General features: G+C 32.6%; 84 protein-coding genes, 2 tRNA genes, 2 other RNA genes, 3 pseudogenes and 1 riboswitch. Of the genes and pseudogenes, 76 read left to right on the forward strand and 15 right to left on the reverse strand.

Annotated features, from left to right (window positions below):
• Positions 1-185, reverse strand: a pseudogene (locus RYK07_RS01260) (IS110 family transposase); the annotation flags it as partial.
• Between the two features lie 513 nt (positions 186-698).
• On the opposite strand from RYK07_RS01260, the gene mltG reads away from it, so the two are divergent.
• From mltG to RYK07_RS01385, 25 genes are all read left to right on the forward strand, one after another.
• Entirely contained in the window at positions 699-1,841 is a 1,143-nt protein-coding gene (gene mltG / locus RYK07_RS01265; RefSeq protein ID WP_314852019.1) for an endolytic transglycosylase MltG, read from the forward strand.
• A gap of 3 nt (positions 1,842-1,844) precedes the next feature.
• Entirely contained in the window at positions 1,845-2,474 is a 630-nt protein-coding gene (gene udk / locus RYK07_RS01270; RefSeq protein WP_006702827.1) for a uridine kinase, read from the forward strand.
• A gap of 100 nt (positions 2,475-2,574) precedes the next feature.
• Positions 2,575-3,054, forward strand: coding sequence for a transcription elongation factor GreA (gene greA / locus RYK07_RS01275; protein WP_006702826.1), 480 nt, complete (start codon positions 2,575-2,577; stop codon positions 3,052-3,054).
• Positions 3,055-3,229: 175 nt separating this feature from the next.
• A complete protein-coding gene (locus tag RYK07_RS01280; protein WP_314852021.1) occupies positions 3,230-4,513 on the forward strand; it encodes a serine hydrolase in 1,284 nt (427 codons plus the stop codon).
• Between the two features lie 97 nt (positions 4,514-4,610).
• Positions 4,611-4,684 (forward strand) — tRNA-Arg (locus RYK07_RS01285).
• 109 nt (positions 4,685-4,793) lie between these two features.
• Complete coding sequence (locus RYK07_RS01290; RefSeq protein ID WP_314852022.1) at positions 4,794-5,057, forward strand: hypothetical protein; 264 nt, start codon at positions 4,794-4,796, stop codon at positions 5,055-5,057.
• Positions 5,058-5,323: 266 nt separating this feature from the next.
• A complete protein-coding gene (locus RYK07_RS01295; RefSeq protein WP_314852023.1) occupies positions 5,324-7,069 on the forward strand; it encodes a phosphotransferase in 1,746 nt (581 codons plus the stop codon).
• Positions 7,070-7,082: 13 nt separating this feature from the next.
• Positions 7,083-7,817 carry a phosphocholine cytidylyltransferase family protein gene (locus RYK07_RS01300; protein WP_314852024.1) on the forward strand — a complete coding sequence of 245 codons (735 nt, stop codon included), beginning with the start codon at positions 7,083-7,085 and terminating at the stop codon, positions 7,815-7,817.
• 1 nt (position 7,818) lies between these two features.
• Positions 7,819-9,336, forward strand: a complete 1,518-nt coding sequence (locus RYK07_RS01305) for a BCCT family transporter (RefSeq protein ID WP_314852025.1) — start codon at positions 7,819-7,821, stop codon at positions 9,334-9,336.
• A 167-nt stretch (positions 9,337-9,503) separates the two neighbouring features.
• The gene (locus RYK07_RS01310) at positions 9,504-10,364 is read left to right on the forward strand and encodes a S1-like domain-containing RNA-binding protein (RefSeq protein ID WP_314852026.1); all 861 of its coding nucleotides are present in this window, start codon (positions 9,504-9,506) and stop codon (positions 10,362-10,364) included.
• Between the two features lie 36 nt (positions 10,365-10,400).
• On the forward strand, positions 10,401-10,844 hold the full coding sequence (locus RYK07_RS01315) for a Fur family transcriptional regulator (RefSeq protein WP_227932487.1): 444 nt from the start codon (positions 10,401-10,403) through the stop codon (positions 10,842-10,844).
• Positions 10,834-11,727: a site-specific tyrosine recombinase XerD gene (xerD, locus tag RYK07_RS01320; RefSeq protein ID WP_314852027.1), complete on the forward strand. Its 894-nt coding sequence runs from the start codon at positions 10,834-10,836 to the stop codon at positions 11,725-11,727. The genes RYK07_RS01315 and xerD overlap by 11 nt, the downstream gene beginning before the upstream one ends.
• A 27-nt stretch (positions 11,728-11,754) precedes the next feature.
• Positions 11,755-12,924: a phosphopentomutase gene (gene deoB / locus RYK07_RS01325; protein WP_314852028.1), complete on the forward strand. Its 1,170-nt coding sequence runs from the start codon at positions 11,755-11,757 to the stop codon at positions 12,922-12,924.
• Between the two features lie 82 nt (positions 12,925-13,006).
• Entirely contained in the window at positions 13,007-13,831 is an 825-nt protein-coding gene (locus RYK07_RS01330; protein ID WP_314852029.1) for a purine-nucleoside phosphorylase, read from the forward strand.
• 20 nt (positions 13,832-13,851) lie between these two features.
• On the forward strand, positions 13,852-14,604 hold the full coding sequence (locus tag RYK07_RS01335) for a segregation/condensation protein A (protein WP_314852030.1): 753 nt from the start codon (positions 13,852-13,854) through the stop codon (positions 14,602-14,604).
• The gene (gene scpB / locus RYK07_RS01340) at positions 14,597-15,205 is read left to right on the forward strand and encodes an SMC-Scp complex subunit ScpB (RefSeq protein ID WP_314852031.1); all 609 of its coding nucleotides are present in this window, start codon (positions 14,597-14,599) and stop codon (positions 15,203-15,205) included. The genes RYK07_RS01335 and scpB overlap by 8 nt, the downstream gene beginning before the upstream one ends.
• 18 nt (positions 15,206-15,223) lie before the next feature.
• Positions 15,224-15,949: a pseudouridine synthase gene (locus RYK07_RS01345; protein WP_314852032.1), complete on the forward strand. Its 726-nt coding sequence runs from the start codon at positions 15,224-15,226 to the stop codon at positions 15,947-15,949.
• Positions 15,950-16,064: 115 nt separating this feature from the next.
• On the forward strand, positions 16,065-16,550 hold the full coding sequence (gene tsaE, locus RYK07_RS01350; protein WP_314852033.1) for a tRNA (adenosine(37)-N6)-threonylcarbamoyltransferase complex ATPase subunit type 1 TsaE: 486 nt from the start codon (positions 16,065-16,067) through the stop codon (positions 16,548-16,550).
• On the forward strand, positions 16,534-17,061 hold the full coding sequence (locus RYK07_RS01355; RefSeq protein WP_314852034.1) for a GNAT family protein: 528 nt from the start codon (positions 16,534-16,536) through the stop codon (positions 17,059-17,061). Before tsaE ends, RYK07_RS01355 begins: the two co-directional genes overlap by 17 nt.
• A gap of 3 nt (positions 17,062-17,064) precedes the next feature.
• Positions 17,065-17,766, forward strand: coding sequence for a 5'-methylthioadenosine/adenosylhomocysteine nucleosidase (locus tag RYK07_RS01360; RefSeq protein WP_314852035.1), 702 nt, complete (start codon positions 17,065-17,067; stop codon positions 17,764-17,766).
• Positions 17,767-17,784: 18 nt separating this feature from the next.
• Positions 17,785-18,726, forward strand: coding sequence for a Gfo/Idh/MocA family oxidoreductase (locus RYK07_RS01365; protein ID WP_314852036.1), 942 nt, complete (start codon positions 17,785-17,787; stop codon positions 18,724-18,726).
• Positions 18,727-18,765: 39 nt separating this feature from the next.
• Positions 18,766-19,668, forward strand: coding sequence for a UDP-N-acetylmuramate dehydrogenase (gene murB, locus RYK07_RS01370; protein WP_314852037.1), 903 nt, complete (start codon positions 18,766-18,768; stop codon positions 19,666-19,668).
• A 12-nt stretch (positions 19,669-19,680) separates the two neighbouring features.
• On the forward strand, positions 19,681-20,226 hold the full coding sequence (locus RYK07_RS01375) for an ECF transporter S component (RefSeq protein ID WP_314852038.1): 546 nt from the start codon (positions 19,681-19,683) through the stop codon (positions 20,224-20,226).
• 716 nt (positions 20,227-20,942) lie between these two features.
• Positions 20,943-23,867: an insulinase family protein gene (locus tag RYK07_RS01380; RefSeq protein WP_314852039.1), complete on the forward strand. Its 2,925-nt coding sequence runs from the start codon at positions 20,943-20,945 to the stop codon at positions 23,865-23,867.
• Between the two features lie 175 nt (positions 23,868-24,042).
• Complete coding sequence (locus tag RYK07_RS01385) at positions 24,043-25,728, forward strand: GH25 family lysozyme (protein ID WP_314852040.1); 1,686 nt, start codon at positions 24,043-24,045, stop codon at positions 25,726-25,728.
• A 46-nt stretch (positions 25,729-25,774) separates the two neighbouring features.
• Here the strand turns inward: RYK07_RS01385 and RYK07_RS01390 are convergent, their stop codons facing one another.
• The gene (locus tag RYK07_RS01390) at positions 25,775-26,206 is read right to left on the reverse strand and encodes a BlaI/MecI/CopY family transcriptional regulator (RefSeq protein ID WP_314852041.1); all 432 of its coding nucleotides are present in this window, start codon (positions 26,204-26,206) and stop codon (positions 25,775-25,777) included.
• Between the two features lie 192 nt (positions 26,207-26,398).
• Between RYK07_RS01390 and nrdI the strand changes: the two genes are divergently transcribed.
• From nrdI to nrdF, 3 genes are read left to right on the forward strand one after another with little or no spacing between them, the layout of a single operon-like run.
• Positions 26,399-26,764, forward strand: a complete 366-nt coding sequence (gene nrdI, locus RYK07_RS01395) for a class Ib ribonucleoside-diphosphate reductase assembly flavoprotein NrdI (RefSeq protein WP_314852042.1) — start codon at positions 26,399-26,401, stop codon at positions 26,762-26,764.
• On the forward strand, positions 26,757-28,934 hold the full coding sequence (gene nrdE / locus RYK07_RS01400) for a class 1b ribonucleoside-diphosphate reductase subunit alpha (protein ID WP_314852043.1): 2,178 nt from the start codon (positions 26,757-26,759) through the stop codon (positions 28,932-28,934). Before nrdI ends, nrdE begins: the two co-directional genes overlap by 8 nt.
• A gap of 20 nt (positions 28,935-28,954) precedes the next feature.
• Positions 28,955-29,965 carry a class 1b ribonucleoside-diphosphate reductase subunit beta gene (gene nrdF, locus RYK07_RS01405; RefSeq protein ID WP_006702800.1) on the forward strand — a complete coding sequence of 337 codons (1,011 nt, stop codon included), beginning with the start codon at positions 28,955-28,957 and terminating at the stop codon, positions 29,963-29,965.
• 36 nt (positions 29,966-30,001) lie between these two features.
• On the opposite strand, the gene RYK07_RS01410 is transcribed toward nrdF, so the two are convergent.
• Entirely contained in the window at positions 30,002-30,553 is a 552-nt protein-coding gene (locus tag RYK07_RS01410; protein WP_314852044.1) for a DNA-3-methyladenine glycosylase I, read from the reverse strand.
• 402 nt (positions 30,554-30,955) lie between these two features.
• On the opposite strand from RYK07_RS01410, the gene glyQ reads away from it, so the two are divergent.
• Genes glyQ through RYK07_RS01450 form a run of 8 tightly spaced genes read left to right on the forward strand, consistent with a single transcriptional unit; the run spans position 30,956 to position 41,715 of the window.
• Positions 30,956-31,837, forward strand: a complete 882-nt coding sequence (glyQ, locus tag RYK07_RS01415; RefSeq protein WP_040507500.1) for a glycine--tRNA ligase subunit alpha — start codon at positions 30,956-30,958, stop codon at positions 31,835-31,837.
• 32 nt (positions 31,838-31,869) lie between these two features.
• Positions 31,870-33,945: a glycine--tRNA ligase subunit beta gene (gene glyS, locus RYK07_RS01420; RefSeq protein ID WP_314852045.1), complete on the forward strand. Its 2,076-nt coding sequence runs from the start codon at positions 31,870-31,872 to the stop codon at positions 33,943-33,945.
• A gap of 30 nt (positions 33,946-33,975) precedes the next feature.
• The gene (obgE, locus tag RYK07_RS01425) at positions 33,976-35,286 is read left to right on the forward strand and encodes a GTPase ObgE (RefSeq protein WP_314852046.1); all 1,311 of its coding nucleotides are present in this window, start codon (positions 33,976-33,978) and stop codon (positions 35,284-35,286) included.
• A gap of 8 nt (positions 35,287-35,294) precedes the next feature.
• Positions 35,295-37,115: an acyltransferase family protein gene (locus RYK07_RS01430; RefSeq protein WP_314852047.1), complete on the forward strand. Its 1,821-nt coding sequence runs from the start codon at positions 35,295-35,297 to the stop codon at positions 37,113-37,115.
• A gap of 8 nt (positions 37,116-37,123) precedes the next feature.
• Complete coding sequence (gene rnz, locus RYK07_RS01435; RefSeq protein WP_314852048.1) at positions 37,124-38,050, forward strand: ribonuclease Z; 927 nt, start codon at positions 37,124-37,126, stop codon at positions 38,048-38,050.
• Position 38,051: 1 nt separating this feature from the next.
• The gene (locus RYK07_RS01440; protein ID WP_314852049.1) at positions 38,052-38,852 is read left to right on the forward strand and encodes an SDR family oxidoreductase; all 801 of its coding nucleotides are present in this window, start codon (positions 38,052-38,054) and stop codon (positions 38,850-38,852) included.
• A 17-nt stretch (positions 38,853-38,869) separates the two neighbouring features.
• On the forward strand, positions 38,870-41,185 hold the full coding sequence (gene recJ / locus RYK07_RS01445) for a single-stranded-DNA-specific exonuclease RecJ (protein WP_314852050.1): 2,316 nt from the start codon (positions 38,870-38,872) through the stop codon (positions 41,183-41,185).
• A 2-nt stretch (positions 41,186-41,187) separates the two neighbouring features.
• Positions 41,188-41,715, forward strand: coding sequence for an adenine phosphoribosyltransferase (locus RYK07_RS01450; protein ID WP_314354006.1), 528 nt, complete (start codon positions 41,188-41,190; stop codon positions 41,713-41,715).
• 71 nt (positions 41,716-41,786) lie between these two features.
• Here RYK07_RS01450 and RYK07_RS01455 read toward each other — a convergent pair whose 3' ends face one another.
• Entirely contained in the window at positions 41,787-43,091 is a 1,305-nt protein-coding gene (locus RYK07_RS01455; RefSeq protein ID WP_314852094.1) for a hydroxymethylglutaryl-CoA reductase, degradative, read from the reverse strand.
• 79 nt (positions 43,092-43,170) lie between these two features.
• On the opposite strand from RYK07_RS01455, the gene RYK07_RS01460 reads away from it, so the two are divergent.
• The 12 genes from RYK07_RS01460 to abc-f all read left to right on the forward strand — a co-directional run bounded on the left by RYK07_RS01460 (position 43,171) and on the right by abc-f (position 55,991).
• The gene (locus tag RYK07_RS01460) at positions 43,171-43,761 is read left to right on the forward strand and encodes a hypothetical protein (protein WP_314852051.1); all 591 of its coding nucleotides are present in this window, start codon (positions 43,171-43,173) and stop codon (positions 43,759-43,761) included.
• A gap of 12 nt (positions 43,762-43,773) precedes the next feature.
• The gene (locus RYK07_RS01465; protein WP_314852052.1) at positions 43,774-44,535 is read left to right on the forward strand and encodes an acyl-ACP thioesterase domain-containing protein; all 762 of its coding nucleotides are present in this window, start codon (positions 43,774-43,776) and stop codon (positions 44,533-44,535) included.
• Between the two features lie 210 nt (positions 44,536-44,745).
• Entirely contained in the window at positions 44,746-45,357 is a 612-nt protein-coding gene (gene rpsD, locus RYK07_RS01470; RefSeq protein ID WP_006702788.1) for a 30S ribosomal protein S4, read from the forward strand.
• Between the two features lie 223 nt (positions 45,358-45,580).
• Positions 45,581-47,410, forward strand: coding sequence for a DNA primase (gene dnaG, locus RYK07_RS01475; protein ID WP_314852053.1), 1,830 nt, complete (start codon positions 45,581-45,583; stop codon positions 47,408-47,410).
• Positions 47,411-47,425: 15 nt separating this feature from the next.
• On the forward strand, positions 47,426-48,550 hold the full coding sequence (gene rpoD, locus RYK07_RS01480; RefSeq protein WP_314354000.1) for an RNA polymerase sigma factor RpoD: 1,125 nt from the start codon (positions 47,426-47,428) through the stop codon (positions 48,548-48,550).
• Between the two features lie 59 nt (positions 48,551-48,609).
• Complete coding sequence (locus RYK07_RS01485) at positions 48,610-49,482, forward strand: DUF368 domain-containing protein (protein WP_314852054.1); 873 nt, start codon at positions 48,610-48,612, stop codon at positions 49,480-49,482.
• Positions 49,483-50,004 carry a phosphatase PAP2 family protein gene (locus RYK07_RS01490; protein ID WP_314852055.1) on the forward strand — a complete coding sequence of 174 codons (522 nt, stop codon included), beginning with the start codon at positions 49,483-49,485 and terminating at the stop codon, positions 50,002-50,004.
• A 752-nt stretch (positions 50,005-50,756) separates the two neighbouring features.
• Positions 50,757-51,722 (forward strand): iron chelate uptake ABC transporter family permease subunit, encoded by a 966-nt coding sequence (locus tag RYK07_RS01495; RefSeq protein WP_314852056.1) that lies wholly within the window; start codon positions 50,757-50,759, stop codon positions 51,720-51,722.
• Positions 51,719-52,708, forward strand: coding sequence for an iron chelate uptake ABC transporter family permease subunit (locus RYK07_RS01500; protein WP_314852057.1), 990 nt, complete (start codon positions 51,719-51,721; stop codon positions 52,706-52,708). The genes RYK07_RS01495 and RYK07_RS01500 overlap by 4 nt, the downstream gene beginning before the upstream one ends.
• Positions 52,686-53,435, forward strand: coding sequence for an ATP-binding cassette domain-containing protein (locus tag RYK07_RS01505; RefSeq protein WP_314852058.1), 750 nt, complete (start codon positions 52,686-52,688; stop codon positions 53,433-53,435). Before RYK07_RS01500 ends, RYK07_RS01505 begins: the two co-directional genes overlap by 23 nt.
• A gap of 9 nt (positions 53,436-53,444) precedes the next feature.
• On the forward strand, positions 53,445-54,398 hold the full coding sequence (locus RYK07_RS01510) for an ABC transporter substrate-binding protein (protein ID WP_314852059.1): 954 nt from the start codon (positions 53,445-53,447) through the stop codon (positions 54,396-54,398).
• Between the two features lie 114 nt (positions 54,399-54,512).
• Complete coding sequence (abc-f, locus tag RYK07_RS01515; protein WP_314852095.1) at positions 54,513-55,991, forward strand: ribosomal protection-like ABC-F family protein; 1,479 nt, start codon at positions 54,513-54,515, stop codon at positions 55,989-55,991.
• Positions 55,992-56,018: 27 nt separating this feature from the next.
• On the opposite strand, the gene rnjA is transcribed toward abc-f, so the two are convergent.
• The 4 genes from rnjA to def form a co-directional block, all read right to left on the reverse strand.
• Positions 56,019-57,716 carry a ribonuclease J1 gene (rnjA, locus tag RYK07_RS01520; RefSeq protein WP_314852060.1) on the reverse strand — a complete coding sequence of 566 codons (1,698 nt, stop codon included), beginning with the start codon at positions 57,714-57,716 and terminating at the stop codon, positions 56,019-56,021.
• Positions 57,716-57,931: a DNA-directed RNA polymerase subunit epsilon gene (locus RYK07_RS01525; RefSeq protein WP_314852061.1), complete on the reverse strand. Its 216-nt coding sequence runs from the start codon at positions 57,929-57,931 to the stop codon at positions 57,716-57,718. The genes rnjA and RYK07_RS01525 overlap by 1 nt, the downstream gene beginning before the upstream one ends.
• A gap of 70 nt (positions 57,932-58,001) precedes the next feature.
• Positions 58,002-58,700 (reverse strand): HAD family hydrolase, encoded by a 699-nt coding sequence (locus RYK07_RS01530; protein ID WP_314852062.1) that lies wholly within the window; start codon positions 58,698-58,700, stop codon positions 58,002-58,004.
• Positions 58,693-59,250 (reverse strand): peptide deformylase, encoded by a 558-nt coding sequence (gene def, locus RYK07_RS01535; RefSeq protein WP_314852063.1) that lies wholly within the window; start codon positions 59,248-59,250, stop codon positions 58,693-58,695. Before def ends, RYK07_RS01530 begins: the two co-directional genes overlap by 8 nt.
• A 197-nt stretch (positions 59,251-59,447) precedes the next feature.
• Here def and RYK07_RS01540 point away from each other — a divergent pair, with 197 nt between their 5' ends.
• The 5 genes from RYK07_RS01540 (at position 59,448) to RYK07_RS01560 (ending at position 68,698) form a co-directional block, all read left to right on the forward strand.
• Positions 59,448-60,215: an isoprenyl transferase gene (locus RYK07_RS01540; protein WP_314852096.1), complete on the forward strand. Its 768-nt coding sequence runs from the start codon at positions 59,448-59,450 to the stop codon at positions 60,213-60,215.
• On the forward strand, positions 60,212-61,012 hold the full coding sequence (locus RYK07_RS01545; RefSeq protein WP_314852064.1) for a phosphatidate cytidylyltransferase: 801 nt from the start codon (positions 60,212-60,214) through the stop codon (positions 61,010-61,012). The genes RYK07_RS01540 and RYK07_RS01545 overlap by 4 nt, the downstream gene beginning before the upstream one ends.
• A gap of 9 nt (positions 61,013-61,021) precedes the next feature.
• Positions 61,022-62,284, forward strand: coding sequence for an RIP metalloprotease RseP (rseP, locus tag RYK07_RS01550; RefSeq protein ID WP_314852065.1), 1,263 nt, complete (start codon positions 61,022-61,024; stop codon positions 62,282-62,284).
• A gap of 87 nt (positions 62,285-62,371) precedes the next feature.
• Positions 62,372-66,697, forward strand: a complete 4,326-nt coding sequence (locus RYK07_RS01555; RefSeq protein ID WP_314852066.1) for a PolC-type DNA polymerase III — start codon at positions 62,372-62,374, stop codon at positions 66,695-66,697.
• Positions 66,698-66,859: 162 nt separating this feature from the next.
• On the forward strand, positions 66,860-68,698 hold the full coding sequence (locus RYK07_RS01560; protein WP_399546212.1) for an IS1182 family transposase: 1,839 nt from the start codon (positions 66,860-66,862) through the stop codon (positions 68,696-68,698).
• Positions 68,699-68,702: 4 nt separating this feature from the next.
• Here RYK07_RS01560 and RYK07_RS01565 read toward each other — a convergent pair.
• Positions 68,703-69,308, reverse strand: a pseudogene (locus RYK07_RS01565) (N-formylglutamate amidohydrolase); the annotation flags it as partial.
• A gap of 85 nt (positions 69,309-69,393) precedes the next feature.
• Between RYK07_RS01565 and RYK07_RS01570 the strand changes: the two are divergent.
• The 8 genes from RYK07_RS01570 (at position 69,394) to RYK07_RS01605 (ending at position 75,390) form a co-directional block, all read left to right on the forward strand.
• The gene (locus RYK07_RS01570) at positions 69,394-69,738 is read left to right on the forward strand and encodes a hypothetical protein (RefSeq protein ID WP_314852068.1); all 345 of its coding nucleotides are present in this window, start codon (positions 69,394-69,396) and stop codon (positions 69,736-69,738) included.
• Between the two features lie 93 nt (positions 69,739-69,831).
• Positions 69,832-69,905: transfer RNA gene (locus tag RYK07_RS01575), tRNA-Arg, on the forward strand.
• A 135-nt stretch (positions 69,906-70,040) separates the two neighbouring features.
• On the forward strand, positions 70,041-70,802 hold the full coding sequence (pflA, locus tag RYK07_RS01580) for a pyruvate formate-lyase-activating protein (RefSeq protein ID WP_314852069.1): 762 nt from the start codon (positions 70,041-70,043) through the stop codon (positions 70,800-70,802).
• A gap of 65 nt (positions 70,803-70,867) precedes the next feature.
• A complete protein-coding gene (locus tag RYK07_RS01585) occupies positions 70,868-71,797 on the forward strand; it encodes a manganese-dependent inorganic pyrophosphatase (RefSeq protein WP_006702763.1) in 930 nt (309 codons plus the stop codon).
• Positions 71,798-71,895: 98 nt separating this feature from the next.
• Entirely contained in the window at positions 71,896-72,786 is an 891-nt protein-coding gene (locus RYK07_RS01590) for a VOC family protein (protein ID WP_006702762.1), read from the forward strand.
• Entirely contained in the window at positions 72,783-73,673 is an 891-nt protein-coding gene (locus RYK07_RS01595; RefSeq protein WP_314852070.1) for a YitT family protein, read from the forward strand. The genes RYK07_RS01590 and RYK07_RS01595 overlap by 4 nt, the downstream gene beginning before the upstream one ends.
• Before the next feature lie 18 nt (positions 73,674-73,691).
• Positions 73,692-74,549 (forward strand): YitT family protein, encoded by an 858-nt coding sequence (locus RYK07_RS01600; RefSeq protein WP_314852071.1) that lies wholly within the window; start codon positions 73,692-73,694, stop codon positions 74,547-74,549.
• 100 nt (positions 74,550-74,649) lie between these two features.
• Positions 74,650-75,390, forward strand: a complete 741-nt coding sequence (locus RYK07_RS01605; protein WP_314852072.1) for a MerR family transcriptional regulator — start codon at positions 74,650-74,652, stop codon at positions 75,388-75,390.
• Positions 75,391-75,434: 44 nt separating this feature from the next.
• Here the strand turns inward: RYK07_RS01605 and RYK07_RS01610 are convergent, their stop codons facing one another.
• Positions 75,435-76,367, reverse strand: coding sequence for a YegS/Rv2252/BmrU family lipid kinase (locus RYK07_RS01610; protein WP_314852073.1), 933 nt, complete (start codon positions 76,365-76,367; stop codon positions 75,435-75,437).
• A 105-nt stretch (positions 76,368-76,472) separates the two neighbouring features.
• Between RYK07_RS01610 and RYK07_RS01615 the strand changes: the two genes are divergently transcribed.
• Together RYK07_RS01615 and clpB are read left to right on the forward strand one after the other, a co-directional pair.
• Positions 76,473-77,573, forward strand: coding sequence for a hypothetical protein (locus tag RYK07_RS01615; protein ID WP_314852074.1), 1,101 nt, complete (start codon positions 76,473-76,475; stop codon positions 77,571-77,573).
• Between the two features lie 528 nt (positions 77,574-78,101).
• Positions 78,102-80,699: an ATP-dependent chaperone ClpB gene (clpB, locus tag RYK07_RS01620; RefSeq protein WP_314852075.1), complete on the forward strand. Its 2,598-nt coding sequence runs from the start codon at positions 78,102-78,104 to the stop codon at positions 80,697-80,699.
• A 192-nt stretch (positions 80,700-80,891) separates the two neighbouring features.
• Here the strand turns inward: clpB and RYK07_RS01625 are convergent, their stop codons facing one another.
• From RYK07_RS01625 to gpsB, 3 genes are all read right to left on the reverse strand, one after another.
• On the reverse strand, positions 80,892-82,037 hold the full coding sequence (locus tag RYK07_RS01625) for a class I SAM-dependent RNA methyltransferase (protein WP_314852077.1): 1,146 nt from the start codon (positions 82,035-82,037) through the stop codon (positions 80,892-80,894).
• Positions 82,038-82,116: 79 nt separating this feature from the next.
• Positions 82,117-82,477: RNase P RNA component class B (rnpB, locus tag RYK07_RS01630), an RNA gene on the reverse strand.
• An 11-nt stretch (positions 82,478-82,488) separates the two neighbouring features.
• Positions 82,489-82,857, reverse strand: coding sequence for a cell division regulator GpsB (gpsB, locus tag RYK07_RS01635; protein ID WP_314852078.1), 369 nt, complete (start codon positions 82,855-82,857; stop codon positions 82,489-82,491).
• A 236-nt stretch (positions 82,858-83,093) separates the two neighbouring features.
• Between gpsB and prmA the strand changes: the two genes are divergently transcribed.
• From prmA to dtd, 4 genes are all read left to right on the forward strand, one after another.
• Positions 83,094-84,038 (forward strand): 50S ribosomal protein L11 methyltransferase, encoded by a 945-nt coding sequence (prmA, locus tag RYK07_RS01640; RefSeq protein ID WP_314852079.1) that lies wholly within the window; start codon positions 83,094-83,096, stop codon positions 84,036-84,038.
• A gap of 9 nt (positions 84,039-84,047) precedes the next feature.
• On the forward strand, positions 84,048-84,800 hold the full coding sequence (locus RYK07_RS01645) for a 16S rRNA (uracil(1498)-N(3))-methyltransferase (protein WP_314852080.1): 753 nt from the start codon (positions 84,048-84,050) through the stop codon (positions 84,798-84,800).
• A 117-nt stretch (positions 84,801-84,917) separates the two neighbouring features.
• The gene (locus RYK07_RS01650) at positions 84,918-87,134 is read left to right on the forward strand and encodes a bifunctional (p)ppGpp synthetase/guanosine-3',5'-bis(diphosphate) 3'-pyrophosphohydrolase (RefSeq protein WP_314852081.1); all 2,217 of its coding nucleotides are present in this window, start codon (positions 84,918-84,920) and stop codon (positions 87,132-87,134) included.
• A 26-nt stretch (positions 87,135-87,160) separates the two neighbouring features.
• A complete protein-coding gene (gene dtd, locus RYK07_RS01655) occupies positions 87,161-87,607 on the forward strand; it encodes a D-aminoacyl-tRNA deacylase (RefSeq protein ID WP_314852082.1) in 447 nt (148 codons plus the stop codon).
• Between the two features lie 407 nt (positions 87,608-88,014).
• Here the strand turns inward: dtd and RYK07_RS01660 are convergent, their stop codons facing one another.
• Positions 88,015-88,473, reverse strand: coding sequence for a universal stress protein (locus RYK07_RS01660; protein ID WP_314852083.1), 459 nt, complete (start codon positions 88,471-88,473; stop codon positions 88,015-88,017).
• 134 nt (positions 88,474-88,607) lie between these two features.
• Positions 88,608-88,798, reverse strand: a non-coding RNA gene (gene ssrS / locus RYK07_RS01665) — 6S RNA.
• A 143-nt stretch (positions 88,799-88,941) separates the two neighbouring features.
• A riboswitch (TPP riboswitch) is annotated at positions 88,942-89,031 on the forward strand.
• Between the two features lie 149 nt (positions 89,032-89,180).
• Between ssrS and RYK07_RS01670 the strand changes: the two genes are divergently transcribed.
• From RYK07_RS01670 to RYK07_RS01710, 9 genes and pseudogenes are all read left to right on the forward strand, one after another.
• Positions 89,181-89,738, forward strand: coding sequence for an ECF transporter S component (locus RYK07_RS01670; RefSeq protein ID WP_314852084.1), 558 nt, complete (start codon positions 89,181-89,183; stop codon positions 89,736-89,738).
• 3 nt (positions 89,739-89,741) lie between these two features.
• Positions 89,742-91,097, forward strand: coding sequence for an ABC transporter ATP-binding protein (locus RYK07_RS01675; RefSeq protein ID WP_314852085.1), 1,356 nt, complete (start codon positions 89,742-89,744; stop codon positions 91,095-91,097).
• Positions 91,081-91,734 (forward strand): energy-coupling factor transporter transmembrane component T, encoded by a 654-nt coding sequence (locus tag RYK07_RS01680; RefSeq protein WP_314852086.1) that lies wholly within the window; start codon positions 91,081-91,083, stop codon positions 91,732-91,734. The genes RYK07_RS01675 and RYK07_RS01680 overlap by 17 nt, the downstream gene beginning before the upstream one ends.
• 4 nt (positions 91,735-91,738) lie before the next feature.
• Positions 91,739-92,407, forward strand: a complete 669-nt coding sequence (gene tenA / locus RYK07_RS01685; protein ID WP_314852088.1) for a thiaminase II — start codon at positions 91,739-91,741, stop codon at positions 92,405-92,407.
• Positions 92,408-92,420: 13 nt separating this feature from the next.
• Entirely contained in the window at positions 92,421-92,951 is a 531-nt protein-coding gene (thiW, locus tag RYK07_RS01690; RefSeq protein WP_314852089.1) for an energy coupling factor transporter S component ThiW, read from the forward strand.
• Positions 92,927-93,763, forward strand: a complete 837-nt coding sequence (locus RYK07_RS01695) for a hydroxyethylthiazole kinase (RefSeq protein WP_314852090.1) — start codon at positions 92,927-92,929, stop codon at positions 93,761-93,763. Before thiW ends, RYK07_RS01695 begins: the two co-directional genes overlap by 25 nt.
• On the forward strand, positions 93,747-94,400 hold the full coding sequence (gene thiE, locus RYK07_RS01700) for a thiamine phosphate synthase (protein ID WP_314852091.1): 654 nt from the start codon (positions 93,747-93,749) through the stop codon (positions 94,398-94,400). The genes RYK07_RS01695 and thiE overlap by 17 nt, the downstream gene beginning before the upstream one ends.
• Complete coding sequence (thiD, locus tag RYK07_RS01705) at positions 94,393-95,217, forward strand: bifunctional hydroxymethylpyrimidine kinase/phosphomethylpyrimidine kinase (RefSeq protein ID WP_314852093.1); 825 nt, start codon at positions 94,393-94,395, stop codon at positions 95,215-95,217. Before thiE ends, thiD begins: the two co-directional genes overlap by 8 nt.
• A 268-nt stretch (positions 95,218-95,485) precedes the next feature.
• Positions 95,486-95,727: pseudogene (locus RYK07_RS01710) on the forward strand (class I SAM-dependent methyltransferase); the annotation flags it as partial.

A 95,727-nucleotide genomic window follows, 5' to 3' on the forward strand; every position in this document is an offset into this window, starting at 1 on the left:
AAAACATGGGTAACTTGATGTTCAAGTAGCCAATCAAGAGCTGCATTTAATTCTTTAGTTGTGGTACCAAATGTTGTTTGATATTTTTTAGGTTCATTTGAAGTTAGAGGACCATCTAAAATACAACAAACAATGGATTTTTGATGTACATCAATTCCACAACATACTGGGTGCATTACTTGCATAATAAAACCTCCTATTCTAATTGTTTAAGAACAATGGAACAGAAGGTAAAATGTAATTTTATTTTCATGCTCTAAGCATAATCGAGTTTTCTCATGACCCCTGTTCATCCAGTTTTCCCGACAGGAACGACAATTCCCCAATAATTCGAACGGATTAGTATTGTTCTCTAACGTAAGTATAATACCAAATTTTGTTTCTGTCATGAGTAAGACGGTGAAACCGTCTTGGAGTTTTCCTGTACTAGAAGCCACATTGGCTTCTAGTACTAAGGCTACAGTGTCAAGTCCATTTCGCTGGACGTGTATTCATGAGGGAACGTTTGAATGATGGGACTTGACTTGAGTAGCAATGGACGTCAGCAGCTTTGCAAGCGAATCTCATCGAACAGCGTCAAGTCTATTTTGTTTTCATAGATATCTTTATAGAATTTGTAACATAATTGTAGAACTCCTAGTCTTCAATTGTTATATGAATTCATGTATAATGACAACGAAGTTAAAAGGAGGAATTATATGTCACAAAAGGACCGTTTTAAAGCTGGATTCATTTATGAAAATGATGAAATTAGAGCTATTCGAAAGAAAGAATCTAAAATAACAAGGAATATTGTTCGTTTTTTTGCTATTCTACTTGCAATCATTGTAATTGGTGGAGGAGCATATGGATATTACTATATTTCCAACGCTTTGAAACCAGTAGATACAAAACAAACTCAAACAGTTGAAGTAGAAATTCCAGCAGGATCTTCAGTGAAACAAATTTCTAAAATTTTAGAAGATAATAAATTGATTCGTAATTCAAAAATTTTTAATTTTTATATTAAATTTAAAAATGTAGCTGGATTTAAAGCAGGATTTTATCAATTATCTCCATCTATGGATATTGATCAAATTTTAGGACAATTAGCAGATGGCGGTAAAGATAAATCTGCTAATGTAGCTAAAGTAGTCGTGCGTGAAGGTGAAACATTAACAGGAATTGCAGAAGAAGTAGAAAAATCTACGAAATATTCTAAAGAAGACTTTATGAATAAAGTACAAGAGCAAGGTTTTATTGATCAATTGGTACAAAAATTCCCTCGATTATTTAAAGATGCTCAAAAAGCTCAAAATGTTCGATATTTCTTAGAAGGATATTTATATCCTGCAACTTATGATGCAGATGAAAGCAAAACTTTACAAATGATTATTGAAGAAATGGTTGCTAAAACAGATAGTGTCTTATCTAAATATTATGCAAAAATTTCTCAAGGAGATTATAATGTTCATGAGATTTTAACAATGGCATCCTTGTTAGAAAAAGAAGGGTATAAAGTAGAAGATCGTCAAAAAATTGCAAGTGTATTTTACAATCGTATTAAAAAGAATATGATGTTACAAACAGATATTTCTGTCCTATATGCTTTAGGAGAGCATAAAGAGGTCGTAACATTAAAAGATTTAGAAGTAAATTCTCCATATAATTTATACAAATACAGAGGGCTAGGACCAGGACCATTTAATAGTCCGAGTGAAGAAGCGATTTTAGCGGCTATTGATCCAGCTCAAACAGATTATGAATATTTTGTAGCAGATATTCAAACAAAAGAAGTTTATTTTGCAAAAACATATGATGAACACTTAGTATTAAAAGCCAAATACGTTGATAAGGAGTAACTTATGAAAAAGAAGCCGATTGTTATTGGAGTGACTGGTGGTTCTGGTAGTGGTAAAACTACTGTTAGTAGAAAAATTTTGGAACACTTTCCCGAATTAAGTATTGTAAAAATTGACCAAGACTTCTATTATAAAGACCAAAGTGATATGCCTTTTGAAGAACGTTTAAAAACAAATTATGATCATCCATTTGCGTTTGATACAGATTTATTAATTGAACATATGAATAAGTTAATTAATTTTGAATCCATTGATGAACCAGTATATGATTATGAAAATCATACGAGAAGTAATCAAACGATTCATCAAGAGCCAAAAGATGTGATTTTAATTGAAGGAATTTTAATTTTGGAAGATGAACGTTTACGCGATTTAATGGATATTAAAGTATATGTAGATACAGATGATGATATTCGTATTATTCGTCGTATTAAACGAGATATGGTTGAACGTGGTAGAACTCTTGATTCCATTATTCATCAATATGTGACTGTTGTAAAACCGATGTATCATCAGTTTATTGAGCCGACGAAGAAATTTGCGGATATTATTATTCCTGAAGGTGGCTCAAATGTTGTAGCAATCGACTTAATGACAACAAAAATAGCATCTATTTTAAGTGATTTAACATAATTTTCTCAGAAATTTATAAATAAAGCTTGCAATCTTCTTCATAAAATGGTATGTTTTTACCACTGTCAAAACAGTAAAATGGAAAAGAGGGAGAAGCCAAATGACTGAGAAATTATATCCAATGACGCTTGAAGGAAAAGCAAAATTAGAAGCTGAATTGGAAGAATTAAAAGTAGTAAAACGTAAAGAAATCGTTGAGCGTATTAAAATTGCTCGTAGTTATGGCGACTTATCTGAAAATTCAGAGTACGAATCAGCTAAAGATGAACAAGCCTTTGTTGAAGGAAGAATTACAACTCTTGAAAAAATGATTCGTTTTGCTGAAATTATCGATGATAATAATGTCGAAAAAGATGTCGTTTCTTTAGGACGTAAAATTACTTTTATCGAATTACCAGATGGTGAAGAAGAGTCTTATACAATCGTTGGTAGTGCAGAAGCAAATCCAATCGAAGGAAAAATTTCAAATGATTCTCCAATTGCAAAAGGAATCATTGGTAAGAAATTAAATGACGAAGTTGTCATCCAAACTCCAGGTGGAGATATGAAAGTAAAAATTACAAAAATTGAATCTGTATAAGAAATCTTTTGTGGACTGTAAGAGAAATAATTTCTCTTACAGTTTTTTTAGTTTAAGAAAGAATGTGAACTATGATGCTAGATATGGTATAATTCATTTAGAATATAAAAGAAAAGGTGAAAAATTTTTGAGGAAATTAACGAAGTTTTTGGGAACTATTTCTGTATTATGCTTAATGGGTTTAGTAAAACCAATAGCAGCAGAGACTGTAGATATTATTGAATTAACAAAAAATGCAGGTTATGAAGTAAATCCAGAGGATAAACCTAAGTCCTCGATTGTGGTTGATGCATATACTGGTAGAATTTTGTGGCAAGATAACATTGATGAAGAGCGAGATCCCGCAAGTATTAGTAAAGTGATGACAGTATATTTAGTGATGGAGGCTATTCAAAAAGGAGAATTATCTTTATCTCAAAAGATTGTAGCGACGAAAGAAGATGCAGCCATTTCAAATATATACGCCATTAGTAATAATACAATTGTGGAAGGAGTAGAGTATCCAATTGAAGAATTAATCAAAATGACACTTGTTCCTTCTTCAAACGCTGCAACAATTATGTTAGCGAATGCAGTTGAGAAAGATTCTGCTGCATTTATTGGAAAAATGAATGCTAAAGCTAAAGAATTGGGAATGAATCATACAACGTTCAATAATGCATCTGGGGCAGTTGCTGAATTATTTAAAGGTTATTATCAACCGGAAGGTTATGATGCTTCAAAGCCAAATCAAACAACAGCTCGTGATTTAGCGATTATGGCTATGGATTTAATGAATCGTTATCCACAAGTATTACAATATACTAATTCTGCTGTTGTAAAAACAATGGAAGGAACACCGTATGAGGAAAAATTTGATACGTATAATTATTCTCTTCCTGGTGCAAAGTATGGAGTTGAAGGTGTTAACGGATTAAAAACTGGATCAAGTGGATATGGTGCTTTTAACTATATTGCTACATATGAAAAAGATCAAATGAAGTTAGTGGAAGTTGTTCTTGGTGTTGGAGATTGGTCGAATCAAGCTGGTGAAATGATTCGACATACATTCGGAAATGCAATTTTGAATTATGTATTAGAACATTTTTCATACCAAACTATACTACCAGCAGGAGAACATAATTTTGATGGGCATAAGATTACGACCAATCAATCTCTTCAAATGATTGTTGAAAAAGGAAAAACTCCTGAATGGGAAGTAGCGAATAAAAGAGTAAGTGTTCATTTAACAGGTGATTTTTTAAAAGAAAATCAAAAAAATCCAAGTGTTGAAGTAGTAGCAGAAAGTGGCTTTGCTGATTTACCAAAAGAACCTGAGAAACGACAACAAACACTTCAAGTGTATATTATTCAAAATGCTTTTGCTTTTGCAGTAATCATTGGGGGTTCAATTTTATTTCTTTTAGTATTATTTGGAGAGAATCGAGCTAAAAACAGACGAAAACATAAAAGGAAATAATAAAAGAATAAAACGGAAAAAATCTGGTTAAAATCTGATAAAAATATATACAAATTGCTAGACTTTGTGTTTATTTTATGACAGAATACAATCGAGGGGTGCTATAGCTCAGTAGGATAGAGCAAACGTTTCCTAAACGTTAGGTCGGGGGTTCAAATCCCTTTAGCACCGTAATGATGATTATTTAATACAAAAATGGGAATTGAATATAATAGTTTGATCAAGACATGATGGGGATAGAGGAATAAATCATTCTTTATTCACAAATAAAATGGTGTAGGTGATAGAGATGTATGCGATGAATCGTCAGTTAAAGTCATTGAAATTATTTTTTGAAATCATAGAAAAAGGTCATAGTATTGAATTTGAATTTAATGGAAATCATTATAAATTTTCACCAGTTAATGATGAATATGTATTAATTAATTATACAACTAATAATAAATTACATTTCAACTCAATTGAAGAATTAATGGAATTAGAATCTAGTGGAATGAATCTCCAAAAAAATTGGAAAAAATTAAAAATAAAATCGATTCAATAATCCTAGATTTTAGTCTAATTTAAAAACTATACTATAATTGTGTTGGGTATAAGTAATGCAGTAATCAATAGAATAATCATCATTATGTTAGCATGATTCTTCAATTGGGTAGTGGGGAAGAAGCTGATTAAATTAAGTGGACAATGAACTTTAAAGTTTTTGTCCACTTTTTTATTTTTAAACTTTCTTAACCATTTAAAAGTTGCTATTTAACTTAGTTGGGTGTAAACTATCTTTAGTTCACAAAAATAGAAAGCGGTGATTACATGAACGTTCAAGAATTGGATATTCTGAACGCAATTCGAAAGAATCCTAAGCTGAATCAGCGAGAAATCGCAACTCAATCAGGATATTCATTAGGATTTGTGAATCGTGTAGTAAAAGAATTACAAGAAGAAAAATGGCTTTCTCCTACTGGAGAATTAAGTGAAAAAACAAAAACATTTATAAAAGAAAACCAACCAAAGAAAGCAGTTATTTTAGCTGCTGGATTTGGAATGCGAATGGTTCCCATTAATACGGAAATTCCTAAAGGTCTAATGGAAGTAAAGGGAGAAGTCTTAATCGAAAGAATGATTCGCCATCTTCATGAAGTTGGAATTACAGATATTCAAGTAGTCGTTGGCTTTATGAAAGAAAGATATGAATATTTAATCGATGAATTCCAAGTTAAATTAGTGGTAAATTCTGAATACCAAATTAAAAATAATTTACATTCTTTAAGTAAGGTAAAATCTTCGTTGGATAAAACTTACATCGTACCATGCGACATTTGGGCAGAAGAAAATCCATTTAGTGATTTTGAACCCTATTCATGGTACATGGTTACCGATGAAATATCAGTTGAAAGTACTGTACGTGTGAATCGTAAAAGAGAATTAGTCATGGTAGATGAAGAGGAAGAAGGCAATCAAATGATTGGTCTTTGTTATGTAATGGGACAAGAAGCAAAAGCTGTTCAAGAGAAAATACAAGAATTTTCAAAGAAACCTTCTTATGATCATGAATTTTGGGAATGTACATTACAAGATAAAAATAAATGGATGATTCCTTCTAAAGTAGTCGATTCAAAACAATTTATTGAGATTAATACGTATGAACAACTGCGAGAAATAGATGGTAATTCTGCAAACTTGCAAACAGATGCCATTTCAATTATTCAAGATTGTTTTAATGTTAAAGTTGATGAAATTAAAAATATTACTGTTTTGAAAAAGGGAATGACAAACCGTTCGTTCTTATTTGAATGTCAAAATCAAAAATATATTATGCGTATTCCGGGTGAAGGAACGGATCATTTAATTAATCGAAAAGAAGAAGCTGACGTTTATCAAGCATTAGTAAATCGTCAAATTTGTGATGATGTATTATACATGAATCCAGAAAATGGCTATAAAATTACAGCTTATTTAGAAGATGCTACAAACTGTGATGCAGAAAACTGGGATGAAGTAGAAGCTTGTATGACGAAACTAAGAGAATTCCACGAATTAAACTTAACAGTAGACCATCGTTTTGATATTTTTGGTCAAATTGATTTCTATGAAAGTTTATGGAATGGTGAAAAATCTTATTTTAAAGATTATGAAAAAACAAAAGCAGCTATTTTTGAATTGAAAAAATGGATTGATACATTAGATAAAACAGAAACTCTTGTGCATATTGATGCAGTTCCAGATAATTTCTTATTTACAAAAGATGGTATTCGAATTATTGACTGGGAATATGCGGGAATGCAAGATCCTCATGTTGATATTGCGATGTTTTGTATTTATTCCTTGTATTCAAAAGAACAAGTCGATCGTTTAATCGATTTATACTTCAAAGGAGAAGTTTCTCCAATGATTCGCAAGAAAATTTATGCATATATTGCAAGTGCAGGATTATTATGGAGTAATTGGTGCGAATATAAGAGAAGTTTAGGAATTGATTTTGGAGAATATTCATTATGTCAGTACCGTTATGCAAAAGAATATTCTAAATTAGTATTATCTACATTAGAGGAACTGTGAAAAGAGGAGAATTATGACAAATACAATTAAAAGAGCAATTTTAATGGCTGCAGGTCAAGGAACAAGAATGAGACCTATTACAAACCATACTCCTAAACCTCTTGTAAAAGTAAATGGAGTTCGAATGATTGATACAGTTATTCAGGCACTACATAAGAATGGGATTACGGAAATTTATGTAGTCGTTGGATATTTAAAAGACCAATTTTATCCATTAGAACAAGAATATCCAGGGTTAAAAATTATCGAGAATCCTTATTATGACACATGTAATAATATTTCTTCACTATATGTGGCAAGACAATATTTAGAAGATGTTGTTATTTTAGATAGCGATCAATTGATTTATAATCCAGAGATTCTTCATGCAGATTTTACTCATTCAGGGTATAACTGTGTATGGACTGAAGGGCATACAGATGAGTGGTTAATGACTGTTGATGAACAGGAAAAAGTTATTCATTGTTCACGTACTGGTGGAGAAAAAGGATGGCAATTATATAGTATTTCTCGTTGGAATAAAGAAGATGGACAGCGTTTAGCGCATCATCTAGAACAAGAATTTGATGTAAAACAAAATCGTCAAATTTACTGGGATGATGTAGCGATGTTTTGTTATCCAGACGAATATGAATTAGGAATTTATCCAATGGAAAAAACAGATATAGTTGAAATCGATAATTTAGAAGAATTATTAGAGTTAGATCCAAGTTATCAAAGTATCTTGGATGAAGGTGAGGAAGTTTAATATGCAAAAAAGATTACATCAAGAAATTGACTGGGTATCTACTATAGTACCTTTATTAGGAGTTTTATTATTAGGGGTTCTATTTTTAGTCATTCCAGAACAATCATCATTAATTTTAGGTGGGATTCGTACTTGGCTAGGAGATCAATTTAGTATTTATTATGCACTTTTAGGTGTGGGAATTTTTAGTTGTAGTATGTATGTTGCCTTTTCAAAATATGGTTCTATTGTTTTAGGAAAAGGAGAAAAGCCTGAATATACTTCTTTCCAATGGGGAGTAATGATTTTTACTTCTACAATGGCTGCGGATATTTTATTCTATTCATTATGTGAATGGGCACTATACGCAAATGAAGATTATGTTGCACAATTAGGCGGCATTCAAAGATGGGCACCTACATTTCCATTATTCCACTGGGGACCAATTGCTTGGGGTTTTTACATCATGTTAGCAGTAGCATTTGGATTTATGTTACATGTCCGTAAAGTTGAAAAACAAAAATTCTCTGAAGCTTGTCGTCCTATTTTAAAAGATAAAGTAGATGGTTGGATGGGGAAAGTCATTGACTTAATTGCAATTTTTGCTTTGATTGCTGGAACTGCAACAACTTTCTCATTAGCAACTCCTTTATTATCAGCAGCAATGGGACATGTTTTTGGATTTGAAAACTCAACTGGAGCAACAATTGTTATTTTATTATTAATTGCGTTAGTTTATACTTCAACAGTGCTATTAGGAATGGAAGCTGTCTCTAAATTAGCGACTTATTGTTCATATTTATTCTTTGCTTTATTAGCTTATTTCTTATTTGCAGGTGGAGAAACAGTTTATATTTTAGAAACTGGATTTAGTTCTATTGGGAATTTAGCGCAAAACTTTATTGGATTATCAACTTGGTTAGATCCATTGCGTGAAACATCATTTCCTCAAAAATGGACAATTTATTACTGGGCTTATTGGATGGTTTGGTGTGTCGCAACTCCATTCTTTATTGGTAGTATTAGTAAAGGACGTACGATTAAGCAAACTATTTTAGGGGCTTATTCTTGGGGAATTGCTGGAACATTTACTTCATTTATTATTTTAGGAAACTATGGTTTAGCACAACAATTAAAACATGGTTTAGATATTTCTAGTGGATTAGTAACAGATAATCCAGATTATGCAGGAATTATTTTGAAAATTTTTGATACAATGCCTTTAAGTCAATTAGGGTTAATTTTATTAGCTGTGACAATGGTTGCTTTTTATGCGACAACATTTGATGCGTTAACTTTAGTGATTTCCGCTTATTCTTATAAGACATTAGAAGATACGCATGATTCTGATAAACGTGTTCGTATGTTCTGGGCAGTAGTGTTTATTATTTTACCGATTGCATTAATTTTCTCAGAAAATTCAATGTATAATTTACAATCTGTTGCGATTATTGCAGCATTCCCAATTGGTTTAATTATTATTCTAATTGTGGCAAGTTTCTTAAAAGACTTGAAAGCTTACGAAAAAGAAGAGATATAATGATTTAGACTTCCTAGGGGAATAGTAGTATTAGGACGCCAGCAGCTTCGCTAAAGCGAATCTCATGGCTAAAAAAATCGAGACTTTGGTCTCGATTTTTTTTTATTTTGGCTTTTATGAATTCTGTGTTAGAATAGGAATGCTAAATAAGTAAAGGAGGGAAAGCGATGACAAATGATTTATCTACTATTATTCAAGCTATCGTAACGGATGAAAATGATAAAGCGTACTTTGTTCAAAAACAAGGTGAAACATATCGTGTTTCAAAAAATCCCGATGTAACATTAGCCATCGGAGATGTCGTGAAGGGCTTTGTATATGAAAATAGTGATCGTAAGAAAATCATGACCCTTGATATTCCAGAAGTAACCAATGAAACTTATGGATGGGCAACAGTTTCTCAAGTGAGAAAAGATTTAGGCGTATTCGTATCGATTGGATTACCGGATAAAGATATGGTTGTTTCATTAGATGAATTACCAAACTTAAAAGAATTATGGCCAAAGAAAAATAATCGATTATATGTAACTTTAATTAAAGATAAGAAAAATCGTACTTGGGCAACAATGGGGGATGGAACAGAGTTAAAAGCCAAATCCATTAGAGCCAATCATACATTAAAAAATAAAGATGTATCTGCTACTGTAACGAATGTTAAATTAGTAGGAACATTTTTAATGACAGAAGAAGGGTATCGATGCTTCTTACATCCAAGTGAGCGTTTATATGAACCAACACTTGGGGAATTAGTCAATGTTCGAGTAATTGGTGTTCGACCAGATGGTGTGTTAAATGTATCCATGAGACCAAGAGCGTATGAAGCAATTGGAGATGATGCAGAAATGATTTTAACAATGTTAAGAAATCGTCCAACGCATACATTACCGTATTGGGATAAAACAGATCCAACGATTATTAAAGAAATTTTTGGAATTAGTAAGGGACAATTCAAACGTGCGATTGGTTCCTTATTAAAAGCGAAAAAGATTACACAATCAGAAGGATTTATTCAATTAGTGGAAGAATAATGAGGATTGAAATGGGGGGATAAATCTGTGTTAACAATGGAAGGTATCAAAAAGAAATTGCAAGAAGAGGGATTTAAGCTAACTCCTCAAAGACAAGCAACGGTTGCAATTTTATTAGAAAAAGAAGATGACCATCTGAGTGCTGAAGCTATATATATGCTTGTTAAGCGGAAATATCCTGATATTGGATTAGCAACGGTTTATCGTACTTTAGAAATTTTAACAGATTTAAATATTACTTATCGAGTTGTATTCGATGATGGCTTAGCTCGTTATGATTTAAAACGAGATGAATCGAATCGTTTCCACCATCACTTACTATGTAATAAATGTGGAAATATTGAAGAAATTCATGAAAACTTATTAGGTGAAGTAGAGAAAATTGTTGAAGAACGATTTCATTTTAAAGTAGAAGATCATCGTTTAACTTTCCATGGCATTTGTCAAAAATGTAGAGAAGGTGAAACTCATGCAACGTAATTTGGATTATTTTGTGGATTCATTAGCAATTCAAGGATTATCTCAAAATACAGTCATGAGTTATCAAAGAGATTTAATGAAATTTTACCAATTTTTGAAAGAACAACAAATTCAAGATTGGAAAGAAGTCGATTATTCTCTGATTGTTTTATTTTTACAAGCTTTAAAACAGGATGGCTATGCGACAAGTTCTACGAGTAGAATGATTAGTTGCTTAAAAAAGTTCTTTAAATTTTTACAACAAGAACAATTAGTGGAAACAAATCCAGTACAACCACTGAAAGTTCCTAAAACGAGTAAGACGTTGCCGAAAGCTCTAACGGTTGATGAAGTGACACAAGTATTAAATTCCTGTGATACTTCAACTGTATTAGGATTAAGAGATAAAGCTATGTTAGAACTCCTTTATGCAACTGGAATGCGTGTTAGTGAGTTAATTACTTTAAAACTTAGTGACTTGCATTTAGAATTAGGATTTCTTCAAACAATTGGTAAAGGAAATAAACAAAGAATTATTCCAATTGGGCAAGCTGCCACTAATTGGGTTCAGCATTATTTAACTTATGCGAGAGTAGTGTTAGAGCAGGAATCAAATCCAGTGGAATATTTGTTTCTAAATCATCGTGGAAATGGATTTACAAGACAAGGTTTTTGGAAAAATTTAAAGAAAATTGTTCAAGAAGCAGGAATTCATAAAGAAGTAAGTCCCCATACATTGCGTCATTCATTTGCAACGCATATTTTAGAAGCAGGGGCTGATTTGAGAATTGTGCAAGAATTATTAGGACATAGCGATATTAGTACGACTCAAATTTATACGCATTTAACAAATGAACGTATGAAGGAAATTTATCAACAAGCGCACCCTCGTGCGAAAAAATAAAATTTATACTAGAAAGAAGAATGTCAGATGAAATTTAAAAGAATTCACGTAATTGTAATGGACTCAGTTGGGATTGGAGAAGCGCCAGATGCTGCTGCATTTAATGATGCAGGTTCTCATACATTAGGCCATATTTCAGAACGAGTTGGTTTAAATGTTCCAAATATGCAAGCTTATGGATTAGGAAATATTGCGCCATTAAAAACTGTACCTCCAGTTGAAAATCCAAAAGGAAGCTACACTAAATTAGAAGAAGTTTCTGTAGGAAAAGATACAATGACAGGTCACTGGGAATTAATGGGATTAAATATTAAAACTCCATTTAGAGTATTCCCTGATGGATTCCCTCAAGATTTATTAGACAAAATTACAGAATTCTCTGGAAGAAATATTGTATGTAATAAACCATATAGCGGAACAGCAGTTATTGATGATTTTGGGAAACATCAAATGGAAACAGGCGATTTAATCGTTTATACAAGTGCTGACCCAGTATTACAAATTGCAGCTCATGAAGAAATTATTCCTTTAGAAGAATTATATCGTATTTGTGAATATACAAGAGAAATTACTAAAGATGATCCATATATGATTGGACGTATTATTGCTCGTCCATATGTGGGAACTTCAGGTAACTTCCAACGTACTTCAAACCGTCACGACTATGCATTAAGTCCATTTGGTCAAACAACATTAGATTTCTTAAAAGATAAAGGATTTGATGTTATTGCGATTGGTAAAATTAATGACATTTTCAATGGTCAAGGAATTACTGAATTTGTTCGTACAAAAAACAATATGGATGGTGTTGATAAATTCGTAGATATCTTGAAAAAAGATTTCACTGGAATGAGTTTCTTAAACTTAGTAGACTTCGATGCTGCTTATGGACACCGTAGAGATACTGTTGGATATGGTAAAGCATTAGAAGAATTTGATGCACGTATTCCAGAAATTTTAGAACATATGCATGAAGATGATTTATTAATTATTACTGCTGACCATGGTAATGACCCTACATTCCCAGGAACTGACCATACTCGTGAGTATATTCCAGTGTTAGCAATTAGCAAATCTCTTCAACATCCAACACGCTTAACTCAAGGACATTTCTCAGATATTGCTGAAACAATTTCTGAAAACTTTGGCGTATCTTCAACTGGAAACGGACAAAGCTTCTTAAGTGAATTACATTAATATAATTGTGGAAATTCAATGAGTTCCATTATTGGATTTCCACTTTTTTTAAATCATCTAAAAAAAGAGAGGATAGAGTAGCATGACTTTATATGATCAATTACTACATTTAGAACAAACAAAACGATTTTTACAAAACAGTGGAGTTCAAAATATTGATTTTGGACTAATTTTAGGTTCAGGATTAGGAGAATTAGCAACTGAAGTAGAAAATCCAATTATCTTCAATTACAAAGATATTCCAAACTTTCCAGTATCTACAGTAGTAGGTCACGCTGGACGATTAGTTTATGGTGAATTATGTGGTAAAAAAGTTTTAATTATGGATGGACGTTTCCATTTTTATGAAGGATATCCAATGGAAACAGTTACGTTCCCAATTCGTTTAATGAAATTATTAGAAGTAGAAACAATGATTGTGACAAACTCTGCTGGAGGAAGCAATCCAAACTTTAAACCAGGGGACTTAATGCTAATTACAGACCATATTAATATTACAGGTACAAATCCATTAATTGGACCAAATGCTGATAGTTTTGGACCTCGTTTCCCTGATATGTCTCATGCTTATCATGTCTATGGACAAGAAGTTGTTCGTAAGGCAGCAAAAGAAGTAGGAGTGCAATTACAAGAAGGAGTTTATACAGGTTTATCTGGCCCAACTTATGAAACACCTGCTGAAGTTCGTATGGTACAAGTATTAGGTGGGGATGCTGTTGGTATGTCAACTGTTCCTGAAGTGATTATTGCGAACCATTCAGGAATTAAAGTTATCGGTATTTCTTGTATTACAAACTTAGCAGCCGGACTACAAGCAAACTTAAACCATGAGGAAGTAGTAGAAACAACTCAACGAGTAAAAGAATCGTTTAAAGGTTTAGTTCGTAAAGTCATTGAAATTTATTAATTAGAATAGGAGTAGAGAAAGTGGATGCGTTAACGCTACGTATTGGGGAATTTGAAGGCCCAATGGATTTGTTATTACATTTAATTAAAGAGATGAAAATTGATATTTATAACATTCCAATGGTGGAATTAACGCATCAATATTTATCCTATATTCATTCCATGCAAGAAATGGAATTAGAAGTAGCTAGCGAGTATTTATTAATGGCAGCAACTTTATTAGAAATTAAAGCAAGAATGCTTTTACCGAAACCAAAAGTAGAAATCGATGAAGTAGAAGTCGAAGAAGATCCTAGGGATGAGTTAGTTGAAAAATTAATGGAATATAAGCAATTCCAAGAAGGTGCCAAAAAACTAGAAGAACTTTCGGTTCAAAGAGGGATGCATTATGGAAAAGAAGCAAGTGATTTATCTGCTCTTCAAGAAATTATTCCATTACAAGAAGGACAAGTAACGACTCAAGATTTATGGAATGCATTAAAGAAAATCGCAAGAAGAAATCTTGAAAAAATGCCTCTACAAGCAAATATTCAACATGAAACACATACGGTAGAGGAAATGATGGATTCGATTTTAACAAAAATTCATGAAAATCCTCAAAAAAGTATTCGATTTGATAAATGTTTTCCTTCGTTTCATCGTCATGCCATTGTGACAACATTTTTGGCGATGTTACAATTAGTAAGGGAACATAAAATTCGTTTGGTTCAACATGTGCCTTATGAAGATATTGTTTTAGAAACTTGCGATAAAGGTGGTGCATTTAGTGAATAATTATTTAGCAGCAACTCAAGCTTTATTATTTGTAGCAGGAGATGATGGCTTAACACTAGAAGAAATTAGTTATGTCGTTGGTATTGAAAAAACGGCCGTTCGACAACTATTAGAAGAATTAATGGAACAATTAAAAGATGAAACAAGTGGTTTAGAATTAATATTAACAGCGCAACGATATAAATTTGTGACGAAAGCATCGTTAAAACCATATCTTGAAAAATATGCTGTTTCTCCATTTTCTTCTCAATTATCTAGTGCAGCTTTGGAAACATTGGCGATTATTGCTTATAAACAGCCTATTACAAGATTAGAAGTAGAAAGTATTCGTGGAGTTCAATGTAGTGGCGCTATTCAAAAATTATTGTTAAGAGATTTAATTGAAGAAGCCGGTCGAATGGATAGTCCAGGTCGTCCAAAATTATATCGTACGACTACTTATTTTATGGATTATTTTGGATTAGAGACATTGGATCAATTACCAGATGTGGAATCATTACTAGAATTAAGCCAAGAAGAAAGTAAGCAATTATTTAAAAATAATGAAGACTTATTTGCAGAATTAGAACAAAAGCATCAAGAGGATGAAACTATTTCGTAAGAAAGGAAGGAGTATCTCATGGAAAGATTACAGAAGGTTATGGCACATGCCGGAATTGCATCTCGTAGAAAATGCGAAGCCTTTATTGAAGAAGGTCGTGTGAAAGTAAATGGCACAGTTGTTAGAGAATTAGGATATAAAGTGTCTCAAGCAGATAAAATTGAAGTAGATGGTATTCCAATTTATAAAGAAGAGCCTGTTTATTTTATGTTTTATAAACCAAAATCAGTATTATCAAGTGTAACAGATGACAGAGGACGTACCGTTATTAGCGATTATTTTAAAGATGTCCCTCAACGTGTCTATCCAGTAGGAAGATTAGACTATGATACAACAGGATTAATTTTATTAACAAATGATGGAGAGTTTGCGAATTTAATGACACATCCAAAACATCATGTTGAAAAGAAATATATTGCTAAAGTAAAAGGTGTTCCAACCCCTCGTCATATGAGACAATTAGAAAGAGGGATTTGGATTGATGGCAAGAAAACTTCTAAAGCAGTTGCCAGAATATTATCCGTTGATACTGAAAAAAATACAGGAATTGTTTCTTTAACGATTCATGAAGGATGGAATCACCAAGTAAAGAAAATGTTTGAAGCGGTAGAATTACCAGTTCAAAAATTAAAACGAGAAGAATTCGGATTCTTAACATTAGAAAATTTAAGACCGGGAGATTATCGTGAACTTCGTGCCTTTGAAGTTCAAAAATTAGTTCGTTTAGCAAAAAATGAGATTTAATTGACTTTCTAAAAGCAATTGAAAACAATACTAATAAAATAGATAAATATGGTATAATGACAAGAGTAAACCTCTTGTCTTTTTTTGAGGAATTTTCACTGAAGTGAGGAACAATATGAGTATCACAATTCAAACGACATCACAGGAAGAAACAATGAAAATCGGCGAATTATTAGCAAAAGATGCTTTTCCTAACAGTACGATTATTTTGTCTGGAGACTTAGGTGCTGGTAAAACAACTTTTACAAAAGGTTTTGCTTTAGGATTAGACATTACACGTGTCATTAAAAGTCCAACCTATACTTTAATTCGTGAATATACTAAAGGTCGCTTACCTTTATTTCATATGGATATGTATCGTATTGAAGAAAGTGGAGGAGCGAGTGAAATTGGTTTAGAGGAGTATTTTCATCGTGAAGGTGTCGTAATGGTTGAATGGGCAAATTTTATCGAAGAAGAATTACCTATGAATCGATTAATTATTTCTATCGAACAAACTTCTATTACTACTCGTACCATTACACTTGATGCTATAGGAGAAGAATACGAAAAATGGTTGAATCAATTTGAGGGTTGGTGGACAAATGAAAGAGAAAGTTGAATTAGAAATTGAAGTAGTGTCTGTGGAAGATGCAGAATCTTTAATTGAATATACAAAAAAAGTTGGAAAAGAAACAGATTTTTTAAGTTTTGGTGAAGAAGGATTAGAGTTAACTGTCCAACAAGAAGAATTATATATTCAATCTGTTTTAGAAAGTGATAATCAAATGATGCTACTTGCAAAATTAGGGCAAGAAATTATTGCAGTCGCTTCAATTGGTGGAAATTCAAAAGAAAAATTTCAACATGTGGGTGAACTAGGCATTAGTATTTTAAAAGAATATTGGGGTCAAGGATTAGGAAGTGCCTTAATGGAAGAATTACTTTCATGGGTAAAAGACTATTCACGTCTTGAAAAAATTAAATTAGCAGTTGTTCAAGAAAATGTTGCAGCGATTGCTTTATATAAAAAGTTTGGATTTGAAGTAGTAGCAATTGAAGAAAAAGAAATGAAAGTAAATGGTCAATATTATGATGTCATTCAAATGGCCTATTTCGTAGAAAAGGAGTAATACATGAAAGTCGGAATTATTGCAGCGATGGAAGAGGAAAAACGTCTTCTATCTGAAGAAATGACAATTGAAAAGGAAGTAAAAATTGCAGGATGGACATTTTTAGAAGGACGTTTAAATGGCGTATCTATTGTATTAGTGCAATCTGGTATTGGTAAAGTAATGTCTAGTGTAACAGCTGCTTTATTAATTCACCATTTTAATGTGAGCCTAGTCATTAATACAGGATCAGCAGGTGGATTTGGAACAGAAATGAATATTGGAGATATTGTGGTTGCTACAGAATTAGCGTACAGTGATGCAGATGTAACAGCTTTTCAATATGAATATGGACAAATGCCAGGGATGCCTGCACGCTTCCAAGCTCAAGTGATTGAAGATGACGTTATAAATGCAATTCAATCTGAGTTGAATTTATCTGTGTATAAAGGATTGGTCGTTTCAGCAGATAGTTTTATTCATCGTGAAGATCAACGATTATTAATTTTAAAATATTTCCCAGATGTTTTAGCAACTGAAATGGAAGGAGCCTCTATTGCACAAGCTTGTTATGCATTACAAACTCCAGTCATTGTTGTCAGAGCAATCTCGGACATGCCACAAAAAGGAACATCAGCAGTTGATTTTGATACATTTATTGTTGAAGCAGGTCGTAAATCAGCATTGATTGTTCATCAATTATTACATCATTTAAAAGAAGATTAATGATTAGGGGGAGTTCTCTTGTTAAATATTGGAGTAGTTGGGATTGGTGCGATTGCACAAAAAGCCTATTTACCAGTAATGCGTTCAATTGGTAATGTGAAATGGTATATGTGTACTAGAAATGTAGAAGTTTTACAACGAGAATCAAAATTATTAGGGCGTTGTATTCCATGTAGTAATGTTGAAGAATTATTACAGTTTGATTTAGATGGGGTCATGATTCATGTTTCAACGGAGGCTCATGTTGAAGTTGCCAAGCAATTTTTAGAAAAAGGAATTCCAGTATATTTAGATAAACCGATTGCTCCTAGTTATGAAGAAACGCTTGAATTATATCGATTAGCCAAAGAAAATCAAACTTTTTTAACAGCAGGATTTAATCGACGTTTTGTTCCCAAAGTAGTGGAATTAAAAAATGTCCTTCATAAGAAGAGAATTATTACAGAGAAGAATTGTACGATTCCAAGTTTTGATAATCGTACACGTATTTTTGATGTTTTTATTCATCCTTTAGATACAGCATTATTTTTAATGGATGAAAAACCAAACCGTGGATCATTCTATTATAAGAAAAATCGCGGTGTTATTGAACAATGTACAATTTATTTAGAAAATGAAGAACAATCAGCCATTGTAATGATGAATACAGAATCTGGTGCGAATCTTGAAAGAATTGAAGTTCAAGCTGAAACGGGTACTTTTTCATTACAAAATTTAACAGACTTAACCATTTATCAAGGTGGAGAAGAAATTAAAGATCATTTTTCATCCTGGGATTCTACTTTATATAAGAGAGGATTTGAAAGTATTGTTCATTCCTTTATTATTGCTGTTCAAACTAATGGTGAAAATCCAGTTTCTCCTATTTCAAGCTTATTAAGTCATTTTATTTGTGAGAGATTAGCACATGCAAAAGCATCTGAAGGCTTTTTATCATTTGACGTAGAAACTGATGAATAGTATCATAAAAAAGATATTGCACAAATAGGAGAGAAGAAGATGAAAGAATGGTGGAAAGAGCAATTTCCAGAAGTGAAAGTATGCTTCAATGAACCTTTAAAAAAATATACTTATACAAAAACAGGTGGAGAAGCTGAATGTTTAATTTTCCCAAAAGATAAACATGAAACTGCCAAAATTATTAAAGCTTTACAAGAAAAACAAATTCCAATTACGGTATTAGGAAATGCCAGCAATGTCATTGTTAGAGATGGTGGCATAAAGGGAGCTGTTATTTTATTAAATGAAATGACTGCTATGAAAGTAATGGGGAATAAAATTTTAGCAGAAGCTGGTGTGTCTCTAATTGAAGTGACAAAATGCGCATTAGAACAATCTTTAACAGGATTAGAATTCGCATGTGGTATCCCAGGAAGTGTTGGTGGAGCCATGTATATGAATGCAGGTGCCTATGGTGGTGAAGTTTGCGAAGTAGTAGAATTTGTGGATGTTGTCACTCGTACAGGTGAAATCAAACGTCTAACAAATGAAGAATTAGAGTTTTCATATCGTCATAGTGCTTTACAAGAAAGTGGAGATTTAGTGATTGATGTCTGCTTTAATCTAAGTCCAGGGAAAAAAGAATCAATTGAAGCAAAAATGGAAGAATTAACGTATTTACGTGAAAGTAAACAACCTTTAGAATATCCTTCTTGTGGAAGTGTGTTTAAACGTCCAGAAGGTCATTTTACTGGAAAATTAATTCAAGATGCTGGACTTCAAGGATTCCAAATCGGTGGTGCTCAAGTGTCAAAAAAACATGCTGGTTTTATTGTAAACATTGACCATGCAACAGCTACGGATTATTTAGCGGTTATTCAACACGTTCAAGATGTGGTGTTTGAACAATTCCAAGTGGCACTTGAACCAGAAGTAAAAATTATTGGTGAAGAGTCAAAATAGAGGAGAAAAATGATGAAAGAGAATAAATTCTTAAAAACGGGTCTTCTTCATGTAGTTTCATTAATTGTTTTAGTTTTAAGTTATCACTATGTTGGAATTACTTTGCCTATTTTTACTGGAGTAGATATTAACTTCTTTTATATTCTACTAGCGATTGTGGCTGGTTTAGCGGGTTCGTTATTTGCTGCAATTGTTGGGGTAGCAACGATTTTGATTGATTTATTATTAGGGACGACTGAGCAGTGGATTGCAATTGCAATTTCTGTGGGATTGCTTGGATATGTGTTTGGTTTGGGTATTCGTCGTAAGTCGTTTTTAGCGGGTACTTTTTCTCGTCATGATGCTTTGCGTTTTAATGTGATTCAAGTGGTTGCGAATGTGATTATTTTTGGTTTAATTTTACCGACGTTAGAGGTCTTTTTCTATCAAGCTTCTACGGCAGTTGTTTTTATTAATGGTTGGATTTTTAGTATGATTAATTCGATTCTGATTGCAATTTTCGCAACAGCTTTGTTTAAATTAATTGCGAACCGTGTGAAAGATAAAGCGTACAAATAACAAATAAAGAATACAAAAAAGTTTCCTTGATTTAGCTAGGACGCCAGCAGCTTCGCTTTGCGAATCTCATGGCTAAAATTTGAGCCTAAGGTCTCAAATTTTCCAACAGTGATAGAAATACTTCCCAGTATTTCTATCACTAAAGCTAAAAAGGAAATATTTTATTTTCAAACAATTCTAAGTAAATAAAGCCTACCAAAAAGTTGCTTTAGTTTAGCTAGGACGCCAGCAGCTTCGCGATGCGAATCTCATGGCTAAAATTTGAGCCTAGGGTCTCAAATTTTCCAATAGTGACAGAAATACTTCCCAGTATTTCTATCACTCAAGCTAAAAAAGCAACTTTTTGGCAGGCTTTATTTTTTACGTAGTGAACTTGAATCTTACTACATAAAACAAATTTTTTTATGACATATAAGAACACCACATCAGAAAACTAAATAACTACAATAAAGAAATAAAAAATAATCTTTTTGTAGCTGCAGTAATAGAATCGCTGGATAGCGATTCTATCACAAAGGAAAATTTGAGACCAAGGCTCAAATTTTAGCCATGAGACCGTCAGGTCTGCTGGCGTCCTAGCTATACGAAAAATTATTTTTTATTTCTTTATTCTACGTCCAAAACTTTTACGTTCCAATGATTTTTTCTTGCTAATTGTTAGAAATCGTGTTTGAATAAAAGACAAGTAGATTTAATTAAGAAATGGAGGTCATTTCATGACAAAAGAATTTTACAGTTTTACGCTCGTAGAACAAAAACCATTAGCAGATATCCGTTGCGATTACTATTTATACAAACATGACAAAACAGGCGCTCAAGTTATGTACTTAAAAACAGACGATGACAACAAAGCATTCTCTATCGCATTCCGTACACCACCATATGATGACAACGGAATTGCTCACATTATTGAACACTCCGTATTAAACGGATCAAAAAAATACCCAACAAAAGAACCATTCGTAGAATTATTAAAAGGATCCCTACAAACATTTTTAAACGCATGGACATTTTCTGATAAAACAATGTACCCAGTATCTTCAAGAAATCAGAAAGATTTCGAGAATTTAATGGACGTATATTTAGATGCAGTATTTTATCCAAACCTTTTATCAAACCCACAAATTTTAATGCAAGAAGGATGGCATTATCATTTAGAAAATAAAGAAGATGAATTAACTTATAAAGGCGTTGTTTATAATGAAATGAAGGGAGCATTTTCTCAACCAGAATCAGAATTAAATCGCCTAGTTGAACCAACATTATTCCCGGACACATTTTATAAACATGTTTCTGGAGGAATGCCAGCTTCAATTCCAACACTAACACAAGAAAAATTCATTGATTTCCATCAAACGTATTATCACCCAAGTAATGCTCGAGTAACTTTATATGGGAATTTAGATTTATCAAAAGCAATGGAACAATTATCAGAATATTTTGATGCTTTTGAAGAAAAAGAAGTTCCATTTGTAGGATACCAACAAGAACCATTTACAAGTGTTAAAGAACTAACAAGTACGTATTCTGTTTCTAAAGGCGACACAACTGAGAATAAAACATTGTTAGAATATGCTTGGGCTACAGGAACGAGTACTAATGGAGAAGAAGGAATTGCTTTAAGTATTTTAGATGAATTGCTATTAGGTAGTAATACCGCACCATTGAAGAAAGCTTTATTAAAAGCGAATATTGGTAGTGATGTTATGGGTGGATATTCTGCTTATACGTATTCTCCAACATTTGAAGTTATTTTAAAAGATACAGATGCTGATAAAAAAGAACAATTTGTTCAAATTATTCAACAGGAATTACAACGTTTAGTGAAAGAAGGAATTTCTAGAAAAGCGATTCAAGCTGCTTTAAATAAAACAGCTTTCCGTTATAAAGAATTAACAGCTTTGGAAGGTGGTACACCAAAAGGTGTTATGTATGGAATGAATGCTTTAACAAGTTGGTTATATGATGGAAGTCCATATGTATCATTTGAATACCAACAACATTTAGATGCCATTCAAGCTAAAGTTGAAGAAGGATATTTTGAAAACATTATTCAAAAATATTTATTAGACAATACTCATGCTGCTATTATTACTTTAAAACCAGAACCAGGTTTATTAGAAGAAAAAGAAGCAGAATTAGCTAAAAAATTAGCAGATTACAAAGCAAGTCTAAGTGAAGAAGAGTTAGATCAATTAGTCGAAACGACTCAAAAATTAATTGAAAGACAAGAATCTCCTGATAGACCAGAAGATTTAGCAAAAATTCCAACACTATCCATCGATGATATTCAAAAGAAAGCAACTCAATATCCTTTAACAGTTGAAGAAGGAAAAGAGACACCGACTTTCTTACATTATGAAGACTTCACAGCAGGAATTTCATATGCGAAATATTTCTTCGATATGAGAGGAATTAAAACAGAAGAAATTCCGGTAGCTGCTTTTGTCACTGAATTATTAGGTGAAATTAGTACAAAACATTTTGCTGATGAAGATTTAAATACAGAGATGGATTTCTATACAGGTGGAATTTCAACAAATGCTTTTGTCATGACAGAAGATGTTGCGAAAAATGTGTATTATCCATTCTTCACAGTTTCAGGAAAAGCCTTATCTCAATATTTACCAAAATTAATTGAATTAGTGGAAGAAATTGTCTTCCGTTCAAACTTGGAAGATTATGATAAGATTAAAGAACTGTTATTAAATACAAAAGCGAATTTAGAAATGCATATGAATTATGCTTCGCATACCATTGCAGTCCGTCGATTAGAATCTTACTATTCAGAAGGAGCAAAATATGCTCAAGCATTAGAAGGTATTGATTACTATGATTATATTTCTGATTTAGTAAAACATTATGATGAAAGAAAAGAAAGCTTTAGTCAACAATTAAAGGCTGTACTTCGTCAAATCTTGAATATTCATGGAGTAACTGCAACATTTGTCGGAAGTAAAGAAGATTTTGAACAATTTAAAACTTTATCTCAATCATTCTTCCAACACTTATCACAAGAAGTAGTGACACCACAACCATTTACAACTCCTGTTGAAGTATTGAATGAAGGATTTAAAACAGCTCAAGAAATTCAATATGTAGCAAAAGGGTACAATCAAACATTACTAGGTGTTCCATTTGAAGGATCTAATGCATTCTTACAAACAGTTTTAGGGTTAGATTATTTATGGAATACAGTTCGTGTTAAAGGTGGAGCGTACGGTGGAATGAGTGTGATTGGTGGAAAAGGTGAAGTAGCTGCTGTGTCATACCGTGATCCAAACTTAGTAGAAACTCTAAAAACTTATGATGGACAAGTTCAATATTTAGAAAATTACAATCCATCAAAAGAAGAATTTGAGAAAAATCTCATTGGAACATTTAGTAGTATTGATCGTCCATTATCGGCAAATCAAAAAGGAAATATCGCCTTTACTCGTTACTTTACTCATGTGACAAATGAACTGGTTCAAAAAACTCGTGATGAAGTTTTAAATGTAACACCTGAAAAAGTTCGTTCATTTGCTCCAACAATGAAAAAAGTATTAGATCAAAATGCCTTTGTAGTAGTTGGAAATGATGTAAAAATTGAACAAAATAAAGAAATTTTCAAAACAATTCGTTCATTATTCAATGACTAATTATTTGAATTAATTTCATCTATCGTTAAAAGAGGAATTTTCTATTTAGTAGAAGTTCCTCTTTTATTTATTTGAACAATTATGAGGGGGAATATTTTAGGATTTTGTTTGAGTTTTTAAACTTTTAATTATACAATATCAAAGTGAGACTTTTAGTAAAGGAGAATTAGACTAGATGAAATTAAGAAAAATCGCATTGTCATTGTCTGCTTTGGTATTGTTATCTTTAACGACAGTTAATGCAAAAGAAGAAAAAGCTGAAAAATTAACAGGATGGCAAACGATTAATGGACAACAATATTTTTATAAAGAAGATGGTACAAAAGCAACTTCTTCATGGATTGATCGTTTCTATGTAAATAAAGAAGGAAAAAAAGTTGTTTCAGAAATCATTTATGATGAAAACTATAAAGCATCTTTTTTCTTAAAAGCAGATGGAACATATGCTGAAAATCAATGGCTTGAAATTAATGGAAAATGGTATTATTTCAAAGCTGGTGGATACATGGCTAAAAATCAATGGAAAGATCGTTATTATTTGAAAGATAATGGTCAGATGGCTATTAATGAATGGGTACATACACCACAAGCATTTTTTGCCAAATCTGATGGTAGTTATGCTGAAAATCAATGGCTTGAAATTAATGGAAAATGGTATTATTTCAAAGCTAGCGGATATATGGCTAAAAGCGAATGGAAAGGAAATTATTACTTAAATCCAAATGGAGCAATGGCTAAACAAGAATGGATTTATGATGATCAGTATAAATCTTATTTCTATGCAAAAAAAGATGGAAAATATGCTGAAAAAGAATGGATCCAAGATGGAGGAAAATGGTATTACTTACTATCTGGTGGATATTTAGCAACTCGTCAATGGATTGGGGATTATTTTGTTAACGGTAGCGGTGCTATGATGGCGAAAGAATGGTTGTTTGATCCAAGTTATCAGTCTATGTTTTATTTAAATGCAGATGGCCGTTATGCACGTAATGAATGGGTTCAAATTGACGGAGATTGGTATTACTTTAAAGGAAATGGTGCTAGAGCCGAAAGAGAATGGGTAGGTAATTATTATTTAGGTGATGCAGGTGCAATGGCTACCGGTGTTGTAACAGTTGGAGATACAAAATATACATTCTCAAATTCTGGAACGATTGAAAAGCAAGAAAAGGCAAATATTGGTTGGGTTCAAAAAAATGGTCAACGTTATTTCTATAATAATCGATCACAACAAATTGGCGGAAGTAATGTTAAAAAAGTAATTGATGTTAGTGAACATAATGGAAAAATCCAAAACTGGAGTCAAGTCATTCGTGATAATGGAATTGATGGAGTTATTGTTCGTTTAGGATATTATGCATATGATGAAGATAAACAATTAGCCTATAATATAAAAGAATTAAATCGTCTAGGAATTCCATATGGTGTTTATTTATACACTTATGCGGAAAATGAATCAGATGCGGAATTAGAAGCAAAGCATACAATTAAATTAATGCAAAAATATCATATTCAACCAACATATCCAATTTATTATGATGTTGAAAACTGGGAATATGTGAATAAAACAAAAGCTGCTCCTAAAGATACAAAAACTTGGGTGAAAATTGTGAATAAATATATGGATACTATGCATAAAGCTGGATATACAAATGTAAGAATTTACAGCTATAAACATTTACTACAGACTCGTTTAAATCATCCAGATATTTTAAAATATGTGGACTGGGTAGCTGCTTATACAGATGCATTAGATTGGAATAATCCACATTATTCAGGCCCTAAAGGGTGGCAATATACTTCAAGTGAATACTTAAAAGGTATTAGCGGAAAAGTGGACGTTAGCGTTTGGTATTAATGAATTTAAGAAATATAAAAAAAGTCAGACATAAGTCTGGCTTTTTTTAGTGGTGGCAACAACGACATTGACCAGGGATACAAGTACAAGCTAGATGTTCAGGAGCATCGATTTCTTTTTCTTGTAATAATTTTTGTAATTGATGAGTATCGTGTTTTGATAATTGAGCTTTTTGAATGAGTAATGATAATAATTCACCTTGTTTTTTTTGGCAAACATGACTTAATAATTCATTGCATTCTATATCTAGTAGTTCTTCTTCTGTTAATGTTGCAATATATTGATAAGGTCTTTTGGAAGTTGGAATAATAAATTCCTTTTTCAAAAGTCGATTGATGAGAGTTTTTATTGTAGCAGCTTGCCAATTGAAATTTGTAGATAATGCTTCAATAATAAAAGTACTCGTGCATTTTGGGTTTGCCCATATTACTCGAAGAACTTGTCTTTCTGAAGCACTAATTGTATGAGAAAGTGTCATTTTTATTCTCCTTTCTTTGATATTTATTAGTGTAAATCTGAAAAATCTCTTTGTCAATATATTGATGTAGACTTAATTTTATCACTATATTTTGTGTTATTGTTTTTATGAAATACTAAATATAGAATTTTTTTTGTTGATATAAGACTGGAAAGTAGATATAATAGGGAGGTATGAAATAGAGGAGTAAGTATGAAAGTAGTTTTTTTATCATTGACAGGACAGACGAGAAGATTTGTTCAAAAATTGGAGTTTCCCACTGTAGAAATTACACCACAAAATGTATTTCAAACAATGGATGAGCCTTATATTATTATAAGTCCTACTTATGATATGGAAGTATTTGAATATTTTCAAGATTTTATTGAAACAGGTAATAACCAAGCTTTATTAAAAGGAGTAGCTGGTTCTGGAAATCGCAATTTTAATACTTCCTTTTGTTCGACGGCAAAATTGATTTCTTCTACTTATGACGTTCCACTATTGCATTGTTTTGAGTTTCATGGAACTCAAAAAGACGTAACTATAATAAAGGAAAAGGTGAGCGAACTTGGATAGTCCAAAATTAATTAGTAAATCTCAAGAAGTAACATATTTTTCATTAAATAATGAATTGAACCGTCCGGTTGATGGAAAAATTCCGTTACATAAGGATAAAGAAGCAGTACGTGCATTCTTCTTAGAACATGTTAATCCAAACACGGTATTTTTCTATACATTAGATGAAAAATTAGATTATTTACTTGAACATGATTATTTAGAAGAAGAGTTTTTAAATAAATATGATCGTGAATTTGTTAAAAGCTTAATGCAAGAAATTTATAAGAAAAAATTCCGTTTTCGTTCATTTATGTCAGCATTTAAGTTTTATAAGCAATATGCTTTAAAAACAAATGATGGTGAACGTTATTTAGAACGTTTTGAAGATCGTATTGTCTTTAATGCTTTATTTTTAGCAGATGGAGATGAACAATTAGCTAGAGACTTAGCTGAAGAGATGATTCATCAACGTTATCAACCAGCAACTCCAACATTTTTAAATGCCGGAAGAAAGCGTCGTGGTGAATTAGTTTCTTGTTTCTTAATTCAAACAACGGATGACATGAATAGTATTGGTCGTACGATTAACTCTGCATTACAATTATCTAGAATTGGTGGAGGCGTTGGTGTAAGTTTATCAAACGTTCGTGCAGCTGGAGACCCAATTAAGAAAATTGAAAATGCTTCTAGCGGGGTTGTTCCAATTATGAAATTATTAGAAGATAGTTTCAGTTATTCAAACCAATTAGGACAACGTAATGGTGCAGGAGCCGTTTATTTAAATGTTTTCCACCCAGATATCGTATCATTCTTGTCGACTAAAAAAGAAAATGCGGATGAAAAAATTCGTGTTAAAACATTATCATTAGGGCTAGTAGTTCCAGATAAGTTTTACGAGTTAATTAAGAATGATGATATGATGTATTTATTTAGTCCATATGATGTGGAACGTATTTATGGTGTTCCTTTCTCTTATGTAGATATTACAAAAGAGTATGATAATATGGTGAATAATCCAGAAATTCGTAAATCAAAATTGCGTGCACGTGATTTAGAACAAGAAATTAGTAAATTACAACAAGAATCTGGTTATCCATATATCGTAAATATTGATACAGTGAATAAAGCAAATCCAATTGATGGAAAAATCATTATGAGTAACTTATGTTCAGAAATTTTACAAGTACAAAGTCCTTCAGTGATTAATAATGCGCAAGAGTATGAAGTGCTTGGAACGGATATTAGTTGTAATTTAGGTTCTACAAATATTGTTAATTTAATGCAATCACCTGATTTTGAACGTTCAATTGAAGTAGCAGTTCGTGCATTAACATTTGTCACAGATCACTCAAGTATCGATGCAGTTCCAACAGTGAAAAATGGAAACCAAAAAGCTCATACAATTGGGTTAGGAGCAATGGGCTTACATACATTCTTTGCGTTAAATCAAATGGAATATGGTTCGCCTGAATCGATTGAAGTAACAGATTTATACTTCCGTCTATTGAATTTCTATACATTAAAAGCAAGTCATAAAATTGCGAAAGAACGTGGAGTAACATTTGATGGCTTTGAAAAATCTGCCTATGCATCTGGAACTTATTTCGATGCTTACACGGAATCAGATGTAGAAATTAAATCTGAAAAAGTAAAAGAAATTTTTGCAAACTTACCAATTCCAACGGCAGAAGATTGGAAACAATTAAAAGCAGATGTTATGGCTGATGGATTATATCACCAAAATCGTTTAGCAATTGCTCCAACAGGCTCAATCAGCTATGTAAATGAAACAAGTGCAAGCTTACATCCAATTACTCGTTTAATTGAGGAGCGTCAAGAGAAGAAAACTGGTAAAACCTATTATCCAGCACCATTCTTATCAAATGAAACATTACCATATTATAAATCAGCTTATGATATTGATATGCGTAAAGTGATTGATGTATATGCAGCAGCTCAAAAACATATTGACCAAGGAATGAGTTTAACATTATTCATGCGTTCTGAATTACCAGAAGGTTTATATGAATGGAAAAATGGACGTACAAGAAAAATGACAACAAGAGATTTAAATATCTTAAGAAACTATGCTTGGAATAAAGGAATCAAATCAATTTATTATGTTCGTACATTTACAGAAAATAATGATGAAATTGGAAGTAATGGTTGCGAAAGTTGTAGTATTTAATTCAAAAAAGGAGACTTATCATGAGTGAGAAACGTTATTTTAATGAGATTTTGTCACAAAATGCTTCTGCACCAGTAGCTTATTATAAAGCAATTGACTGGAACCAAGTAGAAGATATGATCGACAAAATGACATGGGAAAAGTTAACCGAACAATTTTGGTTAGATACTCGTATTCCTGTTTCAAATGACTTAGATGACTGGAGAACTTTATCTCCAGCTGAGAAAGATGTTGTAGGGAAAGTATTTGGAGGATTGACTTTATTAGATACATTGCAATCTGAAGAAGGTGCAAGTCTGATGAAAGACTATGTTCGTACACAACATGAAGAGGCAGTATGGAATAATATTCAATTTATGGAATCTGTTCATGCGAAAAGTTATTCAACGATTTTCAGTACTTTGCATACAAAAGCTGAAATCGAAGAAATTTTTGAGTGGACAAATAATAATGAGTTTTTACAATACAAAGCTCAAAAAATTAATGAAATTTATCAAAGTAGAGATGCACTAAAAATGAAAGTAGCTTCAACTATGCTTGAAACATTTTTATTCTATAGTGGTTTCTTTACACCATTGTATTATTTAGGAAATAATAAATTAGCCAATGTAGCTGAAATTATTAAATTAATTATTCGTGATGAATCTGTTCACGGAACTTATACAGGCTATAAATTCCAACAAGGATACAATGAATTACCTTTAGAAGAACAAGAAACTCTTAAAATGTGGGTTTATCAATTATGTTTAGAATTGTATCAAAATGAAGTGAAGTATACACAATCAATTTATGATCAAGTTGGTTGGACTGAAAAAGTAAAAGTATTTATTCGTTATAATGCGAATAAGGCTTTACAAAATTTAGGGTTTGATCCATTATTCCCAGATACAGCTGAAGATGTGGATCCAATTGTGATGAATGGTATTTCAACAGGTACAAGTAACCATGACTTCTTCTCTCAAGTGGGGAATGGTTATTTACTTGGGACAGTAGAAGCCATGGAAGATGATGATTATTCTAAATGGATGTAATTAAAATAAAGACTTTTATGCAGTGCATAAAAGTCTTTATTTGTGTTTGAATGGACAAGAATCAAGGTGATCATTGATGATGCCAGATGCCTGTAAAAATGAATAGAGAGTAGTCGGTCCGATAAACTTAAAACCCAGTTTTTTAAATTCTTTACATAATTGTTCAGTTAGTGGAGTAGAAGATGGAACTTCGGTCATTCTTTCCCAATGATTGATGATGGGAGTGTGTTCAAACTTGCTCCATAAAAATTCATGAAAACTTCCGTATTGATTTTGTAGTTGCAAAATGATTTTTGCATTTTGAATAGTCGCCTCAATCTTTTGACGATGACGAATGATGTTAGGATTTTGGAGTAATGTTTCTACATCATCTTTTGTAAATTGACTAACTTTATGGATTTCAAATTGTTCGAAGGATTCTCTGAAACCTTCTCGTTTTTTCAAAATGGTCGACCAACTAAGTCCCGCTTGCATCACTTCTAAAGTCAATATCTCAAATAGTTTTTGATCATCAAAACAAGGAACTCCCCATTCTTCATCATGATATTTTTGATCGAGTTCAGAAATAGTTGCCCAAGCACAACGCATAAAATTTCCCCCCTTTAAGAATGAAAAAATTATATCATGATGAAGTGTTAAAAGCTAACAAATGATTGATATAACTTGACTTTTGAAGGAAAAATCAGTAATATTAATGCAGTAAATATGATGTTGAAAATGAGACTTTAATTCTAGATATGTATAGAGAGAGCGGGCTAGGTGGAATCCGTTTGATAGAGAATTAATAGTGGCGCATTGGAGTCAATCAACAATGAAGCTTAGAGTTTTCTAAGAAATTAGGGTGGAACCGCGATGAATCGTCCCTATGTATGCTTTTTTAGTGTACATAGGGATTTTTTTATAGGGAAAAGGAGGAAAGACTTCGTTTTACAATAAGAGATTCTAGATGAATTTTATCCTGTCATAAAAATTATAGAAAGTAGGAATACTATGTCAAAAAAATTAACAGTACAAGAAATTATTTTAACATTACAAAATTATTGGTCAAATCAAGGCTGTTTATTATTACAAGCTTATGATACTGAAAAAGGTGCTGGAACAATGAGTCCATATACTTTTTTACGTGCGATTGGACCAGAACCATGGAATGCTGCTTATGTAGAACCATCTCGCCGTCCAGCTGATGGTCGTTATGGTGAAAATCCAAACCGTTTATTCCAACATCATCAATTCCAAGTTGTGATGAAACCATCTCCTGAAAACATTCAAGAGTTATATATCGGAAGTTTAATTGCATTAGGAATCGACCCATTAGAACATGATATTCGTTTCGTAGAAGATAACTGGGAAAATCCATCATTAGGCTGTGCTGGTCTTGGTTGGGAAGTATGGTTAGATGGAATGGAAGTGACTCAATTTACATACTTCCAACAAGTAGGGGGATTAGAATGTCACCCAGTAACAAGTGAAATCACTTATGGATTAGAACGTTTAGCATCTTATATCCAAGAAGTAGAAAGTGTTTATGATTTAGTATGGACTGGCGATGTAAAATATGGAGATATTTTCAAACAACCAGAATTTGAACATTCTAAATATGCTTTTGAAGAAAGTAATCCTGAATTATTAATGCAATTATTTACTGAATATGAAAAAGAAGCAACAATCTTAATGGAAAAAGGTCTTGTTCACCCAGCTTATGACTGTGTATTGAAATGCTCTCATGCCTTTAACTTAATGGATGCACGTGGCATTATTTCTGCGACAGACCGTGCAGGATTTTTAGGTCGTATTCGTAAAATGGCCCGTACCATTGCTAAAACATTCGTAGCTGAAAGAGAATCTTTAGGATTCCCATTATTAAAAGACTAATAGGATAGATTAGTAACATTAGGAGGACAATTATGACAAAATCATTATTATTAGAAATTGGTTTAGAAGAATTACCAGCGCAATATGTTCGTACAAGTTCAGAACAATTAGCAACTCGTGTAGAAGACTTTTTCAAACAAGAAAACTTAGCATTTGAATCTGTAGAAGCTTTTGCAACACCAAGACGATTAGCTGTTCGAGTAAATGGATTAGAAGAAGAACAAGAAGATCGTGTTGAAATTTTCAAAGGTCCATCATTAGCGATTGCTCAAAAAGATGGGGCATGGACAAAAGCTGCTGAAGGATTTGTTCGTGGAAAAGGATTAACAACAGACGACATTTATGTAGAAACGATTAAAGATGTGGAATATATCCACGTTAAACAATTATTAAAAGGAAAATCAACAAAAGAAGTTGTTAAGAATTTATCTTCTGTTATTACAGATATGAAATTCCCAGTTACAATGCGTTGGGCTGCTCATACTTTTGAATATATACGTCCAATTCACTGGATTGTTGCTTTATATGGAGAAGAAGTCATTAAAGAAATTCAAGTATTAGATGTAAAAGCTGGTCGAGTTTCAAGAGGACATCGTTTCTTAGGAAAAGATACTGAGATTGCTAGCCCAGAACAATATGAACAAGCTTTAGCGGCACAATTTGTGATTGTAAATCAAGATGAAAGAAAAGCATTAGTACTTAAACAAATTGAAGAATTAGCTGCTAAAAATGCTTGGACAGTTCCAATTGATGAAGAATTATTAGAAGAAGTAAGTTCAATTTTAGAATATCCAACAGCATTTGCTGGAACTTTTGATGAAAAATATTTAGTCGTTCCAGAACCAGTATTAGTCACTTCTATGAAAGAACACCAACGTTACTTTGTTGTGTATAATGCTAAAGGTGAATTACAACCTTATTTCATTTCTGCACGTAATGGAAATGACTACATGATTGAAAATGTGGCAAAAGGAAATCAAAAAGTATTAACAGCTCGTCTAGAAGATGCTTTATTCTTCTATGAAGAAGATAAAAAAGTTCCAATGACAGCTTTCTTGAAGAAATTAGAAACATTAAACTTCCATGCGAAAATTGGTTCAATGACTGAAAAAATGAATCGTGTTCAATTATTAGTAGGGCGTATTGCAAATGAATTAAACTTAGATGCACAAGATGTTGAAACAGCTCAACGTGCAGCTGAAATTTATAAATTTGACTTAGTAACGAATATGGTTGGTGAATTCCCTGAATTACAAGGAATTATGGGTGAAATTTATGCGAAAAATTATGGAGAAACTCCAGAAGTAGCTAGAGCAATTCGTGAACATTACATGCCAATTAGTGCTGATGGTGAATTACCTTCATCAGTACCAGGAGCATTATTAGCGATTGCAGATAAATTAGATACATTTTTAAGCTTTACAGCTGCTGGTATGTTACCAACAGGTTCAAACGACCCTTATGCATTACGTCGTCAAGTAATGGGATTAGTGCAAATTGTTGAAGCTTTTGATTGGCATTTAGAAATTGAAGAATTTGCAAAATTATTATTAGGTTTAGATTATGTTGAATTTTTAGAAGATAAAAAAGAAGATGTACAAGCATTCGTTTTAGGATTTATTCTTGAAAGACTTGCTCAAAGAATGACTACAGTAACAAAACGTCATGATATTATTGAAGCGGTATTGAATTCTAACTCTAAGAGTGTACCAGAACAAATGAAAGCTGTAGCTGTGTTAGAAAAAGAAGTATCTAAAGCGGCAATCAAAGATATTACTGAAGCATTAAACCGAGTGATTAATATTAGTTCAAAAGGATTTGCAGAAGCTCGTCATTCTTCAGAATACTCATTAGATAAAGTTGAGACAGAAAGTGAACGTCAATTAGTAGAATCAATTGCTACTTTAAGAAAAGACTTCGAGAACTATTCAGCTCAAGAAAAATTTTCAGCATTTGCATCGATTACTCCAAAAATTCATGAATTCTTTAATGAAAATATGGTCATGGTCGATAATGAAGAAATTCGTACAAATCGTTTACGTTTCTTACGTGAATTAGCACTAATGATTTTAGAGTTTGCTGACTTCACAGAGTTAATTGTTAAATAGTCACTAAAAATAAGAAAGGAGTAAATCCTAATGGCATTTTTTTATGATCGTGCGACGATATGGGTGAAAGCCGGAGACGGTGGTAACGGTATGGTAGCATTTAGAAGAGAAAAATACGTCCCAGATGGAGGTCCTGCTGGTGGAGATGGCGGACGAGGCGGTAGTGTCATTTTTAAAGTCGATTCAGGACTTAGAACTTTATTAGATTTCCGTCACAAACGTCATTTTAAGGCAAAACCTGGTGAAAATGGGATGAGTAAAAGTATGTATGGTCGTGGAGCAGATGACTTAATTGTTAAAGTACCTGCTGGAACGATTGTTCGTAATGCTCAAACAAAAGAATTGATTGCAGACTTAGTCGAAGTAGATCAAGAAGTAGTAGTAGCTAAGGGTGGTCGTGGAGGCCGTGGAAATATTCGCTTTGCTACTCATAAAAATCCAGCTCCAGATATTGCTGAAAATGGAGAACCAGGAGAAGAATTTGAAATTGAATTAGAATTAAAAGTATTAGCAGATGTTGGGTTAGTTGGATTTCCATCTGTAGGAAAATCAACTTTATTATCGGTAATTTCTAGCGCAAAACCAAAAATTGCAGATTATCATTTTACAACTTTAAATCCACAATTAGGGATGACACAAGCTCCAAACGGTGAGCAATTTGTTGTAGCCGACCTTCCTGGATTAATCGAAGGAGCTCATATGGGTGTTGGTTTAGGAATCCATTTCTTAAAACATATTGAACGTACAAAAGTATTACTACATGTCATTGATATGGCTTCAATGGAAGGAAGAAATCCTTACGAAGATTATCAAGTGATTATGCAAGAATTAGGTTCTTATCATTTAAGATTACTAGAACGTCCAATGATTATTGTTGCAAATAAAATGGATCAGCCACAGTCTGAAGAATTATTAGAACAATTTAAAAAAGATTTACAAGAAAACTTACCAGATGGTCAAGAAATGCCTGAAATTTTCCCGATTTCTGCTTATCGTAAAGATGGGTTACAAGCACTACTAGCAAGAACAGCAGAAATATTAGAAGAAACAGAATTCTTCCCATTAGATGAAGTACAAGAAGCTCAAACTCATATGGTTTATGGGTTGGAAGAAGAAGAACGTCCATTTGATATTACAAGAGATCCTGATGGTACATGGGTATTATATGGAGAAAAACTAGAAAAATTATTCTTAATGACGAATATGGAACATGATGAATCTGTGATGCGTTTTTCACGTCAATTACGTGGAATGGGTGTCGATGCTGCCTTACGTAGTCAAGGCGCTGAAAACGGTGATATGGTTAGAATTCGTAAATTTGTCTTTGAGTTTGTCGATTAGGTGATGTCATGATTGATAGAACGGAAATTGAAAAACGAGATTATATCGCAGCTTTTGATGGGTTAAGAGCCATTGCGATTATGAGTATAGTAGGCCATCAGATGATGGCTTACCGTATTCCAGGTGGATTTCTAGGCTTAAATATCTTTTTACTATTATCAGGCTATTTTATGACTGCTAGTCTAATGGATTCTTTAATGAAAAATGGAAAAGTACCATTAAAGTCATTTTTAACGAAAAGATTAAAACGAATTATTATTCCAACTTTTGCGATGATAGTAGCCGTAATTTTTTATTTATTGCTATTTCAAAGGGAACTCTTAGTGAATTTAAGAAGTACAATGGTTTCCAATTTATTCTTTATGAATAACTGGTGGCAAATTATTCAGGAAAATGATCATGCGATAACGGTATTAACACAATCGCCATTTTCTCATTTATGGTATATGTCATTAGCAGTTCAATATTATTTATTGTGGCCAATTTTATTTGTATTTTTAAGTGTGATGATTAAAAAACATCAAGTGTTACAAAAGGTAGTGCTAGCTCTTTTAGTAGCTTCTGTTTTATTAATGATTACAAAAGATTTTTCAAATGTTCACTTTTTAAGAATTTTCTATGGTACAGACACACGAGCTTTTTCTGTTTTAACAGGAGCAGTTGTAGCCTTATTATTTCCAATTCAAAGATTTTATGGGGAATATATTCAAAAATATCGTTATGAGTCAGTCATTCGTTTTGTACCAATTGTATTATTAGTTCTAAGCTTATTTATAATGAAAGAGCATAGTCATTTAACATTTAGAGGTGGAATGTTTATCTTTGATGTAATTGTGGCTACTTTAATAATGATTTCATTGCATCCTAAATCAGTAACATCATTATTTTTCCGTTTAAAGCCTTTAACAGTTATTGGAAGAAGAAGTCTTTCTTATTACTTATGGTATTTACCTTTATCGGTTTTATACCAAGCAAAAATTGGTGATACAAGTTCTACGCCTGTTTTACATAGAATTGTAGAAATTGTGTTATTAGTTATTTTAGGGGAACTTTGGTATCAATTGTTTGAAAAAGGGAAATTCTCTAAAGTGATGAATCAATTATCTGCTCAATGGACTCATTCGACTCGTAGAACTGTAAAAATGGTTTATAGTGCTGCAGTTGTATTGATTTTATTGATTGGATTTATTCAAGCAAGTCCGAGATTATCAGCTCAAGAATCAGCTTTACAAGAAGTAATATTGGCAAGTGAATCCTTGTCACAAAACACACGTAATACTGATAAGAAAGTTGTTAAAACGATTAATAATATTCAAGGACTTAGTAGAGAAGAAACAGTCTTTAGTTCAAATACTTCTATTACATTTATTGGAGATACGATGTTATTAGCAATGGCACAAGAAATTCCGACATTATATCCAAATGCAGTAATTAGTGCAAATAGAGATCTTCAAGTATTTGAATTAGGAGCAATGATTGACCAATTGAAAGAACAAAAACAATTAGGGGATATCATTGTATTAATGGTAGGAAGTAATGGAGCATATACTAAAGGACAATTAGATGCTGTTTTAAAAAATATTGGTATGGACAAACAAATCTTCTTAGTGTCAAATACGATTAATCGCACTTGGCAACAAGAAATTAATCATATTTCTGAAAGTTTGGCACAAAAATATTCAAATGTTCATTATATTGATTGGAAATCTGAATCAAGTACACATCCAGATTGGTTTTATGAAAAAGCGTCTATCGTAAATACAACTGGGGCACATCAACAAGGTTTGTGGATTGCAAAAATGATTTATCAAACATTAAGAGGTAGTTAGGAGCCATTATGGAATTACAATTTTTAGGTACAGGTGCTGGGGTTCCAGCAAAAATGAGAAATGTTTCGTCAATCGCTTTGAAACTATTAGATGAAAGAAATGAAATTTGGTTATTTGATTGTGGAGAAGCAACGCAACAACAAATTTTAAATACAACCATTCGACCAGGAAAAATTAAAAAAATATTTATTACCCATCTTCATGGAGATCATATTTTTGGGTTGCCAGGCTTATTAACTAGTCGATCATTCCAAGGTGGAGAAGATGAATTAATCGTTTATGGGCCAAAAGGCATTAAACGTTTTATTGATGCGAGTATTTCTGTTTCTTATTCGAAATTGGGCTATCCATTGAAAGTTGTGGAATTTGAAGAGGATGGAGTATTATTTTCTGATCAACAATTCAGAGTAGAAGCGATGAAGTTAGAACATGGAATTCCTTCTTATGGATTTCGAATTACAGAATCTGACCAAATTGGTGAGTTAAAGGCAGAAGAATTAAGAGCTATAGGAGTCCCATTTGGTCCTGTCTTTGGTCGACTAAAACGTGGGGAAGTTGTTACTTTAGAGGATGGTCGTGTCATTGATGGAAAAGACTATGTGAGCGAGGATATTAAGGGACGTGTTGTTGTAATCTGTGGAGATACAAGATTTACTCCAAAAAGTATTACTTTAGCGCAAAATGCTAATGTTCTCGTTCATGAAGCTACTTATGAAGCGGATAAAGAAAAAACTGCTCGTCAACATTTCCATTCAACAAGTAAACAAGCGGCAACGATTGCTTTAGAAGCAAATGTTCAACAATTATATTTAACTCATATTAGTGCGCGTTATTTAGGGCATCAAGTGAGCCAATTAGAACAGGAAGCTCGTAAAGTATTCCCGAAAACAAAAGTAGTCAAAGATTTTGATACATTTACGATTGGAAGAAATTAATATGGTAAAACGTGAACAGTTTTCAATAAATGGGAAAATGGTATTGATTACAGGAGCTAGTGGAGGCTTAGGCGAACAATTAGCTTATGAATGTGCCAAACAACAAGCCGGTTTAATATTAGTGGCAAGACGTGAGGAAGTCTTAAAGCAAGTAGCTAACACTTGTCAACAATGGACAAATCAACCCGTCTATTATTATGCCTGTGATTTATCGAATGTAGTTGAAGTAGAATTACTATTAGAAAAAATTCAATCCATTGATGTCGATATTGTCATTAATAATGCAGGTAGAGGCTATTTAAAAAAAGCCGTTGATTTATCAAAAGAAGAAATTGAAGAAATGTTACAATTGAATTTATATACTTTAATTCAAATCACTCAACAATATCTTCCTAAATTTATTCAGAAAAAATCAGGAATGTTCGTACAAATTGCTTCTCAAGCTGGAAAAACAGCAACTCCAAAAACTTCGGTTTATTCAGCTTCAAAATTTGGAGTGTTAGGTTATTCCAATGCTTTACGATTAGAATTAAAAGAACAAGGCATTCATGTAATGACGGTCAATCCTGGACCAATTGCTACTCAATTTTTTGAAAAAGCAGAACCAACAGGAAAATATTTAGCAAGTGTGTCTAGGTATGTTTTAACAAGTGAGGAAGTTGCAAGAAAAATTGTTCGAGGAATGAAATTTCAAAAAAGAGAAGTGAATGTACCGTATAGTATGAATCTGGCAGCAAAATTAAACTTCTGTTTCCCAAAAATTGGAGACATGAGTATTTTAAAATTATTTAATAAAAAATAAGTTCTGGAGGTGATAGGATGTCTTTTGCAAATGCTAAATGGGATTTAGTCAATAATGAAATAGAGGAAAGTTCAAAAGAAATTGCGAAAGTATTAGGACTTTCTCCTTTATTGATTCAAATTTGTAGGAGAAGAGGATATCAAACTGAGGAACAAATTCAAGAATTTCTATCATCTTCACCGACATTATGGCATGATCCATATTTAATGTATGATATGGAAAAAGCGATTCAACGTATTCAACAAGCGATTGAAACGGATGAAAGTATTTTAATATTCGGGGACTATGATGCTGATGGTATTACTAGTACTGCAGTATTATACGAAACATTAGAAATGATGGGTGCACAAGTAGAATATTATTTGCCAAATCGTTTTATAGATGGATATGGTCCGAATATCCGTGTTTTTGAAGAGTATCTTGAAAAAGGAGTATCTTTAATTATAACGGTTGACTGTGGAATTGCTGCTCATGAAAGTGTTGAATGGGCAATGAGTCAACAATGTGATGTTATTGTAACAGATCACCATGAGATTCCTCCTGTTCTCCCTAAAGCTTATGCAGTGATTCATCCTCGCCATCCAGATGGTGAGTATCCATTTGGAGATTTATCTGGAGCAGGAGTTGCTTTTAAATTAGCACATGCATTATTAGGAGAACTTCCTGTTGAATTAGCAGAAATTGCCTGTATTGGAACAATTGCAGATCTAGTTAGCTTAACGGATGAAAATCGTAGTTTAGTAAAATTAGGCTTGCAACAATTAAATCAAACGGAGCGAATTGGGTTAAGTTATTTATTTCAAGAATTACAATTAACTCCTGGTTCAATAGATGAAAAAACAATAGGGTTTCAAGTAGGTCCTTGTTTAAATGCTCTTGGAAGACTTGGAGATGCGACTCCAGGAGTTGCTTTATTTACAACTTTTGATGATGAAGTCGCTCAAGAAGTTGTGACTTTAATGCAACAAGAAAATGCTAAGAGAAAACAAATTGTAGATGATATTACAGCTGAAGCATTGGAATTGGCCAAAGCTCAAATAGATCACAAAGTGTTAGTATTAGCTCAATCTAATTGGCATGAAGGTGTATTAGGAATTGTTGCGAGTCGAATCGTCGAACAATTACAAAAACCGACGATTATTTTAGGAATTCAATCAGATGGATTAATGGCAAAAGGTTCTGCAAGATCTTGCGCTCAGTTTAATCTCTATGATGCACTATCTTATTGCCAAGAGTCTTTAGCTAAATTTGGAGGCCATCATATGGCTGCTGGACTAAGTGTCGAAACAGTGATGTTACCAGGGTTTATGGAAGCTATTGAAACTTATGCGAAACAGCATCCCGAATTGTTGGAAGATGAAAAAGTAATTCCTATCGAAGAAGCATTATCACTTTCACAAGTAAATGTTGAGTTTATCGATTCTCTTCAAGCATTAAAACCATATGGAACGAATAATGCTGAACCGATTTTTAAAATTAGTAATATATTAGTAGGTCAAAAACAAAAGATTGGAGCTCAACAGCAGCATTTAAAATTAACGTTGAATTCTGAACAGAATCAGTTACAGGCTTTAATTTTTAATAAAGGAGAATGGGCAGATAGCTTAAATCTTCAAGCAGAGATTGAAGTCATTGGAACTTTAGAAATTAATGAATGGCAACAAAACCGTTTACCTCAATTAATGTTAAAAGATATTGCTGTTAAAGATGCGTTAATTTTTGATTGGCGTACAAATAAAATTCGACCAGAACATTTATCAGTGAAGAAGGCAGTTTATTTAGTTGAAAGAGATGCTCTAAAACCATTAGTGAGTGAAAGAATTGATACAAGTTCTAAAGTCTTTTCAATGGAAGAATGGATAAAAGAAGAAAAACAAGAGGATTTTGAATCGATTGTATTATTTGATTGTCCGCAATCTAAAGAAGTCATTCAAGAATTTCGTAAACATTCGTATACGCAAAAAATGTATATTATAGCATATACTCAAAAATCTATTATGACAATGGGGATTCCGACAAGGGAAAGATTTGTGGCAGTTTATCAATATTTAAAAACACATTCAAATGTCCCCTATAATGAAAAAACTGGAGAATTAGCAAATTATTTAAAAATTCCATTAGATCAATTTAAAGTAATTTTAAAAGTGTTTTTTGAATTAAAATTTGTTATAATAGAAAACGGCTGTTTAAGATTAAATCCAGATTCCACATCTATGGATTTAATGCAGTCATCTTTAATGAAACAATTGCAAGAAGAACTTTGGCTCGAAAGAGTATTTATCTATAGTCAATTTTCCGAATTAACAAATTGGCTGACAAATATGGAGGAATAAAAATGAATTTAAAAAATTACATTGCAAGTGTACCAAACTACCCTAAAGAAGGTATTATTTTTAGAGATATTTCACCTTTAATGGCAGATGGGAAAGCATATCAATATGCGACACAACAAATTGTAGACTATGCGAAAAGTAGAGGAGCTGACATGATTGTTGGTCCTGAAGCTCGTGGATTTATCGTTGGATGTCCTGTTGCATATGAATTAGGAATTGGTTTTGCACCAGCACGTAAAAAAGGAAAATTACCTCGTGAAACAGTTTCTGTAGAATATGATTTAGAATATGGTACTGCAGAATTGCATTTACATAAAGACGCAGTAAAACCAGGACAAAAAGTATTAATTTGTGATGACTTATTAGCAACAGGTGGAACAATGGATGCATGTGCTAAATTAGTTGAAAAATTAGGCGGAGAAGTTGTTGGTTTAGCATTTTTAGTGGAATTAACAGACTTAAAAGGCCGTGAAAAAATCGAAGAATATGACATCTTTACATTGATGGAATACACTGAAGACGAAAGATAAAGAAATAGATTTTTCTGAAGTAGTAACGAAAGCCATGATATTCGCATTTGCGAATCTCATGGCTTTTATACTTATCTAATGCTTTCTAATATTTTTTGTACGGTTTCTAAATTTAAATGTTTTTGTTCTTTCAGTAATTGGATAATTTGTGGAATTTCTTCTTCTGTTGCTCCAGCCGTTAAAGCTAGAGATTTTACTTGTAAATTCATATGTCCTTTTTGAATCCCATCGGTTACTAATGCTTTTAATGCGGCAAAATTTTGTGCTAAACCAATAGAAGCAATAATTGCGGCTAATTCTTTAGCGGATGGATTCATTAATAATTCATGAGCAAATTGAGCAGCAGGATGAATCGCTATAGAACCACCAACTGTTCCGATAGGCATTGGAATACTTAATGTTCCTACTAATTCCTTATCATCACGGATGAACCATTTACTAAAAGGTTGATAAGTTCCTGATAGAGTTGCATATGCATGTGCTCCAGCTTCAATCGCTCGCCAATCATTACCAGTTGCAATAACGACTGCATCAATTCCATTCATAATTCCTTTATTATGAGTAGCAGCTCGATAAGGATCGACTTGGGATAGTTCACTAGCAATTTCAATTCTACGGGCAATTTCTTCACCTGAGATTGTCTTTGTTTCTAATTGTTCGAATGGAATTCGGCAAGTAGTCGTGACAACAGAATGAGTTGCTAAATTCGATAAAATTGCCATAATACAAGTTCCATTCGTAAAAGTTTCGATAGGAGAAACTAAGGCTTCTAAAATCGTATTTAAAATATTTGCCCCCATTGCTTCTTTTGTATCTACAGAAATATAAAATACATAAAACGTATGATTTGGATGTTGTTTTTCTTCTACCCAAATCTTTTGGATTCCACCACCACGTTTGACAATAGAAGGGTGAGCTTCATGAGCAATAGTAAATAAATATTCGATTTCCTTTGAAAGTTTTTTCTCTATTTGTTCTATAGAATATGGGGAATCATAGACTGCAATTTCACCAATCATTTCTCTCTTTTCTTGAGTAGTAGTAAATCCCTCAGAACGATGAATGATTTTACAACCATTACTTGCTGCAGCGATGACGGAAGGTTCCTCTGTTACCATAGGAACAGTATAAGTTTTACCATTTACGGTAACTTCAGGAACAATTCCAAGTGGTAAGTCATATAGTCCGATTTGATTTTCAATCATTTGATTTGCTACAGATTCTGGTAAGTTAAATCCAGTTAATAAGTTTGATTTTTTTTCATCTGATAAATGAGATAAGTTTGTTAAAATATTTTTTCTTTCTAGCGGTGTTTTTTGATAAAATTTATAAAATAAATGCTCGTTCATAATAAGCCTCCTTAGTGACTCTAGTATAACAAATTTATTAGTATGAGGGGAAGATACAAGAAAAAATGTTTCAAATACTGTATACTAGAATACAAGGAGTGATGAAATGAAATTTACAAGAACAATTCAAGAATGTTTATTTATTGTAGAAGCAAAAGAGACTTACCAAAAAGAAGCAGAAGATTTATTAACGATTGTAGAAGAGTATTTTGAAGAAAATTTAGAAGAATTAAATCAATTGATTCCAATTCATTATGGAAATATTAAAGTGGTGTCCATTGAAAATGAGTATCATGTTTGCGTTCCAAATTATGAACAAAAACAATTAGAGGAATGGATTACAGATTGTAGTTATTTCTTAGAAATTGTTCAAAAAACATTTAAAGCAGGGAAACGTACGAAAACATTAGGAAAGTTAGTTCCATTCCGTTTTGATAGTCCTGTTATTATTGCAAATCATACATTTGAAGTGGAAGATTTTTATGCGCATCGTTTTGATGATGAAACATGGTATGTAGCACCTGTGGATCAAGAAATTGAATCTCAACCATTATCAGGAGCAAAAGCTTATGAAATTTTCCCGGATTATCCTAGTTTTTATGATATGATGCATTTACCAACAGATACAATTGTGATTTTCCATAAAGGAGAAATTGTATCGGTATTAAATGAAAATAGTGAAGATATTTGGAATTAATAGGAGGCTGCTATGACGGTTGACGTAATTTGCCAAATAGAGCGTACAATTCTTCCTTATGAATGTGATTGGAAAGGAAATTTGTTATTAAGCCAAGCTCTAGGAATGATGATGTTAGCTTCTAGAAAGCAACAACAACAATTACAAAATCCAAACTTAATTTATGAAAAAGGCTATACATGGATCGTGATTCAACACGAAATTGAGATTCAGCGTATGCCAAAAGTAGATGAAGAAGTTATCATTGAAACACAAGCGATTAGCTATAATAAATTTTTTACTTACCGTGAATATCGTATTCTTTCAAAAGAAAGAGAAGAGTTGTTTAAATGTATCACGACATTTGCAATGCTTGATATGAAGGCACGCAAAATTGTTTCAATAGATGAAGAAATTGTGTTGGAATATCCACTATCTATTGGAAAAGAAATGAGAAAAGCAACTCGAATTCCTAAAAAAGATTTTTCAGATGCTACAACGGGAGAATACAAAATACGAATTAATGATATTGATGCTAATCTCCACGTCAATAATGCTCGTTACTTTGATTTTGCTTTTAGTGAATTAGGAATGGAGTTTTTAGAGGATCATCAGTTGAAACAAGTTGTGATTAAATATGAAAAAGAAGTATTACCAGAATCAACGATTTCATGTTCGACTTTATGGGAAGAAAATACATTAGAAAGTCAAGAGAGAAGACAAACGTATCATTTAATTTCGCAGGATGGAAATCGATGTGCGAATATTCAAATGGAATGGGAAGAAATCGTATAAAATAGTTTGCATTTTATTCAAACATCTGATACAATAATTTTTGTGTAAAATATGCAGCAGAAATAAGAGAAGCTCGTCAACAGTCCTATCCATTAAGAGGAAGGTAGTAACCACGGCTGCAAAGGTGAACCCTAGTAGAGACTGCACGAATCTACTGTTTCGCAATTATTTTACTCCAAAAAAAATTTTTTATTATTGGAGGAATGTTCAATGTCACGTTACACTGGACCAAGCTGGAAGTTATCTCGTCGTTTAGGCATTTCACTTTCAGGAACAGGAAAAGAAATCGCTCGTCGTCCATACGCACCAGGTCAACACGGACCAAATAACCGTAGTAAATTATCTGAGTATGGTCAACAATTACAAGAAAAACAAAAATTACGTCATATGTATGGTATGAACGAACGTCAATTTGCTACATTATTCAAAAAAGCTGGCAAAATTAAAGAAGGAAAACATGGTGAAAACTTCATGATCCTTCTAGAACAACGTTTAGATAACGTAGTTTACCGTTTAGGATTAGCTTCAACTCGTCGTCAAGCTCGTCAATTAGTAAACCACGGTCACGTTACTGTAAATGGTAAACGTGTAGATATCCCTTCATTCCAAGTACAAGTTGGAGATGTTGTTGGTGTTCGTGAAAAATCACGTAACTTAACAATCATTAAAGAATCTTTAGAATCTTTATATGGACGTCCAGAATTTGTTACATTTGATGAAGAAAAATTAGAAGGTTCATTAAACCGTCTACCATTACGTGATGAGTTAACATCTGATGTTGACGAATCATTAATCGTTGAATATTACAACAAATTAGGCTAGGATTATTCCTAGATTTATCGAACTCAAGAATCGTTAAAATAGTAGCGATTCTTGAGTTTTTTATATTTTAAATTTCAGTTAAAATAGAATGATATTTTTTAGAATAGAAAAGCTAAATTAGTTGAAACAATTTTCAATTGATGATAATATATATCCTGTATCATTAGGGATATTAGGTGTAAAAGGAAAAGTTCCTTAATAATTCAGGAAAAGGAGGCAGTTTATGAGTCAAGTCATCCCTGAAGAAACGCTGAATCAGATTCAATCGCAAGTAAATATTGTCGATATTGTAAGTCAGTATGTTTCTTTGAAAAAACGAGGGAAGAACTATTTTGGCCATTGTCCTTTTCATGATGAACGGACACCTTCATTTTCAGTAACTGAGGAAAAACAAATCTATCATTGCTTTAGTTGTGGTAGAGGAGGAACTGTTTTTTCATTTATTTCAGAAATTGAAGGACTTTCTTTTGTTGAATCCGTAGCAAAAGTTGCAGAATTAGCTCAAATCCCATTTGAAAATAAATATTTGAGTTCTCGACCATCGGTTCAAGATACTCATCAACCGCTAATAACAGCTCATGAAAAAGCTGCTGAGTTTTATCAACATGTGTTATTACAAACACGTGGCGGTGAAAAAGCTTTAGAGTATCTTCAACATAGAGGATATACACTAGAGACGATTCAAACCTTTAAAATGGGACTAGCATTAAAAGATCGCACTTATGTGACGAATTTGATGAAACAAATCCCATTAACACCTCAACAAATGGAAGAATCAGGACTATTCATTGCAAGAAATGATGATTTTATCGATCGTTTTTATCATAGAATTATGATCCCGCTTCGTAATGAGCAAGGAAAAGTGATTGCTTTTTCTGGTCGGATTTTACCTAATGATGAGGAAATGGTCGATGAACAAGAAGCAAAATATTTAAATAGTTCTGAAACACCTATTTTTAATAAGCGACAGTTCTTATTTAATTATGATTTAGCAAAATCAGCGATTCGTAAATCCGGACAAGTTGTCTTATATGAAGGATATATGGATGTCATTGCTTCTTGGCAAGCTGGTGCTAAAAACGGTGTAGCATCGATGGGGACTTCTTTAACAAAAGAACAAATCCAAATCTTATCACGAGTAGCAAATGAAATTATTATTGCCTATGATAGTGATAGGGCAGGTTTAGATGCAACGAATCGGGCAATTGAATTATTGCAGGAAAATTCAGCTTTAACGATTTCAATCTTATCTTTAGATGCTGGAAAGGACCCAGATGAATTTATTCAACAAAGAGGTGCAGAAGCTTATCTTGAACAATTAGCTCATCATACAGAATCTGTTTTCCAGTTTAAAAAGAGATATTTTTCAAAACAATATCGATTAGAAATTGAACGAGAAAAAGTACAATTTTTAGAACAAATGACGATTGAATTAGCAAAAATTTCTAAACCTATTGAACGTGAATTTGCGATTAAATCATTAGCAGATGAGTTTGGGATTTCTGTAGAATTACTTTCTAGTCAAGTCAATTTTGTTCAGAGAAAATTCAAGCAACAATCTTCTCACTCAACAGGGGAGTGGACGGTAAGTCCTATGAAAATTTCACAGGATAGTCCAATGGAAGTTTCTCAAAAGCAACTTCTGTATCGTCTATTACATTCTCCGGAGGCGTGGAGTTATTTAGCAAGAGAAAATGAAGAGTTTGAATTTCCATATGTAGATTATCAACAATTTTATATTTTGTTGAGAAGCTATCGTGAGCAGCATCTTGAAGAATTACTTGTACAAGAATTTATGAATTTTTTAGATGAATCCGATGCAGTGAATCGTAATTTATTATCGATGATTGAATGGCTAGAAATGCCTGAAGAATGTACGGAAAAAGAAATTCATGACTTAATGTACTTTTTATCAAAAAAAGAAGATTTAAAACAACAATATCAAAGATGTATGCAAGAAATGAAAGAAGCTCAATTATCAAATGATGCTACTAGAGCAAATCAATTGATGATGGAGTTAGTTAATATTCAGAAACAATTAAAAAAATCATGAATGGAGGAATAGTGGATGACAGTTGAAAACAATAAGAATGGTCAAACGCTAAAAGAAGCTACAAGTAAATTGCTAGCAGAACGAAAATTGTTTGGGCAAATTTTATATGATGATTTATCAGCGCAAATTGCGATTCCATATGAATTAGATGCAGAAGGAATGGATAAGTTAATCCAACAATTCGAGGATGCTGGTGTGAGTGTAGTAGATGCAGATGGTGGACCAACTAGTCGTCAATTATCTTCAGAATCCTCAAAAGAACCTGAAGTAGAAATGACAGAAGACGAAACAGCTTTATCGTCAAATGTAAAAATTAATGACTCTGTTCGTATGTATTTAAAAGAAATTGGACGTGTTCCATTATTAAGTGCGGATGAAGAAGTAAACCTTGCTTTACGTATTCAACAAGGAGATCAAGAAGCGAAACAAGAATTGGCAGAAGCTAATTTACGTTTAGTAGTTTCGATTGCGAAACGTTATGTAGGACGCGGAATGCAATTTTTAGATTTAATTCAAGAAGGAAATATGGGCTTAATGAAAGCTGTTGAAAAATTTGACCATACAAAAGGATTTAAGTTTTCAACTTATGCTACATGGTGGATTCGTCAAGCAATTACTCGTGCGATTGCTGACCAAGCACGTACTATTCGTATTCCAGTTCATATGGTAGAAACAATCAATAAATTAGTTCGTATCCAAAGACAACTATTACAAGATTTAGGACGCGAACCTACTCCTGAAGAAATTGGAGCAGAAATGGATTTACCAACTGAAAAAGTAAGAGAAATTCTAAAAATTGCTCAAGAACCAGTGTCATTAGAAACTCCAATTGGGGAAGAAGATGATTCACATTTAGGAGACTTTATTGAAGATGATAATGCAACAAGTCCAGCTGAACATACAGCTTATGCATTATTAAAAGAACAATTAGATGAAGTATTAGAACAATTAACGGATCGTGAAGAAAATGTATTACGTTTACGTTTTGGTCTAGACAAAAATGGAGAAATCCGTACATTAGAACAAGTAGGCCAAGTATTTGGAGTTACTCGTGAAAGAATCCGTCAAATTGAAGCGAAAGCACTTCGCAAATTACGTCATCCAAGTCGTTCAAAACAATTGAAAGATTTCTTAGACTAATATTGATGGAGACTGGGCAGTAGCCTAGTCTCTTTATTTATAAATGAAAGGAGAAACTTATGTTTCGTCAAATTTTAAATGGTTTTTGTATGGCATTAGCCGATAGTGTTCCCGGAGTTTCTGGAGGAACAGTAGCTTTTATTATGGGGTTTTATGACCAATTTATTGGTTCCATTCATGATATGGCATTTGGAAGTAAAAAGGAGAAGAAAGAAGCTTTTACTTATTTAGTAAAATTAGGAATTGGTTGGGTTATTGGAATGGTCAGTGCCATTTTAGTATTATCTTCATTATTTGAATCACATATTTATGGAGTAAGTTCTTTATTTATTGGATTTATTGCAGGGGCTATTCCTTTAATGATGATGGAAGAAAAAGAATCTTTGAAAAAACCATTAGTGGGAATTTTTTATATTTTAGTAGGAGTGGCTATTGTTGCAGGAATTACTTGGATGAATTCTCGTACAGGTAAAGGTAGTTTTGATTTAAGCCAGTTTTCTCTTGTAGCTTCCATTAAATTATTCTTTATTGGAATGATTGCTATTTCTGCAATGTTTTTACCAGGAATCTCTGGTTCAACTTTATTATTAATTTTTGGAGCTTATATTCCAGTCGTTTTTGCTGTAAAAGCAGTATTAACTTTCCAATTAGCATATATTCCAAGTTTAGCTATTTTTGGTTTAGGAGTGTTAGCTGGAGCTTTATTTGTAGTTAAAGCCATTAAATATTGTTTAGAACATTATCGTAGTCAAATGATTTATGGCATTATTGGAATGATGATTGGTTCATTTTATGCAATTGTAATGGGACCAACGACATTAAAAATTCCTCAAGAAGCAATGAATTTTTCAACATTTTCACCAATTGCAGCTTTAGTTGGGTTGTTATTAGTATTAGGATTACAAAAATTAAAAGAAAAGGATTCTAAATAGATGACAGAATTACAAATTCTTGATGGATTTCAAAAATTACACAATCCAATATTAGATTCTATCATGATTTTTATTACTTCATTAGGGAATGTTGGATTCATTTGGTTAGCGATAATTGCAGTTTTGTTAATGAATAAGAAAACAAGATCTCTAGGGATTCTATTAGCTATTGCGGTAGTAATCAATACAATTTTGTGTAATGGTCTCATTAAACCTATCGTAGCAAGAACTCGTCCTTATGAGGTTAATTCAGCGGTGTCTTTATTAATTTCAAAACCAATAGACTATTCATTCCCATCAGGGCATACAGCTATTTCATTTACAATAGTGAGTGTATTGTATTTCCTTCGTATGAAAAAGTACTGGATTTTGGCGTTTATACTAGCTAGTCTCATTGCTTTTTCAAGAATGTATTTATACGTTCATTATCCAACAGATGTATTAGCAGGAGCAATCGTAGGAACATTCAGCGGCTGGATCACCGTAAAATGGAGCCAATCAAAACATAAAAGATTTGTATAAGAAGAAGGTATAAAAGCAGAGCGAAAGCAAATGCTTTTATACCTTTTTACTTTGAAGCTAAATATTAAATATTTTTTATCCATCTAACTATCTTTTTGAAATTCATAATCAATCCAATAAAAATTAACGCAAATACACCTGCAACAATTAAAACACCGTTCATATAAATTCCTCCTTTATAGAAAAAGCTTTCCATAATGATTTTAAACACTTTATCCAATAGAGTTTTAGATTAAAGTTTATAAAAAGTATCTCCATTTTTATACCTTTGAGGATTTATAACCATCATAACAAAACCTCCTAATAATCATAATAAAATTTGATAACGTTTTCTTGTTAATATTATAGCTTATATATTACGAATAATAAAGTAGAAATGAAAAAAGAGTAAAAGCTTTTTATAGCTGAAGTCCGTTGCTAACGTATCACGTATAAGAATTTAAGTTAAAAAATGAAACACAATCAAGTTCGGAAAAAAGTAAATGAATGGTCTCTCCATAGACTTCTTACAGTAGCATAAATAATATAAGCCAAAATTGGCTTATATTATCGGAAAAATTGAGACCTAGGCTCAATTTTTAGCAATGAAACCCATCGGGTTTGCTTGCGTCCGTTGCTACTGTATCAAAAAAGTCTATACATACTATTTTAGAATAAGTCCAATCTTCCCCCAACCCATTGCAATCACAGAAATTTTTGGTAAACTAGTATTTATGTAATTGAGAATGATTATCAATTAGAGAGGAGAGATTATGAAATTTAAGCATTTAAGCATCCTTTTGCTCATTCTATCATTAATATCTTTATCAGTTGGAGCGCAAACATTTTCTTGGGAACTATTCATTCAACAAGATGTTAAAATGCAACAAGTCTTTTGGTTATCTCGAGTTCCAAGACTATTGAGTGTGATATTGGCGGGAAGTTCTATGAGTATTGCAGGATTATTAATGCAGACAATGACGCAAAATGAATTTGCAGCACCTAGTACAATTGGTACCACTGAAGCAGCAAAATTAGGACTATTATTAAGTTTATTCTTTTTTAATGGACCTAGCTTATTTCAGAAAATGCTATGTGCCTTTATATGTTCATTTGCACTTACGATTGTTTTTATTATGATTCAGCAATCCTTACAATTGAAAGAGAAGTGGATGATTCCTTTAGTAGGATTAATTTTTAGTGGAATGATTTCAGCCTTTACAAATATGATATCGTATCAATTTCATCTCGTTCAAAGTTTAACGTCATGGACACAAGGATCCTTCTCCATGATTCAAACTCACCAATACGAATGGTTATTCTTTGGTTTAATTATCATAATTGTTTCTACAAAATTAGCACATGTTTATACGATTGCTAATTTAGGAGAATCGATTAGTTTGAATTTAGGAATTTCTTATAAGACATTAGAATGGTTAACATTATTACTCGTTTCACTTACAACGAGTGTCACGATGATAACGGTAGGATCACTTCCTTTTATAGGAATTATTATTCCAAATTTAGTACGCTATTTATCGGGAGATGATTTAAAAAAGACGATTCCACAAACAGCTCTATTAGGTGCAGTACTAGTTCTAGCATGCGATATTGTAGCTCGATTAGTTATTCCGCCTTATGAAGTATCAGTTAGTCTGATTTTAGGGATTGTTGGAGCTGGACTCTTAATTAGTCAAATCTTAAGAATTAGCTCGCAAAGAAGGGGGAGCATTCGATGAAGAAAAGAACCCTTCTATTAACAATTACATTAGTAAGCTTATTACTCATTATCAGTGCTATTTTCTTATTTTTTCCAATCGGAAATATGGGAAAATTCTCTGTCCTCTTATTTAAAAAGAGAGTTATAAAATGGCTAGTCATTTTATTAGTTAGTTTATGTGTTTCGATATCGACCATTAGTTTCCAAACAATTGTACAAAACCGATTTTTAACACCGGGTGTTCTTGGAGTTGAGAGTGTCTTTGTACTGTTTCAAACATTGGTTTATTGGGGGCAATTAAGTCTAGGAATGGAAACAGCGCCAAATCTATGGATTTCAATCTTCACAATTGTGTTGCAGATAATATTTTTCTTTCTTATTTATCGAGCCTTTAATGATTTATTATCGATTCCATTTTCGATGCTATTATTCATTTGTTTAGCGTTTGGAACATTGTTTAGAAGTTTAAGTACATTTGTTCAAGTATTAATGGATCCAAATGAATTTGATAAATTGGAAGGAAAATTATTTCCCTCCTTCCAAAGAATGCATCATCAAAGTGAATTAGTCATTGTAGTGGTCATATTAACAGCTATCTCAGTAATCTATTTAATAAGAAAACATATGGTGTTAAATGTATTTCATCTTGGGAAAGTTCAAGCACAAATACTAGGTGTAAATGTAGCGAAAGAAGAGAAGTGGATTTTATTAGTAATTGTGTTACTAACAAGTCTATCGACAACATTAGTAGGTCCGATGCAATTTTTAGGATTTATGATTGCCAATGTAACGTATCAATGGATTAAAGATTACCGACACATACAAATGTGGACTATCGCATTTTTATTAGGAAGTATTTTATTGCTAGGAGGACAATTGGTTATCGAGAAGCTCTTCCAATTAAATATTCCAATTAGTGTTGTTATTGAATGGTTTGGAGGATTATTATATTTTGTATTGTTATTGAAAGGAAGGTACCGTAGTGGAATTAAAAAATATTCATAAAGCATATGATACGGTAGTTGTCGATTCCGTTTCATTAACGATTCCAAAAAATCAGTTAACAGCTTTTATCGGACCAAATGGAGCAGGAAAATCGACTTTAGTTTCCATTATGAGTCGATTATTACAAAAAGATTCTGGTCAATTATGGATTAAAGGTAAAGAAATTGAAGCTTGGAATTCAAAAGAACTCGCAAAAGAATTATCCGTTTTAAAACAAAATCAATCATTTCAAGTATCTTTAACAGTCGAAGAGTTAGTTAGCTTTGGTCGTTATCCTTATTCAAAAGGAAAGTTATCGACACTTGATTATCAAATGATTGATCAAGCATTAAAACATACGAATTTATTAGAGTTAAGAGAACGTTCGATACAAACTTTATCAGGCGGACAAATGCAAAGAGTTTTTATCGCAATGGTATTAGCTCAAGATACAGAAATTATTTTATTAGATGAACCTTTAAATCATTTAGATTTAAAACAAGCGGTAGAAATTATGAAATTACTGCGTTATATGGTAGAAAATCTGGATAAAACAGTCGTCATTGTTATGCATGATTTAAATATGGCAATTAACTTTTCTGATTATTTAGTAGCCTTTAAAGAAGGAAAATGTGAGTTTCATGGCCAAACCATGGATGTGGTTACGAATCAAACCTTATCAGAATTATATGAAATTGATATCGAAGTGATAGAAGTTTCAGGAAAAAAATATATTACAGTAAAGTAGGAGAAAAGTATGAAAAAATTATTAACAACTGTAGTTATGGGAGCAACATTTTTATTAGCTTCTTGTGGTACAAAAACAACAAATGTAACACCCACTACACAAGAAAATTCAGTGAAACAAGTACAATTAACAGATGGTTCAGAAACTGTTGAAGTGAAGTCAAATCCAAAGAAAATTGTGACTTTTGACCTAGGTGCAGCAGATACATTACGTGCCATTGGAAAAGAAGACGCAATTGCAGGAATGCCAACAAAACCATTACCAACGTATATTAAAGATTTAGGAGAAAAAGTACAAAATGTAGGAAGCATGAAAGAACCAGATATCGAAGCAATTGCAGCAATGCAACCTGACTTAATTATTGCTTCTGCACGTACAAAAGATTTTATCCCTCAATTAAAAGAAATTGCTCCAACTGTAATCTTTAATGTTGATAGTAAAGATTATTGGGGTTCTGTCCAAAAAAATGTAAAAAGCTTAGCAAGTTTATTTAACGAAGAAACTCAACAAAAAGCAAGTGCTCAAGTAAAAGAATTACAATCAGTTATTGATACAATTGCATCTCAAAATGAAAAACATAGCGAAAAAAGTTTAGCAATTATGTTAAACGAAGGTAAAATGTCTGCATTTGGCGCACAATCACGTTTTGGATTCTTATATCAAGATTTAAAATTCCGTCCAACAGATGCTAAAATTGAAGATAGCAGACACGGACAAGAAATTAGTTTTGAAGGTGTTAGTGAATTAAACCCTGATGTTTTATTTGTATTAAATCGTACATTAGCAATTGGTGGAGATAATTCTAAAGCAGATGCCTTAATGAAAAATGAATTAATTCAAGCTACAAATGCTGTAAAAAATAATAAAGTAGTAAACTTAACCTCTGACTTATGGTATTTAAGTGGTGGAGGATTAGAATCTACTAAATTAATGCTACAAGACTTACAACATGTATTTCAATAATGATTAAGACGACGCAAGTCGTCTTTTTTTGTCCTTATTGTACAATTAACGCTATTAATGAAATAAAATTTTGCTATAATAATGTTAAAGGTTATTCAAAATGGAGGTGATATCATGTCATTGATTAAAATTGAAAATTTAACATTTTCGTATTTTTCATCTACAAAACCTGTGTTTGATGACGTGAGTTTTTCTTTAGACACAAATTGGAAAACGGGGTTAATTGGTAGAAATGGAATCGGAAAATCAACCTTGTTTAAGTTATTATTAGAACAAGAATCTTATCAAGGAAAGATTCATAAAAGTGTTGAATTTGTTCAATTTCCACCTAATCATCTGGATTTTTCAAAGACTGGGATAGAATTACTGGAAGAGTGGACAGCGCAAGAAGATGAGTGGAAAGTGTATCGTGAGCTTCATCAGTTGCAGTTAGATGAAAGTATTATGGATAGAAAATTTGAAACCCTTTCTAACGGAGAACAAACTAAAATTCTATTGGCGATATTATTTACGAAAGAGAATGGATTTTTACTAATTGATGAACCAACGAATCATCTTGATGTGAATGGAAGAAAAATTGTAAGTGATTATCTAAAAAGTAAAAAAGGATTTTTATTGATTTCTCATGATAGAGATTTTTTAGATGGATGTATTAATCATGTCATTTCTTTTAACAGAAATTCAATTGATATACAATCGGGGAATTTTACGTCATGGTATGAAAATAAAGTATCGAAAGATCAGTATGAGTTTAATCAAAATGAAAAAATTAAAAGTGAGATTGAGCGATTAAATAAAGCAGCAAGACAGACAAAAGTTTGGTCGAATAAAGTTGAAAATACGAAGAATGGTGTGAAAATTTCTGGTATAAAGCCAGATAAAGGACACATCGGACGTTTGTCAGCAAAAATGATGCAAAAGACCAAAAACTTAGAAAAACGTCAGCAAAAAGCAATCGAAGAAAAAGAAAATTTATTAAAAGATCTTGAAAGAACAGATAGTTTATTCCTTCGTCCTTTACAACATCATAAATCTTTGCTTATATCTGCTAGTGAGTTGAGTTATCGATTTGGAGAAAGAAAACTATTTTCTAATATCAATTTTGAAATTCATCAAGGGGATGTAATTGCTATCAATGGACCAAATGGATGTGGTAAATCAACACTTATTAAAATTTTATTGGGGCAATATCTTGATTATATTGGTGAGTTAAAAATGGCAAATCATTTAGAATTTTCATATATTTCACAAGACACTTCATTCTTGGAAGGAGATTTAATGAAGTATATTCATAGTCAAGGAGTAGATGAAACAACTTGTCGGACCATTTTAAGTAAATTAGATTTTCCGAAAGAATTGTTTGATACAAATATGAAATTGTATAGTGATGGTCAAAAAAAGAAAGTATTAATTTCTATTAGTCTTTCCAAACCTGCTCATCTATATATTTGGGACGAACCTCTAAATTATATTGATGTGATTTCAAGAATACAAATTGAAGAACTAATCAAAGAAGTGAAACCGACCTTAGTTTTAATTGAACACGATCAACGGTTTGTAAATCATATTGCGAATAAAATCATACAAATATAGAAAAAAGTCGACTCTCGTCGACTTTTTTTATTCTTCTACATCTTTTGCGCTAACACCCATTAAGACTGGTAAAATCATTGGGCGGCGAGCGGTTTGTTTATATAAATAAGGATTTAACGTATCGATAATGAGATTACGTAATGATCTCTCATTTAAAGGCTCATCAGCTTCATTAATGAAGGCTTGTAATTCTTCTTTTAATATTTGCTGAGCTTGATTTAATAGTTCACCGGACTCACGCATATAAATGAATCCACGAGATAAAATTTCAGGTCCTGTTACTAATTCACGTTCATCATAATCAACAGTTGCAACGACAATCACTAAACCGTCTTGAGATAAAGTTTTACGGTCACGTAAAACGATATTTCCGATATCTCCAATACCATTTCCGTCTACATAAACATCTCCAGCATAGAAATGTCCTGCACGACGAGCAGAGTCACTAGTTACTGCTAAAATATCTCCATTACTTAAAATGAATGAATTTTCTTTAGGAATTCCAACTTGACTTGCTAAGTTAGCTTGGATTTTTTGCATTCTGTATTCACCGTGAACGGGCATGAAATACTTCGGTTTCATTAATCGTAACATTAGTTTTTGTTCTTCTTGAGAACCATGTCCTGAAGTGTGAATATTATTTAATTTACCATGAATAACTTCAGCTCCAGCTTCAGATAGTAAGTTAATCACACGATTTACAGCAGCTGTATTTCCTGGAATAGGGGAGCTTGAGAAGATAACCGTATCTCCAGGTTGTACAGAAATTTGACGGTGATTTCCATTGGCAATACGGCTTAAGGCAGCCATTGGTTCACCTTGCGATCCTGTACATAAAATTATTACTTCTTCGGCAGGATATTGATTAATATCACGACCATCGATAAATGTATCATCTGGCGCAGAAATATATCCTAATTCACGAGAAGTAGCAAAGCTAGCTTCCATACTACGTCCAAAGACAGCAATTTTACGTCCAGTTGCTACTGCAACATCTGTTACTTGTTTTAAACGAGAAACATTCGATGCAAAAGTAGCGAAAATAATACGACCCTCCACACGTTGGATGATTTCTTTAATGGATTGTCCAACGACTTGTTCTGATTTCGTGAATCCTGGAACTTCTGAGTTCGTACTATCCCCTAAAAGAACTAGGACACCTTCTTCACCAATTTGAGCCATTTTGTGTAAATTAGCAGGTTGTCCTACTGGTGTAAAGTCAAATTTATAGTCTCCCGTAAATACAATATTTCCAGGAGGAGTTTTAATGACAATTCCGAATGCATCTGGAATAGAGTGAGTAGTGCGGTAAAAACTTACTTGAGTTTTTCTAAATTTAATAACCGAATCTTCATCTATTTCATGTAAGATAGCATCTCGAAGTAAGCCGTGTTCTTCAAGCTTGTTTCGAATAAGTGACATTGCCAATTTAGTCGCATAAATTGGAATATTCACTTGTTTAATTAAGAAAGGAATACCACCAATATGGTCTTCGTGTCCATGAGAGATGAAGAGACCTTTAACTTTACTTTGGTTTTGAATAATGTAGCTATAGTCAGGAATAACATAATCAATTCCTAATAAATCATCTTCAGGGAACTTAATTCCAGCATCTAAAATAATTAATTCATCCTGGAATTGGACGCCATAGGTATTCTTTCCGATTTCACCTAAACCACCAAAAGCGAATACGCCCGTTTCATTATTTTTGATTGTTGGTTTCATTAGTTAAACACCGTAACTTTGAAATCAGGATTTTTTTGTTCATATGCTAAATGTTTTTCATCTAATTCTTGAATGAATTCAACATTATATTCAGTATTTTCGTCAACTAAACGACGAGCTTCAACTTTATCTTTTGCTTCTACATATAGAGATAAAGTATTTTCACGACGTGGTGCTTCAGTTTTTGATGGTTGGTAAGTAATTTTAAAAATCATTTTATAACTCCTTATTTGTTCAATTTATTTTCAAAAATTATTTTAACATAAAAGTACACTTTAAGTACAATTATCTGTGTAGTTTTTGTTGGATTAAAGGAAATACATCCTTCGGTTCTTTAGCTACATCACAAGAGAGCTTTCCTGGATCCATTTGATGATATTTTGTAAATTGAATCGGATGCCAATTCGCTTGAATAGCTCCAGTAATATCTGTTTGGACATCGTCTCCAATCATAAAATACTCATCAGCAGAAATTTTTGATTCGACATGATGGAAAGCTTGAATACTTGGTTTTTTCGCTTGAATAGATTCTGAAATAAACCAAAAATCTTCAGGAATCCATTTGGATAAGTTTAATTGATACAGTTTATTTTTCTGATGGTTTGTTGGACCATTCGTCAAAATAGCGATTTGATATGATTCTTTATTACATTGTTGAAATACTTCAATCCATTCTTCAGAAAGGGTAATAGCATTTAAAGTGTCTTGGTAAGCTTTAATAAAAGCTTGAATTTTTTCAGAGGATAACTCAATCCCTATATCTTTAAAAGTATTGGAAACTCGTTCTTGATGCGATTGAGAAAGAGTAATTTCTCCTGCAGAAAATTTTTCAAAAGCCTCATCACTTCTTTTTTGATAAGTTAAATAGAGACTTTCTGCATCTATACTTGGTGTTGCGAATTGACAAAACGTTTTAAAAAACACTTCACTCTTAGAATAAAGGGTATCATCTAAATCAAATATCACTGCAATTTTCTTATCCAATTACGACAGCTCCTTCAGGAATATATTGTGGTTGAGCTTGGTTAATATGATCATAGAACATGACTCCGTTTAAGTGATCAATTTCGTGCTGAACAACAATCGCTTCATAATCCGTCAAAGTTTTAACTCTTTCTTCACCTTCTGGTGTGAAATATTTTACAGTAATTCTTTGAGGTCGTAATACGACTCCAGGAACGTCTCTATTCACAGATAGACAACCTTCGCCTTCTTTTAAGCAAGTTTTCTTAACAGATTCTCTTAATATGCGAGGATTAATCCAGACTTCATCAAGTAGGGCAGGTTCATCTTCATATCCAGGAATTAAAAGAGCAATCATTTGAATTTCTTTTCCTAATTGTGGAGCAGCTAAACCAACTCCAGCACGTAATTCATATTTTGCAGCAATTTCTTCGTCTTGACTATTATGTAAAAATTCAAGCATTTCTTTTGCTAAATGCTGCAAGTCATCTGATAGTGGAAAACTAATTTTTTCCGCTCGCTTTCTCAAGGCAGGATGACCTTCTAAGACAATATCTTTCATTGTAATCATTTTAATTTTTCTACCTCCTATTTGCTTCTTTTCCTCTAGCATTATACCATTTTTTTCCTAAGAAGACCATGGTAGAAAGCTTCTTTCAAGAGTTTATTCTAGAAAGACTAAGAATGGTTTAAAAGGAGGGAATAAACTACCCAATGTTCTATTTTTCTGTTACAATGAAAGAGTATTTCATAAGTAAAGGAATTGAAATGATGCTTTTTTGGAAAAAGAAAAAAGAAACGAAAACTATTGAATTAGATAAAACAAATATTCCTCAACATATTGCTGTTATTATGGATGGTAATGGACGTTGGGCGAAAAGTAGAAATTTACCTCGAATTGCTGGTCATAAAGAGGGAATGAGTACGGTTAAAAGAATAGCTATTGCTGCTGATGAATTAGGAGTAAAGGCTATGACCATGTATGCGTTTAGTACAGAAAATTGGAAGAGACCAACCGAAGAAGTGAGCTTTTTAATGAAACTTCCTGGTGACTTTTTTAGTTCATTTATGCCTGAATTGCAAGAGAGAAATATGCGTATTCGTTTAATTGGATTTACCGATCAATTGCCTGAAGCAACAAGAAGAGTCGTTGAAAAAGCTGTTGAGGATACAAAAGACAATACAGGAATGACGCTATGTTTTGCTTTAAATTATGGTTCTAGAGCAGAAATTCTTCAAGCGGTAAAAGAAATTGCAGTAGATGTTTCTAATGGCGAATATGATGCTGAATCTATTAATGAAGAAGTATTTGCGAATCATTTACAAACGAATTTTTTAGGAGATTTATCAGATCCAGATTTAATGATCCGTACAAGTGGTGAACAACGGTTAAGTAATTTTCTTTTATGGCAATTAGCCTATAGTGAATATTATTTTACAGATATTTTTTGGCCAGATTTTAGTAAAGAAGATCTAGAAGAAGCGATTTTAACGTACCAGAAACGTCAGAGACGATATGGAGGATTAATTTCATGAAGACACGGATCATCACTGCCATTGTTGCCTTGATGTTGTTTATTCCTGCTTTAATCATTGGTGGGCATTTATTAAAAGCAGTTATTGCATTTTTATCATTTGTTGCTATTTTTGAATTTTTTCAAATGAAGAAATTATCTATTTTTTCTATTGAAGGAGTCTTAACTCTTATAGCTACCCTATCGATTATTTTTGCAAGAGCGCCAATTATTGAATTGCCAGTAGGAGTTGATTTCTTTTATATTTTCTTCCTTTGTGTCATGTTATTAATGTCGTTAACGGTATATAAAAGTGAGACATTATTTATTGAAGATGTCAGTTTCTTATCTCTTATAGCTTTATATGTTGGCGGAGGATTTTCCGGAATTTTATATGTACGTGAATATGGTTTTGGAATGGTCGTTTTTGTTTTTTGTATTATATGGGGAACTGATACGTTTGCTTATTTTACAGGAAGAGCTTTTGGCAAACATAAATTAGCACCTGCTATTAGCCCAAATAAAACGATTGAAGGTTCCATTGGTGGAGTGATTGGAGCGATTGGTTTAGGGACTATTGCTTTAAAACTATTTAACCCTCTAGGATTTCATTTTATTGAAATGACCATTTTAATGATTGCCTTATCCGTATTTGGACAATTAGGTGATTTAGTAGAATCTGCTTATAAACGTAGATTTAATGTAAAAGATTCTGGGAAAATTTTCCCAGGTCATGGAGGAGTATTAGACCGATTTGATTCAACATTTTTTGCAATGTTTATGTTTCAAATTGTATTGAAATTTATTGGTACTCATTAAGGAGGACATATGATTAAAACAATTATTGCATTTTTATTTGTATTTGGTGTCATTGTGACTATTCATGAATTTGGACACTTTTATTTTGCAAAACGTGCAGGTATTTTAGTAAAAGAATTTGCCATTGGAATGGGACCAAAGGTATTCCAAGTGCGTAAAGGTGAGACGGTTTATACATTACGATTACTACCCGTTGGTGGATATGTTCGTATGGCGGGTCATGAGGAAAGTGATCAAGAGATTAAACCTGGTATGATGGTGACACTTCGATTAGAAGATGGAATTGTTCAGCAAATTTCATTTGATCCATCTACTGAATTAGAACAAGGTATTCCTTTCCAAATTGAATCTTGTGATTTAGAAAAAAAGATGGTAGTAAAAGGATATAAACCTCAAACAGAAAAATTAGACATTTTAAAGGTTTCTAAAACAGCAACCATTATTGAAGAAGATGGTACTGAAGTATCTGTTGCTCCAATTGAACGTCAATTTAATTCTGCTAGTTTAAAAGACCGTATGTTAACAAATTTTGCGGGACCAATGAATAATTTTATTTTATCGATTATTACATTTATCATCGTAGCATTTTTAGCAGGAGGAGTTCCTTCTAATGAAGCAGTAGTTGGAAACTTTTCAAGTGATTCTGCTGCACAAACAGCTGGTTTACAAGTAGGAGATAAAATTATTGAAATTGAAGGACAGCCAGTTCAAAAATGGGGAGACATTAGTAAACAAATTTCTCCACGTGCTGACCTTGAAACGAAACTTGTGATTGAACGAAATGGAAATCAACAAACGATTGTTGTAACGCCTAAAGCGTATGATTTATCAGACGGTTCTAAAGTTGGTATTTTAGGAATTGAATCTGCGAAGAAAACAGATGTATTGTCTAAAGTACTTTATGGTTTTACTCAAACATGGTTTGTCATTAGTTCGGTATTCTTAACGATTGCATCATTCTTTACAAAAGGATTTTCTATTAATCATTTAGGTGGTCCAGTAGCAATGTTCTCACTAACTTCTCAAGTTGCTCAAAATGGCGTTATTTCTGTTTTGAATTTCTTAGGATTAATTAGTGCCAATATTGGGATTATGAATTTATTACCAATTCCTGCATTAGATGGAGGTAAATTAGTATTAAATATCATCGAGGGGATTCGTAAGAAGCCTCTAAAACCGGAGTATGAATCTTATATTACAATTGCCGGGGCAGTATTTTTAATCATTTTAATGATTTTAGTGACATGGAATGATATTAGTAAATTATTTTAACAAGTAACAGGAGGTAAGTGATGGTTTTCTATAGCAATTTAATAGAAAACCTCACTTATTTTTTCAGTTTCAGAGAGGAGTGATCAAGTGTCAGAACATCAACAACAATTATTTTTAACGTTAATGAATCAATTGCAGCTAGACAATGAAGAGTTTTTACAACCAGATTTTGATCAAGCCTCATTAACAAAAATTGATATTACAAAAAGTATTCCGGAATGGTGTTTTAATATTGAGACGAATCATGTGATACAGTACGAGAAATTCAAACGTTTCTATGAACAATTGAAACAGACTTATGAAAAAATTGCTCAGGTAAGATTAGTAGTCAAAACGAGAGAAGAGTCTCAAATTACCCAAGAACAAATTCAAGCGTATTGGGAAATGGTTCTCTTCCAATTACAACAAGAATCACCTCTTGTAGTTCAATTACTATCAGGACAAATCCCTACTTGGAATCAGAAAAAAATACAATTTCATTGTCCAAATGAAATTACTAAATCTCATGTCAATGAAAATTACATCAAAAAAATTCAACAATATTTTGAGAATTTTGGTTTTCCAAAAATGGGTGTGAATATTATTGTCAATGACGAATTAGGTAGTCAATTAGAAGAAGAGTTACGAATCAAACATGAAACGATTGAACAAGAGTATCAAGAAAAAGCTGTTCAACAAAAAGAAGTACAAGAAACTGCATCTTCTAAACCTGCTGCAGCTAATTCAGATTCATCTATTTTATATGGAAAAGCGATTCGTAGTAATTTAGAAACAAGAGAGATTGCAGATATTTATGAAGAAGAGCGAAATGTATTAGTTGAAGCGCAAATTTTTGATATTGAAATTCGTACAAGAAAAGCAAGTGGAAAGTCCTTTGCCAATATTAAAATGACGGACTACACTTCATCGATTGGAGCAACTTTATTTCCCTCAACAGCTGAAGATGAAGAACGTTTAGCTGCCTTAAAAAAAGGAACATGGGTAAAAGCTTATGGAAATATTGAGATTAATAAATTTTCTCAAGAATTAAATATGATTGTTCGAGATATGAATAAAGTCGAGCATATTGGTCGAATTGATCGTGCGCCAGAAGACCAAAAACGTATTGAATTACATTTACACACAAATATGTCGGTCATGGATGCAACGAATTCTGCGAGTGATTTAGTGAAACAAGCAGCAAAATGGGGACATCCTGCTGTAGCCATTACAGATCATGCAAACTTACAATCGTATCCAGAAGCTCATGGAGCAGGAAAAGGAAATAATATTAAAATTTTATATGGATTAGAAGGAAATATTGTCGATGACCAAGTGAATGTTGCCTATAATCCACAACATATTTTATTAGAAGATGCGACTTATGTAGTGTTTGACGTTGAAACAACAGGTTTATCAGCTATTTATGATTCTATTATTGAATTAGCCGCCGTTAAAATGCATAAAGGAAATGTTATCGATAAGTTTGAAGAATTTATTGATCCAGGACATCCATTATCTGCGACAACCATTCAATTAACAGGTATTACAGATGATATGGTTCGTGGTTCTAAATCACAAGCTCAAGTATTAAAAGAATTTGCAGCATTTACAAAAGATACGATTTTAGTTGCACATAATGCCAGTTTCGATATGGGATTTTTAAATACTGGATATGAAAAAGAAGGTTTGGAGAAAACAACTCAACCGGTCATTGATACATTAGAGTTATCTAGATTACTACATCCACAATTAAAATCTCACCGTTTAAATACATTAGCCAAACGTTATAATGTTGCCTTAGAACAACATCACCGTGCGGTATTTGATTCAGAAACAACTGGACATTTATGTCATATTTTCTTAAAAGAAGCTGCGAATGATCATGGGCTCATTTATCATGACCAATTGAATACGAACTTACACCCAGAAGAAGTGTTCAAAAATGGTCGTCCATTCCACGCAACGATTTTTGCTAAGCATCAAGCAGGATTGAAAGAACTCTTTAAAGTAGTCTCAGCTTCCAATGTACAATATTTTTACAGAGTTCCTAGAATTTTACGAAGCATGTTAATTGAAAATAGAGATTCATTTTTAATTGGTTCTGGATGTAGTGAAGGGGAAGTCTTTGAAGCAATGATGCAAAAAGGCTATGAAGAAGCTAAAGAAAAGGCTAAGTTTTATGATTATATTGAAATTATGCCAAAAGCAGTCTATCGCCCATTAATTGACAAAGAACTCATTCGAAATGAACACCATCTAGAAGAAATTATTAAAAATCTCGTGAAATTAGGAGAAGAACTAGATATTCCAGTTGTTGCAACAGGGAATGTTCACTACTTAAATCCGGAAGATAAAATTTATCGAGAAATTTTATTAACATCTGTGAATAATGGACAAAAATTAAATTATCCAGATGTACATTTTAGAACGACGAATGAAATGCTAGATGAATTCGCCTTTTTAGGAGAAGAAAAAGCTTTTGAAGTCGTTGTGACAAATACTCATTGGGTTAATGATCAGTTAGAAGTGATTATTCCAATTAAAGATGACTTATATACGCCTAAAATTGAAGGGGCAGAAGATGAAATCACAAAATTAAGTTATGACAAAGCTCATGAATGGTATGGAGAAGAATTACCAGAAATCGTTGAGAAACGTATCGATAAAGAGTTAAAGAGTATTATCGGAAATGGATTCTCGGTTATTTACTTAATTTCTCAAAAATTAGTGCATAAAAGTAATGAAGATGGGTATTTAGTAGGATCTCGTGGTTCCGTTGGTTCCTCATTAGTAGCGACATTAACTGGAATTACTGAAGTAAATCCATTAGCGCCTCACTATCGTTGTCCAAATTGTTGTTATTCAGAATTTTTTGATGATGGTTCTGTTGGTTCTGGTTTTGACTTGCCTGAAAAAGATTGTCCTAAATGTGGAACACGACTTGCAAAAGATGGACATGATATTCCATTTGAAACGTTCTTAGGATTCTATGGGGATAAAGTACCCGATATCGATTTAAACTTCTCAGGGGAATATCAGCCACAAGCGCATAACTATACGAAAGTATTATTCGGAGAAGATTATGTATATCGTGCAGGAACCATTGGTACTGTTGCGGATAAAACAGCCTTTGGATATGTAAAAGGATATGAACGAGATTTAGGATTAGAATTTAGACAAGCGGAAATTGATCGTTTAGCAAAAGGGTGTACAGGAGTTAAAAGAAGTACCGGACAACACCCAGGGGGGATTATTGTAATTCCAGATTATATGGATGTTTACGACTTTACTCCAATCCAATTCCCAGCAGATGACCAAAATGCAGAGTGGAAAACGACACACTTTGATTTCCATTCCATCCATGATAATGTGTTAAAACTCGATATACTTGGACACGATGATCCGACTGTAATTAGAATGCTACAAGATTTATCAGGAATTGAACCGAAGGATATTCCACCAGATGATCCAGAAGTGATGAAAATCTTCGGTGGAACAGAAGTATTAGGCGTAACGCCAGAACAAATTGATTCAAATACGGGTACACTCGGAATTCCTGAGTTCGGTACAAAATTTGTACGTGGAATGTTAGAACAAACAAAGCCAACTACATTTACAGAGTTACTACAAATTTCAGGACTATCTCATGGTACAGACGTATATCTTGGAAATGCAGAAGAATTAATTCGACTACATGGTATCCCACTTTCTGAAGTAATTGGATGTCGTGATGATATTATGGTGTACTTAATTCATAAAGGTGTTGAAAACGGCGCTGCTTTCAAAATTATGGAAGGGGTACGTAAAGGGAAGGGAATACCGGAAGACTATCAAGCAATGATGCGAGAAAATAATGTCCCAGAATGGTATATCGAATCATGCTTGAAGATTAAGTACATGTTCCCGAAAGCCCATGCTGCAGCTTATGTATTAATGGCTTTACGTGTAGCGTGGTTTAAAGTTCATAAACCTTTATTATATTACTGTGCTTATTTCTCAGTTCGTGCTCAAGACTTTGATATTGTGGCAATGTCACAAGGAAAAGAAATGATTAAACAAAGAATGAAGGAAATCCGTGATAAAGGAAATGACGCAAGTACTAAAGAGGTAAACTTATTAACGGTACTTGAATTAGCTAATGAAATGTGTGAACGTGGTTTTAGCTTCAAAATGGTCGATATTGAAAAGTCTGATGCAGTGAATTTTGTGATTGAAGGAGATAGTTTAATTGCTCCATTTAGATCAATTCCAGGATTAGGACTAAACGTAGCCAACAAAATTGTTGAAGCAAGACAAGAACAACCATTTATTTCTAAAAAAGATTTAGCAACACGTGGGAAAGTTTCTAAAACTTTAATTGATTATATGACTGAGAATAAAGTATTAGATGACTTACCAGATGAGAATCAATTATCCTTATTTGATTTTTAATGAAAAAGTAGAGACTGGGCAAAAAGTCTCAAAAATAGAAGAAAGCACTATAAAATTCTGAAACAGGATTTTATAGTGCTTTTTAGTCTTATAAATTAAACATAGGAGTCTACCTCTGTTATAATAAGTTTGAACGAAATAAAATAAGAAAGGGTGACTCCTATGTACAAAAATTATACCACACCAACAGATACTTTAGAACTAAATTTTACATTAACTGTTCCTAAAAATCACATTGCTCGATTCATTAATCAGTTTGTAGATTCTATTCCAGATTCTATTATCTTTCCTAATACAACATCAAAAATGGGTAGACCTGCTCATCATCCTCGTATGTTATTAAAAATGATTCTCTTCGCTTATACTCGTTCTACGTATAGTGGTAGAAAAATTGTTCAATTGAATGAAGAAAATATTCCGATGCAGTGGCTGTCTCAACAAACTTATGTCTGTTACCATGTTATTAATAATTTTAGAAGTAATGAACAGTTTTCCTCTATCATTAAAAACATTTTCGTATACTTTACTTTATTACTCCAACACTATCATATTATTGATTCAGATAGTTTATTTATTGATGGTACAAAAGTTCAAGCAGATGCCAATCGTTATTCATTTGTATGGCGTAAAGCTATTGAAAGATATGATGAAGCTTTAAATGAAAAAATTAATACATTATATGATCAATTAATTCAAAATCAAGTGAATATTGCTTTATCAGAAGAAGAAAAAATTACTGAATATGGTGTTAATGCCATGATTGAAGCTGCTAATGAATCTCTTAATCAGTTAGAAGAACTTATTCAAGAAGAACCTAATCATATTGTTGGTGGTTCTAAAAACAAACAGAAAAGACGTTTGTTAAATTCTTTTAAACGTCAACTTGAAAAAGATTTTCTGCCTCGTAAAGAAAAATATACTAAAGCTAAGGAAACATTTGATAATCGAAATAGTTATTCTAAAACAGATAACGATGCTACTTTTATGTGCATGAAAGAAGATGCCATGAAAAATCGAGAGTTGAAACCTGGTTATAATCTTCAAATCGCAACGAATCATCAATATGTTTTAGGCTTTGATGTATTTCCTAACCCTACAGATATGCGTACTCTTAAACCATTTTTAAATTCATTTAAACTATTAGATAATTTTTCTACTATTGTTGCGGATGCTGGGTATGGTAGTGAAGAAAACTATCAATTGATTCTTGAAGAGTATGAAAAGACACCTTTGATACCTTACACAATGTACGAAAAAGAACAAACTAAGAAGTTTAAAAATAATCCATCTAATAGACAAAATTGGGATTACAATGAAGAGGAAGATTATTATATTGATCATTTAGGTGTGAAATTTAGTTTTAAATATTATTCTACAAGAAATGATAAAAATGGCTTTACTCGTCATTTTAAAGTGTATGAGGCAGATTCTACTCAAGTAACAAAAGCGCTAGATGAATTGGCGAAAACTCCTACTGGACAACAACGTCAAATTCGTGTGAACCAAGTTTGGGAATCTTATAAAGAAACGATTAAAGAAGCGTTACATAGTGACCGTGGAAGTAGTATATATGCTCAACGAAAAATTGAAGTTGAGCCTGTTTTCGGTCAGATGAAACGTAATTTTGGTATGCGTAGAACTCATGTCAGAGGAAAAAATGCAGTTCATAATGACATCGGTCTGCTCTTTTTAGGGATGAATCTGCAGAGATTAAGGGGATATATCTTAAATAGTATGAATCAAGGGTGGTTTATCCCCCTTATTTTTACTGAATTTAATAAAAAGCACGTCCTAATTTTGATTTCGGTCAAAATCAGGACGTGCTTTCTTCTATTTTTGAGACTTTATGCCCAGCCTCTTTATAATATTCTTCAATTTGTAAAAAGATTTGTAGTAATTTTTCTTGTAAGTTTTTCGATTTTTGTGAATCCAATATATTGTTATGAAGATAGAGTGAATAAGGTATTTCTATTTGAATCGCTTCTATATTTGGTTGCTTAGATACTTCATGAATAATATTTCCACCTTTAAAAGGCTTATCTAGCTGAGTTGACAAACCTGCTTTTTCAAAACAATTTAAAATATAATTTAACGATTCTTTTGATATTGTTGAACGTCCTTTAGTGCTAATAATAATTTTTTTTGTATGAAAGTATTGATCATCATAGCTATGTAAATCCAGTAAACAAACGCTTGAATTATTTTGTTTCTTTACAGTTATTTGTTTGAATATTGCATCGTAATAAGGAGTGTAATATTCCTTTATCCATTGTTGTTGAATGGATTTTGAAGGATATTGTTTAAATAAAGGATTGCCAAATTCGTCATATTTGGGAATGATTGGAAATGTAGCATTTTTAGAACTATATTTAGAACGATTAACATCTACAACATATCTAGATAAATTTGAAGTAATTGTTGTAAATGGAAAATCTTTTATGAATAAATCTAATTGCCAATCGGTATGAATTCTTTTTGCTTGCTGATTGATTCGATTTTGAATCGATTTAGGAATTTCAGTACCTGAATGAGGAATTGAAATAAGCAAGGGAGAATAATTTGTAGTATGAGCAACTGTTAAATAAACGTTCATAAAATACCTCCTTTTCATTATTGTAGTATAGTTTTTATCATAATGAAAGTTTCTATTGAAATAGATAATGTATTTAGTATAATGTTGTAAAGGAGTGAGTGAGATGAACCAACGTGAAATTGATGAATTGCATGATTATTTAAAGGAATTTACCTCAGAAGTGTTAGCTTGTGCATCAAGTTTTAGAGAAAAGAATACAATATATGCCTCATTTACGTATTATCCAGAATTTCAACATAAATTTTTATTATCGTATCGTAATGAAAATGATACAGTAGAATATGTAGACGATAATGGTAATGTTATATCTGAAGATGAATTAGAATACAAGACAACGGAAACTTCAATGACCTATGGTGAAATGGTTGATATCGTATTGAGTCAATTATTAGAATTTCGCAAAAAATATTATCAAAAGCAAATTAAAACAAGTTCATTTATTTTATAATTGTTGTCTATAAAAAGTACAATTTATAAAAGTAGAATTTATTTTACAAGTATTGACAGTTATTATACATATTGTTATAATAACTTTTGTACTGTTCTAGTAGCTCAGCAGGATAGAGCATTCGCCTTCTAAGCGAACGGTCGGGGGTTCGAATCCCTCCTAGAACGCTAGATTCGAGAACGTTGAGTAATCAACGTTCTTTTTTTTCTATAAAATTAAAAGACTTTGAAGAAAGCATCAACCGTTTCTTATTAAAATGTGTTATAATGGTAACAAGTAATGACAAAATGGAGGGATAATGAATGAGTGAACCAGTTGTTGGATATATTCATTCTACAGAAAGTTTTGGTTCTGTTGATGGACCTGGGGTTCGATTTGTAACATTTATGCAAGGATGTCGTATGCGTTGCGAGTTTTGCCATAATCCAGATACATGGAATATTGGCGGAGGGAAAAAAATTACAAGTCAAGAATTATTGGAAGAAGCTTTACGCTATCGTGCCTTTTGGGGTAAAAAAGGTGGCGTAACAGTCAGTGGAGGAGAACCTTTACTACAAGTTGATTTTTTAATTGATTTCTTTAAACGTTGTAAAGCAATGGGAATCCATACTACATTAGACAGTTGTGGAATGCCATTCACGTATGATGAACCATTCTTTAGCAAATTTGAGGAATTATTAGAATATACAGATTTAATTTTATTAGATATTAAACATATTGATGATGAACAACATAAGAAATTAACAGCTTGGACTAATAAAAATATTTTACAATTAGCAGAATATTTATCAGATAAAGGTCAACCTGTTTGGATTCGTCATGTATTAGTTCCAGAACGTTCAGATTATGATGAGTATTTAGAACGTTTAAGTGAATTTGTTGCTGGATTAAAAAATGTATTAAAATTTGAAGTTTTACCATACCATCGTTTAGGTGTGTATAAATGGAAAAATTTAGGTATTCCATACAAATTAGAACATATTGAGCCACCAACAAAAGAACGTGTTGCAAATGCAAATCGTATTTTAAGAACACAAGAATACAAAGGGTATTTAGAAGTTTAGTTTGGTTTTCTAAACATTGTGTGGTAAAATAGTCATTATAAAATTTATAAAAGTGAGGATTAAAGATGAGTAAATTATTAGTTTTTGGACACCAAAATCCAGATACAGATGCGATTACATCAGCAATTTCGTATGCTTATTTATTAAAACAATTAGGTGAAGAAGCAGAAGCAGTTGCATTAGGAGAACCTAATGAAGAAACTCAATATGCATTGAATTATTTTAATCGAACAGCTCCACGTGTCGTATCTTCAGTTAGTGAAGAAACAGATAGAGTAGCATTAGTGGACCATAATGAAGTTCAACAAAGTGCTTCTGATGTTGAAAAAGTTGAAGTACAATATGTTGTAGATCACCATCGAATTGCGAATTTCCAAACTGCAAATCCTCTATTCTATCGTTGTGAACCAGTAGGATGTACAAATACAATTTTATTTAAAATGTATAAAGAATATGGAATTGAAATTCCAAAAGAAATTGCAGGTTTAATGGTTTCAGCAATTGTTTCTGATACATTATTATTTAAATCACCAACATGTACACAACAAGATATCGAAGCTGCAACTGAATTAGCTCGTATTGCAGAAATTGATGTAAATTCTTATGGATTAGAAATGTTAAAAGCAGGTACAAATTTATCTACTAAATCTGAAGCTGAGTTAATTGATTTAGATGCAAAATCATTCCCAATGGGTTCATACAATATGCGTATTGCTCAAGTGAATGTTGTAGATGAACAAGAACTATTAGCTCGTAGAGAAGCATTAGAATTTAGTATGAAAGAAGCAAATGCAACTCATGGCTATGATACATTCTTATTAGTTGTAACAAATATTTTAACAAGTGTTTCTACTGGCTTAGTTGTCGGAGAAGCATTAGAAACTGTTGCAAAAGCATTTAATACAGAGTATGAAAATGGTCTATTGATTTTACCAGGTGTTGTATCTCGTAAAAAACAAGTGGTACCACCTTTAACAGTTGCATTCGAAAACTAGAATGAATTGATGTTGAATCCGAACTATTGATGATACAAATCTGATATCATGTTCGGATTATTTTATTTTTAATTTGAAATAATAAAGGATGAAGAGCAGTGAAAAATTTATTTGATTATTTAAAAAATTTATTGCCTTCTGGTTCAAAAAAAGAATGGGATATAGCTCAAGTAACATTATTTGTAGAAAATATTCATAGCATGAAGAGGTTTTATACACAAGTTCTTGGGTTAACCATTTTACAAGACTTTGAAACGGAAGTTTTGTTAGGATTGCCTCAAGGAAGTATTCCAATGATTCGTCTAATGACAGCTGAAAATACTGGCACCCGTAAGACTAATTTAACGTATTACTTAGGGTTTGAAATTCCAAAGAAACAATTATTGGGAGATTTGAGTAATCATTTTCTGTTAGAAGAACAAATGATTATGGCAACTTGTGATGATGGTTATAGTGAAGGATTTTATATTATGGATCCTGAACAAAATCGTTTGAAATTTTACTGTGTAAAAAAAGATTTATTACTAGAAGATGTGAATCATGAAATGCAATATTTAGAAGGTAACGAAGTGACGATTCCTATCCAAGAATTTATTCAATTAGGAGATACGGGAGTCCATGGTTTACCCGCTAAAACACGATTAAATCAAGTACATTATATTGTAAATGATATTCAAAAAACATCGGATTTTTTAACAAAGAATTTTCAATTTAAAACAACTTATGATTATGTTGCAGAGCGTATTAATTTTCAAATCAATGAACATTATTATTCCATTGCAGTTAATGAGTGGCAGGTAATTGATGCTACTCATACAATGTATGGGGTAAGAGAAATTATGTTTTTTGTTCCAGAAATAAAAGTCATAGAAGCTATTGTAGAACGTTTAGAAGAAATTGAATGGCCTTATTTATATCAAGACTCTGAATTAAAAGTATTAACGCCTGATCATATTCGTTATCACTTTAAAGTGGGGGAACGCCTATGAGTATGTTTAATGTAGCTAGATATCGTAAATATCGAAAAAATCCAAAAGTACGTCATTTAGTCAGTTTATTTGCCATTATTTTATCTGGTTTTTTACAAGCTTTTACACTTAAAGTATTCATTCAACCTTCAAACCTACTTTCTAGTGGATTTTTAGGGGTATCCATTTTAATTCATCAAATTGCAGAATTATTTGGGTTGGATATTTCCATTTCATTAATGATGTTAGCTTTAAATATTCCAGTTGCCATTATTTGTTATCGTGGAATTAGTCCAAGGTTTACATTTTATTCGATTTTACAAGTATTTTTTGGAAGTTTCTTTATTCGAGTATTAAATTTTGAACCAATTTTTGATGATGTTTTATTAAATGTAATTTTTGGTGGAGTATTGAATGGAATTTACATTTCAATTGCCTTAAAAGGAAATGCTTCAACAGGAGGAACTGACTTTGTTGCATTATACTTCTCAAATAGAAATGGAAAAACCATTTGGCAAGAAGTGTTTGTGTTTAATACTTTATTGTTAATTATTTTCGGAGCTATTTTTGGTTGGAGATATGCTGGATATTCAATTATTTTCCAATATATTTCTACAAAAGTAATCAGTACTTTCCATCAACGTTATCATCGTGTAACCTTACAAATTACAACACGTTATGGTGAGGAAGTTATGCAAGCTTATTTAAAAAATATTCGCCATGGTATTTCATGTGTAGAAGCAATTGGTGGATTTAGTCATGAAAAAATGTATTTATTACATACGGTGTTATCTTCTTATGAATTGATTGATGCCATTTCTGTATTAAAGGAAGCAGATCCTCGTGTTATTATTAATCAATTCGCAACGGAAAACTTTTATGGAAGATTTCATCGAGACCCAGAGTAAGAGAAAGGAGAAGTCTATATGAAAAAATATTTAAATCAAGAAACTTTCATTTCAATTTTAATGGTAACCATTGGTTCCTTTATTTTTTCGTTTATGATTAATGCAGTTGTGATTCCGAATCAATTCGGGAGTGGTGGTGTAACGGGAATTACTTTGTTACTATATTATATATTTGGCATTAATCCTGGGACTTCTAACTTAGTGATTAACTTAGTTTTATTATTAATTGGTTACCAGTTTTTAGAACGCCGAACAATGTTTTATACCGTATATGCAGTAATTTTAATGTCTGTCTTTCTAGATATCACTAGAGGAATGTATCAATTTGTACCACATAATGTATTATTAGCTGCTATTGGTGGAGGAGTAGTTAGTGGTGCAGCTTTAGGTCTTGTAATGCTTGGAAATGGAACTACTGCTGGTACAGATATTATTGCCATGATGTTGAAAAAGTATTTAGGTTGGAATGTTTCAGTTTCATTATTAATGTTAGATGTTTTTGTTGTAAGCCCATTATCGATTATTTCAGATTTAGAAAAAGTTATAATTACATTAATTTATTTATTTACAGCTAGTAGAATAATTAACCTTGTTTTAGAAGGCTTTAACTCTAAGAAATCCTTTATGATTATTTCTAAGAAATATGAAGAGATTGGAGCTCAAATTCAAGAAAAAATTGGTCGTGGAACAACCATTCTAGACGGTCATGGTTTTTATTCTCGTGAAGAACGAAAAGTATTATTTGTAGCAGTAAACCGTCTACAAGTGATGACTTTACAAAGAATTATTCATGATGTAGATCCTAAAGCTTTTATCATTATTACCGAAGTAACACATGTTATTGGTGAAGGATTTACGTATCATCCAAAATCATAATTTTTATACACTTCCTAAAATGGAAGTGTATTTTTTTGAAAAAAATCTTGACTATAACCTAGCGTCATACCTTATACTGTAATTGTTAGGAGGAATAAAGATGTATTTCATTAAACAAGTGAGTGAACTTAGTGGTGTATCGGTGCGCACTTTACATCATTATGACAATATAGGTTTACTTTCACCACAAAAAGACGAAAATGGTTATCGGTATTATAGTGAGGAAGACTTATCTTATCTACAAACGATTCTTTATTATAAATATTTAGGATTTTCTCTAAAAGAAATTCAGTCACTTTTGCAACAGAAGGAAGAGGACTTATTACCACACTTACAAAAACAATTAATGTTAATGCAAAATGAAAAGGAAAAACTTCTAACATTAATTGATACATTAGAAAAGACAATTCTGTCTACAGAAAGGAAAATTAGGATGTCAACAGAAGAAAAATTTAAAGGATTTAGTGTTTCAGATAATAAAAAATATAAAAAAGATGCAATAAAAAAATATGGTGAAGAAGTTATAAATGAAGCTGAGGAAAAACAAAAAGGAAAAGAAGATATTGTAGCTGAAGGTTTTAATCGTATCTTCTTTACTTATGCAGATAATATCGAAAAAGGAATTCCAGCAACGGATTCAGTAAATGTTGCCCTTGCAAAGGAATTACATCAACATATGTGTCAGTATGCATTTGATTGTTCAATTGATGTATTTTCAAGTATCGGATTAGGGTATGCACATAATGAAGAGTTTAGAACAAATTTAGATAAATATGGAAAAGGTGTTGGGCAATATGCCTGTGACGCTATTCAACAATATGTAGCACAAGTGAGAGGATAATTGAAAAAGAGAACTGGAGTGGGTAGACTCCAGTTCTCTTGTTTTTATGTTAAATAGATTGGATATGTAATCAATCTAGCTTCTAGTTCAACTTCTTCAAATGAATAAAATTCACCATCTGTCTGCATCAAAATAGGTTGTTCGATTTTGATAGAAGCTGTGGTAGCAGTTTGTTTGATTAAATTTTTAGGAAAACGTTCAAAATGTTGTTTATTCCATAAAATAAATGGAAATGCTTTTAGTATAGTTGGAGTAGTAACATCTCTAGCAACTACTACTTCAAAGTTATGTGAATTTTGTTTTGCAGTTGGAACAAATCGAATTCCTCCTCCAAAATAAGAGTGATTGAATAGTCCGACTAATAAATTTTTATCTGTAAATTGAACAGGTTCGTTATTAATTTGTATGGAAGCTTGAAATTCTTTATGATTTTTAAAAGCATTAATAATAGGTGTTAAATAAGATAATTTATTTAAGCCTAGTTTACTTTTTTGTTTTTTAGATTTTAATGTATTTAGCTGGCAAATTGCAGCATCAATTCCAAAACCTAGAGAGTTTAGTGCAATACCACAAGTATGAGATAATCTTTCATTGTAGGAAATCAGTTCTAGTGTTGAAATCATTTCATTATTTAATCGTTCTATAAAGGTTGGAATGTCATGTGTAAAATTCATTTCTCTTGAAAAATCATTGCCTGTTCCTGCTGGTAAGTAACTGATTGGAATAGATTTTTGAAATTTAATAAAAGTGGCAATTGCTTCATTTAATGTTCCATCTCCACCAATAATAATGATACGATGATTGGCATTAAGAGATGGTAATATTTTTTTTATAATTTGATACACTTCCCCAGCATAATGAGTTAAATGACTCGAAAATGCTATAGAATGATCGGTGAAATATTGAATAAGTAAATTAAATTGTTTCATTCCCATTCCAGCACCAGAATGAGGATTTGCGATAATGATGTACTCCATAAAAGACTCCCTCATTTTTATTAAATTATATTATAACAAATCTACATTATAAATGAAATGGAGAATTTTAAATTTATGTTTTATAATAGAACTGAGGTGATATAAATGTCCAATAATTTTTTTGAAGCGGTATTAAATCCTACATGGAAAACATTATCAAATGAAATGAAAACTTTAGTCATTCAAAATGTTGTAAGGCATTTTGTAAATCCAATATTAGAAGTAACAGAAATTACTCCTGTTAGTTATCAATTTGGAGGATTTAAGACAGATACATTTGAAATAAGTATTGACGGAGTAGAGTATGTTTTTGTTCCTGGACAGAAAAAGTGTATTTTGGGATGGGATAATGGATTATCTGGATTGTCAGGTCTAGATTGTAGTGAAGAGCGTCAAGAATTAAGATATGAGTTAAAACGTTATTGTAATCAACATTTAACAAGTACACTTTTGACAGAAACAGGTTTTTTAAATCAGGATTTTTCTCACATTCGATTATCGACAGATTATATTGATGATAAAATTAATGCTTCAACATCTCCATTAAGAGAAGTTGATATTCCAGCATTATTAGTTGAAAAGAAACCAAAGTTTGTTGGATTAAAATACATTGGACAATATAATGTCGTTTCAGGTCAATTATCCAATCATGAATATCACTCTGAAGAAATCCTTCAATTAATTCAACAAATATTACAACCTGAAGGTCAAGACAATCATTTTTTAAAAGACTATCCTACTGTAGGAAGAAAATCATCTCTATTTATTCAGCAAAATCAGATAAATCTAGATGTTTTTGATTGTTATGTAGATGATGCTGAATCGTATTCTGATTTAAAAAGAGAAGTGGAGCGTCATGGTTTTGGATTATTTACTGAAGATGAATGGGAATATTGTTGTGGTGGAAGCTGTCGTCGTTTATTCAAATGGGGAAATCAGTTAAAACGTCAATTATTCCATAAAAATATTTCTCCTTTATGGAAAGAGAATATGTTTGGATTAATCATCGCAAATGCAGAATTCGGTCCGGAATTAATAGATGATGAGAGTTATACGAAAGGTGGTTGGTTAGAAGAGACTCATAAGGCACCGATTATTAATTTATTGCCTTTATCTTCGTATTATCGTGGTGAGGGGATAGAGGATAAGGAGAAAGAGTTAGTTCCCGGATATTATTGCGTAAGAAAAGTGCTGCGTATTGATTAGAATTGATATGGCATCGAAAAGACTATTCATAGTAGCAAAGGACGCAAGCAAACCTGACGGTTTCATTGCTAAAATTCGAGCCTTGGTCTCGAATTTTCCTACACAATAAGTCATATTTGTCTTATTGTGTTAATGCTACTATGAACTAGTCTTTTCTCTTTTGGAAGTGAGATAATGTATAAACGTTGATAACATAGAAATTTTATTGTACCTAGGACAGTAGCAGCGTTGTAGAAGAGATTTTTGGCTTATGTTGTTTCAGCTACTATGAATATTCTATTCTTTTTTTGAAATATATTGATTCAGTGACGTATAAATTATTAGACTATTCATAGTAGCAAAGGATGCAAGTAAACCTTGCGGTTCCGTTGGTTTATAAAGGCTTCTATGAACTAGTCTTTTATTTTTTGTCAAAAAGTCAAAAAAAGTCAAAGAAAATGTTTGACCTTTATTGACTAATGAGTTATACTATAAACATCAAAGAGATTTGATAGCAAGAAATGGAAGAAAAAGAATGGGGGAAGCAAGATGAATATTGAAAAAATGACAACAATGATGCAACAATCACTTGCTCAGGCACAAGAAATTGCGCAAAATAGAAAACATCAAGAAATCGATGTCTCACATTTGTGGAAAGTATTTTTAACGCCAAATCATTTTGTGAGAAATCTATATGAAGATGTCCATGTTCCAATTTCAGAATTAGAAAAATTTGTGGATGAAAAGATTGATCAATTACCAGTCGTAGAAGGAAGCCAAGTCCAATATGGTCAAAGCTTAAGTCAATCTTTATACCAATTACTAACAAAAGCTGATGAAATTCGACAACAATTTCAAGATGAATATTTAGCAACGGAAGTGATTGTATTAGCTTTAATGGAAACGAATCATCCAATTAAAGAATTTTTATTGAAACATCAAGTAACAAAACAAGTATTACAAGAAAGAATTGAAAAATTGAGAGGAGGAAGTCGTGTGACTAGTCAAAATCAAGAAAATCAATATGAAGCATTAAAACAATATGCACAAAATTTAAATGAAGCAGTAAAATCTGGAAAACAAGATCCAGTAATTGGACGTGATGAAGAAATTCGTGACGTGATTCGTATTTTATCTAGAAAAACAAAGAACAATCCTGTATTAATCGGGGAACCTGGGGTAGGTAAAACAGCAATCGTAGAAGGTCTTGCACAAAGAATTGTACGAAAAGACGTTCCTGAAAATTTAAAAGATAAAGTCATTTACTCATTAGATATGGGAGCGTTAATTGCAGGAGCAAAATTCCGTGGAGAATTTGAAGAACGATTAAAAGCAGTTTTAGCAGAAGTTACAAAATCGGAAGGTCAAATCATTTTATTCATCGATGAAATTCATACGATTGTTGGTGCTGGTAAAACAGAAGGTTCAATGGATGCTGGTAACTTATTAAAACCAATGTTAGCTCGTGGAGAATTACACTGTATCGGGGCAACAACATTAGATGAATATCGTGAAAATATGGAAAAAGATAAAGCTTTAGAAAGACGTTTCCAAAAAGTATTAGTTCACGAACCAACAGTAGAAGATACTATTTCTATTTTACGTGGATTAAAAGAACGTTTTGAAATTCATCATAGTGTAAATATTCATGATAATGCCCTAGTAGCAGCAGCAACTTTATCAAATCGATATATTACAGACCGTTATTTACCAGATAAAGCCATTGATTTAGTCGATGAGGCATGTGCAACGATTCGTGTTGAAATGAATTCAATGCCAACTCAATTGGATACAGTGACTCGTCGTTTAATGCAATTAGAAATTGAAGAACAAGCATTAAAAATGGAAAAAGATGAAGCAAGTAAGAAGCGCTTATTGATTCTTCAAGAAGAATTAGCAACATTACGTGAAGAAGCCAATAACTTAAAAATGAAATGGGAAATCGAAAAAGAAGAAGTGAATAAAATTCGTGATAAACGTGAAGAAATTGATCGCTTAAAACATGAATTAGATGAAGCTGAAGCTGAATATAACTTAGAAAAAGCAGCTGAACTTCGTCATGGTCGTATTCCTAAATTAGAAAAAGAAATTCAAGAATTAGAAGCTCAAGCAAAACTTCATGCCCAAGAAGATAATCGATTAGTACAAGAAGCTGTAACAGATGAAGAAATTGCTCGTGTTGTTGGTCGATTAACAGGTATTCCTGTAACAAAATTAGTCGAAGGAGAAAGAGAAAAACTTCTTCAATTAGAAGATACGTTACATGAACGTGTGATTGGACAGGATGAAGCGGTACAAAAAGTGGCAGATGCAGTCTTACGTTCTCGTGCTGGATTACAAAATCCAAATCGCCCTATTGGTAGTTTCTTATTCTTAGGACCAACTGGTGTTGGTAAAACAGAATTAGCGAAAACATTGGCGGAGAACTTATTTGATAGCCAAGATCATATGGTCAGAATTGATATGAGTGAATATATGGAAAAATTCTCTGTGAGTCGTTTAGTCGGAGCGCCTCCAGGATATGTTGGTTATGAAGAAGGCGGTCAATTAACAGAAGCCGTTCGTCGTAATCCGTATACCATTGTTTTATTAGATGAAATTGAAAAAGCACATCCAGATGTTTTCAATATTTTATTACAAGTATTAGATGATGGTCGTCTAACAGATTCAAAAGGTAGAGTGGTTGACTTTAAAAATACAGTCTTTATTATGACAAGTAATATTGGTTCTCAATTCTTATTAGAAATTCAAGGAGAAATAATTGATGCTGAAACAAGACAAGCAGTGGAAAGTGTCTTGAAGGGTACATTTAAACCTGAATTTTTAAACCGTATTGATGAAACAATCTTCTTTACACCATTATCAAGAACTCATATTCATGGCATTATTGGTAAGATGTTGAAAGATTTAAATCTTCGTTTACAAGAGCAAGAGATTCAATTAGAATTTACGGATGAATTGAAAGATTGGATTTCTGAAAATGCTTATAATCCTGTTTATGGTGCTAGACCAATTGCTCGTTATATTCAACGTGAAATTGAAACACCATTAGCAAAAGAATTAATTCGTTCAAGTATTTTACCAGGAAATACTGTACAATGTGATGTAGTAGCAGACCATGTTACCTTTCATGTAGTTGAAAATTAAAATAAAAACGAAAAAACTTTTCAAGTAGTAAGGACGCCAGCAGACCTGCGGTCTCATGGCTAAAATTTGAGCCTAGGTCTCAAATTTTCCTGTACTATAAGCCACAAATCTGTGGCTTATAGTACTACTACATTGAAAAGTTTTTTCTTATTTTATTTTATCTATAACCTAATAAATATATTATCCAGTAATTTATTCACTAACCGGTTTGCGTTTGCGAACTCCCCAGAATTGGAAGTAGTCGGTACGGATTGCACCATTGTATAGTTTACGTTTCTTAGTGGCTTGTTTTCCATAATGTTCTTCAAAACTTAAATCACTCGTTAAAATATACTTACTCCAAGTTTCTAATGGTTCATACGTTTGACCCATTTGACGGTAAATATTTTGAGCTTGTTCTTCAGACAATAAACGATCACCATATGGTGGATTAGCAACTAATACACCATTTTCTTTTTTCGTGCGGAAATCTTTCAATTGCATTTGTTTAAATTCAATATGTTCGCTAACACCAGCTTTAATCGCATTTTGTTTTGCAATTTCAATCATCGAACCATCAATATCAGCACCAAGAATGTCTAATATCACATCAGTACGAATTTCTTTTCTTGCTTCTTGACGAACAGTGTCAAATGCTTTTGGATCAAAGAATGTCCATTTTTCAGCTGCAAATGAACGATTTAATCCAGGTGCGATGTTTAATCCAATTAAAGCAGCTTCGATAGGAATAGTACCAGAACCACAACATGGATCATAAAATGGTTTGTCTGGGAACCAATTTGTTAACATGACAAGAGCTGCTGCCATATTTTCTTTTAATGGTGCGCCACCTTTTTCAGTACGGTAGCCACGTTTAAATAAACTTGTACCACTTGTATCAATGGTTAAAGTTACAACATCTTTTAAAATAGAAACTTCGATAGGATAGAGTGCTCCTGTTTCTGGTAAATGTGTTTTACGAGCGTAAGCTGCACTTAGACGATTAACGATTGCTTTTTTTACAATAGATTGGCAGTTTGGAACACTATGTAAAGTCGATTTAACAGATTTTCCTGATACGGGAAATTCTGCATCTACTGGTAAAATTTGTTCCCAAGGGAGTGCTTTTGTTTGTTCAAATAAAGCATCAAAAGTTTTAGCAGTGAATTGACCAAAAACAATTTTAATTCGGTCAGCGGTACGTAAATAAATATTTGTTTTTGCAATATCATAATCGTTACCTGTAAAATAAGCTTTTCCGTTTTCTACTTGGCAATCATAGCCAAGAGTTCGTAATTCTTTTCCAACAAGTGCTTCAATGCCAGCTGCAGCAGTGGCGACTAATTTATAAGTTGTCATAATAAATTCCTTTCTATTAGAAATGATAGTTTTTCAAAAAAAATACCGGGAGACCCCGGTAAATAACCTGAATGCAAACTTCTATAAGCCATGTTCTGTTCCATCAATTAGCAGGTTCTAATTGATTTCAGTAATCATCTGTCTACACAAATGTGCCTCTTTTTTCGTTCATTTCCTAATAAAGAGTGCCCCTACCATAAGTTTGGGTTGCTCGCTCGAGGGGTTTACCGCGTTCCACCATTTTCGTTTCCAAAAATGCTTCGTCACTGTGGCACTTTCAAGAATACTTTGGCATAGAAATCCTTAGCCATTTTTTCTGCCGTCAACAAATTGTTGCCTTAGCTTATTGTTTCGCTAAGCACGAACACTACAGACATCTCAGTCTGTGCGAGCATGGACTTTCCTCAGTAGTGCAATCACTACCGCGATTACTCAAAGTTTACAAGTTTTATTAATCTTTAATTGGGGGAATGAGACGAGTTTTGTCTAAATCATCCTCATAATCGTCTTCTAATTTTTCATCAAAGACATGTTTTTCTAAATTCGCTAAACGTTTTAAAATATCAAAGTTTGTAACTCCAGCTGAAGGGATGCTTGCTGAACGAGTTCCTTTTGTGACAGTTGCTTGTTTTGATAATTCGTCAACTTTATTTACTAAACGTTCATTTTCACTTTGTAAAAAGCTAATTTCTTTTTGGAAAGTGTCATAATCACGAATGATTAAATCTAAAAATGCATCTACTTCTTCAATATCAAATCCTCTGAATGAGCGTTTAAATTGTTTATTTAAAATATCTTTTGTTGATAAATGTCTTGCCATGGTTTCATTACTCCTTAATATCTATAATCAATCATCTTTTTTTGGTTAGTATGCTTGCTACTCGATGCAAAAATGTCTTTTGCAAGCAGTGAAAAATATATTGTTTTTCTATCTTCAATATCATACTAAAAATTCGGAAAAATTACAAATATGTTACATTAAATTTTTAGGCAAATTTTATTTTCTTTGTTATAATGTCTTGTAAACAATGATAAATACTAAAGGAGAGTCAATAAATGGATTGGTTAGAAGTTACAGTAGTAACTCATACAGAGAGTGTAGAGGCAGTCAGTGAAATTTTTATGGAAATCGGAGCTAAAGGAGTTTCGATTGAAGATCCTCTCGACTATGATCAATTAAATCAAGAACAATTAGAATGGCTTTCAGTTGAAAGAAAGTCTTTATATGAAACAGATGAAGTTTTTGTCAAAGCTTATTTCCAACCAAATCAGTGGAATGATGAACTAACAGAAACCGTAACGAATAGAGTTCAAGAACTAAAATCTTACGGATTAACAATTGGTAAGGGAATTGTTACGTTACAAACAGTAGGAGAAGCAGACTGGGCAGAAGCTTGGAAAAAATATTATTTCCCAGTTCGTGTCACTAGATATTTAACTGTTGTGCCTAGTTGGTTAGAGTATCAAAAACAACAAGAAGATGAACGTTTAATTTGTTTAGATCCAGGTTTAGCTTTCGGAACAGGAACACATCCAACAACTCAATTATCTTTAGCTGCTTTGGAACAATATGTTCGTGGTGGAGAGAGTGTATTAGATGTTGGAACAGGCTCTGGGGTTTTAAGTATTGCCGCTAAATTATTAGGGGCAAGAGATGTTACAGCTTTTGACATTGATGAAATGGCAACCAGAGTTTCAAAAGAAAATATTTCTTTAAATCCAGAAGTTGGTGAAATTGCAGTTTATGAAAATAATTTATTACAAGGAATTAATCAACCTTCTGATTTAATTGTGGCGAATATTTTAGCGGAAATTTTATTAATGATGCCTGCGGATGCATATCATAATTTAAAGGAAAATGGTGTCTTAATTTTATCAGGAATTATTCAATCAAAAGCAGAGGAAGTACGTGCCGCTTATGAGAATGCAGGATTTACTTTAAAACAACAACTTACAATGGGTGAATGGAATACATTTGTCATGACAAAAGTGAAAGACTAGGTGAACAAGATGCAACGTTATTTTATCAATCAAGTCATTCAATCCGTTGGAGAAAAGATTTCAGTTCCTAAAGAGCAAGAGCATCATATGGTAAAAGTGATGCGTATGAATATCGAAGAATGTTGTGAAATTGTAGATGAGAATGAACAATTATATATCGCAGAAATTACACAATTATCACCATTAGAGTTAACAATAGTAGAACATAAAGAACAAAATGTAGAATTACCGATTGATGTGACAATTTTTGTAGGGTTATCAAAAGGGGATAAATTAGAAACGATTGTCCAAAAAGCTACAGAATTAGGCGTTCATACGATTGTACCAGTAGAAATGAAACGCAATATGGTGAAATGGACAAAGGATAAGTCTCAAAAGAAAGTTGAAAGATTACAAAAAATTGCGCAAGAAGCAGCAGAACAATCACACAGATTACATGTTCCGAAAGTGTTTGACCTAATGACATTAAAGGAAAGTGTCGGTTTAGCGAAGCAATCGTCAAAAGCATTAGTTGCCTTTGAAGAAGTTGCTAAACAAGGAGAAGCAGCGGCTTTAGTTCAATCATTTACTTCATTAAAAGAAGGAGATTCGATTGCCTTTTATTTTGGTCCTGAAGGTGGATTTGATGTTCAAGAAATTGAGTACTTAAATAGCCAGGAAGTACATTCTTGTGCCTTAGGTCCAAGAATTTTACGAGCAGAAACAGCGCCAATGTATGCACTAGCTGCACTGTCGTATCATTTCGAACTGTTAAAAGGTTAGAAATAGTTGACGGAAGGCTAAGAAAGAGATACGATAGGTATTATCTAAAGTTAAGAAAGCAGTAACAAAAATCATTTTTAAAATCGTTACTGTCATGAATTAAGGGGAAAAACGTATATGTCAAAAAATAAAAATTATACGGCTGAAGATGTCATTTCACTCTGTCGTGAATATATGAATGAAAAGAGTATTCAGTTCATCGAAAAAGCCATTGAATATGCGACCTTCGCTCATAAGGATCAAGTAAGAAAATCTGGCGAAGCATATATTGTCCACCCAATTCAAGTAGCTGGAATTTTGGCAGAATTGAGATTAGATCCAGATACGATTGCAACAGGCTTTTTACATGATGTTGTTGAAGATACAGGATTTACGATTGAAGATATTGAATATGTATTTGGCAAAGATGTTGCATTTTTAGTAGATGGTGTTACAAAACTAGGAAAAATTAAATATAAATCTCATGAAGAACAACAAGCAGAAAATCATCGTAAAATGTTGTTGGCCATGGCAAATGATTTAAGGGTTATTATGGTAAAACTAGCTGACCGTTTACATAATTTAAGAACCTTAAAGTTCCATAAACCAGAAAAACAACGTATGATTGCTAATGAAACATTAGAGATTTATGCTCCTTTAGCTCATCGACTAGGGATGAATAAAATTAAGTGGGAATTAGAAGATACATCATTAAGATATTTAAACCCACAACAATATTATCGTATTGTTCAATTAATGGATTCAAAACGTGATGAACGTGAAGCATATATCCATGAAACAGTGGTGAATATCGAAGAAGCCACACAAGAATTAGAAATAGAAGCTGAAATATATGGTAGACCAAAACACATTTATTCAATTTATCGAAAAATGAAAGATAAAAAGAAAGAGTTTAATGAAATCTATGATTTATTAGCGATTCGTGTTTTAGTGAATAGTATTCGTGATTGTTACGCAGTTGTTGGAGCAATTCATACGAAATGGAAACCAATGCCTCGTCGTTTCAAAGATTATATTGCAATGCCGAAGGCAAATATGTATCAATCCATTCATACAACAGTTATTGGACCAGGTGGTAAACCGGTAGAAATCCAAATTCGTACATTTGAAATGCATGCAGTTGCTGAATACGGGGTTGCAGCTCACTGGGCCTATAAAGAAGGAAATACGCAAAAAGTATCAAATGATCCACTTCAAAAACAATTAGATTGGTTTAAAGATTTAATTGAATTACAAGATGATTCAAAAGATGCTAATGACTTTATGAATAGTGTAAAAGAAGATATTTTTGGAGATAAAGTATATGTCTTTACTCCAAAAGGAGATGTGTCTGAATTACCATTAGGTTCAGGACCATTAGATTTTGCTTACAATATTCATACTGAAGTTGGAAATAAGACGGTCGGTGCAAAAGTGAATAATAAAATTGTACCGTTAAATTATCAGTTAAAAACTGGTGATATTGTAGAAGTATTAACTTCTGCTAATTCATTTGGTCCATCAAGAGACTGGATTAATTTAGTATTTACGACTCGTGCGAAAAATAAAATTCGTCGTTTCTTTAAATTACAAAATCGTGAAGAAAGTATTCTTCGTGGACGTGATTTATTAGAAAAACAAATTGCTGATTTAGAATTTTCACCAAAAGACTTTTTAACGAAGACGCAATTAAAAGAAATTTCCAGTCGATTTAATTTTGCCAATGAAGATGATTTATTTGCAGCGATTGGATTTGGAGAAGTATCTGTTCAAACGGTGGCGAATCGATTGACAGATAAAGCTCGTCGAGAAATTGAAAAGCAAAAAATGCAAGAAGAAGCTTTTGAACAAACGACTGAAAAAATTCAACGAAAAGATACTCAAAAGATGAGTATTAAGCATGAAAATGGCGTCATTATTGAAGGAGTTAATAACTTATTAATTCGCTTAAGTCGTTGTTGTAATCCAGTACCGGGGGATGAAATTGTTGGATATATTACAAAAGGGCGTGGTATTTCTGTCCATCGTAAGGACTGTCCGAATGTGAAAGTTCAACAAGATCAACAAACTCGTTTAATTGATGTGGATTGGGAAGATACGGGTAATTCTAAGCAACAATATGATACAGAATTAGTTGTTGAAGGATACAATCGTAATGGTTTATTGAATGAGGTATTAAATGTCATCAATAGTATTACGAAGTCTTTAAATTCTGTAAATGGTAAAGTGGATTCTAATAAGATGGCTACAATTACAGTCAATATTGGAATTCATAATACGGAACAATTAGAATTTATTGTGAAGAAAATTAATCAAATTCCTGATGTTTATAGTGTTCGTCGTGTAATTTCATAATCGGATGCGAGAAAGAGGGAAGAGTTATGAAAGTTGTTTTACAGCGTGTTGCTCATGCGAGTGTTACAGTTGATGAGAAAGTCATTGGAAAGATTCAACGTGGTTTTCTGTTGTTAGTGGGTGTAACGCATGATGATGCAATGGAAGATATGAAATATCTTGTTCGTAAGATTGTTCAGATGAGAATTTTTGAAGATGAAGAGGGTAAATTGAATCGTAGTATTCAAGATATTGGCGGTGAGATTTTATCGGTTTCGCAGTTTACTTTGTATGCGGATACGAAGAAGGGGAATCGTCCTTCGTTTTCAAAGGCAGCTCCTTGGAATGTTGCGCTTGAGATGTTTGAGCAGTTTAATGGTTTGTTGAGAGCGACAGGGATTCCTGTTGAGACGGGGCAGTTTGGTGCGGATATGAAAGTAGAGTTACTAAATGACGGACCAGTGACAATACTGTTGGATTCAAAAACCCGTTAATGGGGCGTAATAGAAAAAGAGAACAAAAGACTTTTTAGAAATAGTAGCTTGGACGCCAGCAGCTTCGCGTAGCGAATCTCATGGCTAACAATCGAGCCTATGGTCTCGATTGTTCCAGTAATAGAAGCCAAAATTGGCTTCTATTACGTTAGCTACTATGAAAAGTCTTTTTTCTCTTTTTCTATACTTTTTGAGTGTCACTCATGTAAGAGGCGTTGAGGATTTATAATTGTAATAGCTTGGATGCTCGCAGAATCGTGAATCGAATCTCGCTCTAATACGATAAGTCTTTACACTTTTCTTTTTCTATACTTTTTGAGTGTCTCTCATGTAAGTTGCGTAAAAAATTAAAACAGGAAAGGTCCTTGTTAATAGGGGAGTCTTTCCTGTTTTTTATTTCTACATGTTTATGCGCGTTGGTTTTCTAGGTCTGTGCGGACTACTAAGACGTCGCAGCTGGCGTTTCGGATGACATATTCTGATACAGAACCGATAAATAATCGTTCGACTGCGTTTAGTCCTGTTGCGCCCATCATAATTAAATCAATTTGATAATCCTTTGGAATATTTTTAGAAATATAAACTTTTGGTGAACCATATTCTAAAACAAAATCGATGTCATTAAAATCATGTTCTTGGGCATATTGACGATATTCTTGGAATAGATTTTCGGTTTGTCTTTGAATTTCTTCGTTGAAATTTCCTTCAAAACCAGTAGGAGTTTGAAGTACTCGAGTATCGATAATATGTGCAATAATGACTTGAGCACGATTTCTTTTAGCGACCTCAATGGCTTTTTCAAAAGCTAATCTAGCCTCATTAGATCCATCTACTGGAACTAAAATTTTTGAATATTCATGGAACATAACAATCACTCCTTCATCTTTATACCTTCATTATACCACTATGAAATTGTTTTAAAAGGGGTTTCATCTAGATAAATTCCGTTTATAAAAGAAAAAACCACTCAAAGAGTGGTCCAAAGTAAAAACTTTATTGATAGATTTCCGGTGATGCCGTTTGATGTATTTGATAGTTTTGAACCCGCATTCTAAGCAGGTGGGCTTCTATGAGTTACTTCTTAACTTCCAAGTGCAATGGCTTGTTATCCATAACAACAATCTGAATCCCTAAAAAGTCATTAATTGTTCGGTCAACACTTAGTAAATACCGCGCACATCTCAGATTTCTATGTCACTATAGTAGCACTCCTTCTATAAAAAATCAATACTTAAATTGATAGCGTTTACTTATAACTGAAGTGTAAATATTTTCTAAGCAGATAATTTGAAAATGATTTCAAATATGATATGATAAAAGAAAATTTAATAAAACCAAAACATTTGGGGTGCCAATTGGCTGAGATTATACCCATTGAACCTGATCTGGATAGTACCAGCGAAGGGAAATGTGGAATGTTACGATAGTAATGTTTTCTAATGATTTGTTTGTTCGATATATCAAGCTATTATGGATTTTTATGTCGATTTTCAGATTTTTATTTTGCATTGCTTATATCAATAATGTTAGTGAATGAGCCTCCTTTTGTTTTGAAAACGAAGGGAGTTTTTTTATGGAAAAATGGAGTTTGAAAGATGTCATTTTAATGGCATTATTAGCGTTCCTTTTTGGGGGCGTATTTATGGGAGCGGGATTTTTGTATGTCGCATTAGAAGTGGCATTAACACCTGGAGGGTATCAACCTTTTGCAAATGAAATTTTATTTGGATTATGGACGATGGCTGCTCCAATGATTGGGGTATTGTTGAAGAAGAAAGGGAGTTCGACTCTTGGAGAAATGTTAGCAGCCTTAGCAGAAATGTTAATGGGTTCTCATTTCGGAGTTGGAGTTTTAGTTTCTGGATTTGTTCAAGGATTAGGTACTGAAGCTGGATTTTTTGTAACAGGATATAAGAGATATGATACATTTTCTCTTACATTAGCTGCGATTGGTACAGTTGTCTTTAGCTTTATTTATGAGTATTTCAAATTAGGATATGGCGCTTATTCTTTAGGATTTTTAGTTTCATTAATCGTTGTTCGATTTATTTCTGTTTTCATCTTTGGTGTTGTATTTGTAAAAATTGTGATGAACTTATTAGAAAAAGTAAAAGCTACAAGAGGAAATTAATCAATGAATGGAATCACTTTAGAAGGTGTTAATGTTTGGCAAGGAAATTCTAAAATTCTTTATCATCTTCATTGCCAACTAGAAATGGGTGAATTCATCTTACTAACAGGTGATACAGGGAGTGGGAAATCAACACTATTTCAATTTTTATCGGGGATTAAACCGTTGACTTTTGAAGGTCAGTGTCACTTGTTAGGAAAAGATATTTCTTTGATGACACCTGTTCAAAGAGCAACAATAGCGGGAACTGTATTTCAAAAAGCTTATCGTCAGTTTACGATGAAAAATTTACGGAGTGAATTAACGTTTACTCTTGAAAATTTAGGGTATGGTTATAAAAAAATTCAAGAGAGAATTCATCAGGTTACAATCGATTCAGTAACGCAACATTTATTAGATAGACCTTTTGTTCAATTATCCGGAGGAGAGCAACAACGTTCTGCGATTGCAGTATTATTAGCAATGGATGTTCCAATTTTATTATTAGATGAGCCATTTGCTAGTGTGGATGATAAAAGTAGACGCTCCTTAATGAAATTATTATTTGAACTTTCTCAAAAGGGGAAATTAGTCATTGTTAGTGATCATGATACGAATGGTTACAGCGAATATGTTAGTCGAGTATTGCATATTCAGGAAGGTTGCTTGCAGACAGTTCCGATTACAACATTATCGAATCATTCCGTTATTTCTTTAGAACAAGAAGGATCTTCTTCAGAGAAGTTTTTCACTTATCAAAATGTCGTAAAAGAAGGTTTATGGTCGATTCCAGATTTTTCTTTAGAAAAAGGGATTACGACTTTAACAGGAGATAATGGTGTTGGGAAATCCACTTTACTTAGAGCGATGGTTCAATTGACAAAAGTGAAAGGCAATTTCTTGTATGAAGAGCAAAAAATAACGAAGAGAAATCGTTCAAAATTTTTAACATTAACGGTTCAAGAAGCAATGCATCAATTTGTCACCTTAATGCCAAAGGATGAATTGAATTTTGGGATGAAACGATTTTCTCATGCACACGAGTGGCAAGAACGAATCCTCTCAGAAACATCATTAGGTTCAAAACTGGATACAAGTCTGATGTATTTAAGTGGAGGAGAACAAAAATTGATTCAGCTAATCTGTATGCTAAGTTTGGATATTCCTTTTTTATTATTGGATGAACCTTTTACAGGATTAGATAAAAGAAGTTGTCAGTTAATAGGAGAATGGATGAAGTGGAATCAACATACACATCATCAACAATTATTAGTTGTTTCTCATCGATTAGCTCCTTTAGAAGGTGTGAGTCAACATCATATTCAAATTACTGAACAGACATTACAAAAAGGGGGCATTCCATATGGAAAAACAGTCTAAAAGTTTAGCTTTTTCTATTTTTCTAATATTAGTAACGATTGAATTATCGTTTGTTCCTTCAAATGTCTTGAATGTTTTTGTATTAGTAGTTGGATTTTTGTATCTTCTTTGGAAGAAGCAGTGGGGCGTCATTGGAGCTACAATCATTGTTCCATTATTTCCAGCTATTGGTAGTTATTGGTCCATTCATGTTCAAGGAATTCATTTAGAGTTAGCTTCAGTGATGTTTACAAGAACATTTGCATTTGCTCTATTAGGATTTTTATTAGCATTTAGTGTGGATTTGGAAGAACTATTATTAGTTCTGGAACAAAAAGGACTACCTCCTCATTTTGTCTATGGTTTGTTAGTCATTATTCATGCTTTTCCATATATTCGAAGAGAAGTAGTGCAAATGAAGGAAGCCAGTCAACTAAGAGGTCGTCCTTTACATTTTTGGTCAAGCTTATATTATATCAAGGTGATTTTTACAGCTTATCATTTACAAGAGCAATATGAACAAGCGATGATTAGCCATGGATTTGATGAAAAAGGAAAACGAACATCATCGATTATTTGGAAAAATGATACTAAAGCTTGTTCGTGGATGATTTTATTATTTGTAGTAGGAAATAGTATTGGATGGTTATGGAGGTAGGAAAATGACATTTACAGAAAAAGCCATGGAAGTTTCTAAACGTTATTGGCAAGGAAGTTTTGAACATCCATTTGTAACGGGATTACAAGATGGGACATTGGGGGAATCGATATTTCGTTATTATTTATTACAAGATCGTTATTATTTAGAACATTTTAGTAAACTCTATCAAATTATTTCTGACGCATCTGATGATCCAGAAGTGAAAGAATTAATGCGTAGAAATTCTCAACATTTAGCAGAAGGGGAACAATTAATTCGAGAAGAATTTTTTCAAGAATTAGGTATCGATGAAGAAGAAATCAAAAATACACCGATTGCTCCAACTGCTTATAATTATGTATCCCATTTATATCGACAACTAGCAGAAAAAAATGTTGTTGTAGCTTGTGCAGGAATGTTACCTTGTCCGTGGTTATATCAAGCCATTGGAGAACAATTAATCAAACAAGGTTCCCCTCATGAAATGTATCAACGATGGATTATGACCTATGCGGGAGAAGATAGTAAAGAAGCCGTTCAATATGAATGTGGAGTTATCGAACGATTATATCAAGAAGCAACAGAACAAACAAAAGAAGAAATGATAGAAGCATTTTATCGTAGTTGCCAATTTGAGTATCTATTTTGGGAAATGGCTTATACACATGAAACATGGAAATTAGAAGGTTAGGAAGGTTAGAAAAATGAGTAGAAATAAAAAAATTATGTTTTTAGCAATGATGGTAGCGTTAGATGTGGTGTTATCCCCATTAATGAGAATTGAAGGAATGGCACCCATGTCTAGTACAATTAATGTCATTTCAGCAATGCTGATGGGACCAGTATACGGAGTAGCTATGGCATTTTTAACAGCGATTCTTCGTATGACTTTATTAGCAATTCCACCTTTAGCATTAACAGGTGCTGTATTTGGAGCTTTATTAGCAGGGATTGGAGCAAGAATAACTAAAAACATCTATGGAGCCATGATTGGTGAATTTATTGGAACAGGCTTAATTGGTTCTCTATTATCTTATCCTGTAATGGTTTGGTTTACTGGTACAACAACAGGTTTATTTTGGTTTGTTTATACACCACGTTTTTGTGGAGGAGCTATTATTGGTTCAACAATTGCTTGGTTAGTTTGGGTAAAATTAAAAAATGTATCAACAATTCAACGAATTCAAAAATTATTTGCACCAACTAAGGAATGTCCATTATGCAAAAAGTTTTAGAAAAAATTTTCCCATTACAACGTCCTCTGATTCATTGTATTACGAATGGGATTACAAAGGAATTAGTGGCGAATGCATTATTATATGTTGGGGCAAAACCAATTATGGCTGAAGATGAACGAGAAATTGAATCAGTAATTCAAGTATCATCTGCCGTATTACTAAATATCGGACATTTAACAGAGCAAAAAGAAGCTTGCATCATCAAAGCAGCAAAACTTGCGAATAAGGCTCAAAAACCTCTTGTTGTAGATGCTGTCGGAATAGTGGGACTATCCAATCGCCTTGATTTAGTACAAAGTTTATTTGACATTGGCGTTACTGTTGTGAAGGGGAATATTTCAGAAATGAGAAGATTGGCTGGTCTAAATAGTAGTGCCAAAGGAGTCGATAGTGCAAAAGAAGACCAAAGTTTGATGGAATTAAAAGAATTAGCTCAGGCATTAAGAAAGTTAGCAAAAATTTATCCTCAAACACTTTTTCTAGCAACGGGAGAACAAGATTTAGTCGTTACGACTTCAAAATGTTTATGCTTAAAAAATGGAGTAGATTCCTTAGAATTATTTACCGGTACAGGAGATGTAGTAGGAGCTTTAATTGCGGGCGTTTTAGGAAGCGGAATTGAACCATTGGAAGCTACAATTGGAGCGATTACTTATTTTAATGTTTGTGGAGAAAAAGCGAGCAATGCACTCCAGCAAGGAATGGAAAGTTTTCGTATAGAAACTTGTAATCAATTATCAAAATTGTACAAAGAAAATTGGCAAGAAATGCTAAAAATGGAGGACTGGACAAATGAAGTTGTTAAATAATACATTAGCCCTTTATTTAGTAACGGCACGTTACGATTGGAAAGAAGAAGACTTTTTGAAAAAGGTGGAAGAAGCTTGTAGGTCTGGTGTGACTCTTGTGCAATTAAGAGAAAAAGAATGTAGTACAAGAGAATATTATGAATTAGCAAAAAAGGTTAAAACTATCACTGACATGTATCAAATTCCTCTTATCATTAATGATCGAGTGGATATTTGCTTAGCAGTTGATGCTAGTGGAGTTCATATTGGTGCAGATGAATTACCTGTTGATGTAGTTCGCAATATGATTGGAAACGATAAAATATTAGGAGTTACGGCTAAAACAGTTGAACGTGCATTGGAAGCAGAAAAACATGGAGCAGACTATTTAGGAGTAGGAGCTATTTATCCAACGACGACAAAAGTCATTACTCAGCCAACTTCCATTGAAACTCTCAGAAAAATTGCCACAACAGTATCGATTCCTATCGTAGCTATTGGTGGGATTAAAGAAGATAATATGGAACCATTAAAAGGAACGGGGATTGCAGGTGTAGCCATTGTAAGTGAGATTATGAAAGCTGATAATATTCAAGAAAAATGTCAATCTTTAAGAAAAAAAGTAACGGAAATTTTAGGAGGGGAAGTAAATGACTAATGAAACAATTCAAGTAGTAACCATTGCTGGATCCGATTCAGGAGGCGGTGCAGGAGTTCAAGCGGATTTAAAAACATTTCAAGCTCGACAAGTTTTTGGAATGAGTATTTTTGTAGCTTTAACAGCGCAAAATACTTTAGGAGTTCAAGCAGTTCATGAAGTGCCAAGTAATTTCATCGATGCGCAATTTCAATCATTAGCCAGTGATTTTCATATTCGTGCAGCAAAAACTGGTATGTTAGCAGATAGTCGAGTCGTTCGAACTGTAGTAAAAAATTATAAAAAAGTAAATTTTGGACCATTGATTGTGGATCCTGTTATGATTGCTAAAGGCGGACATCCATTATTACAACCAGAAGCAATTGAAACGATTAAAAAAGAATTATTACCAATTGCCACAGTTTGTACACCAAATTTACCAGAAACAGAAGAATTAATTGGCAAGAAAATCTTAACAGAAACAGATATGATGCAAGCTGCAGCTATTTTACAAAATCTTGGCGTAAAAAATGTCATTATTAAAGGCGGACATGGAACGCTGGATATTGTAAAAGACTTTGTCTTATTAGAAGACGGCACAGCATTTTGGACAGAAGCTAAACGAATTCAAACAGCTTCTACCCATGGAACAGGAGATACATTCTCCGCTTGTATTACAGCTGAATTAGCAAAAGGACAGCCTTTGAAAGAGAGCATTATTACAGCTCGTAAATTTATTCAAGGAGCGATTGCTCAACCAATTTATGTGGGAAATGGACACGGCCCAACAAATCACTGGGCGAAGTTAGATGACAGTGTTCGAGTGATTGAATCGTAAGAAAATAGGAATATGACTTTTCGATGTAAGAGAGGATGACAGTGTGTGTTGTCATGAGTTTTACTATTGGAGAGTTGTATTCTTTTTTTGTTGATTTAGCTACAATTTTTAGTCAACTGAAACAAGAAGTAAACCTGAAAAAATTGGATAAAAATGGTATAATACTAGAAACATAGAAAAAACAAAATATTATTTGTTGATTTTGGAAAAATTAATGGAAACACATCCAACTTAAATCGAAATAGTATAAAATTACGAGGAAATTAAAATGAACAATTATATAAAATTTAATGAAAATAGATGGAATAATGTGAATAATGACTATACTGCTCCATTAACACATGAACAATTAGAAGAACTTAAAAATAAGCCCATTTCTGTTGCATTAACGATTGGGAAAAAAGTTCCCGAAGAATGGTTTGAAAAAGCTAACGGAAAAAAGATATTAGGGTTAGCTTGTGGTGGGGGACAGCAGGGACCAGTTTTTGCGTTAAAAGGTTATGATGTAAC

Source organism: uncultured Granulicatella sp. (genome assembly GCF_963528315.1).
In the GTDB taxonomy this organism is placed as follows: Bacteria; Bacillota; Bacilli; order Lactobacillales; family Aerococcaceae; genus Granulicatella.

Bases quoted from the DNA above. Each gene is read 5' to 3' on its own strand.
- RYK07_RS01490 (WP_314852055.1), top strand. From the start codon at position 49,483: ATGACAGAATTACAAATTCTTGATGGATTTCAAAAATTACACAATCCA.
- RYK07_RS01300 (WP_314852024.1), top strand. From the start codon at position 7,083: ATGACAAATACAATTAAAAGAGCAATTTTAATGGCTGCAGGTCAAGGA.
- rnjA (WP_314852060.1), bottom strand. From the start codon at position 57,716: ATGAAACCAACAATCAAAAATAATGAAACGGGCGTATTCGCTTTTGGT.
- prmA (WP_314852079.1), top strand. From the start codon at position 83,094: ATGGATTGGTTAGAAGTTACAGTAGTAACTCATACAGAGAGTGTAGAG.
- RYK07_RS01585 (WP_006702763.1), top strand. From the start codon at position 70,868: ATGAGTAAATTATTAGTTTTTGGACACCAAAATCCAGATACAGATGCG.
- RYK07_RS01650 (WP_314852081.1), top strand. From the start codon at position 84,918: ATGTCAAAAAATAAAAATTATACGGCTGAAGATGTCATTTCACTCTGT.
- RYK07_RS01525 (WP_314852061.1), bottom strand. From the start codon at position 57,931: ATGATTTTTAAAATTACTTACCAACCATCAAAAACTGAAGCACCACGT.
- RYK07_RS01390 (WP_314852041.1), bottom strand. From the start codon at position 26,206: ATGACACTTTCTCATACAATTAGTGCTTCAGAAAGACAAGTTCTTCGA.
- RYK07_RS01625 (WP_314852077.1), bottom strand. From the start codon at position 82,037: ATGACAACTTATAAATTAGTCGCCACTGCTGCAGCTGGCATTGAAGCA.
- mltG (WP_314852019.1), top strand. From the start codon at position 699: ATGTCACAAAAGGACCGTTTTAAAGCTGGATTCATTTATGAAAATGAT.
- def (WP_314852063.1), bottom strand. From the start codon at position 59,250: ATGATTACAATGAAAGATATTGTCTTAGAAGGTCATCCTGCCTTGAGA.
- glyQ (WP_040507500.1), top strand. From the start codon at position 30,956: ATGTCAAAAAAATTAACAGTACAAGAAATTATTTTAACATTACAAAAT.
- udk (WP_006702827.1), top strand. From the start codon at position 1,845: ATGAAAAAGAAGCCGATTGTTATTGGAGTGACTGGTGGTTCTGGTAGT.
- RYK07_RS01280 (WP_314852021.1), top strand. From the start codon at position 3,230: ATGGGTTTAGTAAAACCAATAGCAGCAGAGACTGTAGATATTATTGAA.
- pflA (WP_314852069.1), top strand. From the start codon at position 70,041: ATGAGTGAACCAGTTGTTGGATATATTCATTCTACAGAAAGTTTTGGT.
- murB (WP_314852037.1), top strand. From the start codon at position 18,766: ATGAAAGAATGGTGGAAAGAGCAATTTCCAGAAGTGAAAGTATGCTTC.
- RYK07_RS01410 (WP_314852044.1), bottom strand. From the start codon at position 30,553: ATGCGTTGTGCTTGGGCAACTATTTCTGAACTCGATCAAAAATATCAT.
- RYK07_RS01600 (WP_314852071.1), top strand. From the start codon at position 73,692: ATGAAAAAATATTTAAATCAAGAAACTTTCATTTCAATTTTAATGGTA.
- RYK07_RS01645 (WP_314852080.1), top strand. From the start codon at position 84,048: ATGCAACGTTATTTTATCAATCAAGTCATTCAATCCGTTGGAGAAAAG.
- RYK07_RS01510 (WP_314852059.1), top strand. From the start codon at position 53,445: ATGAAAAAATTATTAACAACTGTAGTTATGGGAGCAACATTTTTATTA.
- nrdI (WP_314852042.1), top strand. From the start codon at position 26,399: ATGAAAGTAGTTTTTTTATCATTGACAGGACAGACGAGAAGATTTGTT.
- RYK07_RS01695 (WP_314852090.1), top strand. From the start codon at position 92,927: ATGTCCATTATGCAAAAAGTTTTAGAAAAAATTTTCCCATTACAACGT.
- RYK07_RS01660 (WP_314852083.1), bottom strand. From the start codon at position 88,473: ATGTTCCATGAATATTCAAAAATTTTAGTTCCAGTAGATGGATCTAAT.
- RYK07_RS01440 (WP_314852049.1), top strand. From the start codon at position 38,052: ATGGTAAAACGTGAACAGTTTTCAATAAATGGGAAAATGGTATTGATT.
- rpoD (WP_314354000.1), top strand. From the start codon at position 47,426: ATGACAGTTGAAAACAATAAGAATGGTCAAACGCTAAAAGAAGCTACA.
- RYK07_RS01315 (WP_227932487.1), top strand. From the start codon at position 10,401: ATGGAAGGTATCAAAAAGAAATTGCAAGAAGAGGGATTTAAGCTAACT.
- tsaE (WP_314852033.1), top strand. From the start codon at position 16,065: ATGAGTATCACAATTCAAACGACATCACAGGAAGAAACAATGAAAATC.
- RYK07_RS01615 (WP_314852074.1), top strand. From the start codon at position 76,473: ATGTCCAATAATTTTTTTGAAGCGGTATTAAATCCTACATGGAAAACA.
- tenA (WP_314852088.1), top strand. From the start codon at position 91,739: ATGACATTTACAGAAAAAGCCATGGAAGTTTCTAAACGTTATTGGCAA.
- RYK07_RS01430 (WP_314852047.1), top strand. From the start codon at position 35,295: ATGATTGATAGAACGGAAATTGAAAAACGAGATTATATCGCAGCTTTT.
- thiE (WP_314852091.1), top strand. From the start codon at position 93,747: ATGAAGTTGTTAAATAATACATTAGCCCTTTATTTAGTAACGGCACGT.
- recJ (WP_314852050.1), top strand. From the start codon at position 38,870: ATGTCTTTTGCAAATGCTAAATGGGATTTAGTCAATAATGAAATAGAG.
- RYK07_RS01595 (WP_314852070.1), top strand. From the start codon at position 72,783: ATGAGTATGTTTAATGTAGCTAGATATCGTAAATATCGAAAAAATCCA.
- RYK07_RS01560 (WP_399546212.1), top strand. From the start codon at position 66,860: ATGTACAAAAATTATACCACACCAACAGATACTTTAGAACTAAATTTT.
- RYK07_RS01540 (WP_314852096.1), top strand. From the start codon at position 59,448: ATGATGCTTTTTTGGAAAAAGAAAAAAGAAACGAAAACTATTGAATTA.
- RYK07_RS01295 (WP_314852023.1), top strand. From the start codon at position 5,324: ATGAACGTTCAAGAATTGGATATTCTGAACGCAATTCGAAAGAATCCT.
- RYK07_RS01345 (WP_314852032.1), top strand. From the start codon at position 15,224: ATGGAAAGATTACAGAAGGTTATGGCACATGCCGGAATTGCATCTCGT.
- RYK07_RS01570 (WP_314852068.1), top strand. From the start codon at position 69,394: ATGAACCAACGTGAAATTGATGAATTGCATGATTATTTAAAGGAATTT.
- abc-f (WP_314852095.1), top strand. From the start codon at position 54,513: ATGTCATTGATTAAAATTGAAAATTTAACATTTTCGTATTTTTCATCT.
- RYK07_RS01385 (WP_314852040.1), top strand. From the start codon at position 24,043: ATGAAATTAAGAAAAATCGCATTGTCATTGTCTGCTTTGGTATTGTTA.
- rpsD (WP_006702788.1), top strand. From the start codon at position 44,746: ATGTCACGTTACACTGGACCAAGCTGGAAGTTATCTCGTCGTTTAGGC.
- RYK07_RS01310 (WP_314852026.1), top strand. From the start codon at position 9,504: ATGACAAATGATTTATCTACTATTATTCAAGCTATCGTAACGGATGAA.
- RYK07_RS01375 (WP_314852038.1), top strand. From the start codon at position 19,681: ATGAAAGAGAATAAATTCTTAAAAACGGGTCTTCTTCATGTAGTTTCA.
- gpsB (WP_314852078.1), bottom strand. From the start codon at position 82,857: ATGGCAAGACATTTATCAACAAAAGATATTTTAAATAAACAATTTAAA.
- greA (WP_006702826.1), top strand. From the start codon at position 2,575: ATGACTGAGAAATTATATCCAATGACGCTTGAAGGAAAAGCAAAATTA.
- obgE (WP_314852046.1), top strand. From the start codon at position 33,976: ATGGCATTTTTTTATGATCGTGCGACGATATGGGTGAAAGCCGGAGAC.
- RYK07_RS01355 (WP_314852034.1), top strand. From the start codon at position 16,534: ATGAAAGAGAAAGTTGAATTAGAAATTGAAGTAGTGTCTGTGGAAGAT.
- rnz (WP_314852048.1), top strand. From the start codon at position 37,124: ATGGAATTACAATTTTTAGGTACAGGTGCTGGGGTTCCAGCAAAAATG.
- RYK07_RS01380 (WP_314852039.1), top strand. From the start codon at position 20,943: ATGACAAAAGAATTTTACAGTTTTACGCTCGTAGAACAAAAACCATTA.
- dnaG (WP_314852053.1), top strand. From the start codon at position 45,581: ATGAGTCAAGTCATCCCTGAAGAAACGCTGAATCAGATTCAATCGCAA.
- RYK07_RS01330 (WP_314852029.1), top strand. From the start codon at position 13,007: ATGACTTTATATGATCAATTACTACATTTAGAACAAACAAAACGATTT.
- RYK07_RS01545 (WP_314852064.1), top strand. From the start codon at position 60,212: ATGAAGACACGGATCATCACTGCCATTGTTGCCTTGATGTTGTTTATT.
- nrdF (WP_006702800.1), top strand. From the start codon at position 28,955: ATGAGTGAGAAACGTTATTTTAATGAGATTTTGTCACAAAATGCTTCT.
- RYK07_RS01675 (WP_314852085.1), top strand. From the start codon at position 89,742: ATGAATGGAATCACTTTAGAAGGTGTTAATGTTTGGCAAGGAAATTCT.
- clpB (WP_314852075.1), top strand. From the start codon at position 78,102: ATGAATATTGAAAAAATGACAACAATGATGCAACAATCACTTGCTCAG.
- thiD (WP_314852093.1), top strand. From the start codon at position 94,393: ATGACTAATGAAACAATTCAAGTAGTAACCATTGCTGGATCCGATTCA.
- glyS (WP_314852045.1), top strand. From the start codon at position 31,870: ATGACAAAATCATTATTATTAGAAATTGGTTTAGAAGAATTACCAGCG.
- RYK07_RS01605 (WP_314852072.1), top strand. From the start codon at position 74,650: ATGTATTTCATTAAACAAGTGAGTGAACTTAGTGGTGTATCGGTGCGC.
- rseP (WP_314852065.1), top strand. From the start codon at position 61,022: ATGATTAAAACAATTATTGCATTTTTATTTGTATTTGGTGTCATTGTG.
- RYK07_RS01485 (WP_314852054.1), top strand. From the start codon at position 48,610: ATGTTTCGTCAAATTTTAAATGGTTTTTGTATGGCATTAGCCGATAGT.
- RYK07_RS01500 (WP_314852057.1), top strand. From the start codon at position 51,719: ATGAAGAAAAGAACCCTTCTATTAACAATTACATTAGTAAGCTTATTA.
- RYK07_RS01460 (WP_314852051.1), top strand. From the start codon at position 43,171: ATGAAATTTACAAGAACAATTCAAGAATGTTTATTTATTGTAGAAGCA.
- RYK07_RS01305 (WP_314852025.1), top strand. From the start codon at position 7,819: ATGCAAAAAAGATTACATCAAGAAATTGACTGGGTATCTACTATAGTA.
- RYK07_RS01450 (WP_314354006.1), top strand. From the start codon at position 41,188: ATGAATTTAAAAAATTACATTGCAAGTGTACCAAACTACCCTAAAGAA.
- RYK07_RS01495 (WP_314852056.1), top strand. From the start codon at position 50,757: ATGAAATTTAAGCATTTAAGCATCCTTTTGCTCATTCTATCATTAATA.
- thiW (WP_314852089.1), top strand. From the start codon at position 92,421: ATGAGTAGAAATAAAAAAATTATGTTTTTAGCAATGATGGTAGCGTTA.
- deoB (WP_314852028.1), top strand. From the start codon at position 11,755: ATGAAATTTAAAAGAATTCACGTAATTGTAATGGACTCAGTTGGGATT.
- RYK07_RS01360 (WP_314852035.1), top strand. From the start codon at position 17,065: ATGAAAGTCGGAATTATTGCAGCGATGGAAGAGGAAAAACGTCTTCTA.
- RYK07_RS01680 (WP_314852086.1), top strand. From the start codon at position 91,081: ATGGAAAAACAGTCTAAAAGTTTAGCTTTTTCTATTTTTCTAATATTA.
- xerD (WP_314852027.1), top strand. From the start codon at position 10,834: ATGCAACGTAATTTGGATTATTTTGTGGATTCATTAGCAATTCAAGGA.
- RYK07_RS01670 (WP_314852084.1), top strand. From the start codon at position 89,181: ATGGAAAAATGGAGTTTGAAAGATGTCATTTTAATGGCATTATTAGCG.
- RYK07_RS01610 (WP_314852073.1), bottom strand. From the start codon at position 76,367: ATGGAGTACATCATTATCGCAAATCCTCATTCTGGTGCTGGAATGGGA.
- dtd (WP_314852082.1), top strand. From the start codon at position 87,161: ATGAAAGTTGTTTTACAGCGTGTTGCTCATGCGAGTGTTACAGTTGAT.
- RYK07_RS01465 (WP_314852052.1), top strand. From the start codon at position 43,774: ATGACGGTTGACGTAATTTGCCAAATAGAGCGTACAATTCTTCCTTAT.